A 115,343-nucleotide genomic window follows, 5' to 3' on the forward strand; every position below is an offset into this window, starting at 1 on the left:
TTCTGATACTATCCCTGATTCATCAAGAGGCAAAGAGTGGGAATCCAATGGACAACAGTATCGAGCGATTTTCAAATGGGTTTAATCGAGTCAGCAAACTGCTGTCTTACATCCATTCTCACTTACACTTGCCACTAGGTTTGGATGAGCTCGCCCAACAAAGCTGCTGGTCTCGCTGGCAACTGCAACGCGTTTTTCAAGCTGAAACAGGGCTCTCCGTTGCTAGCTATGTGCGAGAGTTAAAGCTGAGCAGTGCTGCTGAACTTCTATTGGATACCTCAGAGCGTGTGATCGATATTGGTTTATCGCTTGGTTTTAGTTCAGAGATCAGTTTTAGCCGCTCGTTTAAACAGAAATTCGGCATGAGCCCGAGAGCCTATCGAAAGTTAGGACTAAGAACAGGGCTGCGTAAGCCGATAGAAAACCCAGCAGAGAGAAACTGCGCGCTAGTCGCGAGCTTTGTTGAAGTAAGAGTTGAGTCGAAGAGTGGCTTTTTGCTCAAAGGTATTCATGATGAGATTCATGGCTTGTTTTCGATTACCCCTGACTTTCAACAAAAAGTCCCTCAGTTATGGCGCAAGCTGGAAGAGGCTGTAGCTAGCAGTACCTCAGAACGTTTACCCGCTATGGGTGTGATTGATGTTACCCACAGCCACTTTGATGGCAGTAATATCCACTATTGGGCTGGCGTTGAACTGGGTGAAATGCCACTTTATCCTCAGTTACCTTCATTGATATCAGACCAACTTGATACCCTCTCTGTCCCTAGCCAAACCTATGCCGTTATCAAACATAAGGGGCCAGTGGCTAACTTACCTAAAACCTTGGAGTGGTTTGTTCTTCATTGGCTGCCTAACTCAGGCTATAGAGGCGTCGATGGCTTTGAGCTGGAATGTTACCCAGCAGAATATGACCATTTATCTGACGAGGCAGAAATGGAGTATTGGGTACCTATTACTGTTTCCATCTAGACTAGCCTGCTCATTGTTGATAGTTAAATTAGTTAATCTGGCAAAGATGCACCAAATTGTTAACTTTCTTATTGTTAGATTCGTACAATGCAAATGATATTTATTCTTAATTAGAAAAAGCATTGGTATTTGAGGGAATCATGACAACTCCAACCTATTTTAAGCGCTCAACCCTTTCATTGGCGCTGCTGACCACCTTTTCACATCCAGTTTTAGCAGCGGACGAGACAAATCAAGACACGACCCAACTCGAAACCATTACGGTAATGGGCAAAGCCTATCGTAATACCGCAACCAAAACAGCTTTAGAGCCAGAGGAAACCCCGCAGGGTATCACGGTTATTGAGGGTGAACAGCTAGAACAAAGAGGTGTTAAATCCTTGAATCAAGCTCTTCGTTACACACCCGGAGTTGTGACTGAGCAGAAAGGCTCATCTGTAACCATGTATGATACGTTTTCTATTCGAGGTTTTTCTAATAACCAAAGCTATTATGATGGGTTGGTTCTTCCTTTCTTGACTGGGTGGAACTTGCAGCCGCAAATTGACCCGATAATGATTCAGCAGATAGAGGTGTTCAAAGGTCCTACTTCTGTTTTGTATGGTGCAATGCCTCCCGGTGGTATGATCAATATGATCGCTAAAGCGCCGCAAAAAGAGGATAGCACTTCAGTTGGCTTAGCTACCGGATCACGAAACTTAATAGAAGCTTCGATTGATACTACTGGCTCGCTAAGTGAAAATGTCGCGTATCGATTCATTGCGTTGGCTCGAACTCAAGACAGTCAAGTCGATAATGCTAAAGAAGAGCGTTACCTTATTGCACCTTCAGTAGATTGGCAGGTAACAGACCGTACTCTTATTAACTTCAATCTATATTATCAGAATGATCCTTCAATGGGGATTAACTCTGCCACACCACATGTAGCTTTAGGAAAAGTTACACCCTCTGCTTCTATGGGAGATGCTAACTGGAGCGAGTTCGAACGTGAAGTTCTTATGCTAGGGTATAAAGTGAATCATGAGTTCAATGATACATGGTCTTTTCTACAGAACGCTCGTTATACCGATGCTTCACTGTATCAAGAAAATACGTACCACAGATGTATCAACTACGGAGGTCAAACTCTTTGTGGTTTTAATGAACAGACTGGTACTCTAGTGAGAAACCTTTACAGCACTGATGAGAGTTCTCAAGCTTTTGCGATAGATAATCAGCTTTCTGGCGATTTCAAATTTGGTAAGTGGCAGCATAGCCTACTATTGGGTATTGACTACCAACATCTTGAAGGTGATTCGTTGTACAAAGAGTTCAAGACAAGCAATAGCGCTTTCTATGGATTTAATGCTTACAACCCAAATAACAATTTACTGGATCGCTCAACGTTATCTGAAACGAGTAGAACACAGACCGATGTTGAAGCAGATCAACTGGGTTTCTACTTCCAAGATCAAATTCGCTATGACAGGTTGATCTTGTTAGCTGGTGGGCGCTTTGATAATTTTGAAGGAAGTACTCGAGCTAATGCCGGAAGTAAAGAAGCTACTAAACATAGCGAGTTCTCATACCGCGTAGGTGCATTGTATGAACTGGAGAATGGTGTTTCCCCATTTATAAGTTATGCAACTAGCTTTGAACCTACCGCAGGTCTGGATGTAAATAAAAATCCATTTAAACCGGAGACCAGTGAGCAAATTGAGGTAGGAGCTAAATACCAATCGCAAGATATGTCTAAAACTGCTTCAGTCTCTTTGTATAAAATAGTTAAGTCTGACGCGATCATTGCAAACCTAGAAGACTATGCTGATCCGAAAATGCAAATAGGTGAAGTAACTTCGCAAGGTATCGAATTGCAAGGGCAGTGGTTTGTTAATGAAAGCCTTGATATTTCAGCAAGCTATACTTACACGGATATGGAAGTAACGAAGGACAGTGCATACGATTTGGAAGGTACTACTCCAATATATGTTCCTGACCATACCGCAAATTTATGGGCTAATTACTTTGTATACGCTGGATCACTAGCTGGTACTAGATTGAGTGCAGGTGGTCGTTATGTAGGTGAAATGCAGATGGATACTACGAACAAGCAAGGTAAAGTGCCGTCTTACACGGTTTACGATTTGTCTGTTGGTTATGAATTAGGTAATGCAAGCGAGTCGTTAAGTGGAGCTACAGCTAATCTAATTGTAAACAACCTCTTCGATGAGGAATATTATACCTGCTATGACAAAGTGAATTGTTGGTTTGGTGCCGAGCAAAGTGTAGAGTTGAACGTTAAATACGACTTCTAATTGCACGCAAAACTTAGCTGTATTGCCTAGCAAACATTGAATTTCCCTCAATAGTTGGATAACCAATTATTGAGGGATTTTGATTTTTTGGGAAAAGTTCCGTATGAATTTATAAAAGTGTGAACTTGATCAGGCAAATGATTCTCGCCTTATATATTCATTTAATTAATAGGTATTACAAATACTTACATCTAATTGATAATTTTCAGTGTTACGTTGTGACAATTTTTATTTGTTCATAAGTGCTTAGTTGCACTTCATTTTTGAGTTTTACCTACTACGTTTTAGGTGTTCGCGCAGTTTTTAGTCTTTGAGCACTAATTCGGACAAGGTTAAACCCAATACGGACATACGTTATGAACATTAAATTATTAGCCGTCTCTATCGCGGCAGCAGCATGTGGTACTAACGCTTTCGCAGCAGAAATTTACAACAGCGAAGGTTCAACTCTTTCTCTCGGTGGTTATGTTGATGTAGGCATCGGTGAATATGGCTCTAGTAAAGAAGTCGAAGTTCACCAGGTATCGCCTCGTTTAAACGTCGGAGGAACTCAAGATTTAGGTAACGGAATTACAGTCGATGCTAAAGGTGAATGGGCACTAAATTACCTAGGGGGCGGTGATACTTCATTCACTACACGTCTAGGTTACATCGGTGCTACCCATGAACAAGCAGGACGAATCGCGTTTGGTACTCAGTGGGCGCCATACTATGATATCGCTGGTGTAGCGGACATGCCAATTGCGTTTGCTAATGACTTTTTGTATGCAAACCATGGCAATCTGGCTACGGCGCGTGGCGACAAGATGGTCACGTACCGTAATAGCCTATCATTTGCAGAAGATATGTCTTTGAGTCTTGGCTTAGGTTGGCAAGGTAAACATTCCGATTCAACCGAAACAGCTTCGACTGGTGATGGGGCAGTGACGGTGACACGTTCAACTGCTGAGTATGATGCCCGAGGTCAAGTGGCGGTTTCTTTCTCTGCTATGGGCGCTTCATTAGGGTACGTGTATAACAGCGGTGATGTAGATAATACCAAAGCCAAGTCTCATGCAGTGTCACTTAAATATGGTAGCTATGGAGATGGTATCTATGGCGCACTTGTTTACGCCGACAATAAAAACTTCTACAAAAGTTACTATGAGTCTAACCAGTATGAAGCTTTGCTCGCCTATGGGTTAGGTAATGGACTGAACTTAAGTGTTAACTATGAACAAGTGGAAGGTAAAACTTCCTCGACTGCGGCTAAAGGTACAGAGTTTAGCCAGAGTGCGATTCAAGCAGAGTATAACTTCACATCTAAACTCATTGGTTTTGTTGGCTATCAGTTTGAGGGCAGTAACGATATCAATGCTGCAAAAGATGATAAATGGACTATCGGTGCACGTTACTTCCTATAATTAAGAATCTACTGCCTTAACACATCTATGGTGTTGACGCCTATTCGGGATTGGATAGGCGTTTTTCTATTTTGATAAGTGATACCTCAGTAATATTGGGTATGAGCTCTTAATTTTGAAACCAAATCGTTTTTTTATTAGCCAATTAGCTTAGAATATTAGCTTCTTAAATTAGGTCAGGGATGGTGGCATGAGTTCAGTAAAACTTGGAGAGGCTTTGGTTGAGCCAAGCAAGATTCTATGTGTTGGTCGTAACTATTTAGAACATATCCAAGAGCTGAATAATTCTGTTCCTGAGCAAATGGTGGTGTTTTCCAAACCGCCATCCTCGATTGCCTCTAATCTAAGTTCCTTTCATCAAGAAAGACTCCACTATGAAGGTGAAATCTGTTTTATCGTTAAGCAAGGCAAATTGTCTGCGGTGGGGGTCGGGCTCGATCTGACCAAGCGTGACCTACAGTCTCAACTAAAAGAAAAAGGTTTACCTTGGGAGCGCGCAAAAGCCTTTGATGGCTCTGCGGTGTTTAGTCGTTTTGTCCCTTTAGCTGGGTTAGAGATAGAGTCGTTAGAAATTGAGCTTTTTATTAATTGTGTCCGTGTTCAAAAAGGCTCGGTGAAACAAATGATCTATTCGCCAGCAGTGATTGTTGAAGAGCTCAAGAGTTACACCACCTTGTGCGATGGTGACATCATTATGACGGGTACCCCACAAGGTGTAGGTGAAGTGCATGCCGACGATGTGTTTCTCGCTCGATTAAAGTCCGGTGACAAAACGCTGATAGAGATTGAGTGGGTTGCTCAATAATTAACGCTTTACTCTACCCCTAGGTCAAGGATTAACCTCCAATTGAGAGTTCAATTGGAGGTTTTTATTATGGGTTGTTGTAATCAAGCGCCTAAAGGTGGAAGCAACAATGTCGGTCTACTTCTCAAGTGCGTGGCGATAATGGCGGTTGTTTTGCTCCTACTCGCAGCCTTGTTTGGCTAGAGCAGTTTTAGGCACAGAAACACCACCATGCTGACCAAGGTTGTTAAGAGAACATTCTTGGTTTTCCAAGCTAAAAACGCCGCAATGAGTGCGCCAATCAAATAAGGGTTACCTGCCGAGAGCCAAAGCTGTTTTTCTGGCATAAAGACAATTGGTGCCCAAATTGCGGTCAACACGGCAGGGCTAGAGTATTTCAGTAGTCGCTGAGCCTGAGGGTTGAGCCTTAAAGGTAAGCGCGGTTCTAAGAAAAGATATCGACTCGCAAAAACCAACACAGTCATCGCTAGAATAGACAACATAATCATCGGTTATCTCCTTTTAGCGATTCGGCAAAGTAGCCAGCAAGCATACCTGCAACGCTGGCGATCATCAGCCCTGACTCGATTCCTTGGGCATAACAAATGACTGACGTGACTAATGAAACGACGACCGCTAGAAGTACCGGAGAAGATTTCACGTTGGGAACGACAATGGCGATAAACGTCGCTGCGACAGCAAACTCTAATCCTAATTCATTTAGAGCTGGGATATAGCTCCCTGCAACAATGCCTGCGAGTGTGGCGAGATTCCAACACAAATAAAAGCTCAGGCCTGCTCCCAATGCATACCAACGATTAAACTGCATTTCAGATTGCTGACCGCAAATGGCAAACAGCTCATCTGTTAAAAGAAACCCGAGCCCGAGCCTCCACCTGAGTGGCAGTGGGCTTACTTTATCTCGCATTGAGACGCTATAGAGTAGGTGCCTAGAAGTGATAAAAAATATCGCGAGCAGCATGGTGGCGAGTGTTGCGCCAGCTTTAAACATCCCAGTGGCAACGAGCTGAGCGGAACCAGCAAAGAGGATGGCCGATAAAGCTTGGCTCTCTACAACGGTCAATCCAGATTCTATGGCAAATGAACCTGCAAGCAGCCCCCAAGGGATCACGGCAATGCTGAGTGGTACCATTGCAAGGGTACCTTGCCAAAAGAGTTGAGAGTGGCTGAGTTGTCTGTCTTGTTCGAAGGTCATGGTATTCATAATTATTGTTTTTAGTGTGATGGATAATGGCCGTATTAACTCACACGGATGTACTAACGGCTTGTACAAAATTGCGGGTTTGTCGCTCTATGGCTTGCCGATAAACTGTTTGGGTGTGACACCTAAAGCACGCTTGAAATGCCTATGGAAGTGGCTTTGGTCGTGAAAGCCCGTTTCCTGAGCAACGTCTGAGATCTTAAGCCCTTGACGAAGAAGCTGTTTTGCAACCCTGAGCCGCGCCTGAATCTGATAGGCGTGTGGTGGTAGGCCGAACTCTTTTTGAAAACTACGCGTGAGATAATAAGGGCTAAGTCCTGCCAGCTTGGATAAGTCCTCAAGGCTGACATCTGCTTGTGGGAAATCGTCCAAAAATTCTTTAACTAACAACAATTGGCGCTGGCTGCGTGTCTTCGGCTCCCAATCGAGTTTCGACTTGCTATGACGCGAAACGAGTTTGACTAAGGTGCCATAGATCAATGTTTCCCTAAGCAGCTTATTGTCTGATTGGGCCAAAGTGTCAAACACTAAGCGTAATTGTTGTGCGAGCTCTGGATCATAAACGACGGGCTCAGGAAAGTAAGGGATGGATGAGCCAGATGAGAGTCCTTCTGTAAGCTGCGCAAACTGCTCAGGTAATGGATACATGGCCTTGTACTCCCAGCCCCCTTCAGTCGCCGTTTGGCCGTTATGAACTTCATCAGCATTGACTAAAATGATGCTGTCTTGCGGGGCAATGTGATTACCTCCAGTACGATAAAAGCGTTGTGCCCCTTTCTCAATCACACCAATGGTATAGCCCTCGTGGCTATGACGAGAGAAATTCTGATGCGTATATTTCGCATCTAACAATTCAAGCCCACCTAGCTCATTGGCTAAATGAAAACTGGCTGATTCTTTACTGCCTTTCGCCATAAGCTTTCCTAGCGCTCTAATGTCTATTTACGGATCTCACAGTCTAGCTTATAGGCCTTAGTTATTTTTGTACAAAATTGCTCAAATTGATATTCAGTTCATTAACAAATGTAAAAGTCATTTAATCTATTTTTATGATTGTTTATTTATTGTTTGTGGTAGATAAATTGATTTTGTTGGACTAAAATGCCGCCGTTTTTGCTTTTCTAAAATTATAACTATGATTGATATTTCTGTGCTGCCGGTTTACTTGACCGCTGTTGTTGCACTTTTATTGTTGCCTGGTCCGGATATGTTGCTTATTGCCAGTTCAAGTATGAGCTACGGTCGTAAAGTGGGTATCTTTGCTAGCTTAGGTAACGCCACTTCAGGGATTATCCTAACTCTGCTTGCTGCACTCGGTGTTTCTGCACTGATTGCCATGAGCCCGATTGCGTTAAAAGCGTTGCACTTATTAGGTGGTGCTTACTTGCTAAAAATGGGCTGGGACTGTATTCGTGCAAGTGCCGCTGATGCGCCGCAAATGGATGGTTCAAACAAGGTCGCGACCACCTTTTACCAAAGAGCTTTGGTAAGCAACCTACTCAACCCTAAAGCCCTCGTGTTTTTTGTGATGTTCTTGCCTCAATTTGTATCTAGTAATATTACCGCAAGTTCTGGCGAACAAATGTTAGCACTGGGCTTGCTACTGAATGTATTAGGTCTCTTGTTCAACCTACTGCTGGTGGCGTTAGTGGGAACATTAGGTAAGCCGCTACTCGAAAACGCAAAATTTAGAACATATCAGCATAAGTTTATGGGGTTGATATTTGTCGTGTTAGCGATTTGGATGTTAAGCTCATTTGCGAGCTAACCGCATTTAATACCAACCTAAATAAGTATCTGGACATTCTTGCTAGTTAAAATCGCTGATAGCTGCGTTATAGATTTTGTAGGTAGGTCAACTAGCTAGCTGCAATCTATGCCTTGCTCTAAGCGATTTTTCCTGCGCAATTATCTGACCACCTACTTATCCAGATTGGTATAAAAGGTCAGCGTTTGCTGGCCTTTTTTGATCTATATGGAAACAAGGAAGGACCGCCTATGAATGTTCAGTTTGTACTTAACCCGCCGAAGAACATTAAAGATGTTATCTACAATGGTTTGAAAGCATTCAACATGCAGCACTTCCCTGATGAGGAGATTCAGAGTCTCGCATGCTACATAGAAGATGATGAGGGTAATTTCGCTGGCGGTTTAACGGGCGAAATATTTACCAATACGCTGTTTGTCGAGTTTCTTTGGGTGGATGAGCGTGAAAGAAAGTCTGGCATTGGTTCATTGTTGATGGAACGCATCGAGTCTGAAGCAAGAGCATTAGGTGTTACAGACTTATATCTTGATACCTACAGTTTCCAAGCTCCGGGTTTTTATGCCAAATTAGGATTTAAAGAAGTTGGACGTTATACCGGGTTTCCAACCGCGGGCGTTGATAAAATTTTCTTACAAAAGAAAATTGTCTAAGAGACTTCTCACATTAAACTAACAATGTTGGCGTTTGGGGTTGTCATAATCTCTGGCTTAAAATCTTGAGTAACTCGCACAGTATGTTTAAAAACTTTGCTACGACACAATCTGCAAAAATCACTCTAGCCCTAATTGGCTGGGTGTTTGCTATTTGTCTTACGCAAAATTCAGGCATGCTAACGGTGTGTGAGTACAAGTATGCTTCTCTTGCAGATAGCACTCATGTAACCGATCAATCGACGGACATTAGCAAGCAGTGTGATTTAACAGAGAAGCTTTTAGGCAGTGCCAAGGTTAATCTTGATCACGTCGTGGTTTCTTTCTTTGTCGCGCTGTTGGTGATTGTCGCTTGGCTTATCTCAACCAGACAATCTTCTCCTCAGTTTACTGAACCTATAGTCCCCAAATCCCGTCTTCATCTCACTTTTTGTGTGTTCCGAGAGTAAACAAATTCGTTACTGGCTTGAGTTTTAGCCAGAGATAGCTCGTATTTGTTATTCCCCCATTGAGGGGCATATACCAACCAAAATAGATATCTGAGTATCTATTTATTAGATTGGTTTCAATTGGACACAACAATGATAAAACAAACTCGATTTGCACCTTTTAGTCTGCTGAGCTTTTTCATTATGCTGAGCAGTGTGCTTTTCTCGACCTTAGCATTTGCACAGGTTGAGACGGGGTGGATGGTTAATCCGGATCATCCTCCTGCAAAAACTCGCTTTGTCGTGACAGGGCAAGTTAACCCTACAGATAAAACTGTCGAAGGCTTTCTCGAAGTTGCGCTAGAAGGTGACTGGAAAACCTATTGGCGCTCGCCAGGTGAAGGAGGCATAGCGCCAAGTATTTCATGGCAGGGCTCTTCTAATCTTGAATCCGTTGACTGGCATTGGCCTTACCCACAGCAGTTTAATCTACTTGGTATCAACACTCTTGGTTACAAAGGGGATACCTTGATCCCAATGACGCTGCACGTCGAAGACTTTAACAAGCCAGTAAGTCTCGATGCTAAGCTGACTCTATCTTCATGTACCACCATATGTGTACTGACCGATTATCCATTTAGTTTGGATTTTATACCGAGTGAGTTGGTCGTCTCAGAACAGGCTATGTACCAACATGCTCAAGCGATCAGTCAGGTGCCTAAAGCATCCCCTTTGATTTCAGAGCAAAGTGCAGTTTGGGATAGTTCGACTAATCAGCTTCAAGTGACTTTGATAAAACCACTAGGCTGGGATGTCCCCGAACTTATTGTAGATAGTCGAGTAGAAGCGATCAGTGATTACAGTTATGCGCTCAACCATCTTACAGTTGAGGGAGAAAAACTTGTCGCAGTGTTTGATGTATCGACATGGCTTGGCGACATCAATCTAAGCGAACAGTCCGTCGATGTGACCATTAAGGATACGGATTTTATCGCTGAACAAGCCGCGCAAGTGACAAAAGGTCTCGTGTCTGCACCAATACCAAGCTTCTCTTTGGTTGAGATGATTGGTTTTGCTTTACTGGGCGGACTGATACTCAACGTGATGCCATGTGTACTCCCGGTGTTGGGGATGAAGTTAAGTGGTGTCATTAGCGCCCAAGGAATTGAGCGTCGTAAAGTGCGCTTGCAGTTTCTTGCTTCTTCAGCAGGCATTTTGACTTCGTTCTGGTTGTTGGCGGCATTTCTACTGATTTTGAAGTTCTCCGGTAGTGCCATTGGCTGGGGTATTCAGTTCCAGAGCCCTTGGTTTATCGGCTTTATGGTGGCAGTAACGGCCCTGTTTGGTGCCAATATGCTTGGTTTGTTTGAAATTAGGCTATCGTCCAATACCAATACATGGCTTGCCTCAAAAGGGGATGACTCTTATGCAGGGCACTATCTGCAAGGTATGTTTGCCACGCTACTTGCCACGCCATGCTCTGCGCCTTTCTTAGGGACGGCTGTAGCCTTTGCATTAGCAGCTAGCACCATAGATATGCTAGTTATCTTTACTGCTCTTGCGCTAGGCATGGCTTTACCTTGGATAGTGGTGGCATTGTTCCCTGGACTTGCCTCTTACCTGCCTAAGCCGGGTGCTTGGATGAATAAGGTTAAGCTGCTATTTGGTGTGATGATGCTTCTCACCAGCGTTTGGCTGCTTTACTTGCTCGCCAACCACCTCCCAGTATTCTGGGTCATAGTTCTAGCAGTCACCGCGTTGGTCGTCGTGCTTATGCGCATCAAAAAGGTTTATGGCGATAAAGCGTTTGTCATCTCTGGTGGCGCATCTTTACTGCTGCTCGCTGGCGGGCTAGTGATTGGAAGTATGACGGCGGATCATTGGTCAACGCCTTTACCTGAAGATTTGCCGTGGGTTAGGCTGTCGAATGAAGCGATTACTGAGTCAGTTGCTAATGGCAATACAGTGTTTGTTAACGTGACCGCTGACTGGTGTGTGACCTGTAAAGCGAACAAGATTGGCGTGATCTTACAAGATCCCGTTTACTCAGCACTTCAGCATCCGAATGTCACACCTATCCAAGGTGATTGGACTCACCCTGATGGCCTAGTAACGGATTATCTTCGAGCCAATGGCAGATTTGGTGTGCCGTTTAATATTGTCTATGGACCTAATGCGCCTCGAGGCATTCCACTGCCTGTGATATTAACCGATGAAGCGGTCACACAGGCACTTAAGCAAGCGAGTGGGGAGGCGGGTTAATGAAGATAAGACCGCTTCACTGGCTCAAAGAAATATCAAAGTTTTTGCTATTCGCGATTGTGATCACCACTGCAATTGATCTCTATCGTGCCCAAGATGTACCGACTGAAATGGCGCCGGACTTAGTCACAGTGGATGAAAAGGGAAACCCAGTTGATGTGATCGAGATGAGCTACCAAACCCCGGTCGTAATCTATTTTTGGGCAACTTGGTGTCCGGTATGTAAGTTTGTCAGTCCTACCGTTGATTGGGTGAGTCAATACTACCCTGTGGTCGCGGTCTCAGGAGCCTCTGGAACAGACTTGCGTGTTGAGGCATTCAAGCAAAAACACGATTATCAATTTACCAACGTCAACGACGAGAACTCTCAGCTGTTTAAGCAGTGGGGCATCTCAGTGACACCAACCATATTCATTGTCAGAGACGGCAAAATCGAATCAATCACGACTGGCATTACGACTCCGCCAGGCTTACTTGCACGTCTTTGGTTAAACAATTAGGAACTTACTATGCTCAATAAACTTACGTTAGCGCTGGCTACAAGCGTTCTTTTTACTGCTCCAGCATTGGCAGCACCTCAAGATCAAAAGATTGCTGAGATTGTAGAGATGCTTGAGGCAAACCCGCAGGTTGTCGATGGATTACATGAAAGCCTAGGAATGTATATCAAGCAGCAACAGCAGTTTACTCACCTACTAGAGAGTAGCCAAAACTACCTTAACGATCCTAACCACTCATTTATGGGTGCAGAAAACGGCGAGTTCACGATCATCAACGTGACAGACTATAGCTGCCCATTCTGTAAGAAATTGGACGTGGAGCTAGATAAGCTCGTGAAAGATTACCCGCAAATCAAAGTGGTGAATCTCTATGTGCCGCTTAAAGAAGGCAGCTCTTCGGTGAACTCGGCCGCTTACGCGCTTAACGTTTGGCAAAAAGATCGTGATAAATATCAGCAAGTCCACGATTTACTGGTTTCAAAACCGGGCACACATAATGCCGCATCCTTAATGAAGATTGCGCAAAAAACCGGAACGACGGAGCATCTAAATGTCAGTGATGAGGTGAAGGCGCAGTTAGAAAACAACTATGCCATGTTTACTGGTTTAGGTTTAAGGGGTACGCCAGCACTTATCATGGGTGAACAAGTGATCCCAGGTTATGTGCCTTATCAGCAACTTGAGGAAGTGGTTAAAGAGCAACTGTAAGCTTCTGGACCAAGAAAAAAGCCCCATACCAATAGGTGTGGGGTTTTATCTGTAGAGCTCTTTAATGTATTAAAGCAAACAATAGATTTTTCTATCTTTGTTAATAATCACACTGTTGTCAAAGCGGTTACTTTGTTTTGAGGGTTAGGATGTCTAGTCCGAAAACGCCCTTTTCATTGATGGCACATTCTGGCATTTGGGTGTTGCTGTATCAGTGTTGGCTTTCAAGATTAACGCTTGTCGAACAAAAATGACTCTGTTAGTGTGGAGTTATGAACTTAGTATCATTAACACACAGCTCATCTAAAATTGTCACTGAAATGATGATGAACATGCCTTCTCAGCGAATGCTGGGAGGGATGGGCTGCGTGTACTGATTTTTTCTTTTTTCGCACCACCATTCCTTAACAAAGTGTTGGAAAGGTGATGCGAATAAGCATTTAGAGAGATCTCTTTTCGACCTTTGTTTGGGAATTAGAGGAGATTTATCTATGAGCTTCAAATCGCTATTCCACAGTTCTTCCGATTCGCGTCACTCTGAGCAATGCTTTGTCACTACGCCTATATTTTATGCCAATGGTGAGCCCCATTTAGGCCATGCTTATACAGGAGTAGTCGCAGATATTCTCCATCGCTTTAATTCTCTCTCCGGAGTGAAGAGTCACTTAATTACCGGGACTGATGAGCACGGTCAGAAAATTGCCAACACTGCGCAAGCGAATCAACAATCCCCTGAGCAATTTGTTGAGAAAACGTCTCGAAGCTTTCGCAATCTTTGGCCACAGCTCGACATTAATCCAGACGTTTTTATCCGTACCACGGCGGATCAGCATAAGGCCAATATTGAGAGAGTGTGGCGGACGTTGGAGCAGAAAGGTGATATCTACTTAGGGCACTATTCCGGTGACTACTGTGTAGCATGCGAACAGTTCTATCCAGAGAGAGATCTGCTCGATGGCTTATTGTGTCCGATTCACAAACAACCAATCACTCGTGTAGAAGAGAAAACATATTTGTTTCAGCTTGAGAAATATCGATTGGCCCTGCTAGAGTATTATCAGAATATTCCCGATGTAGTCGTCCCTCAGCATTATCAAAACACTTTAATCGAGCAACTTGCTTCAGAGCCATTGGAAGACTTATCAATTTCAAGAATTAACAACCAATGGGGTATAAAGGTACCGAGTAATCAGGAGCATACGGTATACGTATGGATTGATGCTCTGTTTAGTTACATCACCGCGATTGCAGAAAAAGACGCCGATGTATCAGCAATTGAGCGAACAGAACACGTCATAGGCAAGGATATTTTGCTGTTCCACGCAGTGTATTGGCCAGCATTTTTATTAGCATTGGAACTGCCGCTTCCTAAAAAGTTGATTGTTCATGGCTGGTGGACCATCGGTGGTGAAAAGATCTCTAAATCGAATCCTCTGACGACTGTGAATCCTTCGTCATTTGCTCAGCGTTTATCAACTGATGGAATTCGCTATGCTTTAATTCGTCAAAAGCCGCTATATAGAGATGGTAACGTTGAGCTAGAGGAGTTTACTGGGCTAATAAATGGAGATTTACTTAATAATTTTGCCAACCTTGTAAAACGTAACCACACCATAGTTGTGAAGGAGTTTTCTGGCTCATTAACGCTTGAGTCAGCTGGGAGGTTAGATTCTGACTGTCGAACTTATGTTAGCGAGTTTTCCTGCGACCTTGAGCGAATCGTTAGTGCGTATCATGACAGAGATCTTTATCGAGTGACTAAAGAGTGCAATGCGCTTTTATCAAAGCTAAATGCTTTTTTCCATCACCGAGCACCGTGGTTGATTCGAAAAGGGCAGCCAGTCCAAGAGTCACAACAAACTTGCTTGATCGTCTGCAATTTCGTTCGAGAGTTGGCGTGGTTGCTATCGCCAATTGTTCCTGAGCTATGCCAGAATATTATTACTGAGCTTTCTGAACAACCTAGCTCTCACTTAAATGCCAGTAGAGAAGTTCTAAAATCGGTAGAGGTTGTTTCTGCAAAAAGCCACTTAAGGCGATTGAGTTGTTAGTATGATGGGCACCCCTTAAGCTGCTGTGAAGTAACTTAAGGGGGAGATTGTTTCTGAGCTTAAAGTAAGCTGTGCTGATGTTCTGAAATCAGCATTCCCATAGACTCTGACGCCTTATCAAGTACGTGTTCAAAGCTATCAGAATCTTCAAACTTCTCGATAACTTCGTAGTAACACTTCAATTTCGGTTCTGTTCCTGAAGGACGAACGATCACTCGTGCACCACACGATAGGTGATAGATAAGCACGTCACTTGCTGGTAGGTCGATGGTTTGAGTTGAACCATCAGCAAAGTGCTTGGTAAGTGACTTAAGATCTTCTGTCACTTCCACTTTACTACCCGCTATCATAGTCGGTGGGTTAGCTCTGAGCTTATCACCTACAGGTGGTGCTTTAGGATCAAGCGCAATACTGCGTTGCGAATTCAGATACATACCGTGCTGACGATAGATGGTTTCTAATTGATCCCAAATGGTTTTTCCATGGCTTTTTAGCTCGGCGGTCAATTGCGCAAAGGCAACCAGAGCGGATAGACCATCCTTATCCCAGACTTTGTTCCCAACCGTGTAGCCTAGTGCTTCTTCATAGGCAAATAGGAACTGCTGATCGTCGCTTTGCTTTTGCATCGCTACATTGGTTAGCCATTTAAAGCCAGTCAGTGTTTGGAAGTAAGTGGCACCGTGCGCATCGGCTATCTTGTTTAACAAAGTGGATGAAACAATCGTATTGCCGACAAGTTGCTTACTCGCCTCCGTTTGTGACAAGAGGTAATGACCAAATAAAGTTCCCACTTGGTCGCCAGTCAGCATCTGATAGTCACCATCTGGCTTGCGCACAGCGACAGCAAATCGGTCTGCGTCTGGGTCATTGGCACATGCAATGTCGGCGTTGTGTTGTTTAGCTAATGCCATGACCATATCCATCGCCCCAGCTTCTTCTGGGTTCGGGAAGTTGACGGTAGGGAAAGAGCCGTCTGGTTCACTTTGCTCTGCAACACTGTAAAAGTGGTTAAATCCCGCGTCGTTGAGTAGGGTTTGCGCCATGTTTGCCCCTACACCATGCATAGCGGTATATGCGATAGCGATATCGTTAGGCGCAGTATGGTTAGCCAAGAGTGGATTGTTATTCATCGTTTGGCGGTAAGTTTCGTAGTAATCCTCTTTCAACCAAACGAGTAAACCATGCTTCTCGGCATCATCTAGTGCCATAAGTGGTATTGGCTTGGTCGCCGCAATGTCAATCTCACCTGCAATGCCTGAATCATGTGGTGGGATGATTTGCGCGCCATTTTCCCAGTACACTTTAAAGCCATTGTATTCTGGTGGATTGTGGCTGGCTGTAACCACAACAGCCGCTGCTGCATCAAAGTGTTTTACCCCAAATGCAACAATTGGTGTTGCCGCTACTGCATGTGTTAGGAAAACCTTAATCCCAAGAGAAGTAAGAACAGAAGCCGTATCGTGAGCAAACTGTTTGGAGTCTGTACGGCCATCATAGCCGATGACAACACCGCGCGTTTTTGCATCTGTGACTTGTTCAACAAGATAATGACCAAGCCCTGTTGCAGTTTCTTGAATCACTAAACGGTTCATTCGGTTTGGACCACAACCGACTTTGCCTCGTAGGCCAGCAGTACCAAATTCCAAACGTTGGCTAAAGCGATCGTCTAACTCATCAAATGCTTGTTCATCGATTAGGTGTTGAAGCTCTTCTCTTGTATGTGGGTCAGGATCTTTCTCTAACCAACGCGTCACTTGTTCCATCATGATGTTTTTACCTTCTTCATGTCTCAAGTTGATATCCAGGGTCTATTGACCTTTTGAGAATAAATCCTGTTCGAGATAAAAGCGTTTTAATCGCGGCGAGAGGTTTGACGCCTAGTCATTCTAAGCAAAACACCTCTCAACAAAGAGTAAAACGCTTTTAGCCGAACCCTTTGGGCAGTGTTTGTGGCTCCTTTCTACTGCGTTATCGGCTTATCATGTAGGGGAACTACACTTCAAAGCCTCTGCCTTGTATAAAGAACCCACAAACCACTGCAGGAATAATCTCAAAAAGTTAACAGACCCTACTTTAAGTCTATGTTATTTCCTGAATTTAGCTTGATTTTAATTGATATTGATTATCATTTGCGAGAGCGCAATCGCTAAACCTTTCTATGCTCTGCCTAGTCACCATTTCTAATAGGACTTTCTTGCACAATTTAGAAACGCCAACTAACGTTTATTAACATAAATATAACAAATTACATGAAATTTACTGGTTATAAGGAATTATCCAAGTCCAAAGGCTGATTGGTACTTTCTTGCAGGCTCAGGTGACATGCAGGAACAAGTACCAGCATCACGGTTGATGACTCTGGCAGAGGAGAGGTCTTTTGAAAAGTTTACAGTTGTTACTGTGGCGATTGAGTAGTGTTTTGTTAATTTGTGTCACTGCTTTTGCACACGCAGAAGAAAGTGCCTACAACATGACTCAGGGAGTCACCAATATCAGTGAGCAGGTTTATGACCTTCATATGCTGATATTTTACATCTGCTGCGCCATTGCTGTTGTGGTCTTTGGGGTGATGTTTTACTCCATGTATCATCACCGCAAATCCAAAGGTGCGGTGGCGGCGCACTTCCATGAAAGTACTAAAGTGGAAGTTATCTGGACGGTTATTCCAATTATTATCCTCGTCTTAATGGCTATTCCGGCGACCAAAACCTTAGTCGCAATGGAAGATACTACTCAATCAGATCTGACTGTAAAAATAACAGGCTCGCAATGGAAGTGGCATTACAGCTATTTCGGTGAAGACGTCGAGTTCTTTAGTTTGCTCGCAACTAGCCAAAAAGCGATTGATGGCATCGAGGAAAAGGGCGCGCATTATCTATTGGAAGTGGATAACCCGCTGGTGCTACCGATTAACCGTAAAGTACGCTTTTTGATGACAGCTGATGACGTCATCCACTCTTGGTGGGTGCCGGACTTTGCGGTGAAGAAAGACACCATCCCAGGATTTATTAATGAGGCCTGGACTCGCATAGACAAGCCTGGTGTCTACCGCGGTCAATGTGCTGAGTTATGTGGTCGAGCTCATGGCTTTATGCCCATTGTTGTTCATGCGATGGAAGAAGAGAAATACGATGCCTGGCTGCTTGCCAAGAAAGCGGAATTAGAGAAAGCGAAGCAAGAAGCTGCAGCCTCACTCACCGCCTCGTTGTCTCTGGATGAGTTAATAAGTGTTGGTGAGAAAGTGTATCTCGATCGATGTTCGGTTTGTCACCAAGCAAATGGTGCTGGTATACCCGGAGCATTCCCAGCCATAACGGGCAGTAAAGTCGCAACGGGCGATGTCTCTTCGCACATTGATATTGTGGTTAATGGTCGTTCGGGTACAGCAATGCAAGCATTCTCTAACCAGCTGACAGATAAAGAGATTGCTGCTGTGGTGACCTATCAACGAAATGGTCTCGGTAACAGTGTGGGTGATTTAGTTCAAGCATCAGATGTTAACCAGCTTAAGGCGTCTAAGGAGGGACAATGAAAACGTCCAAACCTGATTCGATCGTAGAAGACAAAACCAAATCAGCGCCAGCTACTGATGCCGATATCGGTCGCGCCAATAGCACGATTGCTGTTGAAGCTGATGATCATGACCACCATGGCCCAGCTAAGGGAATTACCCGTTGGCTCTATTCGACGAACCATAAAGACATTGGGACGCTTTACCTTTGGTTTAGCTTTAGCATGTTCTTAATCGGCGGTGCGATGGCAATGATCATTCGTGCGGAGCTTTTCCAGCCGGGTTTACAATTGGTCGAGCCGCAGTTTTTTAATCAAATGACTACCGTGCATGGCTTGATCATGGTGTTTGGTGCAGTGATGCCAGCTTTCACTGGGCTAGCAAACTGGATGATCCCAATGATGATCGGTGCGCCAGATATGGCTCTGCCGCGGATGAACAACCTCAGCTTTTGGATTCTCCCTTTCGCTTTTGCCATTCTTATTGCCTCATTGTTTACGGAAGGCGGCGGTCCTGATTTTGGTTGGACCTTCTATGCGCCACTCTCGACGACCTATGGACCTGACAGTACCGCGTTGTTTGTTTTCTCGGTACACATTATGGGGATCAGCTCGATCATGGGGGCAATTAACGTGATCGTCACCATCGTTAATATGCGTGCTCCAGGGATGACATGGTTCAAAATGCCAATGTTTGTTTGGACTTGGCTTATCACGGCGTTTCTATTAATCGCCGTGATGCCCGTACTCGCAGGGGCTGTCACCATGGTGCTCACCGATAAGTACTTTGGAACCTCGTTCTTTGATGCCGCAGGGGGCGGTGATCCTGTGATGTTCCAGCATATCTTCTGGTTCTTTGGTCACCCCGAAGTGTACATCATGATTTTGCCCTCTTTTGGTATTGTATCTGCGATTATTCCAGCCTTTAGTGGTAAGAAGCTGTTTGGTTATCACTCGATGGTCTACGCAACTTGTAGTATCGCCCTATTGTCCTTCCTTGTTTGGGCACACCACATGTTTACCACGGGTATGCCGGTATTTGCCGAACTCTTCTTTATGTACTGCACTATGCTAATAGCGGTGCCGACAGGCGTTAAGGTGTTTAATTGGGTAGCAACCATGTGGCGAGGGGCGATGACCTTTGAAACGCCGATGTTGTTCGCTATTGCGTTTATCATCTTGTTTACTATTGGCGGTTTCTCAGGGCTAATGCTCGCCATTGTTCCAGCTGATTTTCAGTACCACGATACCTATTTTGTGGTGGCGCATTTCCACTATGTGTTGGTCTCGGGCGCCGTGTTCTCGATTATGGCGGCGGCGTACTATTGGTTGCCTAAATGGACGGGGAATATGTATGACCACAAATTGAGTTTGTGGCATTTCTGGTGTTCGATCATTTCAGTCAATGTGCTTTTCTTTCCGATGCATTTTTTGGGCTTAGCGGGTATGCCAAGGCGTATTCCGGACTACGCGATTCAATTTGCAGACGTTAACCAAATAGTCTCAATAGGGGGCTTTGCCTTTGGCCTGTCACAGTTAATCTTCTTGTGGCTGGTGATCAAATGTATCAGAGGCGGAGAAAAGGCTTCGGCGAAACCTTGGGATCGTGCTGAAGGGCTGGAGTGGACGGTGCCAAGCCCTGCGCCTCATCATACTTTCTCAACGCCACCGAAAGTGGACTAAGGGCTCTGTTATGGATGGGCAAGCGAAATCCAATAGAAAGCTTACGCTGAAGCTTTGCGCTGCGGTTGTTGCCATGTTTGGTTTTGGTTTTGCTCTTGTCCCTTTATACGACGTGATGTGTGAAGCTTTAGGAATCAACGGAAAAACCAATACAGAGTCTGCGCTACAACCACAAGGTATGGTTCCTGACACATCACGTCTTATTCGCGTAGAGTTTATGGCGCACAATAATCAAGGGATTCCTTGGTCTTTTGTTCCGGCACAAACTTCAATGGAAGTGCATCCCGGCGAAGTGATTCAAACCGCTTACTATGCTAAGAATTTGTCTTCCAAAGATATTGTTGGCCAAGCCGTGCCATCGGTCTCTCCGGGGTTAGGTGCTACCTATTTCAACAAGATCGAATGTTTCTGTTTCAATCAGCAGCCTTTGCAGGCCGATGGAAAAGCAGAAATGCCACTGATTTTCTATATCGAGCCTGATATTCCAGACTCTATTCATACTCTGACGTTGTCATACACCCTCTATGATATCACGGATAAAACGACCTCAACCGAGTTAGCTAACGTTTCATCTAAGGTAACCGATGAGACTTCGCAAGGAGCAACACAATGAGTTCAAAACATCAATCCTATTATGTGCCCGCACAAAGCAGCTGGCCAATTGTTGGCGCAGTTGCCCTATTTTTGATTGCTGTCGGTGCAGGCCTGACGGTACAGAACATGGCTGAAGGCGGGGATGGGAGTGTCTTTGGCAAGCTGATTTTGCTCGCGGGTTTTATCTTTCTGCTCTATATGTTCGCGGGTTGGTTTAGTAACGTGATTACAGAGTCTATGAGTGGCAAGAATTCTGCGCAGTTGTCTCGTTCTTATAGACAGGGGATGAGTTGGTTTATCTTCTCCGAAATCATGTTCTTCGGTGCTTTCTTCGGTGCTCTTTTCTACGCACGAATGATCTCTGTGCCTTGGCTTGGCGGGGCTGGTAACAATGCGATGACGCATGAGGTTATCTGGCCGACATTTGAGGCTTTATGGCCATTAACGACCACTCCAGGTGGAGACACGACCAACGCTATGCCTTGGCAAGGATTGCCATTAATCAACACCATTATCCTGCTCACTTCTTCGATTACGCTTCATTTAGCGCATGTCAGTTTAGAGCAGAACAAGCGTATGGCGCTGATTGTCTGGCTTGAAATTACCATCGTTTTGGCGTGTTTTTTCTTGTATTACCAAGGGGTTGAGTACGCACATGCCTATCAAGATTTGGGTTTAACGCTTCAATCGGGAATTTATGGCAATACCTTTTTCTTATTGACCGGATTCCATGGCATGCATGTTCTGCTAGGCACTACATTTTTGATCATATTGCTGGCTAGGGTGGCAAAAGACCATTTTACGCCGAAAGACCACTTTGCCTTTCAGGCTGGCAGTTGGTATTGGCACTTTGTTGATGTGGTGTGGTTATGTTTGTTCGTCTTTGTTTACGTGCTTTAACGTTAAATTAAACAGTACAGGGTCTGTTGACCTTTTGAGCTGATTTTTGCAGCAGTTTGTGGATTCTTTATGCAAGGCAGAGGCTTTGAATTGTAGTTGCCCTACCTGATAAGCCGATAACACAGCAGAAAGGAGCCACAAACGCTGCCCGAAGGGTTCGGCTAAAAGCGTTTTACTCTTTGTTGAGAGGTGTTTTGCTTAGAATGACTAGGCGACAAACCTCTCGCCACGATTAAAACGCTTTTATCTCGAACAAAATTTAACCGCAAAAGGTCAACAGACCCTAGTAAGGGCGTATATTCGGTTCAATTAGGCCGCTTAATAAGGCGGCCACCATTAACACAACAGCGAGTGCAGAAAGGAAAACGCGGCGACCCAAATAAAAGCTCATGGGTTTGTCATCTGGGAGGGAATCTTGATCAGAGTCGTCTTCCGATTCAGGGCCTTTAACCATTTCAAACATCGCTCTGCCGAGGTTAACAAGGATGAAGAGTAGCAGCAGTACTAGGACAAGTTTGAATATGAATACCATGGGAGGTTCCTTTTTTGCTCCGCTGAAAACCACAAAGTTTGTGGCTGTTTGTCTAATAACTGTGGTCGCCTTTTCGATATTGATCAACTTAGGTTTATGGCAATTATCGAGAGCAGATGAGAAAAGCCAAATAGAGCAAAAGGTTATACAGAGAGCGCAAATGTCACCTGTTGGTTTATCTGAGTTGACTCAGGAACAAATCAGTAACCCAACCGGTGTAAAAGTCGTGCTTAGCGCGACCCCAGTAACGGATAGGTACTTGTTACTAGATAACCAAAGTGTTGATGGCAAGGTAGGTTATTTGGCGTTGCAGTTAGTGAAAACACAATCTGGACAACACCTGCTGCTTGAACGAGGTTTTGTTGAAGCGCCTGATTTACGCTCACAGCTGCCACAGGTTAATTGGTTGAATAGTGAGCTTGTGCTTGAAGGCAGGCTTTATCGCAAGTCGAGTAATCCGCTCAGCAAAGGTTTGCATTTAGAGCAAGGCACGATGAGCCGAATTCAGAATCTTAATTTTGCTCAGTTAGAGCAGCATTGGCAGATCGAAATAGAACCTTTTGTTGTGCAGCCGTTGGTTGAGCCTTGGCCTTATATTCAGCCTTGGCAACCGGTCTCGATGAATCCAGATAAGCACTTAGGCTATGCAGTGCAGTGGTTTTCCATGGCGGCAGTACTGGCGCTGTTAAGTGTCGGCTTACTAGTCAAAGCTTTAAAGCAGGGAGTAAGAGATGAATAACCCAGTTTTAAGAGGAAGGATCATTTTTGTCAGCTTAGTGGTGATGTTCGCTTTACCTGCCATTATTGCAAAAACAGTATTGAGCCAGCACTGGTATCAATCGGGTGTGACCAACAAGGGCGAGCTCATTGAACCTATGGCGACACTGGAATCATTAGGTATCGACAATCCTTACCACGAGTCACAGTGGCAGCTTGGTTATGTTGTTCCTGAGCAATGCGGTGAGTTCTGTCAGCAACAAATCTATTTACTTGGTCAGAGCCACATCGCACTGGGTAAGTACCAACAACGTGTGCAACCTGTGCTGATCTCTACGCCTAGCAGCGAGGTATTAGCAAATTCGGAGTATGCTCAGATAAAAGTAAATGATGGTTTTTCTCAGCTTGTTGATCAATTTGAATACGTGATTGTAGACCCGCTAGGGCAGTTGGTGATGCGTTATCCCAAAGTGAGCAAACAAGGTGAGTTAGTTGCACAAAGCAAAGGGCTACTTGCCGATTTACGTAAGTTGCTCAAGTTATCTCGCGTCGGCTAAATCGCTAGGAGTCACGATATGAAGTTGATAAACCTTGTCAGATTCAGTCTTATCCTCACATTCATTGTCGTCATGCTCGGCGCATACACTCGACTTGCGGATGCAGGACTTGGTTGCCCTGATTGGCCGGGCTGCTATGGTCAACTAACCGTCCCTAATGAGCAGCATGAAATCGCTTTGGCTCAATCACTGTACCCGTCTCTTACCGTTGAAGCCGACAAAGCTTGGCTAGAAATGATCCACCGCTACTTTGCGGGAACACTGGGCTTAGTGGTGTTTGCCATTACTTTTATTGGCATCAGAACAGGGCAAATACCGATGCCGATGGCTTCGGCAATTTCTGTCGTAGTGATTTTTCAAGCCTTGTTGGGAATGTGGACAGTGACCATGATGCTAATGCCAATCATAGTAATGGGTCACTTGTTGGGAGGTTTTACCTTATTCAGTTTGCTCGCCTTAACTCACTGGGGGCTTCAAGCGAGGCAAACTCCGTTGGTTAAGGAAGGCAATAAAGCTAGGCAGAGATTGAAGTTATTAGCCGCTTCTACGCTTGTGGTCGTGGTAATGCAAATTGCGTTAGGTGGTTGGACATCTTCTAACTACGCTGCGCTGATGTGTACGACACTGCCGATATGTGAAGGAAACTGGACTTCTTATCTCGATTTTGGACGCGCTTTTGAATTGGTTCAACCCAAACAAGAAAGCTATGAGTTTGGCACGTTAGATTATGGCGCGCGGATGACGATTCATGTTACGCATCGAGTGGGGGCGGTTGTCGTCACACTGTTTGTTTCGGCACTCGTGTTTATGCTGCTCGCGGAGAACAAACAAGCGTATAGCAAAGTGGCGAAAGGGTTATTGCTGATGCTCGCTATTCAAATTGCACTCGGCATCGGTAACGTATTATTGAGCTTACCTTTGGTTGTCGCGGTGGCACACAATTTAGGGGCTGCTTTGTTGCTCTTGATCGTATTACGAACCAACTATCTCATTTGGCAAACCAGTCATCAGTCTGCAATGGATTCTGCTCTGATTAATAAGGAGAGTGCGCATGAGTAAAACACTATCTGTTACTGCCCAAGAGAGAGCGCTATGGCGTAGCTATTTGGCCCTGACTAAACCTAAAGTCGTTGCTCTGATGCTACTTACTGCGGTAGTCGGGATGTGTCTTGCGGTTCCTGGTGCGTTACCCGTGCAGGGCACAGTGCTTGGGCTGATAGGTATTGGCTTGATGGCAGGTTCGGCGGCAGCGTTTAATCATCTTATTGACCAGCGCATAGATGCCATTATGGCTCGAACTTACAAAAGACCACTGCCATCAGGAGAAATACACTCAAGCCATGTATTCGCATTTGCGGTTGTTATTGGAGCATTGGGATTTGCCGTTCTTTATATCGGCGTGAATGCTTTAACGGCATGGTTAACTTTTGCGAGTTTGCTTGGTTACGCTGTGGTGTACACCATGTACCTAAAGCGTGCAACACCGCAGAATATTGTTATCGCAGGAATAGCGGGTGCCATGCCACCACTATTAGGTTGGACTGCTGTGACTGGAGAGATGCACGCCAATGGCTGGCTGTTAGTGATGATTATTTTCATCTGGACGCCACCACATTTTTGGGCGCTAGCGATTCATCGCAAAGATGACTACGCAAAAGCGGATATTCCAATGCTGCCTGTTACCCACGGTGTTGAATACACCAAAACGTCTATCTTGCTCTATACCGTGCTACTTGCTTTAGTCTGCTTGCTGCCTGCTTTAGTCGGTATGGCGGGAACATTGTACTGGGTTGGTTCGACAATTCTGAGCTTAGGTTTTATTGGCCACGCTTGGAAACTCAAGTTTAACCCAGATGAGAAATCAGCAATTGAAACGTTTAAGTTCTCCATCTATCACCTAATGTTTCTATTCTTGCTTCTGCTGGTGGATCATTATCTCCCTTAAAACAAAGCCCACCTCCTTGGTGGGCTTCGAAGATAAACTATGGCTTAGAGTTCATCGGCAAACTCTTCCGCAAAGTTTCTAGCCTTTCTGGTATATGCATACTCAGCGGTGTATTCTAATTGATTCTTATATTTAGGGTTCTCAGACATTCCAAGAACACGACAAATCCACGCGTGATAATCTGCACGTAAAACCGCACTATAGCCCGGCGTTAAAGACTCTTTAAGTTGTTCACTAAGTGTATCTAATAAAAAGTCATCTTTTGGAAAGTCTCTGTAGATCGTCTTTACAGCAATTCTTTGTAAGTAAAGGTCTTCGGAATTCAACATATTATACAGTTGGTGTTGTCTCCAATTTGCTGATATACCTTTCGGTAAGGGTTGATGAATTAAATATGTTTTTAAAAAGCGTTCTTCCATCAACTCTATTTTATCGTTAGCGTACTTTTGTAAACTTTTATCATTTGCTGACTTTGAAACTATGGTTAACGTGTCCATATACTCGATGAGTCCTGCGTTAGCTATCGTAAGAATCTGTTCTTCGATCTCTTCCTTTTGTTGGCTATTCAGGTTGTTTGTGTAGTTTTCGAGAACTTTATGGTTGAGCACATCGAATAGCTCGGGTTGGTTTAACCATTGTTTTTGCATTTCTTCATAACCTTCCATCCTAGTTTCAAAGTCTGGATTGTTTATCATGGCTAAGTACTTATCGGTTATTTCAGAAGGTATGTAGCCCTTAAGCGTGTCCGTATTTATTTGGCCTGCTATCTCAACTGCCTTTGCAGTAAGTACGATATTAAATTGCTCTTTTGATATTGGACTTGAAGCATAACCGTCATACTTTGGAGTGTTATCTATTATCTTCTGTGCAATATCTGTTGCGGCTGTTATCGAGTAGAGCAGGTCATCTTGTTGGTTCTCTCTAATACCAAAATAGAATATGCTTTTAGCAGTAGTTGTCATTTCTTTCGAAGTGTAAATACTTGCAAGTTGTCCATTTTCATTAGCATATATTGAATAATAAAATTTTGGTGGTGCGACCATGTCTGCTGGGAAAGGTGTGTCTTCTCCCACAAAGTTACGTTTATAATCTAGCTTAATCTCTATAGGGTAAGAGTTGTTATCGCTCGGTTTTGCTAGCATTCCCTGTTCATCTAGCTTAGACCTAATTGTAAGTAGCATGATCTCCTTAGTTTGTGCTTCATTAAAAAAACCAGGAACGTTATATTTTTGGACCAAATCAAAATCAAAGTTGGTGATTTCATACTTTACCCCAACGGGAACTATTGCATTTGGTTCTGATTTTTTTGTTGATGTACAGCCAGCAATAGTGACAAGAACTATTGAAATTAAAAAAATAGACAAACTGCGTATCTTGGGCATTTTATGCTCTCTTATGTATTGTGATTTGCTACACAATAATGTGTGCAATATATGATTCAATGTTTCTATTTATAAATTAAGATAATGATCAAACAAATATCATGCATTTTTATTATGTATTTGTTGTGCCACATGTTTTGAGTGTTAACTACTGATTTTTGGTTCTTCAGTGGAAGTTGGTTTGGGAGGGATACTTCTAAGAGTGTCTCATTTCCAAGATAGACAGTATTCTTGGTGTCATCCTGAGTCTTAATAAGCTAGTCTACTGAGCGTTTTGATTTTGAATAGAGCGCTCTATGTACCTAGCTACGCAGCTTTTTAGTAAAAGATTGATTGTTCTTTTTGGCCTAATGGCGCTTGGCGGTGGGGCCTCGATGGCAAAGTCGTTTGACTTTCATGGCGATTCTATAAGAGCGCTTGAAGTGCTACTGGGTGGGGCATGGGTGCTTCACGCAACGGTAGCCACCACACTCGGGTTTATCGCTGCGTGGTCAACACCAATCTCTTACTACCATTATCATCGTTTGGTGCTGTCGCCATGGGTACTAGGCTTGTTGGCTATGGTCAGTTTGGACGAGTTTCTGCAAATGTTTAATCCTCTACGCGAGTTTTCATTCCTCGATCTGAGCATCAATCTTGTATGCGTAGCAATTGGCGCCATGCTCTATGTGAGTTATTTGAAGCTAAAGTTTCCGTTATACCAATCAGAATAAATAACCGAGCATCTATCGAGCCTAAATAGTATGGCGGTAAGCTTTTAACTATCGCTGAAGGTGTTTCAAACTTCGCTGTTCTAGTCGTTTGAATAACAGTGATAGCGATAAGCAAATGAGAAGATAGCAAAGTCCAACTATCAACCAGATTTCAAAAATCAAACCTGAAGAGTTGGCGATCTCAGTGCCAACAAACGTCATCTCTTGGATTGAAATCAGTGACACGATGGATGTGTCTTTGACCAAGGAAATCGATTGTCCTGCTAATGCGGGTGTTATTGCCGCGAGAACTTGTGGTGCTATCACATAGCGGTATTTAGTCCATCCGCCGATACCTAACGAATCTGCCGCTTCCCATTGCCCTTTAGGGATGCCCGATAAGCCGGAGCGCACTACCTCAGCAACATATGCGGCCGACAGCAGACCGACACATAACACGCCTGATAGTAGATTTTCCCAAAGATTGGCCGGGCCAAACAAGGTGGACTGTAGCCAGTTTATCTCTCCCGAATGCTCTCTTAGTAAACTATCTAAACCCAACAATGGAATCAGTTGGTTAGAGATGAAAAAGTAAAAGATGAAGACAAACACCAGAGGAGGGATATTTCGTATAAGTTGAACAAACATGTTTGCCGGCACAGCAAATAGAGTGATTTTAGAGTGTCGAGCGACGCCGAGCGCTGTTCCTAAACTTAACGCAAGAACCATCCCCCAAATACTCAGGCGTACAGTAGACAATAAGCCCTGAAAAAAATAGGGCAGAGAGCCATCTGATCTTGGTGTAAAGAGCAAAGAGAAGGCCTCTTGCCAGCGCCAAGTGTAGTTAACGCCGACAGAAGAGCGGTCGTATATCCAGTAGCTCAACCCAGCTAACATCAGTAAAAGAAGGACATCTAGCTTGTTAATCGAGCGCTTAAAGGCTGGCGGTGCGATTGAAGTTAGTGTGTTGCTTTTAGTCACGTGCTTGTTTATTCCGCAAAAAGTGGCCCCAACTCATTTTGATAAGTTGGAGCCAATCCAGTTATTGACCAGATGCGATCTGATCTTGCCAGTCTAGAGTTGAGAACCAGTACTCATAACGTTGTTCCAGCCACCCATCTTGAGTACGTGCTTGAATCCATTGATTAAAGAAGTCTTCTTTGTCAGCTTCGCCCAAACGAACAGCAAACGCTTCGTTGCCTTTAGACAAACGTTCTGTGAATGGGATAAAGAGTTTGTCGCTATTTTTCACTGCTTCATGCTCTGGTTTTGGGCTCGACGCGATGACGGCATGAGCATTGCCATTCAGCACTTCTTGGAAAGCTTGCGCATCGTCATCAAATTGAAGAATCTTAGCTTTAGGGAAGGTTTCACGAGCGACTTGCACTGTAAACGCTCCGCGACGGGCTGCAATTTTTACTCGGCGAGAGTTGAAGTCACTAAATTCAGAGAATCCTTCCGCGAGCTCTTTGTTCGCCGCTACTTGAACACCAGAATGAGAGTAGGGAGCAGAGAACAACACACTCTTTGAACGTTCTGGAGTAATACTCATGCCGCCAATGATGACATCAAATTTCTTCGCCAGTAGAGCTGGAATAATGCCATCCCAAGCAGTAGGAACAAATTCAACTTGCCAACCGGAATCTTTCGCCAAGCGTTTTGCTACATCAATTTCAAAACCAATCAACTCACCTTGCTTATCCCGCATCGCCCAAGGAACGAAGGTCGACATGCCAACGCGCAATGTTCCGCGCTCATTAATTTTGTCTAAGTTAGGCGTTTCTGAAGCCAATGCTGGCAGGCTAATCGCTAAACCTAGCAGAGCCGTAATTGCAGCCTTGAATCCATTCCTTGAAATGAGTTTTCGTCCTATGTTTTTCATAGAGTTGTCCTTTATTGTGTGCGCCAACTAGCGCCGAGTTTATGTTCTAGCCAAGCAGAAAGCCCTGACAGTGTCAGCGTCAAAGCGAGGTAGATAGCAGCCACAGTAAACCAGATTTCAAATGGCATAGCGGTTTCCGAGACGATATTGCGCCCCTCGGTAGTGAGATCGAAAATTGCCATCACACTGACAATGGATGAGTTCTTAATCAGAGACACCACCTCATTGGTTAATGGAGGAAGTGTACGTTGAATCAACTGAGGCAATATTACATCGTAGTAGGTGTAAAACGGGCTAAGCCCGAGAGATTTCGCTGCCTCAAATTGCCCTTTGGCAATGCTGTTTAAACCACCTCGGAAGATCTCTGCGGTATAGGCGCCTTGAAAGAGTGACAGTGCCAAAACGGCCGTCGCAAATCGGTCTAATCCAATAGCAGGGCCAAAGACAAAGTAGAGCAAGTATATCTGCACGAGCAAAGGCGTATTGCGTATTGCCTCAATGTACACATTGGCGATACCTCGTCCTACCCACGAGTTAGATAGCTTAAGTAGCGCAGTTGTCAGTCCAATAATCAGCGTAAATCCTAAGCTAATCGCAGATATCTTGATGGTAATGAGCAATCCTTCAATGAGCTCAGCTGGCCACCATTCACCATCTTCATAGAAGGCTATGTAATCGGGTACGCGCTCCCACTGCCACTGATACCCCATACTCTTAGCACCAGAATCAAGCAACCAAGCAAGGGCTAGGATGAGCAAGATGATTTGGAGCAGGGCAGACGCAACGGGTTGGATTATTTTCTTCATTCTTAGTGGCTCAATATTTGTGCTAAGAACTGCTGCGTTCTTGGATGTGTCGGAGCAGAAAAAAGCTGCTCTGGTGTCGACATTTCAAGTACTTGCCCTTGGTCCATAAAGATCACTCTGTCTGCGACTTTTTTGGCAAATCCCATTTCATGAGTAACGCAGATCATAGTAATGCCATCTTGCGCTAAGTCGACCATGACATCTAACACCTCTTGAATAGTTTCTGGATCGAGGGCGGAAGTCGGCTCATCAAAGAGCAATATTTCTGGCTGCATACACAGTGAACGGGCGATGGCGACGCGTTGCTGTTGCCCCCCGGAGAGTTGCACTGGGTATTTATTGGCCTGTTCTTCGATATTGACTCGCTTTAAAAACTGTAGCGCGCGCTGAGTCGCCTCTTTTTTAGTCAGCCCGAGTGTGCGTATTGGAGAGAGTGTTAAGTTCTCTAGAACAGTGAGGTGCGGAAAGAGGTTAAAGTGTTGAAACACCATTCCGACCTTGCCCGCGGCTAGAGTTGAGCTGAGCTGGCCTAAAACCGTTATTTCCCCTTGGTCTAGGGTTTCTAATCCGTTTATGGTTCGGATAAGGGTTGATTTACCGGATCCCGAAGGGCCACAAACGACTAAAATTTCGCCTTTTCGTACACTGAGATTAATTTCTTTGAGTGCTTGGAACTGACCATACCACTTGCTGACATTTGTAAATTCTATGGCGTTCATGCCTGATCTGCTGATTTTGTTATTGTATTAATACCTTAGCAATATCAGACTGATAATGCATCTTGTGGTATAAAAAACGAGGGCAAAATTCTCTTCTAGCTCCCTATTTATAAGGGTGTAATTAATTATTTACACATCATGTAAAATGTAAAAATAGTAGAAATATTGCCTTTTATTGAAATTAGTGGTTGCAACCTTGGTTTTTGATAGATAAGTTACACAGAACAGGAACAAGAAAGCGTGAACGTTTTTTCACCACTCATTTTCGGTGATGCGTTCGACCAAGAGTAATAGGAAGAAGTAGCAATGTTTCAAACAGATGATGTACGAATTAACAAATCCAAAGAGTTATTACCGCCAGTTGCAGTTTTAGAGAAGTTTCCTGCAACAGAATCTGCTTCTTCGACTACATTTCGTTCTCGTGAAGCCATTTCAAATATTTTAAAAGGTGAAGATGATCGTCTACTTGTGATCATCGGTCCTTGCTCTATTCACGATCCAGAAGCGGCGATTGAATACGGCAAGCGTCTAAAAGTACTGCGCGATGAGTTGGGTGATCGCCTAGAGGTCGTTATGCGTGTTTACTTCGAAAAACCACGTACAACGGTTGGTTGGAAAGGTCTTATCAATGACCCATACCTTAACGATACATTTAAGATCAATGACGGTCTGCGCATGGGTCGTAAACTGCTGCTAGACCTAACAGATATGGGTATGCCAACAGCAAGCGAATTCCTAGATATGATCACACCGCAGTATGTGGCAGATTTAATTAGCTGGGGGGCAATTGGCGCGCGTACGACCGAATCTCAGGTTCACCGTGAGCTTGCCTCTGGTATTTCTTGCCCAGTAGGCTTCAAGAATGGTACCGACGGCAACATTAAGATTGCGTCAGATGCAATCCGCAGCGCAAGTGCTTCGCACCATTTCTTATCTGTAACTAAATATGGGCACTCTGCAATCATTGAGACTGCGGGTAACCCAGACTGTCATATCATTCTTCGTGGTGGTAAAGAGCCAAACTACAGCGCTGACCATGTTGGTTCTATCAAGCAAGAGCTAGAAGCATCAGGTCTACCGCAAAAAGTAATGATCGATTTCAGTCACGCAAACAGTTCTAAGCAATACCAACGTCAGATGGTTGTTGCTGAAGATGTTGCTGGTCAGCTTGCTGGTGGCGAACAGGCTATCTTCGGTGTAATGATTGAATCTCACCTAGTTGAAGGCCGACAAGATCTGGTTGATGGTCAAGCTCCAACTTACGGTCAGTCAATCACTGATGCGTGTATTGGTTGGGACGATACTGAAAAAGTACTTCGTCAACTTGCCGATGCAGTGGAAGCGCGTCGTAACAACAAGTAACTCGCTCGGCTTTTTAAATATTAACAAAAGCTCCTTCGGGAGCTTTTTTAGTTGCTGATAGATAGCGGAAAGCTATAATGCAGAGGAACTTATAAACTTGGCCAAGATATGAAACTGAATAGATGTGTGCTGCTAGGTGCTGTATTGCTGTCAGCAACAAAGGTGGCGTCTGCCGCTGACGCACAAAAGGAATTGTTTCTGTTTTCGCTACCAGCCGCCGAAGAGTCGGATATGTTAGTGGTTCCTGAAGAAGGCAATATACCTTTGGTCGCTAGCCAGTCTTCACTGCCAGTTGAACTTGATTACAACGAGCCGTGTGATATCAAATGTGGTGTCAGTACTACTGGGCTAGTATTGCTACATATGATTGCCGAAGGTAAGGCTGACCAAGAATACCGCTACTCGTTGATGAACCCGAACTACGAGCCGTAGAATCAAAAGTTGAAATAAAAACGCCACTTACATTGATTGCAAGTGGCGTTTTTGTATTGTTCGAAGTTAAGAGGCTTTATCCAACTTTGGGGCTGGTGATATTTCCTCCTCCGAGCTATCGGAGAATATTTCAGCCACCGCGCTTCGTTCTAACTCACCTTGTAAGTTACCGTCTTCATCGACAACGGGTAGTGAGTAATCACAAGACATGGTATCGACCAAGACTTCTTCAATTGCTGCATCTGGAGAAACTGCAGGGACTTCTTCATAGAACTCTTGCTTAATTTCTTCAGCAGTTGCTGTGTCCTTAGCCGCATCAAGCAAGCCTTCTTTGGTTAATACGCCTTGATAGCCATCCTCGGTAACATGGTAAGCGTAGTCCTGCTTAAAGCCCTTCATTTGAGCAATTGCTTCTTGAATCGTATTTGCCGTAATTCGATAAGCTGGTGGATTCATGACGGTTTCAACGGTTAAGGCTCGAGCTCGGTTTACATCTTTAACGAAAGCTTCAACATAGTCATCAGCAGGGTGGAGCAAAATCTCATCGGGTGTGCCTTGCTGGACAAGTTCGCCATCTTTAAGAATGGCGATACGGTCACCAAGGCGAAGTGCTTCGTCTAAGTCATGGGTAATGAAGATAATGGTTTTGTGTAGCTTTTCTTGCAGTTCGATTAACTGATCTTGCATCTCGCTGCGGATCAGCGGGTCGAGGGCAGAAAAAGCTTCATCCATTAACAGAATTTCCGCATCGGTACAGAGAGCGCGTGCTAAACCGACACGCTGTTGTTGACCGCCGGAAAGTTGTGAAGGATATTGGTTTTCGTAACCTTTCAAACCTACTGTATCGAGCCATTGGTTGGCTTTTTGTAGCCGTTGAGACTTTTCAATATTTTGAATTTCCAGTCCATAAGCGACGTTGTCGACCACAGTTCGGTGAGGCAATAGACCAAAGCGCTGAAAAACCATCGACATCTTGTGACGGCGGAACTCTTCAAGTTCTTTTTGGCTTAGCTTCATGACATCTGTACCTTCAACCAGAATCTGACCTTCAGTGGGATCGATTAGTCGGTTGAAGTGGCGAATCAAGGTTGATTTACCTGACCCAGATAGACCCATGATGACAAAGATCTCACCTTGATTAATCTGCAGGTTGATCTCCTTCAAACCTACGGTGTGCCCGGTTTCTGCTAAGACTTTATCTTTGCTGTCACCCTGTTTGACGCGCTCCATCACTGACTTAGGTTTTTGACCAAAAACCTTGTATAAGCCACTGATCTCAATAAGTGGTTTAGTCATGTTTTAGATCTCCTAAATGAGCCTGTGTGCGTTTCGCGTAAGCTTGAGAGGCTCTATCAAACAGTATCGCCAGTGCGACGATTGCGAAGCCGTTGAGCAAACCAAGTGTGAAGTACTGGTTAGTAATCGATTTGAGCACTGGTTGACCGAGCCCTTTAACACCAATCATTGAAGCGATAACTACCATAGATAGCGCCATCATAATGGTTTGGTTAATACCTGCCATAATGGTGGGCATGGCAAGCGGGAGTTGCACGCCAAACAGTCGTTGTTTGGCACTAGCGCCAAATGCAGTTGAAGCTTCGAGTACTTCTTTATCAACCAAACGTATGCCTAGGTTAGTTAGGCGAATGACAGGTGGAATGGCGTAAATGACAACCGCGATAAGACCTGGGATTTTACCGATACCAAGCAGCATCACAACCGGAATTAAGTAAACGAAGGCTGGCATGGTTTGCATCACATCGAGCATTGGCGTAACGACCGACTGAACACGATTAGATCGCGCCATCGCAATACCAATCGGAATACCCAACACAATCGAGAGCATGGTACAGACGGTGATAATGCTCAAAGTGCGCATTGTGTCTTCCCACATGCCAAAGTAGCCAATAAGAATCAAAGAAACGAAACAACCAACAGCCAACTTCCAAGATCGGCTAGCTGCGTAGACAAGGCCGGTACATACTGCTAATACAATCATCCAAGGTGTAGAAATCAAAAGTTTTTCAAACCAGATTAGGAAGGAGAGCAAGGGATCGAAGAAGGATTCAATAAGGTCGCCATATTCTCGTGAGAAATCTCGATATGCACCATCGAGGGTTTTGCGGATTGCTCTAAGATCAGAGCGTTCCATTTCGGGAAAGCTGTTGAACCAGCTGTCATTAGACATCAATAAGTTCCTTTTATTCTCCTTCGCTACCCTAGTAGCGAAGGAGTACATCTAAAGCATAGTGCCTAGCGGCGCTATAGGTTTCTTATAGGCTTAAAGCGCTTGTTTCACTTTGTTTGCTACATCTTGAGGTACCCATGCTTGCCAAATTTGTGGGTACTCTTCTAGGAAATGGAACATCGCCTCTTCACCATCCGCTTGGTTATCTTCCATCCAAGCAAGAAGTTGGTTCATGTCTGCGTTGCTAAACCCACGCTTAGTGAAATAGTCATAAGCTTGTGGTGCGCGGCTAGCAAACTCTTCAGTGGTAATTGTGTGTACAGGTGAAGGCGGGTACATAGTTGGTTTAGGCGCTTCACATTCAGCTTGTGTAGTACAGCCGACGAACTCTTTTTCATTGACGCCACTACCGAAATCCACTTTGACCATTTCATACTTACCGAGAACAGCGGTTGGAGCCCAGTAATAGCCAAACCAAGCTTCTTCACGCTCATAGGCTTTTGCAATTGCACCGGATAGACCTGCACTTGAGCCTGGGTCAACAATTGTAAAACCAGAGCCTTCCAAGCCTAGAGCTTTAAACAGGTTACCTGCACTGATTTGGCAGTTCCAACCTGCTGGGCAGCTATAGAAGGCGGAATGATCCGGATCTTCAGGATGCTCGAATAACTTCGCGTGCTTTTTAACGCCCTCGATAGTTGCCATTTCAGGGTATTGCTTGACTAGATAGGCAGGAACCCAAAACCCTTCTTCGCCACCATCGACTAGCGACTTACCCGCGTAACGAAGACGTTTTTCTGCTACACCTTTGTCCAAAGCATCTTTAAGGCTATTGCTCCAGAGTTCAGGAGCAACGTCTGGTTGGCCTTTTTCAATCATTGAAGTGCCGGTCGGCATGGTATCACCAGGGATTAATTCAGCGTCACAGCCGTAGCCATGCTCGAGAATAAATTTATCTACGTTGGCAATCACTGTTGCTGAATTCCAGTTCATATCAGCGATTGTTACCTTTCCACACTCTTCAGCTTGGGCATGGAAAGCGGTTGCGCTTAGGGTTAGTAATGCAGCCGTTTTTAGTTTCATTGTAATTTCCTTTTTAATGAATACGTTATAAAAATAGCGAAATGATATTTAGAGTTCAAATTAATATGTTGACTCTGTGAACCAGTGTTGATGTTTTTTGTGGCAAAAATAAAACATTTGTCAGCAAAAAACCGTATTGTTGTCACGGAAATTTATGGGCAGAAGGGGGTAAGGGAGGGTGTTATGTTTTGAACTCAAAGTATTAACGCTGTGCGATAAAAGTCATGCTAATCGGCTGACCAGACATTCTTGATATCTGGCCATCCCCAATTGGTGAGTGCAACATCTTTAAGTACTCCCTGAAAACGCAATGTCTGTCGGTGGTGAAACAGCGGAGATAGCCAAAACTGATTGATCAACGCAGAAGCAATAGGTTCGAGAGCATCAAGGTAATCCGGTAGCTCCGTTTCTGAACGCAGGTGATTTAGTCTATCCAGTAACCATGTCTTCGATTGTTCACCAATACAGCGTTGGATAATCGGATTATGATAGAGACTATTAAACGCGGAGGCGTGTCGATTGTCGTCGAGATTGATATTGGTAATGATCACGGACTCTTGGAGCTGACCAGACTCCGCTAAAGTCGTCAACTGGCGATAGCTGTAGCTGTTAATCACCACTTCCACACCATACTGCTCCAATAGGTGTTTCACCGCTAATGCGCAGTTTCGTAACGAGCTGTAATCATAGATAGCGATAGTCAGCTGTTTAGGCAGGGAAGCTTCGGGCATTTCAGGGCGGGTGATTTTATGCCACATCGGTAGTAGGTTGTGTGCAACTTCACAGCCGAAAAGAAGGTTGTGCTGCTTTAGGTAATTAAACACCTTGTGAGGTGTTAAATAAGTAGACAGAAAGCGACGTTGATTATCATCTAATACCGTCTCCCCGCATTGGTTAAAGAGCACAAACATACAGCCATCTTCAGTGCGGCTTTGTTGAACATTGCGGTCTAAGTGCTTACTTACTGCGTGAGAAACGTAGTAATTGCAGTCTGAACTTGACTGAGCACCAGGCTGATTGGTCTGAATTTGCTTGTTTTGCAGTTCAGATTCGTCGAGATGCCAAATTGTTACCTGATCCGTTAACGCTCGGCAAGTGTAGTAGCGCTCAAAGGCTTGTAAACAGAGCTTGCTCTCAGAATGTTCGGTCACTTCAAATGGCCCACAACCAATAACTTGTTTGATTGGCGCCTCACTAATTTGCGAGACGGGCTGAATGGAATACTTAACGCCTGAAATCAAGCCACCAAAGCCGAGGTCAGGTTTAGAGAGCTTAAAAACAATCTTGTTTGGCGAAGGTGTATAGACGTCAATCAGATGGTGTAACTCGCTCTGATAATCAGCCAAGGTCGCAAGCTCTTTAAACAGACTCACTATCGACTCTCCACTGATCGCTTCACCATTGTGGAAGGTTAACCCTGGGCGCAGGTAAAAGATCCACTCAAGATTAGATTCATCATAGCTCCAGTGATGAGCAAGCTGTGGCTCTAGGTTTCCATTGGCAGCACTCGATACTAAACAACAGTATATTTGCCTTAGCAGATAGCGCTCGCTGGAGCGCTGGAGTTGATGTGGCACCAAGCGTTCAAAAGGGCGTTTGTAGGTAAGCTGAATATGCAGCAGACCTTCACGCATCGTTGCACCAGAGGTGCTTTGTAGCAATCGTCCAAATGCCACTTCATCGTCATCCAGTATCGACAAAGCCTTTTCATACTTACCTTCTAGAATTCGTTTTGAAGCCAGTTGGGCTTTAAGTTCGTCTAGATGAAGGTGAAGGATCAGCGTAGATCTTTGATTACGCCCAGCTTTTGGAATCCAAGATAACCAAGACAAATCAAGCATTTGATTAAGTAAGTTACGTGCGTGACGGGAGGTGGTAAATAGCGAATCGGCAACGATAGGCAATGTTGTTTTATGCTCGATACCAACGCCAAGTGGAACCAAACGGCTGTAATAACGCAATAGATTTAAGTCAGACACAAAAAATACCCATCAAACCAGAAAGCTGTTTATTGATTTTGTTCCTAGTTTTATCAGTTTGCTACTCTTTTTTGTCAGAATTTACGAGATTGCAGCCTTTATGGGGAATGAATTCTTTTTAGACTGACAGTTTTTCTGTTCCTTATAAAGCCGCAAAATAGGTGGCAACAGAGGAGAAAATGATGAAAAAAGACAAACTGGGATCACAACTCAGTGTTTACTACCGCTCTAAGCTTGATGAGGGAGCTTCTTTAATCGAGCGACTGGCACTAGTCAGCCTTTTGCAACTGATGAATTGGTAAAACGAAGCAGCACCTGACAACATGCTCCTGACCCCCACGAACGGTTTTCTGGTGCTGCTTTTTTCTCTGGACCATTTTCAAAACCGGATAAGGCGACTTTGTCTGCGAAAATGACTAAGCTTAACCAAGAATTGAAGAAAAACTTGTTGGCTATCGTATGGAAAAAGTGGTCGATCTTAATCGTTGGCAGAAGGAACACGTCAAAACAGAGCAAGACTTAAAGCACCTGTTTTCTGAAGTAAAAGCCAGCTATAGCAGTATGCCTTATCCGGAACTGGTGCAGCGCTTAGAGTTGCTTCGTACTCTCAAATATGAACTGTTAGAGCGCAAGCAAATGTTAGTCGATGCGCTGCACCAAGATTATGGATACCGCAGTGAGTTTGACAGTTTGATTTGTGATTTACTGCCTGCAATTGCCCATATTAACTACACCATCAAGCATCTTAAGAGGTGGCTCAAGCCTAGTAAAAGAAAGGCGGGTTTATTACTGTTCCCTTCCAAAGTCCGTGTTAATTATCAACCTTTAGGTGTTGTTGGGGTAATGGTGCCTTGGAACTTCCCTATCGTACTGAGTATTGCCCCTATTGTGACGGCGATTGCTGCGGGAAATCGGGTCATGGTGAAACTTAGTGAACATACGCCAAACACCAACCAGGTGCTGAGTGACCTATTTTCTGAAGTGGGGGAGCATGTGTATCCAGTTGAAGGAGAAGCAGAAATATCACAGTACTTTAGCGCGCTACCTTTTGATCACCTGATTTTTACTGGGTCAACAAAGATAGGGAGGCTCGTTGCTGCTGAAGCGGCTAAAAACCTGACTCCAGTGACTTTAGAGCTTGGAGGAAAATCTCCGGTTATTGTTGGTAGCGATGCGGATATTGGCAAGGCGGTAGATGCAATTTTACTCGGCAAATCCATAAATGCAGGACAAATTTGTGTCGCACCTGATTATGTGTTGGTTCCTCAGGGCAAAGAGCTGCAGTTCATTGAGCGATATTTAGAACGTTTCTATCGTCTCTATGTAAAAGAAGGGAGTTTAGAGTCTTCAACATCGATCGTTAGTGAAGCTCAATACCAAAGATTACAACACTATTTGCACGACGCAAAAAGTCTAGGTGGGACAATTCACACCATCGATTTTTTAGAGCTAGAGACTAGACAAATGGCTCCGCAGTTAGTGACAGGTGTTTCTGATAAGATGCTTCTTATGCAAGAAGAAATTTTTGGCCCAATATTGCCAATTATCGGTTATCGCCATCTCAACGAAGTCTTTGCCTTTATTAACGCTAGACCACGGCCATTGGCTTTGTACTTGATGTCAAACGACAAAATTTTGCAGCACCAAGCCATTGAACAAACTCATAGTGGTGGTGTGGTAGTCAATGACACATTACTCCATGTTGCAGCCGAGGATGCGCCATTCGGTGGAATAGGTGAGTCCGGGATAGGGCAGTATCACGGCGAGGAAGGCTTTCGTACTTTCTCTAAAGCCAAGACTGTCCTCTATTCCCCCACTTGGTTGCCGCGGAGTTATCTGCTGCTAAAATATCGTAGGCTAGCTGTAGCGTTACTCGGACGCTTGCTTCTGCGCTAAATTGACAGCGCATCAAATCGCTGCTTTACGAAATCTATAAAAACCCTCAAGCGTTTGGGTTGGTATCTGTCTCGATGATAAATAGCAGAGAAATCTACACTAGGGATAGACCAATCATCGAACACTTCGACTAGTTCTTTTTTCTCTAGCTCCGCTCGACAGTAAATGGCAGGGACTCGAATAATGCCTTGGTGATTCAATGCGCCTTTTACCAAAACACGTCCATTTTTACATTGCAAATGTCCATGAATGGCGATCTCAGTCTTGTCTCTGGTGGTTTTATGGTTGAACCCCCAACGTTTGACTGAACCGGTTAAGCATTGATGCTGAGTAAGCTCTTTGGGGTGCGAAGGTTGACCATGAACATCTAGATATTGTGGGCTTGCGAGCGTACTCATCTCTATAGTCATTAATTTTCGAGCAACAAAGCCAGAGTCATCCAAACGTCCCATACGAAAGGCGATGTCAAAATCTTCTTCCAGTAAGTCGACTCTATGGCTGCTAAAGTCAAGATTAACCTGTGTATTTGGGTACTGCATCATGAAGTCGCAAGTGATCTGTGCAATCAGTTCTTCCCCTAGATAGCCGCCAACACAGTTAACCCGAATTTCACCTTGAACTTCCTCCACATCATCGACGGCGGCTAATATAGCTTGATCAATACCCGCTAGGGCCTTTTCACACTGCAAATAGAATCGTTTTCCTGCGTCAGTGAGTTTTAAGCTGCGGGTAGTGCGGATTAGCAACGTTACCTTCATTTGCTTCTCTAGGTTGCTTATTTGGCGTGAAACGTGCGAACGCGACACATCTAGCGCCTCAGCTGCTTTGGTAAAATTGCCAAGCTGGGCAATTAAAACAAATGAGCGCACATCTGCGAGGTTAACGTGATTCAGCATCTTAGAGTCCATCAATTGGTTTGTTCTTATTGTTGCAATATAACAACAGTGTTTCAACTGAAGTGATATATATCAACAAAGTCTTTTTTCTTAATATACCTCCATCGCAGCAAAACACGCTGTATCTCAATCCAAATCAGAGGAATTATTAAGATGAAAAAACTTATTGTAATCACTGGTGCTAGTTCAGGTATTGGTGAAGCTATCGCGCGTCGTTTAAGCAACGAAGGTCATCCTCTACTTCTGTTAGCTCGTCGTGTTGAGCGCCTTGAGGCACTAGACCTTCCAAACACCATGTGTGAGCAAGTCGATGTAACAGATAAAGCGACCTTCGAAGCCGCAATTGCTAAAGCAGAAGCGAAGTTTGGCCCAGTTGATGGCTTGGTGAACAATGCGGGCGTGATGTTACTTGGTCAAATCGATACTCAAGATGCTCACGAATGGAAGCGTATGTTTGATGTGAATGTCATCGGCCTGTTAAACGGCATGCAGGCAGTGCTAGCTCCAATGATGTCGCGCAATAGCGGTACGATTATTAACATCAGCTCAATCGCTGGTAAGAAGACATTCCCTAATCATGCGGCTTACTGCGGTACCAAATTTGCGGTACACGCGATTTCTGAAAACGTACGAGAAGAAGTTGCCGCTTCTAATGTTCGCGTGACGACCATCGCACCAGGAGCGGTAGAAACAGAGCTGCTATCGCATACAACTTCTCAAGAGATCAAAGATGGTTACGATGATTGGAAAGTCGATATGGGTGGTGTGCTAGCAGCTGATGATGTGGCTCGTGCAGTAGAGTTTGCCTACAACCAACCGCAAAATGTGTGTGTGCGTGAAATTGCTCTAGCACCAACCAAGCAACAGCCATAATCAAATACGATGTAAGAATCAGACTCTAGTACTTGCTAGGGTCTTTTTTTGCTTTAAATACATACTGGTTGACATGTCCAGTATGAAATTAATGCCCTATTGTTAGTTTTCATATTTGATTTCTTATTTTATGACATGCATTTATGTTTCAGATTTGATTTATGTAGTAGGATAGCCGCGCGCGGATACGGTTGCATATATAAATTGTGCAGTTCTGATCTTTAAATTTTCGTATAAACAGCTATAACTCATATAAGCGATAATTTGCATAAGGTTCAATAATGGCGGAAGTCGTAGAAAAACAAAATCTAGAAGGCGATGAGAATCAGCCTTGCCAAACCTCACAGCAAACAGTTGATGTTCCCCAAGATAAACAGCAAGACACAGGGGAAATGTCGACATCTATTCGTTATGGTGAAGACGCTTTTCTTGAGGTGATGCCACTATGTGAAGTTGCGTGTATCGTTACGACTCCAACAGGCAAAATCCTAAAATGCAAAACGAAATACGTTGGTTTGCATTCAAATAACGTCCTTCTACTAGAAATGCCGACAATCTCCCCTAAAGAAAAGTCTCAATTTATGCAGCGAGGCTATTCGATTAAAGCATGTGTTATCTCTTCAAAAGGGGAAGGTGCGCGAGTTTACTTTAAAACCAACATCGAATACGTCCTGTCTGGTGGTAGTAATGACCTATTGTTAGTTACTTTGCCGAAGGCTACCCAAGTTGTTGTCGGACTACGCGAAAGTGCACGTCTTGAGATCGGTTTGAAGGGCATTTTGGCTCCTTTAGATCAAAAGTACGCTTGTCAAATCAGAGATATCTCTCAACATGGTTGTCTTATTGTTATCGAACGGGGTAACAGCAATTATCGAGTTGGGTCACTCATTGCTCTTAAAATCACTGCTTACGATCAAGAGAAAGATGCAATAGATGAAACACTCCAAGCCGTGGTGAAAAATGTCAGTAAAACTGGTCGTTACATCAAGTATGGCGTTAAGTTTGAAGATGAGAGCTTAGATTATGTGAATGCGTTGATCGAAGGTCTAAACTTCTGCTCTATCCAACAAAAGTTTACTTTGTAGTCGCCCTCTGATTGTCACATGAAGTTGGAAATCTTGAGTATACTTAACAAGAAGACGTCATGATATTGAGAGGAATGCGCATATGGAATTACGTAATGAACGTGGTGAAGTCACTCAAGTCGCGGACAATCTCACCATTAAAGAAGTGTTAGAGATGGGCTACTCCATAGACCTTTGTGATGAAGCGTTTGACCCGAATGAACATTGGGTTGCGAGTGCAGAGCAAAAGAGGCGTGGAGAAGTTCCTGAGAGCTGATATTTAGCGAATAAAAAATCCGAGCTTAGCTCGGATTTTTAATGTGGACAAAGGAATTAGAAACCTTTGATGTTTTCTGCTTCAAGTTCAGTAAAGTATTTTACAGTCTTCACTTTTAACTCTTGAGTTGCTGGCTCGTCACATACGATTACTGACTTAGGATGTAGTTGCAGTGCAGATACCGTCCATAGGTGGTTTACGCTACCTTCCACTGCTGCTTCCAGTGCTAGTGCTTTGTTGTGACCTGTAACTAGGATCATGATCTCTTCAGCATCAAGAAGCGTACCTACACCAATTGTTAGCGCGTATTTTGGTACTTGATTGATATCGCCATCGAAGAAACGAGAGTTAGCGATACGAGTATCTTCCGTTAGTGTTTTAATACGTGTGCGTGAAGATAAAGAAGACGCTGGTTCGTTGAAAGCGATGTGACCGTCGTTACCTACACCACCCATGAATAGGTTGATCTTGCCGTAAGACTTGATTTTGTCTTCGTAGCGCTGACATTCTTCTTCGTTATTTTGCGCATTGCCGTCAAGAAGGTTGATGTTTTCTTCTTGAATATCAATGTGATTGAAGAAGTTGTTGTACATGAAAGAGCGGTATGATTCAGGGTGATCCGCAGGGATGCCAATGTACTCATCCATGTTAAATGTTACTACGTGCTTAAAGCTAACTTCGCCAGCTTTATGCAGTTCGATAAGCGCCTTGTAAGTCGTTAAAGGTGTACCACCTGTAGGTAGACCTAGAACAAAAGGACGCTCTGCTGTAGGTTTGAAATCGTTAATACGTTTAACAATGTGTGCTGCTGCCCACTTACCTACTTGTGCTGCTTGATTTAACGGGATAAGTCTCATTTTTTGCCCCTAGTATTGGATTTATGATGCTCTGAAACATTAATTCGCATTATAAAATAAGTTCATTGCAACTGCTATTGTTTTCGGTCAATTTTTCTCGATTTCTTGATAGTGTCTTATAAGTTGGCTACGTGTATTCGATTGCGTTGACTAAAATAGTAGTAGTACTGGCAACAAATAGGTGTAAATTTTAACGACTAAAATAAGATGCCAGAGTAATCTAAGCAGGGATTAGCTGCGACGTTGTGAAGCAGATACCACCCTTATACTATGGCGTAACGGCTGATCGCCTTTCTAGGTTAAGATGGAGCGCTCAACCATTTAGTTTATGTGCCGATACTACTGTTAGTGGCACCTAAAGGAAGTAAAAGAAGAACGAATGAATATAATGGGGATCGCCATTGGGGCGACAGGCTTGCTGCTTCTCTGCATGTTTATGTGGATGCTAGCTCTATCTTTGCGTAAGAAGCGTCTTGAACAAGAGCGCAAAGAACGTGAAATCGCTTATCGTAAAGCGATGGAAAAGAACCGTAAGCAGGAACAAGAAGAGCGAGTGATACAAGCGGAAGGAGGTCATGTTCCCACTATCTTGTATCTAGCAAAAGAAGCTGAAAGAACAAGACCACAGGAAGCGGTCTACTGGTATACCAAAGCTGCGAGACTTGATAACGTCACTGGAATGTACGGTGTGGTGCGGATTAGTAACAAGATGAAGCAGGATCTTGTGCTTAAGGAGCAAGCAAAGTTTTGGCAGGTTTGTATATCTGCTGTTGAAGGCAGTTTACCGCATCAATTCGAAATGGCAAAAGCACTATTTACTGGGCGTGGTACAGAAATCAATTTGCCAAAAGCGCTCTCTATAATGGAGTCAGCGGCTGAGCAAAATCATTTAGACGCTTTGATCTTTCTAGGCGACTGGTATATTGCTGGTAATAATCCAGAGAAGAACCCACAGAAATCGACCGAGTGTTACCACCGTGCGGCTGAACTTAGAAGCAATGAAGGCCGGATGAAACTAGGCATCAACTATATTCAAGGCCGAGGGGTTGCCAGTAATTTTGAGCGTGGTGTCTATTGGCTAGAACGTGCCGCAGAAAAAGGCCACCTTGAAGCTATGTACAAGCTCGGTGAGACTTGGATGGAAAACAAGCCCAATGGTAATGCATTGGCTTACATCTGGTTGTTCTTAGCAGGCCAACTAGGACATGAACCAGCGAGACAGCTGCGTGATCAAGTGGCCTTAAACATAGGCGTGGATACGGTTGTTGGATTACAAAGTTTGGCTAAGCCAATGGTCAAGAAAATTCGTGATAATAAAGTAAGCAAGCACTCGATCATTAAGGCGTTGAATAAACTTTATAAGCGTTCCATTCCAACCGATGAGGTAAGTAATATTACCGCAGCTCCAGCGGCGACCACTTCAGATACGATTTTGGAAGAAGCTTCTGCACCTGAAGAGCCTGAGGTGGTTGAAAATAAAGTTGACTACTCTCAATCCCCAATGGATAAACAATAAAAAATGGCCTCGTTAATTACGAGGCCATTTTTCTTAATGCGTTCAAAAACTACTGTCTAGCTTGTTTTTGTTTCGCTTTACATACCGCGGCAGTAAACACTACATCAGTCGAACTATTGAGCGCTGTTTCTGCTGAATCTTGTACAACACCAATAATGAAGCCAACGGCAACAACCTGCATAGCGATTTCATTTGGAATGCCAAATAGTCCACAAGCTAATGGAATTAAAAGTAGAGAGCCCCCCGCGACACCTGATGCACCACATGCGGATACAGCGGCAACAATACTAAGCAGCAATGCGGTAAGCAGATCAACTTCAATACCCATAGTGTGAACAGCGGCAAGTGTCAGGGTTGTGATCGTAATTGCAGCACCTGCCATGTTAATGGTCGCACCTAGTGGAATAGAGACTGAGTAAGTATCTTCATCCAGCTTTAACTTCTCACACAGTGCCATGTTCACAGGGATGTTTGCAGCACTTGAACGTGTAAAGAATGCGGTTACACCACTTTCACGAATACACTGAAGAACGAGTGGGTATGGGTTTTCACCTGTTTTAACCAATACAATGATTGGGTTAACAACAAGTGCAATGATTGCCATTGAGCTTAAAAGAACAGCCAGTAGCTGAGCGTATCCAGCTAATGCTTCGAAACCCGTTGTTGCCAGTGTTGAAGCAACAAGACCAAAGATACCAAATGGTGCTAGGCGGATGATAAAGCGTACAATTTGAGAAACGCCATGGCTTAAATCTTCAAATACCGCTTTTGTCGTACCAGAAGCATGGTGCAGCGCTAAACCTAGACCGATAGCCCAAGCAAGAATACCAATGTAGTTAGCACTCATAAGTGCGTTGACTGGGTTGTCGACAAGCTTAAACAGTAGTGTGTTAAGTACTTCAGCAATACCTTGTGGAGGTGTTGCCCCTTCAGCACCAGAAACAAGTGTCAATGTGGTTGGGAATAAAAAGCTAAGTACGACTGCGGTTAGAGCCGCAGTAAAAGTACCGAAAAGGTAAAGAACCACAATTGGGCGCATGTAGGTATGCTGGTTTTTTTTCTGGTTGGCAATCGATGCTGCAACCAAAATGAAAACGAGAATAGGTGCTACTGCTTTTAGTGCCCCGACAAATAGGCTTCCAAGTAAACCAACACTTTGTGCGTGCTCTGGAGAGACAGTCGCTAAACCTACACCAAGAATGATGCCGGCTAGGATCTGCAAAACCAGATTGCCACGTGCAAAGCGTGCAATAAGAGAGTTGTGTTGCATAGTTATCCCTGCAATGAATAGTTTTATAAATTTATAGTAATTTCAGTTATTGCAAACTGAGACAGACATACTAGCGACTTGAAACATTGTGTCTAGAATTAATTGAAAATTAGCATTAAAAATTAACCATAATCGGTTTTTGTGAATTTTATGTTTTAAAGTTGTATTTTGTGGGTAACAAAAAAAGGGGCGGGCGCCCCTTCTATTACTGAGTGAGAATGACTTTAATAGCCGTTACTGTGTTTCTGATTGCGGCTAGCATTTTGCACCTTTTTATAAAACTTGGTCTGCTTTTTAAAAGAGGCACGTTTTTCAGCGATGGTGGCACTGTTATGACGTTGCTCTCGCAGTAGTTTCAAATAGTTCTTAAGTCGTCTCTCTTCCAACTCCCCAGAGTCGATAGCCTCTCTTACTCGGCAGTTTGGTTCGTCCTGATGTTGGCAATCCGAAAATCGGCATTGCGCTGCCAAAGACTCTACGTCAGAGAAGGTTTCAGCCACTCCGTCTGCACAATCTATCAGTTGCAATTCACGCATTCCGGGTGTGTCGATCAAGACGGCTCCTGTAGGCATAAAGTGCATTGAACGGCTTGTCGTCGTATGGCGACCCTTGCTGTCATCTTCTCTGATCCCACCAGTGAGCTGAATTTGATCTCGTAGCAAGGTGTTAACCAACGTTGACTTGCCTACCCCTGACGAACCCATGAAAGCGACCGTTTTTCCTGTTTGACACCATGGTAAAAGCCTTTCGCAATGTGACGTATCAAGCGCATTAACACATTCGATCATCAACAATGGGTCTAGCTGCTGTACTTGTCTTTTCTTGTCATCAGCATCGCTGGCTAAGTCAGCTTTGGTCAGAACAATAACAGGCTCAACATCGGCTTCATGTGCAATGGCGAGGTAACGCTCAATTCGACTGAGATTAAAATCATCATTCAGTGAGCAAACAATAAACAAGGTAGTGACATTAGAAGCAATGAGCTGCTCGTTGACTTTGCTACCTGCCGCTTTGCGATGGAACAAGGATTGCCTGTCTAAAAGTCTAATAAAGTGCTGATTGCTGTCGAGCAGAACCCAGTCACCAACCGTCATAGTGGGTAGTGATTTATGGATCTCTAATGGAAACTCACACGATTCGTTCAATAGCTTATAGCCACTGCGATGATGCTCGGTGACGCGAGCGGCGGTGAACTGTTGCTCTAAATCTTCTAGTGTTAACTGTTGTTGAAATAGGTTGTTCCAGCCAAGTGTCGTTAAGGACATTGGTTTTTGTGCTTTGGTATTCATAGTTGCCCCAAGCTTACAGATATCTGTATCTATAGAAATTCGCTAGGGTCTTTAGACCCCGGTTTAGGTAGCACCGGGCAAAGGAAGGGGAGAAGCGGGTTGTTAAAGTGGCTTCACCAATTTTGCCGGGTGGGTTTCAAGTACAATCATCGTATCCTCCTATGGACGTATTTAGGTTTACGCAGGTTATCATAGCAAAAGAGGTGAACATTTGCCCACCTCCCATAGCTAAATTATTGCTTAGTGGTGGTGTTTCATCCCACTCATCACTTTCTTAATAGGTGCAGTGATAGTTTGTTGGTCACCATTAGCAAAGTTGAGTTGCACTTTGATGTTATCGCCTTCAGCAAAAGGTTTAGTGAGGTTGAATAGCATAATATGTAAGCTGCCAGGTTTCAGCACGGCAGTCCCATTTGCAGGGATGGTAATTTGCTCAACTTGGCGCATTTTCATCACATCGCCATCTTTGATCACATCGTGAAGCTCGACTTTACCTGCCGCATCTGTGCTAGCGGAAACTAGGTAACGATCTTTATCGCTATGGTTCATAAACTCACCAAACACGGCACTGGTTGCAGCATTTGGTGGTGTAGCACGAGCGTATGTACCATGAGCCATGATATCCGAGTTTGCATAAGCCAAAGGGCTCAATGCCAATGAGGCTAAAAGGAGGGCTTTAAGTTTCATCCTGACTATCCTTCTGATGTAATAGTTTTAAAGGTTTCAACCAGCGGTGCTGGTGTGAGTGTATGTGGCACTTTTGTTATCAATGTGCCATCTGGTTTGAGGAAATAGAAATAGGAGCTGTGATCCAGCGTATATTTCAATTCAGAGTTTTCTAACTCGGTTTTACGGAAAATCACGCCATACCTATGGGCAAGAGGAGTTGTTACCTCTAAAGGCGCTGAAAGCCCTTCTATCATCGGGTGGAAGTATTGGGCATATTTGTAAGAGTCAGCAGCAGCATCGCGCTCCGGGTCAAGAGAGATAAACACTGGGCGGAAGTGGCTTTTCGTCTCTTCATCAATTTGGTTTAGTGCTCCGGCCAGCATAGCTAAAGAAGTAGGGCATACATCCGGACAACGAGTAAACCCAAAGTAAACGACCCTAATGCGCTTGTCCTGAGGATCGAACAGTGACACGGCTTTGTTATCTTCGCCAAACAGCGTAATGCTAGAAGTTTCCTGAGGTACAGGAGTATCGCTACTTTGATGATCGAGATAGCTCTTCAGTCCAAAGCCGATTACAAAGGCAGCGACTAAGATTAATGACCAGTTCCTACTCATTGTTCCATCCTTATTGATGTGTTGATCGATTGTTTGCCGTCTGTGATGGTGCCATACCAAGTCATAGAGTCTTCTGTACACACTGGTAGAATAACTTCACCAGTAAAGTTTCCCGAGTCAGATTTGTCGAACTTAAACACAGCGGTCCCCATCTCCATCTCATAACCTTTCAATGTCATTATAAGGCTGTCGCTGTTGGCGTTTTCCCAGTTAACCGTCACTCGCGTTGGGACGAGTGGGTGACTGATGTCTTTGTTAGCTTGAACAGAGATAGTATCTTGTTGGCACTGGCTAGTCGTAATCAGGCAGTAGTCATCTAGAGATACCTGTTGGCTTGTGGATTGATACCACTTTACAATATCACTGGCAAAGAAGCCGGCACCTAACGCCACGGCAGTGAGAAGAAACTTTGCATAGCTGGGCATAACATCTATCCCGAGAGTTAAAAACGAGCGCAATGCTAGCACATAGCACTCTATATCTATGAGATAACAAGTAAAATTGTGCTCAGCGTCAAGTCCACTTTAACGATTTCGATGAATGCCATAGATAGCATGGTCTAAAATGCGTTCACCGATTTTTTCTTGATTGGTGAGCACGCCTTCCAGAGTCATTCCCACTCTTTCTGCCACATTACGGCTAGCTTGGTTTTCGACCGCTGCTGAAAGTTGGACCTTTTCAATATTCAACTCATTAAAAGCAAAGTCAATAAGATGCTTGACGACGCGAGTGATGATTCCTTTGCCTTGATGGTGTTTTGATAGCCAATAGCCTATTTCTAGGCATTGCCTGTCATAGTCAATATTAAAGCAGCTACAGTTTCCAACAATTTCTCCAAGGTACACAATTGCGCATGTAATGGTCTTTCCTTCCGCGTACTCATGCAGCACTCGTTGTACAAACAGACGAAAATCTTGCTCAGTTGTACAATGGGGTGGCCATGCAAGCCATTGGGATAAATAGTCAATTTGGTCGGTTACTAAATCACTGTATTTGGCAGCAAAGGACTCTTGAACTAGTGCGATGGAAATATCGTCATCCACTTTCTTTGTAAACATAGTCTATTCCTTGCATATGTTGTTTAAACCAACCTAACAGACTATAAAGGTGATGGCTAGATTAATTAAATGCAAAAAGAGTTTGATTTCTAGCACGAAAAATACGCACTACGTTGCACGCTTCACAATTCTGTTAATAACCATTCATAATTTATGGTTTATAGATGGCACTTTCGTTTACCCTGCCGTGCATAAAAATTATTTATAAATGACTAAAGCGTTAGTATGGAAGTGCCCCAAGACGATGTTAGTGTAGATCTACGTCGTGTGTTATTTGAAATTGCCTATGCTCTGGATGCCGTAGGTGTTGATGATATTTATCATGGACATAGAGTCGCTTACATAGCCTTTCGCTGTGCTCAGCGTTTAGGTTGGAATGAAGATAGATGCCAAACCATCTTCTCACTTGGTCTGATTCATGACTGTGGTGTATCTGAAAGTGCTGAAGTGGGAGAGTTACTAACCGCACTTGCCCCAAGGAATACACGCAAACACTGCGTCAAAGGTTATGAGCTGCTGAAAGCTTGTCGCCCATTATCAGAGCTTGCAATGCCTATTTTGCTCCACCACACTTGGTGGCGGGAGCTAAAAAGCAATCATGCCGTTAGTGAAGAAATTAAGCAGTATGCTACCTTACTGTTCCTTGCTGATCGTCTCGATTACTTGCATGGAAACTATGGGCTAGATTCTTATGGCAATATTACCGAAGCCAGTAAGAAAAGTATTATCGGTGAGCTACAAGCTAACTCCGGCACCATGTTTGAGCCTACTCAAGTTTTCTACATGAGTGAGTTGATAGAGTGCGATGATTTCTGGTTCTCGATGGAAGCGAGATATATTGAAAGCTTGTCTTATACCTTCACGCCACTTTACCGTAATCCGATTGGCTTAGATGAATCGATTGAAGTAGCGGAATTGTTTGCTCAGATTGTCGATGCGAAAAGCTCATTTACCTATCAGCACTCATTGCATGTTGCTCAGCTCGCCGAGTTTTTTGCTCGTAAGCTTGGTTATTCTGAACGAGCTCGAAAAATGCTCTATCTCTCAGGGTTGATCCACGATATTGGAAAGCTTAAAACACCGAGCGCAATACTGCATAAACCTGCTCAGCTATCGAATGAGGAGTATGCGTGTATTCGTCGTCATGCTACAGATTCACGTCACGCAATACAGCGAATGTTTACCAATCAGCAGATAGTTGAATGGGCTTCAAATCATCATGAGCGACTTGATGGTTCAGGTTATCCGTTGAGGTTAGCTGCTCCTCAATTAGATGAGCCAAGCCGATTAATTGCGGTAACCGATGTTTTTCAAGCGCTTACTCAGTCGCGTCCCTATCGAGAGGGACTTCCGTTAGAGGAGGCGATTAAGATCATCGAAGACATGGTTAATCTCAATCAGCTCGATCGTAAAGTATTTGAATGTTTGGTAGAGAATGCAGACGAGTGTTACCGTATTTCGACAGGCCAAGAAAGCAAAAAGCCAGTACTTGCATAGTACTGGCCTCTAGAGTCGGCAGAGTCTAAAATTATTACTGGTTCACAAATGCTTTAAAGCGAGCTTGAGTTTCCGCATCTGCTTTGCTGTACCAGAAATGTAGCATTTCTTCTGCAGTGTTATCGCCAGCTTTCACAGGCTTACCGTTAACCTGTGCTGGTAAAGTAATTGGCACAACCGCCGCTGTTGAAACTGCTGCGACACCACCACGACGATTATACTCAGCCAATTCGATTTTGTGGTTACGACCGATTTGCATCCCGTCTTTAACCAACTTGTCTTGCTTCATCTCGATCGCTTGACCGTTTTCATCTTTTAAAGACCATTCTAAGTTACGAATCTTCTTCGAACCTTCGTGCTCATTACGATACTTCGGTAAGTCAAACTCCAGTTCTTGGTCAGCCACATTGAATGTGCCGATGATCGGATCACTTTCGAGGATGATACGATCTTTACCTTGGTCGAAATACGGTTGGTAAGTGAACAGGATTTGGTTTTCTCCATTCGGTAGCGTAAGCGTTTTGGATGAAAAGAAGCTGCCTGATAGCTCAGGCTTTGCATCGTTCACCACTAAGACGTCGATAGTGTCTGGAATCGAGATAGTAACGTCAGCAGCGGCTAGACCACTGGTACCTAAAGCGATTGCAGCAAGTAATGTTGTTTTTATTTTCATTTTTGGTTCCTAATAAACAGGCACTTAAACTGCAAAGAGAGTGCCTAGCTCGCCGCATGATTTCAAGATGCGAATGTAAGAAGTTTGAAAAATTCATCAAATCTTAATTAGTGCTCACGTTAATGTGGCACGCCAGTTTATAAATTTGAGCTATCTTTCACGGTAATCTGGATAATAACTAGACTATATTAACTAGGTGTTCAATGAATCAGGAGGATAACGCTATGGCATATACCGATATGTTAGATAGCAGACTAGTGTTGTCGCCATGGTATAACGTTGATTACACCCTTTCCCTGCTCAACAAAGAAACGACTCTTCGTTAATGACCTTAAGGTGCTTTCAGCGCCCAGAAAATCTTATTCAAAATCAATATTACCCGCGATTAATTGCAGCGGGGGACTAGATCTATTTAAAGGACATTAATGATGAAACGTATTCCAGAACCTTTCCGTATCAAAATGGTTGAGCCGATCAAAATGACGACGTATGACGATCGAGTTGATGCGTTAAATGAAGCGGGATTAAACCCTTTCTTACTCAGAAGTGACGACGTCTACATTGACCTGTTGACCGATTCAGGTACCGGAGCGATGAGTGATAACCAGTGGGCAGGCTTAATGATGGGGGATGAGTCTTATGCAGGTAGCCGAAACTACTACAACCTATGCGCAGCGGTAGAACATTTCTTTGGTTATAAACTCACCGTACCTGCGCACCAAGGACGTGGTGCTGAACAAATTCTATTTCCTGCACTCATTGAGCGAATGAAAGCCGTTCGCGGGGGAACAGAGCCAGTTTTCATTTCGAACTATCACTTTGACACTACGGCTGGTCACATTGAGCTCAACGGCGGGAAGGCTATCAACGTGGTGGATAAACACGCTTTTGATACGACAACACCTTACGATTGGAAGGGCAACTTTGATTTAGACAAATTGCAATCAACGATTGAGGCGCACGGCTCAGAAAACATCTGCGCCATTATCACCACCGTGACGTGTAATAGTTCTGGTGGTCAACCAGTTTCAATGGAAAACATGCGTGCCGTGTATGAGATTGCAACCAAAAACGATATTCCGGTTGTGATTGATTCTGCGCGTTACTGTGAAAATGCCTATTTCATCAAACAGCGCGAAGCGGGCTATCAAGATAAATCTATCTTAGAAATTATTCGCGAGATGTACCAATATGGTGACATGCTCACCATGTCAGCGAAGAAAGACCCTATGGTCAACATCGGCGGTCTCTGTTGTATCCGCGATCATGAAGAACTGTTTCAAGCGGTTCAGACACGCTGCGTACCGATGGAGGGTTTTGTGACCTATGGAGGTATGGCGGGGCGCGATATGGAAGCGCTTGCTCGTGGCTTGTACGAAGGCGCGGATGAAGACTACCTGCATTACCGAATCAGTCAAGTGGAGTATCTCGGTGAGCGCTTAAGAGAAGGTGGGATCCCTATTCAATATCCAACAGGTGGACACGCAGTGTTTGTTGATGCGGCAAAAATTCTACCTCATATCCCTGCTGACGAATTCCCTGCCCAGGTGCTGTGTAATGCGTTGTATCTAGAAGCGGGTATTCGAGCAGTAGAGATAGGCTCACTGCTTCTGGGTAGAGACCCTGAAACAGGTAAACAGAAAGCATCGGAGCTAGAACTGATGCGGCTCACCATACCAAGACGTGTCTATACTAATGATCACATGGACTATATTGCCGATGCAATCATCGCTTTAAAAGAGCGTGCGCACGAGCTAAAAGGGCTGACATTTGATTACGAGCCGCCGGTACTTCGTCATTTCACGGCGCGTTTTAAGTCCAAATAACCTGCTTTTACCGATATAAAAAACGTTAATGAAACTGCCACATCTTAATCGAGCTGTGGCAGTTTTCTATATTACTTATCATTGAATTTATAGCACTGATGTCTGTAAATAGTTGATTGATATGTCATTTGTACTAATGCGAATTGAATTTATAAATTTTGGCTCGATATCCACTTTAGAATGTAACAACTTAGCAACAACAAAATGATTTCTTATCGTCACTCGAAAATAGTCTTTATTTTTTTCTCCTAAAAAAAAGTCTCTTAAATACTTGAATGTGATGTTCTTTGATCCGTTGAAGAACAGATTTGACTCTGACTTTAGAGTGAACATACAAGGAATGAGAGAAATAGGTATGAATCGTATTACATTGTGCGCGGCGGGTATCGCATTAGCGATCTCAGGCACGACAATAGCGGCACCAACGGCTCCAAGTGTTGATGTATATGGCTCCAATAATCTTCAGTTTTCTAAGATTCAGTTGGCGATGGAGACGACGTCTGGTTACAACCAGATGGTCAAGTATTTCGATGAGGCGGATATTACCGTTAAGTTTAATCAGTGGAGTGGCACGACGGGTGACACATACAAGGTTTACTTTGATGGTGTGCAAGTTGCAACAGGCCCAATTGCGGGCAGTCAAACTACAGCAAGCTTCAAATATGGTAAAGGCGGCCTTTATCAGATGACCATTGAAGCATGTGATGCAACGGGATGTAGCGTTAGCGCACCTGTTGAGGTGACTGTCGCTGATACCGATGGCTCACATTTGAAGCCATTAGCGATGAACATCGACCCAAACAATAAATCTTACAACACAGATCCAAACACAGTTGTTGGTACCTACTTTGTAGAGTGGGGGATCTATGGCCGTGACTATACAGTCGATAATCTACCAGCCGACAACCTGACTCATATACTTTATGGCTTTATACCAATTTGTGGACCGAATGAATCGGTTAAGTCGGTAGGCGGCAATAGTTACAATGCTTTGATGACAGCTTGTCAGGGAGTGCCTGATTATGAAGTTGTTATTCATGACCCTTGGGCAGCGTACCAGAAGAGCTTCCCTCAGGCTGGGCATGAATATAGCTCTCCTATCAAGGGCAACTACGCTATGTTGATGGCGCTTAAGCAGCGTAACCCAGATCTAAAAATCATCCCGTCAATCGGGGGGTGGACGCTTTCTGACCCATTTTTTGATTTTACCACTAAAGCTAACCGCGACACCTTTGTTGCTTCTGTTAAACGTTTCCTAAACACATGGAAATTTTACGATGGTGTCGACATTGACTGGGAATTCCCTGGCGGCGGCGGTGCGGCGGCTAATTTGGGTGATCCAGTCAATGATGGCCCAGCCTATATTGCATTGATGCAAGAGCTAAGAGCAATGCTCGATGAACTTGAAGCATCGACAGGCAGAACTTATGAACTCACCTCTGCCATTGGTGTGGGTTACGACAAGATTGAAGATGTGAACTATGCTGATGCGGTTCAATATATGGACTACATTTTCGCTATGACTTACGACTTCTACGGAGGTTGGAACAACGTTGTAGGTCATCAAACGGCGCTTTACTGTGGTAGCTTCATGCGTCCAGGTCAGTGTGATGGCACGGGTGTAGACGAAAATGGAGAACCGTATAAAGGTCCAGCTTACACGTCTGACAATGGTATTCAGCTTCTATTGGCACAAGGTGTACCTGCGAGCAAGCTAGTACTAGGCGCAGCAATGTATGGTCGAGGCTGGGAAGGCGTGACGCCAGACACCTTATCAGATCCAACTGATCCAATGACAGGTGTCGGGAACGGTAAACTTAAAGGTTCAACCGCTCAAGGCGTCTGGGAAGACGGTGTCATCGACTACAAAGGTGTGAAGTCTTTCATGCTTGGTGCTGATAATACAGGCATTAACGGCTTTGAGTATGGATATGATGCACAAGCTGAAGCCGCTTGGGTGTGGAACCGTACTACAGGGCAGTTAATTACTTTCGATGATGACCGCTCTGTAAAAGCCAAAGGGGCATATGTTCGTAATCTAGGTCTTGCAGGTTTGTTCTCATGGGAGATCGATGCAGATAACGGCGATATCCTTAATGCAATGCATGAAGGTTTAGCTGGTGGTCCACCAGTAAACCGTGCGCCTCAAGCAAGTGCTGGTGCGGATGTAACTGTCGTTGGCCCTGCAAGCGTCACTCTAGATGGTAGTGCATCAACGGACTCAGACGGTACGATTGCGAGCTATCAATGGACACAAGTCTCAGGAACGCCTGTGACACTTACAGGAGCTGATACCGCGAGTGCAAGCTTCGCTGTGGCTGAAGTCGCGCAGACAGAAACGCTTAGCTTCAAGCTTACTGTAACAGATAACGATGGCGCGTCAGCTTCAGATACGGTTGTGGTTACCGTGAACTCGAAAGACATTCCGCCAGTGAATCAAGCGCCGGTAGCGGCAGTAACAGCGCCAGCAAATGTTAATGCGGGTGATGTTGTTGTGGTTGATGCCTCTGCTTCAACGGATGCTGACAACGATCCACTTACATACACTTGGGATGTACCAGCAGGTCTTAATGCAACAGTAAACGGTTCTAGTGTGACATTTACTGCGGCAGAGTACACTGCGGACACATCACTTGCCTTTACTGTGACGGTTAGTGATGGGAAAGCAACGTCAACGGCTTCAGCGACCGTAGTCGTGGCTAAGAAATCATCAGGTGGAGAGCTGTGTAGCAACCTTTGGGTTGATACTGCGGTATACAACGGTGGTGACCAAGTTTCTTGGGCAGGTAAAGTTTGGGAAGCGAAATGGTGGACTCAAGGTGATAATCCATCACAGTCAGGCCAATGGGGCGTGTGGAAAGAAGTAGGTGCAGCGAATTGCCCTACTAACTAATACCATTCATTACTATGTAAAACTCTAACAAAAAGCCATTCGGGTTATCCGAATGGCTTTTTCCTATTGGTTTGAACTGAGTAACTAATTAACCGCTCTAACCTTGCCTTGTTTGAGGTTGGTTAGAACTTCAGACTTAGGACCATCAGCAATTACACATCCTTTTTCCATCACAATGACGCGGTCTACTACATCAAGCATCGATGTTTTATGGGTAATTAAAATCAGTGTTTCACTCGACTTCAACTGCGAGAGTTGCTGTTTAATGTGCATTTCGGAGCGGTTATCCATTGCACTGGTTGGTTCATCCATAAGTAAGACTGGCGGACGACCCAGTAAAGAGCGAGCAATAGCTACCGCCTGACGTTGACCACCAGAGAGTAACATACCACCTTCACCCACTTGGCGTTCAAGTCCGGCTGGATCTTGCTGAGTAAACACTGTAACACCTGCTCGGTTAGCGGCGTCAAGCACATCTCTGTCATCGGCAAGAGGACGGCCTAACGTGATGTTGTCACGTATACTGCCGTAAAAAAGTTGGCTATCTTGTGGCACACAACCAATATTTCTGCGGATATCGATATGGTGCAATTGGTCGATATCGGTATCATCGATACGAACATGACCTTCTTTTGGTTTATACAAGCCCATAATCAAACGTTCAAGGGTTGTTTTACCAGAGCCAATACGACCGATAATAGCCACTTTTTCACCGGGGTTGATTGTCAGGCTTAAATCTCGAATGGATGCGATAGGAGAGTCAGGATAGTGGAACGTGACCTTATCCAATTCAATCTTACCGTGAACAATTGGGCGGTGAATATAGCGCTTGCCTTCTTCTTGTTCGTCCGGCATCGACATCACTTGCTCAATGATGGTCATTGACGACTTAGCTTGGTTATAGCGAGTAGAAAGTAAAGAGAGCTGAACCATAGGGCCGATTGCACGACCGCTGAGCATGGTCGCGGCGATAAGCCCACCCATGGTGAGTTCCCCTTCAGAGATCAAATATACACCAAGAATAATCATACCTACGTTGGAAGCTTGCTGAACAAATCCCGCGGTGTTTTGGATGCCATCGGTGATACGTCGGCTCTTAATATTCCAGTTCGCCATGTGAGCGACCGCTTCTTCCCAGCGAAATTGGAACTGACTTTGTGCGCCAAAAAGTTTGACCGTTTCAAGGCCAGAGAGGCTTTCGATAAGGTTGGCGTATTTCTGGGAGGCTAAGCGTGAGCCCTCTTCGATGGTATGTCTCAGTGGTCCCTGAATTAAGGCTGAGTAAATCATCAAAATGAGCACGCCGACTATAGGTACGATGACCAAATTCCCAGCCATTAACCAAATCAGGACTAAGAAGAGAATCGCAAAAGGCAAATCGATCAGTGAGCCGATAGTTGCTGAGGTGAAAAACTCGCGGATAGATTCAAACTCTTGAAGATGGCGTGCAAATGCGCCGACCGAAGCTGGTCGAGCCTCCATACGAATTCCCATGACTTTGCTAAACAGCTTAGATGAAATCAGTATGTCTGACTTCTTGCCCGCCACATCAATAAAGTAGCTACGCAATAGCTTAAGGGTTAGGTCAAAGAGGAAGATTACAAAAATACCGCTTGCTAGTACCCACAGCGTTTCAAATGCTAAATTAGGCACAACCTTGTCATACACTAAGCGCGTAAACATAGGTGCTGCGACGGCGAATAGATTGATTAAGATCGAGGCGATTAGAACATCGCGGTAGATCTTTTTCGATTGCCAAATGGTGCCCCAAAACCAGTGTCCTTCACGAGTCTTAAGTACCTCTGGGGAGCGCTCATCGTAGCGAAATTGCTTTTTTACCAGGAAATAGCGACCAATATACAGCTGCTCGAGTTCATCGAGTGGTATTGATATTGGGACCAATCCTGACTCGCCAGTTACAATTTCAGCTTCCGTCTTGTCGTCGTTGATGCTGTTAAGAACACAAGCATCACCGCTTTTAAGAATGAGTACTACTGGCAAGACAAGTTGAGAAATCTCTCCAATTGCAGCACGGTTTTCCTTTGCCACCAAACCCGCGCGCTCGGCGGAGCGAGGGAAAAGGAAAGGAGTAAGCTTACCGTCAGATAACGGTAAGCCATTAATTAGTGCCTCTGGTGAGTTTGCTAATCCATAGTATCGACTGACGTAGATAAGTGAATTTAATAGCGGATCCTGCATGCTATACCTTTTGTTATTTATTTATCTACGATGAAGCCTTGGAAGACTTCAATAAAGTGCTCAGAAAGGAAATCTAGCTGAGTCTGAGTCTCTACACGTGAAGCAATGGTCTTAATGCCCAAGTTATGCGCTGTTCGGGATATAGAGGTTAGCGTAAATTTCTGTTTCTCATCATCTAGATGGTGAGTATATAGATAATCTAATTTCACATACGCAGGACGAAACTCGTTGATGTAATCCAAAGATTGGAAGTTACGGCCATAATTGTCGACACCAAAGTCAGCCCCTGCGCCACGAACGGCATTACAGAATAAAGCAGTATGGTGCGGTGAATTGATAAAGCAATTTTCAGGAATCTCAAAATGCAACAGCGAGGCAATTGACGAATGCTTATTGAGCAGTTGTGTCACCCAGCGGATAAAGCTTGGTTGAGAAATACTGCTTTGCGCAATGTTGATGGCAACAGGTTCACTAAATTCGCCTGCTTCTAATCGATCAACAATCGCTTTGATCACATACTCATCGAATAGGTGGCTGGCATTGAGCTGCTCTAAAGCAAATAGGTATTGATTGGCACTGTATCGTTCGCCATCTTTCTCAATTGCAGAGAACACTTCACGGTGATATGGCTGACCCCAGCTATTATTTGCCGCCTGGAAGCGGAAGCTAAACCAATCATTACTGATCGCTTCGTCCACCAATGTTTTCCACTGCTGTTTACCCATTAGGTTATCAGTGTCTTCTCCGGTCACATAACCATAGTTGAGCTCAGGATTAGATTTGGCATTGGCCAAAGCGTTATCAAGCATGGTGAGCAGTTCTGTCGAGCTTGTCGATGCCTTGTTGTAAACAACACCTAACGATAGATTTGCGGTAGCCATACCTGTTGGATCGGCGTTGATATCTTGCACGTATGTCACGATACTTTCAGCAATCAATTTGAGCTCAGAATCATCAACATTCGGTAAGATAAAGCCAAATTCCTCAGTTGAGATGCGTGCGAGAGTGACATCTGGAGATGACATTGACACCTTCAAATGATCGGCCAGTTCTCGAACCATGCCGTCACCTGCTTCATAGCCTTTATCATCATAAAGCTCACGGATAAAGCTAGCTTCGAGTATTGCTACACCGCCAATGCCACCTTCACCAATCCAAGAATTCAACTGGCTCATGTAGTACGCACGGTTACCAAGTTGAGATACTGGGTCAATGTAGGCGCGTTCACGAAGTTGCTGAGCTTCTTTTGCTTGTGCTTTGAATGACTTCTCAAGTTGGGCGGACATATTGTTGATGCCATCTACAACGTAAATTAAGTCTTGAGTTGCGGGCCTTGGCAATGGTTCGCCAAACTGATTGTTTGCGACTTGTTCCATTTTGCTTACGATGAGCTGCAAAGGGCGAAGTGCGCGTCGAAGGATAAATGAGATCGAGAATAAACCAATGAGCATGATCAGGCAGAATGCGATGACTAAACGTTCAAATGCAAGCCATAGCTGGGTGTAGGCATCCCCAGGGTGGCTGACAATTTCAACTTCAGCTAGCTGCATCCATCCACTGGTCACAACTCGTCGGTCATGTATCTTGTCGAACAGATTGAGGCGAGTGAACCATTTAGGTACGTTGTTTGGCTTAACCGGATATGAGCGCAGAATCTCGTCTCCGGTATCTAGGAAGATCAATCGTACGACCGAATAACTACTGCCATCAAACAAGGCATTAATGACCGATTCAACGGCAACCTGATCCTTGTTCTCCAAATACGGCGCGAGTGCTAGACCAACCGTATTGATGGTGTTGTTAACCTCGGAGCGCTGTTGTTGAATGAGGTTATTTCGAGTGGTGTTAAATTCGATGACAAACACCGAAATTAACAGCATCAAAATGACCGCAATCATACCCGCGACAAGTTGTTTATATAAAGTCATATTGCCTACTCATCATAATTGACTACTGGTTTGTTTAGTTTGAGCGATTTCTCGCGTGCACGGAGGTCATTCCATAAGCTTAGCCTTGAAGACTTCCCTGCAAGTTGTCCTTGTTTCGACTTCATTAGCCACAGGTTTTTACCGTTAAAACTGTAGATCGGTAATAAGTCTCGGCGTTTAGAGGCCCGTTTAATTTGTGGATTAATGTTGTCGAGCAGAATCGGCTCTGCACTAGGCTTTGAGTAATAGGCTAAAACCATATGAAATTGATTTAATTCAATGGCTTTAACATACACCAAGCGGAGTTTTTTATCTGATACACCCAGTTCAAGAAGGGAAAAATACTTAGCGATTGTGAAGTCTTCACAGTCACCAGCATTGCTGCCAAGAAACTCCAAAGGAGTCGCCCAGTAGTCGTTTTTCCCCCACAGGTTAATATCGTTGACGAAATTAAGTTGATTAAAGAAGTTGTTTACTTTAGTCAGCTTATCTCGCTCTGGGATCGACTTATATTGCGCCATCTCTTTGCGCCATGTCTCTACACGCCGGCCTGCACGGTCACCGTAGGTTTTTCGTACAGCATCAACCCACCTTTGCTCTTGAGTGTTAAGAGCAAATGACGTGGTTGTGGCTAACAGCAGTACAGCGAAAGCAATCAGGCCGTTGGCAAACAAGCGAACCTTCAAATTGTGTTCTCTGGCTGTTTGTTAATCATACAATCTATTCCTTTAGAGCATTGTTTTGTGCGCTAAGAATTGGCTTAAGCAGGTACTCTAAAATGGTCCGCTTGCCAGTGATAATATCGACCGATGCGGTCATCCCAGGAATAATCGGGAGCGAGTTGTCTTTATCGAGACTTGTCTCTTTTGTCCGTACACGCACTAGATAGTAGCTATTGCCCTCTTCATCCGTTGTTGTATCGGCACTAATATGTTCTAGCGTGCCTTCTAAGCCGCCATATTTAGTAAAGTCGTAAGCACTAAACTTAACGATAGTGTGAAGATCTGGACGCAGAAACGCGATATCTTGCGGTGCGATTTTGGCTTCAACGAGTAGAGTGTCTTCACTTGGTACTATTTCAACAATATCCATACCGGGTTGGATAACCCCACCAACCGTGTTGACGTTGAGGGTTTTGACCGTACCCGTTACAGGAGAAGTGACTACTGTACGATTGACTCGGTCTTCTAGTCCCACGGTCGATTCTGTAAGAGAAGAGAGTTTGTCTTGTGCTTGGTTTAGCTTCTCTTGCTGCTCTGAGCGAAACTTCTGCGCTGCATCAATACGGCTTAGCATGGCTTCGCGAATTGCAGATCGAAGGACAGGAACCTTGAGCTCGCTGGAAGTCATCTCGCGTCTAGTGTCGTTGACCTGACGTTGAAGCTTGAGTAATTCAATTCGTGGTACAACACCTTCTTCAGCAAGTGGCTTGGTAATTTCTAGCTCTTTGTTTGCAAAGCGATAGCTCTCGCGTAAGTTTCTCACTCGCGCCTGGATTTCGACTAAATCTTGCTGTTTCTGTTTTACTTGCTGATCAAGAAGTGAGATCTGGTTACGGAGATTATTCAAATCTTGACGATACTCTGCGCGCTGGCGAGCAACTAGATTGGGTTGAGTTTCTTCGAGAACCGGTGGGAAGGCCAACTTGTTAAAGTTGAGTATCACGCTTTTCTGCCAATTGTTTTCATCAAAATTTTCATTGAGCTCCACACTAGTAATGGAAGCGGAAAGCTGTAAAACACTCGCGGTTAAGTTGGCGACCTGCTGCTCACGTTCTCGGTAATCGGAACGGAAACGCGTATCGTCAATGAGCAATAGCTGCTGGCCTTTTTCAACCTTTTGACCTTCACGGACAAGGATCTCTTTGACGAGACCACCTTCTAAGTTCTGCACAACCTGAATTTGAGAAGAAGGAACGACTTTACCCTGACCGACAGTGACTTTATCGATTTCTGCCCAAGATGCCCAAATAGCGGCAAGCACAAAAAAGACCACCATGACCCACAGCATCACACGAGCACTACTTGGTGTGTTTAGTAGGAGTGCCGCTGTTTTGTCGTCGACATAGTCCAGTTCGTTAGGAGTAAGCTTGTCATAACCGCTCTTACTCATGGGTAGTCCTTATTATATGGAGTTATTCTATTGATTTTATTACTCATGACTCAAAATGTTAAGGATTTGCTGTCAGATTTATCCTAGTAAAATAGTTAACTTAGATTTAATCGATGGTTTTTATAGAGTGTAGCGTTATCCGTTGCCTTGGGCTTGAGTTCTTATCATTAAGAGCGCACAATCGACAAAAAAATTTCGCCGAGGAGAAAAGATGGAACTTGATGATATTCGCCGCGAATACACAAAAGGTGGTTTGCGTAGAAAAGATTTGTTGTCAGACCCAGTTGCTCAGTTCAATTTGTGGTTGAAGCAAGCGATTGACGCCAAGCTCACAGATCCAACAGCAATGACTGTGGCAACTGTTGATGAGACAGGTCAGCCGTTCCAGCGAATCGTATTGTTAAAAAACGTCGATGAGCAAGGTTTTATTTTTTATACCAACTTAGGTAGTCGTAAGGCGCAACAGATTGAGCACAATGCTAAAGTGAGCCTTCATTTCCCTTGGCACCCGCTTGAGCGACAAGTCCATATTACGGGAGTTGCCGAAAAACTGAGTGCTGTCGAAAACATGAAGTACTTTTCTTCAAGGCCTAAATCAAGTCAACTTGCCGCTATCGCAAGTAAACAAAGCAGTCGCATTTCAGCACGTGGGGTATTGGAAGGTAAGTTCCTAGAGCTGAAAAAGAAATTTGAAGCGGGTGAAATCCCAGTACCAAGTTTCTGGGGAGGCTACCGCATTAAACCAGAAAGCATTGAGTTCTGGCAAGGAGGGGAACATAGACTTCATGACCGCTTCTTGTTCTCTAAAGACCACGAAACGTGGCATATTGATCGCCTAGCTCCATAGTCAAAACGCCGCTTTATTAAGCGGCGTTTTCTGCATTAAGAGCTACGGATATTTGAGTTTTTAACAAGGTTTCTGGTATGTAGGATCCGTAGCCCTGCTCAAGTGCCAGATCGATAAGGTGAGCCTTAGAGTGCGCGCCAAATTTGTGCCGAAGCCTCACGACATAGCTTTCTAATGTTTTGATCGATATTTTCATTATTTTGGCGATGTAACTTGGCTTTTTACCATACAGCAATAGAAACAGTGCTTCAGACTCCCTTGAGGTCAGTTTATTGCTCAAGGTGCTTGTTGGTGGAGTGTCACCTGCTAAGGTTTCATTCGATGTGAGCCCAGTCGCCCGACATATCCAGTGGCTTACTTCTAAAATGGCGGTATTCGACAGCTCTTGGCCATAAAATATCGTGCCTTGTACCTGTCCATTGTCGTCTAGCCACGGGGTCTTAGTAAATATATGGGCACGCCAACTACCATCAGGGTAGGGGTGAATGTCTAAGATCTTAAGCTGCGCTTTATTCTCAATAACGTATCGGTCTTGCTTAACAAAGTCAGCAGCACAACGAGAGGTTGGGCTTGGCATTTGGCTGTCAGATAAGCCAGTACACTGGCTAGATTGCGTGAAACCGATAAGTTTGGCGTAGGCTTCGTTAGCGTAAACAAAAACAGAATTCAGGTCTTTACAGCCCCAATAGCCGGGGAGTTGATTGAATAGAGAGGCTTGTTGTTCGTTCACTTATCAATATAAAACTTATAAAACAGAACGAATATCATATCAGATTTAAATATTCTGTACGATAAAAAATGCCAGGCATCTTACGATGACTGGCAAACACAAGAAATAATCTTGTCGACGTGTAGAAGAGGTTCTATGAACTCAGTGGTTCACTGAGTATAGACGTATCAAAAGATACTGAGTTAGGTAGTACAACCTGACTCGTTAGTTATCATATCTCTTTGATAGTAATAAAAAAGGGGGGAAATCCCCCCTCTAGATTGATCAGTTGATGTCTCTGACTACGCGGAAACCGAGATAATTTGCTGCTTCAAACGTTGACAAGTAGAGTTGCTTATCTGATGCCGCCATGTCTGGAGAGAAATTCCAAGCGCCACCTTTAGCAATGCCTTTAGGGCTACTCGTCCATTGCCAAACGTTACCCACTACATCGTAAAGACCTAATTGGTTCGGTTTAAAGGCACTGACTGGTGATGTGCTCGTGTTAGACCAAGGAGTACCACTCCAACCGGTATTGGCTTCACCAGAGATGAATGCGTCTCCCCACCAATATTTATCTTGGCTACCAGCGCGAGCAGCGACTTCCCATTCTTCTTCAGTAGGTAGACGATAAGCCGCTCCTGTCTGCTTACGTAGCCAATTAGCATACGACTTAGCATCGTTTTGGCTGACACAAACCACAGGGGAGTTAGGGTACTGCTTAAAGCCAGGATCACGCCAACTTGCTTTAGATACCGGAGTGACTTCACCATTCACAAGTGCAGTACAGGTGTTTTTAAGCTCTGCATCCGTTTGGTAATTGGTGTGCTCAACAAAGGTCGCAAATTGACTCACTGTAACCGGAGTCGCGCCAATACCGAAAGCATGATCAAGGAATACTTGTTTCGAGGCATTTTCACCCGTGAAGTATTTTCCTTGTAAAACAGCAATCATTTCAGGTGCTTGACCATCATTTGCCATACCGTCAGCAAATTTACTGCCTGCTCGAAGTGGGTTGGACTTTTCTTTTAGAACCGCTCGAATTGCAGTGTCAGACTTGACCGAGACTTGCTGGGTAAATGCTTTGTAGCCCTCTTTTTGTACAGTAACGTCGTGAAGGCCGATAGGCAGCATAATTTCAACAGGTGTACTACCGTAGGAAACGCCATCGATATAAACACTGTCGTTGAACTGATTAGAGCGTACCGCAAGTGTTACCCATGCCATTTCTTGGTCGGCTTGTAGCTCTCGTGACGTGCCAGGTGCGAAACAGTATTGAGTGCCCACGTGCAACAAGTCACAGGCTGCTTTCGCTTTAGGGCGAGCTTCTAGTTCTACGTCCATGATAGTGCGATAACGGACACCATCGTAGAAACCGGCCTGCTTAGTCGCGTGTTTAATCACATGGATATTAAGAGATGTGTCATTGATATTGCGCTTAACCAGAGCACTTTCGCTTGTATGTTCGGCTATTTCAGCTCTAAACTGTTTGACTGCTTTTTGCAGAGCAAGCTCTTTAGTTTGCTGGTCACATTGCGAAAGGGTAAGCGATGGTTGGCATCGGTTAGTAAAACTAACGGAAATCTGCTGCGGTTGTTTCAGCTCAGCCCTAAGCTGTTCAACTCGAGCCCGAATTTTATCTTCGTCTAAACCAGCGATCTTCTGTTCTATAGCTTCAAGCTCAGCTTGGCGAGTTGCAAATACATTACGTATTTCTACCAGCTCTTGCTCTGTTGACAAGCGTGCCTTTTGGTTCTGTTTAACCGCCGACCACGCATCTTGGTAGGATTTTTGTGATGCAGCAAGATCAATGTTTGGATCGTCAATCATACGTTGGTAAGCATTCTCTAGCTTACTTTTAGCATTAGAGAACGTTTCATCCAAAGACTTGGCCTTTTGCTCAAGAGAGTCCAATTCTAATTTCTTGCTATCTAGCAGCGCTTGCTGCTGTTCTTTTGCTTGTAGCGCAGCTTTTAACTCATCGTGTGTTGTGAACAATTGGTCATCAATCTGGACCAATGTCTTCGGTGCTTCTTCTGCGTTGACAGGAGATAGAAGCAAACACGGAGATAATGCTAACAAAAGGGCTGGTAAACCTGGGCGCATTGTCTTTCTTCTACATCTAATTATTGATTAATTGGCTTATTTTAAACGAAAACGCCACTTTGTCTTAAGTTATCCGTTGATAACTTAGGATCAAAATGGCGTTTTTAGCTCAATCTTGTGAATTCAGTACGAATTTCAAGCGTTATCCACTCGGGCGCAACTTAACCCAAACTGTATCATTTGCGTTTACGCTAATCTCGCGATTGTAAGTCTCGAAACCATTCTTAGATACAGTAACTTGGTGTTTACCACGTGGCAGCACTACTTCAACGGGCGTACTGCCGTAGTTGATACCGTTGATAACAACCGCATCATCGTACTGATCAGAACGAACGGTCACGTTGACCCAGTTCTTATCGTTCTTTTTGGTTTTTGCAGCTTGGTCGCCTTTTAAACAGTAGCGAGAAGATACATTAAGCAGCTTACATGCTGCTGAAGCTTCTGGACGAGCTTGAAGCTGAGACTGCATTTGTGTGAAGTAGCTATTGTTACCTTCAAAACCAGAACGGATGATTTGGCTCTCCTGAACATGGACGTTGAGCTGAACACCTTTAGCATTCTGCTTAGCTAAGTTCGATTCAGTTAGACGATCCATTAACTTAGCTTTAAAGGCTTTAACCGCTTTTTGCTTAGTTAGATATTGGCCTTGGCTAGTACACTCGCCCAATGTCATTGTTGAAGAACAGGTAGTTTTGTAGCTTGTTTCAAGTACATCGCTTTCACGAAGTTCAGCAGCAATACGTTTGACACGCGCTTCAACTTTTTGCTCTTGGAGATAAGAAAGCTCCGAGTTGACGCGTGCTTGTTTCTGCTTGATTTGCGAAAGGCGCATCTCACTTTCAGTGATTGCTTGCTGGTTTTCAAGTAGTGAAGATTGGTTCTCTTTCACCTCAGACCAAGCATCTTGGTAAGCTTTTTGGAATGAAACTAAGTCGATATCTGGATCATCTAAGAGGCGGTTATACTGTTTGTCCAGTGCCGACTTGGTGCGATTACGCTTAGCGTTGAGTTCCTGCTCACTACGCTTAAGCTTACTTTTATCATTCTGAAGTTGTTGGAGACGTTCAGCTTCAGAGTCGAACTCTGCAGCCATTGTACCCATTTCCGCTTCTTTATTTTCTAATTTACTCTCGATTTCTGCAACAGGATCGCCCTGTACATTTTCTTCTGCAAAAATCGAAGTCGAAACCCAAAGAGGGCTTAGCGCAAGCAAAAGCGCTGGGATGCGACGTGTGATCATAAGTCCCTGCAACAATTAACGTTTAAATTACCAAAGTAAAATATTTAAACCCAGTGCATATATCTAAAGACATGCACTTTAAAATAGGAAAAAGACAAACTTTTGACAGTCCATTGTTAAGATGCCTTGAAAAGGTCGATTTCTTCCATTTTTTCATCTCTATTTCTAGAGAGTGTTACCTAAGCTTATCATAAATCGAGATAAACTTATCTAATACATAATCCATTTTGGGCGCATTGGAGAAATATGCAAGTAAAGATTCTTGATCGGTAAGCGGTAAAATGGATAGAAGTGACATAAGCCGTAATTTATGTGCACTTGATCATTCTTCCAGTAGCTAGGTTGGTGGTTTTTTCAACAACTAGAAATGGCTCCGGAGACGAGTCTTACTGAGCAAAATGCAACCTATTTGATAAATTATCAATAGGAATTTCGAGTTGAATCACTTTTGGTATACCATGAACATTCCGCCACCAAATACACCAGTGTACAGCTATGTCTTCAACCTTTAAGTCAGAAAACAAACCATCAGCTGCCAAAGATTTGTCACCCTTGCCTGCGCAATTGGTCACTTTGCCGTCTTACATGGAGTGCCATGACCATAGTTACACTCAAGTGGTCATTGGATTGAAAGGAAAAGCAGAATTTGAAGTCAGTGGCTACGGTAACTTGGTGGGACCGGGTCAAGGCTGTGTGGTGACTTCTGGTACAGGTCATGCCTTTGGTGGAGTACTGGAGCAATCAGATATCTTAGTGCTTAACATGCCTTTGCCTAAAGATGAGGATCCTTTGTTGCTACAAAGACTGAATGACCTTAATCAAAAGGATACCTACTTTCAGCTGGATAGCCAGATTCAAAAATTGATTCAAATGCTAGTAGCTGAAATGCAGTCTAGCCCAGATGATCTTCTACTTAGCAGAGCCTGTAACGATACGGTTGTTGCGCTATTGCAACGCCACATGTCTGCTTTTGCTAATTCACGGCGCGATTCTCGTTTTGATTTAGAGGCAATCGACCGTTACATCGAGCAGCACCTAAGTCAAAAAATCTCCGTTACCCAGCTTGCTGGCAGTGTGTTTCTTGGAGAAAGCCAGTTTCACTCGCTATTTAAAGAGCAAATGGGTATTACTCCCCACCAATATGTATTAGGTAAACGCATTGATATGGCTAAACAGCTCATAGAGCAAGGCCATCTCACTTTAGGTCAAGTGGCCGAATTTACTGGATTCTCTGGCCAAAGTGCCTTCACACATACTTTTTCTCGCCTTCAAGGCATGTCACCGTCTCTGTACAAGAAACAATTTGGTTAAATAAGATAACTTTAACCATATATTATTTTGCTTATTTGCATGTGACTCTGTATTTGTTTTGTTAATAATCAGAGTTTTTAGCAAAAAACTCGGAGTTTTTGACAAGTAATCTTCTCGGACTCAAAATACACTGCAAGCCATTGTAGGAAACCTGAACTAATTTCAGGTCTGAGATTGAGGAAAACGCATGTTTACAGCGACTGACGTGTTAAATGCTGAGTTTGTTGAGCAACCGCTTAACAAGCTTTGGTCGTTGATCTCTCCACTATACATGGTGGATGAATCACAATGGCTTAATCAATTGCTGCCATTAGCAGTGCCAACCGATGGCGAAAAAGAGCAAATTGCTGCAAAGACGACCGAGCTGATTGAAGCGATACGAGCGGATAAAAAGTCGATTCAGATGATCGATGCGCTATTGCTTGAATACAGCCTTGATACGCAAGAAGGTATCTTGCTGATGTGTTTGGCAGAAGCGCTGATGCGTATCCCAGATTCAGCAACGGCTGATGCACTGATTCGAGACAAATTGACTGTAGCGGATTGGAAATCTCATCTTAAGAATTCAGACTCTGTGTTTGTTAACGCCTCGACTTGGGGATTAATGTTGACTGGCAAGGTCGTGGGTCTTTCTGAAAACGAATCTCAGAGCCCGGTGAGTGCGGTTAACCGCCTAGTAAACAAAATGTCCGAGCCTGTAATCCGTAAAGCGATGCACCAGGCGATGAAAGTGATGGGGCACCAATTTGTACTTGGACGCAGCATTGCTGAAGCGCAAAAAAATGGTCGCCCAATGCGCGACAAAGGCTTCACCTATTCTTATGACATGTTAGGTGAGGCAGCACTAACAACCGCTGACGCTAACAAGTATTTCAAAGATTACCTCATGGCGATTGAAGCTGTAGGACGTGACAATTACGGGTTGGATACCAGTCCAGCACCCTCGGTTTCGATCAAGCTATCCGCACTTCATCCACGTTACGAAGTTGCCAATGAACAGCGAGTGCTGACTGAGCTATATGACACGCTGCAACAGTTACTTCGCCGTGCAGTTGAGCTTGATGTTGCGATTACCATTGATGCAGAAGAAGCAGACCGTCTTGAGCTTTCTCTAAAACTGTTTGAGAAAGTGTATCGCAGCGAACTTGTTAAAGGCTGGGGTAAGTTTGGCCTGGTGATTCAAGCCTACTCGAAACGTGCTTTGCCTGTTCTAGTTTGGATCAATGGTCTAGCAAAAGAACAGGGGGACTTGATTCCACTTCGCCTTGTGAAAGGTGCTTACTGGGACAGTGAAATCAAGTGGTCACAACAAGCGGGTTACACTAACTATCCAGTGTATACTCGCAAAGAAGCGACAGATGTCGCTTATCTTGCCTGTGCGCGCTTCCTACTGAGCGACAATGTCCGCGGCAATATTTTCCCGCAGTTCGCTAGCCATAACGCGCAAACGGTGACATCGATTGCGGTAATGGCTGGCCATAAAGATTTCGAATTCCAGCGCCTTCATGGTATGGGAGATTCTCTTTACAACCACGCGATGGAAGCTTACCAACAGTCAGTTCGTATTTATGCGCCAGTCGGTAGCCATAAAGATCTGCTTCCTTACTTGGTACGTCGATTACTAGAAAACGGCGCTAATAGCTCTTTCGTACATCGATTGGTCGATGCACGCTGTCCTGTAGAAACTTTGACCCAGCATCCAGTTGACATGCTAAATGCGTTTGAAACGCTAAATAACGCCAGTATCCCACTGCCAACTGGCGTGTTCCCTGAGCGCAAGAACTCACTTGGCGTCAACGTTGATATTGAAAGTGAAGCAAAGCCGTTTGAGCATGAGGTAGAAAGCTTCTTGAGCAAAAACTGGATGGCAGGACCAATCATTAATGGTGAGTTCCTTGCCGAAAGCATGATCAAGGAAAACATCAACACTGAATCGGTGACGGCGCCTTACGACAGACGTATCCATGTTGGTCAGGTCGCTTTTGCTACTCTTGATCATGTTTCCGCTGCTATTGAAGGTGCAGAGCAAGCATTTAGTGCTTGGCAAATGACGCCAAAGACAGAACGTGCTGAAAAACTGGAAACCTTAGCCGACCTTCTTGAAGAGCACTTGGCAGAGCTCGTAGCCATCTGTCACCAGGAGGCAGGTAAGACGATTCACGACAGCATTGATGAAGTTCGTGAAGCGGTTGATTTCTGTCGTTACTACGCCAAACAAGTCGATGCACTTGGCGAATTGGCGGTGAAAGGCTTTGATGGTCAAAGTCGTGTTGTCACTCGTCAAGGACGTGGTGTCTTTGTTTGTATTAGCCCTTGGAACTTCCCGTTGGCGATTTTCCTTGGACAAATTACTGCGGCTCTTGTTTCTGGGAACACAGTGGTTGCTAAGCCTGCGGAGCAAACTAGCCTAGTCGCAGCTCGCGCTGTAGAACTTATGCTAGATGCAGGTTTCCCGGCAGGCACAATCCAACTCCTTCCTGGCCGTGGCGCAGAAATTGGCTCAGCATTGACCTCGCACTCTGCAATTGCAGGTGTCGCGTTTACAGGCTCAACCGCAACCGCGCAGCGAATCAACCAAACCTTGGCAGAGCGTGATGCAGGGCCAGTCCCATTTATTGCTGAAACTGGCGGTCAAAACGCGATGATCGTCGATAGTACTGCGCTTCCAGAGCAAGTGGTTCGTGACGTAATTCGTTCTGCATTTGCTTCTGCGGGTCAGCGCTGTAGTGCACTGCGTGTTCTCTATGTTCAGGAAGATATCGCCGATCGTATTGTCGCCCTTATCCAAGGTGCGATGGAGGAATTGAGCGTAGGCAAGCCTTATCTTCACTCTACTGATGTTGGTCCAGTTATCGATCAGACGGCTAAAACGAAACTGCTTCAGCACATTGAGCGAATGAGCAGCAGTGAAAAGAAAGTCGCTCAACTTGCGTTGTCTGAAGAGCATGAGCACGGTGATTTTGTTGCCCCTACGGCCTTCGAGATTGCTGACATTTCTTGTCTCAAAGAAGAGCAGTTTGGGCCTATCTTGCACATCGTTCGTTTCAAAGCGAGTGAGTTGCACCAAATTGTTGAGCAGATAAATACCACTGGATTTGGTTTAACAATGGGCATTCACAGCCGCAATGAAACCACCTATCGCTGGATTGAAAAGCATGCTCGCGTAGGTAACTGCTACATCAACCGAGACCAAGTAGGTGCAGTGGTAGGTGTTCAACCGTTTGGTGGTCAAGGTTTGTCTGGCACGGGTCCAAAAGCCGGTGGCCCACACTACCTGTATCGTTTTACCCAAACACAATTTTCTTAATTGAGTGAGCAAGGAGAATAATCATGGTTCATCAAGTAACTCGTTTTTCTGACGCTTTCTCAGCTTGGGAAAACTGGAACTTAACTAATTTTGACTCTAAGAGTGAGTGTTTGCTCGCTTTTAAACAGGCTCTACAACACGTACAGCCTGAGTTGGCTTCTGTTGTTTCCTACCATATTGAACAGGCTTCAGCTCTGCTTGCTGAAACACATCAATTGGCTGGCCCGACAGGTGAAACCAACGAATTGTACACTGCAGGTCGTGGTGTAGCTCTCGTGATTCAGGACGATACACGAGAGCAGGCAAAGCTAGCGGTAGTGGCGCAAATCAGCGCGGCACTTATCGCAGGTAATAGTGTCATCTTGTGCAGTGATGATGCTGAGCTATGCCAATCTTTAGAAGCTGCTTATCAGCAGTCTTCGTTGCCGACTAACCTAGTACAGTTTGCTGCGCTTGATGCTTACCATCAACTGCTGGAATCGGATGTACGTAGTATTGGTTACGTCGGTAACACTGAGGTTGAAAGGACAATCAACCGTCAACTCGCCAAACGTTCAGGTGCCATTGTAAGCCTGACGTCTGAAACGGATTTTGTGAATCTATCTGTGGCTCACGATCCCCATCTAGCGCTTCGTTTTATTACAGAGCGTACTAGAACAATAAATATAACAGCAGTGGGTGGTAACGCGACTTTGCTCGAGCTAGGAAGCGAAACCCACTAATCTTCATTGATTTGCCCTCGAATATCGGGGGCATTCAGGGAAGGCGATCTTTTAAAAGAGGACAAATCACATGGAAAATAGCTTTGCTATTACAACCACGTTTATTGCGTATCTGATACTAATGCTGGCCATTGGTGTTATCGCTTATCAGCGCACAAAAAGCTCAAGCGATTACTTCTTGGGTGGCCGCTCACTCGGCCCTTGGCCTGCGGCATTGTCAGCAGGTGCTTCTGATATGAGTGGTTGGCTTCTACTTGGTCTGCCAGGCTATGCTTATGCAGCAGGTATCGAAGCGTTCTGGCTAGCAGGTGGTCTACTTGTAGGTACTTGGTTGAACTGGCTAATTAACGCGAAACGTCTACGTACGTACAGTATTACGACCGATGCGCTAACACTACCAGAATTCCTATCTCGTCGTTTCGACGATAATTCAAAACTGATTCAGGTAATTTCTGCTTTCTTCATTCTTTTATTCTTCCTTTTCTACACAAGCTCAGGCTTGGTAGCTGGCGGTAAATTGTTTGAGACAGTATTTGGTTTAGATTACACAACGGCAGTTATCATCGGCACAGTCTGTGTTGTTTCTTACACGCTATTTGGTGGTTTCCTTGCGGTATCTTGGACTGACTTGGTTCAAGGTTTACTGATGGCAGCGGCACTATTAATTGTACCAATTGCAGCGATGGAAGGTGGTTTTGGTCAACTAGGTAGTGACTTAGCAGCGATCAACCCTGAACTGCTGACATTGTGGGATGATTCAAAAGGTGAGCCACTCTCAGCGATTGCGATTATCTCGCTTGTAGCTTGGGGTTTAGGTTACTTTGGTCAGCCACATATCCTTGCACGTTTCAAAGCATCTCGTTCTAACAAGGATCTAACGACTGCGCGCCGTATTGCTGTAATTTGGACTGCGCTATCTATGGTCGGTGCGATGTTAGTTGGTCTAGTTGGCCTTGTGTATGTCACCAACTCTGGTGTGAGCGTTGACGACGGCGAGAAAATCTTCATGTTGCTGGTTAACTCGCTATTCCACCCTGTGATTGCCGGTATCTTGCTTGCTGCGATTCTAGCGGCTGTAATGAGTACCGCGGATTCACAACTATTGGTTTCGTCGTCTGCTCTAGCGGAAGACTTCTACAAGCAAGTGTTTAAGAAAGATGCGAGCTCAGAAGAGATCGTCATGGTAGGCCGCGTCGCCGTTATCGGTATCTCGATTGTAGCACTAGTTCTCGCTATGACACCTGACAGCTCTGTACTTGGTCTTGTTTCTTACGCTTGGGCTGGTTTTGGTGCTGCGTTTGGTCCTGCTCTTGTACTTAGCTTGTACTGGGAACGCATGAATCGCAATGGTGCTCTAGCTGGTATTCTTGTTGGTGGTATTACCATCGTTGTGTGGAAACAGCTATCAGGTGGTTGGTTCGATGTGTATGAAATCGTACCGGGAATCATCTTCTCTGCTATCGCGATTATCGGTATTAGCCTAATGACAGGTGAACCAGAAGAGTCGGTGAAAGCACAGCACGCTAAATTTAAGAAGCAGCTGACTGAACTTGACTAGTTCGTGCCTCTTTTGACAATAAGCCCCGAAGTTCGGGGCTTTTTTCGTATATAAGCAGTTAATTTGGCTATTTATTGAACTTACCTCACGTTTTCTAAACTAATGTTTGAATTGAGTGAACTCTCCCTTCCAAAATGTGTCGATTATCAATAGCGCGAACTTTTAAGGAGAGAAGAAAATGCCACAAATGCACTGCCACTGCTGCGGAAAAAGCACAGCACATAAGATTGTTATGAAACGTTGCGAAGTTCAGCATGACTCGGTAGCAAAAAGTATGGCGTGTTTCTTTTCGACCCTTTTTCAAGGAGCGCACTATGTCAAAATGGAAAAGCAGGCTTTTTGTCGAGTTTGTAACACTCAATCTGAAGTGATTTCTACGCAAGACACTTTTTCAGATGTGAAAATCGCATAACTTCACAAAATCTCTATACCACTTTCGCATAAGTGTAAGTGCGTTAACGCTTTTGACTTAAAATGGCGTTACGTTTTTGTCACTTACTATGAGCGATAAATGGATTTAGATCGAATCGACCGAGAAATACTTCGCGCTTTGAACCTCAAAGGTCGACTACCTATTGTTGAACTTGCTAAGCAAGTGAATCTCACTACCTCTCCTTGCTCTGACCGTGTAAAACGTTTAGAAAAAGAAGGATATATCACAGGCTATCACGCCGAATTAAACCCAGAAAAACTGGGCTTGGATGTTCAGGTTTTTATTCACATCAGACTGGATCAAACCAGCTTCTCAATATTTGAAAAGTTCGCTCAAGCTGTGGCTGATATGCCCGAGATTGAAGAGTGTTACTCTCTATCTGGTGACTTTGATACCATGATCAAGGTTCGAGTCAAGGATATGAAGGCCTATCAAAACTTTATGTCGACTAAGTTAGGCACTTTGCCTGGTGTGATTCAAACACGCAGCGAAGTGGTGATTGAAGAGCATAAGACCAGTTTTGGGGTTAATGCAGATCTCATTTCGAAGTTGTAAAAAAGGGAAGCAATGGCTTCCCTAAGAGAGTTAGATTGTCTCTTATGCGACAAATGATGACACCACGCCGATAAGACCACCAAAAACACCACCCCATACAACCAGCCAGCCTAAGTGCTGTTTGATCATCTTTTGCACCATCTCTTTGACGAGTTTAGGCGTTAACTCGCTTAGGCGTTGATCGATAATGTTTTCGACGTTGGTTCGTATTTCGTCCATCATTGCCGGCGCTTCAAACTGCTCTTTCAGCGCCTCTTTGATAGTCTCACTCTGGCTCATATCGACAATGGCTTCTTTCATCTTATCGACAAATGGCTGTTTCATTGGCTGAAGGGCTTCCGTTCCTCCAAACATCGCTAACATGCCGCCAAACTGAGAGTTCGCAATGACATCAACAAGTGAGTCGAATGTCGGTTTAAAGTCGATCTTCTCGATCACTGGCTCAAGGTTAAGCGATTTACCCCCTGCTATCTCTTTACTCAAGAACTTATCAATGTTCTCCTGAGTAAAGAACTGTTCCATCATTAGGTTCTTGATCGCTGCTTTAAACTCTTCGAAACGGGCTGGAATCACGCCAGAACCGTATAACCCAGGAACTTTCTCGAACAACATGTGAATGGCTAACCAGTTGGTGATTGCGCCGGAGAAAGCGAATAAACCGGCGTAAAAGGCGATTTGATTCCCTGTCTGGTGGCCTCCCGCTAAGAGAGCGAGTGCGATAATGTTAGTAAGTAAACTTTTGTTCATGAAGAAAATTGGGTGATTAACTGACAATGGAGCGCAGTATATAACATCTTGATCTTGTAGTGACACTCCTTTGCCAATATAAACGACCCGCATATAACGGTGTTATTTCTCTTCTGTGGAAATAATCGCTTGCTTGATGTGCTCTGGTATCGCTGCTTTGGTTTGGTTCTTGAAATCAAACATGACACAAGTGGCGGTTCCAACAGTGGTGACTTTGCGGGCTTTTTTACTAACGACAAGATACTCCATTGTAAAGCGGTCATCCTTAAGCTCCGATACTCTAGAACCAATAAGCAAGGTGTCAGGGTAGGTGACAGGCATTTTATAGCGACAGTCTGTGTGCCCCAGTACAGGGCCAATGTGGTGCGTTTTGAGATCGACCAGTAACTCTATTTTTTTAAAGTAATCGAGTCGAGCTGTTTCGAAGTAGCGGAAATAGACCGCATTATTGACGTGCTGAAGGGCATCCATTTCACCCCACGCAACAGGGACTTCAGTGACGATAGGGTAGTCGGCAAGTAGCTCTTCCATGTTCATTCTCCATTGATATCGAGCAAATAGTCTAAATCGAACGGAGGATAATGTGTTTTTGATGTTATAAAATTGTGATCAAAAGAGATTCGGCACCCAATAGGCTTGAGTTATATAAGCCAATGAGGAAACTCTCCAGTTATCCAGTTATCCAGTTATCCAGTTATCCAGTTATCCAGTTATCCAGTTATCCAGTTATCCAGTTATCTAGCTCCCCTAATTCTCTAGTTATCATACGGCACATCATCAAGTCGCCACATTTTTAGGGTATGACTGACATCTAGGCATTTTCCGAGCAGAATCTGATATTTAGGATCATATGGTTCTCCGATATAGGTTGTGCGTATCAGCTCACCTGTCTTCATGTCGACCTGTGTGACGGTTCTTCCCTTAAAGTTTTGCAATAGGATAAATTGCTCACTTTCATAGACTAGCTGTTCTTTATAGAACCAAAAGGTATCTTTTGTATGCAGGAGCTTACATTTTAGCGGAAGTGATGCAGAGTGTTGTGCTGAGCTTGGGTTGGTCAACAACAGCACATACAGTAGTAGAGTGCTCATTTCGTCGTCCTTAATCCCACCGAAAAGTTAAATTAAGTATAGATAAGGGAGTCGACTTTGGCTGAGAGTTTTATTGAGACAAAAATAAAGGGCCCTTAAGCCCTTTATTTTAGATAAAAGCGACTATTGAGTTCGATAGCTTTTCAAAATGTCAGCGAGCGAAACCGAAGCCTGCGTTAGGTCGGCGATACCAGCAGATGATTGCTCCGCCACGTTACGAATGGTGTTAGATTGAGTACGGATGTCACTCAGTTCTGTTGCAATATCGTTTGCTACTGCGCTTTGCTCTTCAGCAGACGTTGAGATCTGGATGCTCATATCCATCAGTGATCTTGCTGATTCTGAAATAGATTGTACGTCATTGCCAATATCCGCGACTAAGTCACTGCTGGTCTGCGCTTGGCTAACGGTTTGTTCAGTAATCGATGCAATGCTGTGAGTCTCGGACTGTAGCTTTTCAATCATTGACTGGATTTCAACCGTCGCAGACTGTGTGCGGCTTGCTAAGGTTCGAACTTCGTCAGCAACAACTGCAAAGCCGCGACCTTGCTCACCCGCACGTGCCGCTTCGATCGCCGCGTTAAGTGCTAGAAGATTAGTCTGCTCAGAAATAGCGTTAATTGTGGTAATTACTTCATTGATCTGAGTGGTGTTTTCAGTAAGGCTTGCCACTGATTCTGACGCTTTACCAATATAGTCTGATAGTCGAGAAATTTCACTGATAGCTGACTGAACGCGAGTGTAACTTTGTTCGATATGCTGAGCATCGTTTTCCGTTTGTGATGTGGCTTGCTGAGATATGTTGGAGACTTCTTTTGCGGAAGCCGTCATCTCTTCCATTGCAGTGGCAACTGAATCCAACGACGCATACTGCTGGCTAATTTGGGTTTCGCTCAGTTTCATTTCTTGTTCAAAAGAGGATGAGGTTCCACTCAAAGTTGTCGCACTTTCTTTCACGGTAACGACCAGATCGGTCAGAGTGTCCATCGCTTTATCAAGAGCACAACCTATAGTACCAAATTCATCTCGACCCGGATGGAAACCCAAACGTGAAGTTAAATCACCTTCACCAATACGTTGCGTAGTTGTGTAAAGTACCCACAGCGCTCCACCTAGGAAGGTGGCAACCCAATAACAGAAAATGGCAAACGGAATCACCCACAGAAAGCTTAACGCAAAACTGGTTAGTGCTTGTGATGTGGCTTCTTGTACTTGGTTCTTATTATTGAGTACGAGCTGATAGGCTTGGCCGTCTGCACCTTCCGCCGTTACTGTCGCGATACCATCATTGTATTGAGGTTTGTTTACCGAACTCGTCGTTGAGACGTTTGGCAGTTGCAAAATACTCTCTGAAGAGCCAACGCTTAATATCCCATTAAGTTGGTGCTCTGCCGCCTGAATTGTTTGTTGCTCAAGTGCGTTTGTCTCTTGAAGGTACCTTCCTCCTGCAATAGCTGCCACAGCAACTAGGAACAGAGCAAATATCACCCACATCTTGTCATTAATGGACATCTTGATAAACAAGCGGTCTATCGTTCGAAATTCAACTTCTTTCATACCAGGATTCCTACGCTTTCAATAGCAAATAGCTTACTCGTCATTTTGTAAAAATATGTTTATAAATTTATCGGTCTGAGGTGAAGAATTATGAGTCTCTTGTCGCACTAATTTGTAATCATAATTTGTGTTTATGCCATTTATGTGAAGATGATCGTTATTCGATGGATATTTGCACTATTGAAATAGCGGTAAGCTGGTGAGTGATTCGTGTTTCAAGAAGGTTATTACTTCGGCTTGATTTTTGCTGATGCTATCGTCAACGTCTAAAAAATGGAGCAAACATGGAAATAAAAACGGGTCAGTTGGACCACCCAGAAGTTCTTAAACTGTTAGAGGAACACCTTGCCGACATGAACGCCACTTCACCTCCTGAAAGTGTACATGCGTTGGATGTGAGTTCGCTGCAAAATGAGAGCGTAACATTTTGGAGTGGATGGAAAGCCGATAGACTTATGGGCTGCGCCGCTATTAAACGTTTGGACGCTAATCATGTTGAAATCAAGTCCATGCGGACTTCGAGTGCGGCGAGAAATCAGGGTGTCGCCTCATTTTTGCTGCAGCATGCATTGGACTTTGCACGGCGAGAGGGCTTTACTAGAGTCAGTCTGGAAACGGGCTCAATGGGATTTTTTGCTCCCGCAAGAGCCCTTTATGAGAAGCACGGTTTTCACTATTGCAAGCCATTTGGTGACTACACGCTAGATCCAAACAGTCAATTTATGACTTTAGAACTATATAGTTAGGAGCAAGAGCCCCTAAATCTGTTCAACTGCTTTTGGGCGTTGAAACATCTGTCGAGGTGAGAACCCTGTCACCATCATGGTGCCACTTAGCACCAAAGTGGTGCCAACGATAGTGTTCCAGCCTATCGGTTCATCTAAGATTAATGTTCCCCATAAAATACCAAATACAGGAATCAAAAAAGTAACAGACAAAGCGGAAGCGGCACCTTCATCAGCAACCAGCTTGAAGTAAAGCAAATAGGCTGCCCCAGTACACAAGACTCCAAGTGCAACAACAGACAGCATTTCTTGTTGGCTAGGCTCACCTCTCATTGGTATGAAAGGCAGTAGGGGCAATATGATTAAGACGGCTGCCCACATATTGCCATGCGCGTTATCGTACGCTGCAATTTTTGGCGCAGTCTTGGTGTAGTTTGTCGCGATGCCATAACTAAACGCCGCCATTACCCCCGCAAATATTGGTAGCGCTGCATCAAGGCCGATATTTATTGCATCGACACCGACTAAGGTGATCACCCCAGCAACCCCGATCAACATGCCTAGACTGGCTTTAGCAGTAAGAATCGCTTTGTGCCAAAAGATACCAATCAGCGCACCCCATATTGCCGCAGTTGAATTTAATACCGATAAGGTCGAGGCGTTAAGTGTTTGCGCTGCATAGGCAAACAGCATAAAGGGTAGTGCGGTGTTGAACAGTCCGATGATCATAAAGTGTTTGAAATTACTGCGAAATGCGAGCTTACGTTTTAAATACAGTGAAACAAGCAGCAAACTGATCGCAGCGAACCCAACCCTGAACTCAATCAAAAAAGCAGGGCCGAAGGTATTGGCGGCGATGCGCATAAATAGAAACGAGCCACCCCATATAGCGGCTAGGCAGATTAAGCGAAGAAAGCTTGCTGTACTCATTATTATTCCCTTCTTATTTGTTACGCCAATGTGAAGCAAACTGATTCAATAGGCAATAGTAGAAAGGATTAGATTTCCGGAAATGGCTAGGATCTTATGTTGCGATGTTTTTTCATCTGATGAGAAAGCGTCCAATCTAGGGCATCGTCATCGTAATGCAGTAATACTAATCTAGAACTTATTTACCTAGCATAAGCACATCACGTTATGAACTTGATCGTTAATGTCCACAAAGGTATTCGAAAGCACGGGTTTGAAATGGCCACGCGACAAGCATGGAAGTGTGGGATGAAAGCCAATTTAGTGAAGCGTGTTATTGGTGTCGCTCGCGGGCAGATTGTCTGCGTGATTGAAGGTGTCCGCCCTGAGCTTTCGACCGAGATTAACAACGCGCTACACAGTGATGAGAAGCAAGGTCGATATGTTTTTGTTGGTGGCGTGGTCTGGCAACCTAATGACCTGCTTGCCCCTGGCTTTCCTGACTTTATGTTTATGCACCTAAGAAACTTGGGCACCAAACATAAATATATGACCGACGACGAACTGTTTCTGAATCTGGCTTAGGGGTGGAGATGATAACGCTATTTCTAAAGTGTTTGCTCGGCGCCGCTGCGGTCATGATGATCGCATTACTGTCTAAGTCGAAGAGTTTCTATATTGCTGGATTGGTGCCGCTATTTCCTACCTTTGCCCTGATTGCACACTATGTGGTGGGAAGCGAGAGAAGTATGGAGGAATTGCGCGTTACCGCTCTGTTTGGGCTCTATTCGCTGCTACCGTACGCAAGTTATTTGCTCGCGGTTTATTATTTCAGCTATACCTTTTCACTCGTGCAAACCTTATCGATGGCGACAGCGGTGTGGCTTACCTCATCGATGGTATTGTTGCTTATTTGGACCAAAGCATTAGCGTTGAGTTAAACAAAAGCCTAGGTCGGACCCTAGGCTTTGTCATTGTCTTAGAATGGATACCAAAAAAGCTCAGTTTCAAAATAGCGTTTCACGATTGCAAGTAAGACGATCAACACCACTGCGGCTAGACATAGCTTGTCTGAGCTTTGTAGAGGTTTAGCGCTATACCAGCTACGCGCTTTATGTCGACCAAACCCTCGTAACGTCATTGCATTGGAAATCTGATCGGCGCGGTCAAGGCTAGAAAAAATCAACGGTCCGAGGATTTTTGCGACATTCTTCATACGCTGAAAAAGAGGCGTACTTTTAGAGATATCGAGTCCGCGAGCCTGCTGAGCATGCATGATGTTGACGAAATCATTTTTCACTTCTGGTAAGTATCGTAGGGTTAAACTCACCGCATAAGCAATCTTATATGGCACGCCAATTCTGTTTAAGCTGGCAGCAAACTCCGTTGGATGGGTAGTAAAAACAAACACCAAAGCAATCGGGAACATACTGAAGTACTTGAGTGTTACTGTGACCAAATAAAACAACGTCTCCTGGGTAAGCGAGTAACCACCGGGCAGGGCAAGCAGAACGTTATGGCTGCCGATGAACTCTGAGCCTTGCTGCGGAGCAAGCAAAAACATAAACAGGGCGTTAAGGAGTAGAACACTCGCCGTTCCGATCAATAAAGGTTTATACACCTTAAAAGGCACTTGAGTGAGTTTAAGCAGATACAGGCCAGCTAAAATCAACACACTGATCATGCGCAGATCAAAGGTAGTAAGAACAACCGTGACCCAAGCCATGAATAAAGCAAACTTAGTAATTCCGTTTAATGCGTGCAGTGGAGACTTGGTATCGACAAAGCTGATGCCAAACTTCATTTTAGAGGCATTCATGCGACATTCTTCTCTTGTTGGATAAAGTACTGCATAAAGGCGTTTTTATTTTCCACCTCTAAACTTTCTGCCAAATCGTAAAGGCTGGTAGTAGTTAGGTTAGCCTTGTCCAACAACTCTGGTTGGGTAAAAACATCTGTCATAGGAGCATCAGCGACGAGCTTGCTGTCTGAAATGACAATCGAGCGGTGGGTATACTCCAGTACTAAATGCATATCGTGAGAAATGATGATGACGGTAATACCCAATTTTTGGTTGAGCTTGCCGATGAAATCTAGCATCGATGTGTAGTTTCGGTAATCTTGACCCGCTGTTGGCTCATCCAGTATCAATAATTGCGGTTCTAACGCAAGAATTGAAGCAATCGTAACTCGCTTTTTCTGCCCGTAGCTGAGAGCTTCGATTGGCCAGTTTCTGTACTTGCTTAGACCACATAACTCTAGAGTATCAAGAACTTTCTTTTCGATTTCTTGCTCTGTTAAGCCTTGGTTACGCAGACCAAATGCTACTTCGTCAAAAATCATATGATGAGAGATCATATGATTCGGGTTTTGCATCACGACACCCATCTTCTGACTGCGTTCGAAAATGGATAAAGTGGCAATGTCTTGGTTTTGAAAAGAGATAGAGCCTGAGTCTGGACTCAGTACACCCATGATGAGCTTGGTTATGGTTGATTTACCTGAACCATTCTTACCTAAAATAGAAACGAACTCACCTTGCTTGATATCAAATGAGACATCTTCAAGTGCGTTTTTTTCTCCGTCGTAAGAATAGGTTAACCCCTCAATGGAAAGCAGAGTGTCGCTGTTCAAGCTCGTGTTGATAGGGTGAGCTTGCCACTGAGAAAATAAGGGTTTGTACGATTCGACGGGCATCGCACGCAGGGACGCACAATTGTCTGCATCTACTGGGCATTGAGCCGCTTTCAGCGCAGATAAATATAAAGGTTCACGAATGCCATGATTGTTCAATAGAGAAGACGAGAGGATTTCGTTTGGTGACAAATCCGCGACGATTTCACCTTGCTCCATCAAGATCACTCGGTCAACGTGACGATGCAACACATCTTCAAGGCGATGCTCGATGATGATGATGGTCTTGCCTGTCTCTTTATGCAGTTGATCAATAATCTCGATTGTCTTGCGCCCTGTTTTAGGGTCAAGAGCGGCGAGAGGCTCATCAAACAGTAAGGTATCGACGTCGTCAACTAAAATGCCCGCTAAAGATACCCTTTGTTTTTGACCACCAGACAAATCATGAGGTGAGCGGTCAAGCATATGTTCTAGCTCAACCATTTTGGCAGTGGACTGAACCAGCGGGTACATATCAAGGTTTGAAGCAAGCTGGTTCTCCAGTGCAAAGGCTATGTCTTCGCCCACACTGAGCCCGACAAACTGGCTGTCAGTATCTTGTAATACGGTGCCAATTTGTTCGGTGTAATGGTGTAGGTCTAGCTCTGAGATACTTTGACTGTTTAGAGTCAACTGCCCTGAAATTTCGCCTTTGATAGCATGAGGAATCAGTCCGTTTAAGCACTGACCAAGGGTAGATTTACCACTACCACTTGGCCCGATAATGACGATTTTCTCTCCTTTCTCTATCCTTAGATTGATATGTTTTAATGTCGGTTTATCCAGTGACTCATATCTAAAAGAGAAGTCAGAAAATTCAATTGTCATTGATGATTAAGCCTCAGTCAGATTGCGGCTTTGCTTATTACGTTTCGCAACAGATTTAAGAATAAAGTAACCCACAACGGCAATAAGTACTGTGTTACCAGCGGCGATGATTGAAAGTTGAGTAAACACTTTAGTGAAAGGTTCGGCGTATAGAATCGTATCTAGGAAGGCTGAACATCCGTAACCGAAGATATTACCCACTAATGCTAGAGCAACGAAAAGACAAAAATCCTTATTGTTGAAATCACCTGTTGAGATGCGGTTTTTGGTTAGCATTGGGAAAAAACCAATAACCATACCGACGATACCCGAGCCCAATACCCAAGTTAGCCACACGCCCCAACCAGCAAAAAGGTCGGTTACCCAGTGACCAATAAACCCAACTAAAAAGCCAACAACAGGCCCAAAAAGGACAGAAAAAAGTGCTAGGACTGCCATGGCTGGTTTAAGAGTGGTGTTCGCAAATACAGGAATACCAAACATAGGCAAGCCGCCAATTCCATATAATGCCGCACCAATAGCGATTACAACCACTGTTTTTGCTGTAAAGTTCATAGATATCCTTTGTCTTATTCTTAATAAAAACGTCGAGCGTATGTTTTAATCATTATTAGTCGCTAGATCAGCAAGCCGCTGATTATACCTGCTAAGCGATGGCTTGGAAAGATAACGGGCTAGACGTCTGGATACCTTGTGTGCAAACGGAAAGGTACAATTTAAGAGGTGGACAGACATCACCCAAATGGAAAGCAAATCCCGCGTTGGGTGATGTCATTATGCTTAGGTCAACAGGCTCTAGTGGTCGAGATAGAGATAGTTCTGCCAGCTTTTCATACGAATTAGTACTTTGCGCATAATCGAAACATGAGTGAACTGATCAGAATAAACGGCCACTTCTACTGCGGTACCTAAAGGGAGGTGATACGGAGAAAGGTCATCAGTGATTCTCAGCTTCGCGAACACTCTGCCACTGGTTCTTAACGCTTCGGTGCCTAACAAAGCGCCTCTAGCTTGAAACTGGCTTTCACCAATGGCAGGCAGTATCTTTACTACCTCGCCTTTAAACACCTTACCTGGCAGTGCTCTAAATAAAAACTCCGCTTCAAAGCCAGGCTGTAGGCGTTGTAGGGAGTTTTGCCTAAATGCAGCGGTATAGAAGATCTCTTCGGTATGAACAAAGGTCATAACGGGAGCGAGTGGAAGCGGAACTGCCATCACACCGGGTCTTAAAGCCAGTTGGGTAGCAAAGCCATCTGTTGGCGCTCTCACTATGGTTTGCTCTAAATTGAATTCCGCTTGGCGTAGTTCTTCGATTAGGCGGGCAACGGTTGTGTTTTCGCCGCCTATTTCTGAATCGAGTGCTAATTGGGCTTGTTCGACTTTAGCGTTCGCGACATTAACCGAAGATTCCGTGGCCTTGTAGGCTTGACGTCGAGTGTCGAGTTGCTGCTCAGTAAACGCCCCTTTATCGAACCCACGCTGATAGCGGTCAAACTCTCGCCTCGCTTTGTCTCGTTCTGCAATGGCCTTGTTCTTGGCCGCAATGGCTTCTTGTAGGGAAGAGTCGAGCCCCAGAGCTCCTTGGCTAGCCTCTTTGATCTGCGCTTTTTTCTTGGCTACCTCGGCCTCATAAGGTATAGGGTCTATTGTGAATAACACTTCTCCTTGCTTGAGCTGTTTATTCGCTTCGACGGGAACATCGATGACTCGTCCTCGCACACCAGAGACAATTGGAGTGGTGGAATAAACTTGATTGCCAATTTGGGTAAAAGGGTGGTTGTAGTTCATCAATAAAATCAGGGTTCCGATAAGTACTACCCCCCCAAGAACCGCTGTTGGTACGGTCCATTTATTAAGCGGGATATTGAAGACTTTGAAGATGGTAATGCATAGCGCCGCGTAGGTTAGAATGAGTAATAAATCCATTATTGCTCCTCCTCATTACGGTCAAATTGTGGTTGTATTGTTGAAGACGGGTAGCTCTGCTGCTTTAGCTCGGCGACTTCTTTTTGCAACTGACTGACTTGGTCAATCAGCTCATCTACGCGGTGATGAATATCGTGCTGCTCTTCTTCAAGCCTTTTGAATCCCCAACCTCTTTCTTTGCGCCATAAAGTGGCCCATATCCAAAGAAATGGCCAAATGGCATGGAGAGTAAACAAACTCACCCAACCTGCGTAATGAATGGCATCTTGATGTGGATGCTCGCGATCTCGGGCGATCTCATAGGGAATATCGTGAATCACGATAATGCCGTAGAAAATAACCAGCGCAACGAAGATCAAAAGACCTAACGCGAAATAGTCTAGAAACATACTCACAATCCTTGTTCATAGTATTTTGTACAGAATAGAGGCGTATCTGTTTAAAGTATAGAAACAAAATCAAGACATTAGGTGAATTTTGTTAGCACTCTCATAGCGCTAATGAGGCGAACAGTCAGTTAAGCACACGATAAAAAACAAAAACGCCCGCTGCACAAGGAAACGGGCGTTAAGCAGAAAAGGCTCTATTTTTATTCAGTACAGACTTGGTTACGTCCATTGGCTTTGGCGCGATAAAGCGCTTTATCCGCTCGGTAGAAAGTCCTTTGCGTATTTTCACCTTCACGGTGAAGCGTAATTCCGATACTGACGGTCAATCCACGTTCACCCAAAATGCTTTGCCAACCAAAATTGAAAATGCGCTCACGATAATTTTCCGCGTGCATTTCTGCTTGCTCTATGGTCGCACGCTCTAAAATGACCAAGAATTCCTCGCCACCAAAACGTACGCATGAAGCGCCACGAAACTTGAAATAAGCTGAAAGTTCATGAGAGACATTAACGATCGCCTTGTCGCCGACTAAATGGCTGAGTTCATCGTTGATCGATTTGAAGTGGTCAATGTCTACAACCATGAGAGCAAACGGCACATCATGAAGTAGCAGGTCCTTTAACTTAACATCCAACCAGCGGCGGTTATGCAGAGAAGTTAGAGGGTCGGTAAAGACATCTTGCTGTAGCTGAGCCACGGTATGTTTCTGGCTCTCTGTAGTCTCTTTTAGCTCTCTATTTTCTTGTTCCGAAAGAATCAACTTTAATTGCAGTTCAAAACGGGACAGGCGGCGTAACTGGCTAGCCCCTAGCTCTCCGATAGGAATCTTTTTCATCAGATCGCTTTCGATACGATAAGCACTTTTCTGATAATCTAGCGCGCTTTTATAATCGTCTTTTTGCTCACAAATCTCAGCCAACGAGTTGCACAGCTTAAGGTTAAGAATCGGAGATGCATAGAGTTTGATTCGGCGCCTTGCTGACTCTAGCACCCAGTTCGCGATGTGGGGTTTGTTTTGCTCACTAAGACAGGCCGCGAGCTCTAGGCGGATCATGTTGGAGAGCCAAGTCGAGTGTATGTTGCCAGCTGAGTATTGGACATTACCTAGTGATTGCATGGCTAAGTCCATCTGTTTGTTCTGTCTGTAGAGCTTTGCTTGGTAAAGTAATATCTGCCCAGATAGCACTTTGTCACTGACTAAGATGCTAAGTTCTTCACACTCTTTTATAAGATCATTGGCTGCTGTGGTACGTTTTAATTCGATGTAACAGGAGAGCATGTAGAGTTTGTAGCGTAAACGTAAAGAACGACTACTTATCGCATGATCAATGCTGTCTATCTTTTGGTAATAGCGTAATGCTCGATTATGGTCGCCATATGCATCGCAAAGGTTGCCCATTCCAAGTACCGCCAGGACATAAGCATCAATATAGCCATTGTCGACCGCAATGGTTGATGAGCTGATGTATTCATTTAAAGCGCCATGAAAATCGCCATTTTCAACCAAACGGTCCGCAAGACCATTGCGCACTTCGAGGATAAGTTCTGCATCTTCTGGCAGCGTAAGGTGACCGAGTGCTTCTTTTAGTTCATCAATACTGGTCTGGATTTGCTTCAATTCGACGCGAAATTCTGCACTGATAATCAGGCATTGCGCTATTTCTTGTGGAGACGTTGCGACATGTTGTCGGACATGATTCCAAAAGATGAGGGCTTCTTCACCTGATACTGAAGAGGGGTCTAGGCCAGAATCGGAAATTTTATTTAGTAAGGCTTCCATGCTGCTCTTCCTGTCGCTGGCTGTCTTCTAATTGTTCTAAGGTAAATGGAAAAGTCAGAATATCTTGGAAGATCACCTTGGGTAGTGCGTCGTCCAATCCTTTCCTGTGCCATGGGTAGATTTCGATCATCTTGGCTAATACATGGAAAACGTTGACCGCCTCATCTCCCTTATCAGCGAGTAAGATACCTAATCGCTCGCTACTGAGTCGAGACAACATATCCTGTTTGTTACATAGAGAATGGGCGAGTTCAGTACAAACCTCTAGGTAACTAGAATCTTCGTGTTGGATGACAATAACAGCATGATTAGAGCGCTTCAGCTCGGTTTTAAATAGAACCAATTGCTCCCACCAGTAGGTTTCTGACACCATCTGGCTAAGCTGCTTTTCGGGGTCAAACTCATGCTGACCTCGAATTCGATTGATTAGCTTGCGTGCTCTTTGTTCAAGCTGACGTTTTGATGCTCTCGCTTTATCGTTGCTGACTCGTGCAGTTTGCTCCCTGAGCATACTCGTGGAGTGTTTACGATATTTTTGGAAGGCTTCTAATGCGGTTTTAAAGTCACCGGATTCTTCCGCTACGCGAGATTGTTGAAAACAGATTTGTGAAAGTAACTCACCATTATCAAATGTCACAGCTGACTGCTCTGCTTGAATGAGCAGTTCCGCTGCTTTCTGTGGATTTTTGCGAAGCAATTCGACTCTGGCACGGCTGATAAATGAGTGTGCTTTCATCCATACAAGATCATGTTGCATCGCCAACTCGTGGGCTTTTCGCGTCGCTTCTTCAGCATCTTCGACGCGCTCTAAACCAAGCAGAGCGAGACCTCTAAAGTCCCAAACTTCTGCTTGCCATGTATTGTCGTGATGATCTTTAAGGGCTTCGGCTGCACCATCTAGAACCGAGAGCATTTCCACGTAGTTGTTGAGTAGGTAATGATCCCAAGCCAACAAGATACGCGCTTTTCCTTCTAGCCAATTAATTCGAGCATTATTTGCCACGATGACCGCTAACTCGTGAGTGGTTTTAGCGAGGTTATATTCGTGGGTAATTCGCCAAACATTACCCAAGCCGATTAGAGATTCGAGCTGAATTTCGACTTCATCAACTAATGCAGATTGCTCTAAGGCATTGATCCAAAACTGTTGGGCTGAGTAATAACGGGCTTGTCCCCAATAATGCAGGGCATGGATGTGAAGGATCTCAGGGAGTAGATCGTCGGTATCTAAGGCGTTAAGTTTACCGTGCGCATCTTTGATGTACTTAAGCCCTTTGCGGTACTCCATGGTACACCACGCGCATCGTGACATGATGATAAGGCACTGAATTTCACCTTCAGGGTAGAGGATTTGCGCAGAACGCGCAGCACACTGCTCAGCGATAGCCCATACTTTTTCAGGCTCCGATTCGACCTTGCTTTTTAGCTGATCTATTTCGACCTCTAGAAGTCGCTGGCTTTTATCCAATGAATCAATCCTTTAAGGCTATTACCGTAGGCACACTAGTTATTATATGAATAGCCATTCGCTAAACTCTACTAAAAGTACCAAAACACCGAACGATTAACGGTGCTCGTCACAATACTGATAATTATGAAAGGAGCTCGCGCAGTGTCAAAGGTGATTGAGTTAATTCCAGATTCTGAGCAGCTGTCTTCCCCGTTTTATCTTGATAGCACAAATTATGCCAAGCACGGAAAATATCCAACATAGGCATTAGTCCACCTGGACGTAGCTTGCGTCTAGGCTCGTTGACAAAACTTTCGAACAAGGTCTGAAAACGTTGCTGATAAAACTGGGTGCGTCGAATAGAAGCGTTTCTTAACCATTGTTTTGGTTCATTATTTTGACCAGCAAGATAGCAAATGCCTTTCGATGAATCTTGGTTTGATGCTATCGCCCAACGATCTCTCCACCAACCCATATGGACGATGTCTACTTTGTTGATGGCGTTGTTTTCATTCCACTCTTTATCTTCTTCAACATACATAAGGTCGATATTTTGACGCAGAATGCGTGGCAGACAGACACTGAGCGCTGCAGAACGCAAAACAGGGTCTTGCGGCAAGTAGATTGAAACTTGGCGCTCATCCTGGCACAAATCAAGCACGTGTAAGAAATGCGCATACGAAGTGTAAGGCGGGCGAATTAAAGCGCCTTTAGATGGATAGTTGAAAACGGTGAGATTACCCATTGGATCTTCGACATTTCCCCTCGCCAATATGGTTTGGTACTGCTGATCAATTCGTTCTCTCAGTATCGGCGATGGGGTAGGGGCTGGCATGTTCGCTTCGGAAGAGTGTTGTTTTGAGACGAAACGGGCTGGGTACTGATATGGGTCATGATCAACATCACCGCTAGGCTCTTCCGCTGCTGAATAATTAACATGCTGACAAAGTATGTAACCACTATGGGCTTCACCTGTTGCCATCCACAACACACCATTATTACTTTTCGGCTGTAGAGGGACGTAAAAAGAAGCCAGTTCATAACTTGCAGCATGATTCACCCAGCGCGCATCAAACATAGCGAGCTTACGTCGGCATCGGCTCGCAATATGATCGAGGTGATCATAAAACGTCTTTGGATTGATTTCTAATTTACGGCAGATCTCGCGTACTGAGTAGCCCATAAAAAGCAAACCAAGGAGGTTTTCTTGGAATTGAAGTTTTTTGTTTGCCCCAGACCATTTGTCGACAAAGGTAGATTGGCAACATTTACAGCGATATCGTTGGCGATCACCGCTATAGCCAAAAGCATGGTAGAGGTGTTTGTGGGTATGAACCGATAAGCCAAAATTGTCGCATTCGTCGTTGCGACAAGCAGGAAGGCCATCACTGTGGAGTTGACGAAGTCGATGAAGCTCGTTGAGAACTTCTTGGTTGTTAAGTAAGGGGGGGAAAGCGCCACATTCCCGGCATACCATCGCAGGTCGCTTAGGGTTAGCATGCTGCACAACGTAACGATGTGCATCACTCAATCCAAAGTTGTCACACGCCAATGTTTTACAAAAGTTGAGCTGTAACCCGTTTGCTTCCTTTGGCAGTTGGCCGGCTGTCACTATCTCCCCCTCGGGATTATTCGGGCCACCAAACTAGGTTTGGTGGCGAAAAGAATGAATTAGATGTTGATTGCAGTTTCTAGAGCTACTTTCATCATGTCGTTGAATGACTTTTGACGCTCTTCAGAGCTAAGCTTCTCACCGCGGATGATGTGATCAGACACTGTTAGGATAGTTAGAGCTTTCGCGCCAAGGTCTGCTGCAACGCCATAGATGCCTGCTGCTTCCATATCTACACCTAGGATGCCAAGCTTTTCCATTTTCTCGAAGATGTCTGCTTCTGGAGTGTAGAAAAGATCTGCAGAGAATACGTTACCAACTTTTACTGGTACTTCTTGAGTACGCGCTTGGTTAACAGCTTCTTCTAGAAGGCCGAAATCAGCGATAGCAGCGAAGTCGTGATCGTTAAAACGAATACGGTTTACTTTAGAGTCAGTTGACGCACCCATACCGATAACAACGTCCATCAGTTTTACGTCGTCACGTACTGCACCACAGCTACCTACACGAATCACGTTTTTAACACCGTATTCAGCGATTAGCTCGTGAACATAGATGCAGCATGAAGGAATACCCATACCGTGACCCATAACAGACACTTTCTTACCTTTGTAAGTACCTGTGTAACCGAACATGTTGCGAACATCACATACTTGCTTAACGTCATCAAGGAATGTTTCCGCGATGTATTTAGCGCGTAGTGGGTCGCCTGGCATCAGTACTGTTTCAGCGAAATCACCTGGTTGTGCATTAATGTGTGGGGTTGCCATAGTTATTACTCCAAAAATTATTAGTAATTCGAACTGCTGATTACTAATTATGTTGATTTTGAAAAATCTGTTGAGGCAATACTAGCTATATCTGCCCTTGCTCCGTGAGAAGTATGTCACAAAAGGGGGGTAATTGATGCTTTTAGTCTCCATTGATAACTAAATGTGTTGAAAGTGAATGAGCAATCGATTTGTAAAAACGTTTGCTTCATTCAGTGAACCAAAATGTGGTTAATCACGTAGGTTAAATACACATTGTACAAACATTTATTTTGTACAGTATTTGGGAATTGTGCTAAAACTTATACAAGAAATGTTTTTGTACAGCTTGGCTAGACAAAGGAGTCCATGATGAATCAGCAGCAGATAAAAATAGGTATCAGTTCTTGTGTTTTAGGTGAGCGTGTTCGATTTGATTCAGGACACAAAATTAGTAAGTTTGTCACCAAGGAGCTTTCTCCATATTTCGAATTTGTCCCTGTTTGCCCTGAAGTGGGTTCTGGAATGCCTGTTCCTAGGCCAACCATACGATTGATGTCCAATGAGGATAGAATTGCTTTGGTGGAAACGAAAGATCCTACCAAAGAGCATACGCAGGCTGTCGTTGATTACTCGAAGAACAAAGTTGTAGAGCTTGAGCGAGAAGAATTGTGTGGTTACATCGTCTGCGCTAAATCCCCAACGTGCGGAATGGAGCGCGTTAAAGTCTACAAAAAGAACAGCGCAGAGAATGTAGGGGTAGGCTTGTACACCAATGAGCTGATGAAAGCCATGCCTTGGCTGCCGATAGAGGAAGATGGTCGACTCAACGATCCGGTTTTGAAAGAGAACTTTATTACTCGTATTTACACACTCAGAGACTTTTATGATTCTGTCGGTGATGAACCTACTCGTGGGAAGATCGTTGCGTTTCACTCTCGCTACAAATTGACCTTAATGGCTCATCACCCCGCTTCATACAAAGAGCTTGGTAAGCTCGTGGCAAATGTTAAAGATTACGACATTGAAGAGTTCTACAAGCTATACAGAGTCGCTTTGATGGCAGCGGTTTCACACAGAGCAAGTAGGAAAAACAATACCAATGTATTAATGCATCTTCAGGGGTATTTTAAGCGAGAGCTCAGCAAGTCACAGAAAAAAGAGCTGAGACAAGTCATAGAGGACTATAGAGTGGGGCTTCTTCCCTTGCTTGCACCATTAACACTAATTAAGCACTATTTAGCGGATCATCCAGATGCTTATTTGGAAGACCAAGCTTTTCTGCAACCTCACCCACAGGAGTTACGTTTAAGATATGGGCTATGAGAAAAAACTGTACGCGATTCGCGAGATCTCTGAGATTACTGGGGTTAAGCCGGTAACCTTACGCGCGTGGCAGCGACGTTACAGCCTAGTGCAACCTCAACGAACTGAAAAAGGTCATCGCTTGTATACCGATGAACACATCGCCTTAATAGGAGAGATACAAGGTTGGCTGAGTAAAGGAGTTCCGATTGGCAAAGTAAAAGACGTACTAGAGTCCACTGAACCAAACAAAGGCGAGCAGTATCTAGCGAGTGAGCAGTTGGATGAAGTGAGTGCTTTCTTACAGGCATTAGCGGATTTGAACAAAGGAAAAGCGGATTCGATCGTCAGTACTGTTTTTAAAGAGTACCCCCTGGGTGTGGTGCAAAAGCAGTTTGTGAAGCCGACAGAGAAAGCACTGTCTGTGGTTAGAATCGGCTTGCGTGCCTTGCAAAAGGGGTTGATGGAGTCTATTTTTGTTGCTCGGCTTAACGCAATTATTGAAGCAGAGAACAAAGCCGCTAAGTCCGGGAAATGCTTGTTTATTAATTACGATAGCGTTAACGACATACATGCACGTCTTTGGGCGTTGCATTTATCAGAGTCAGGCAAAAACCTAGTCATCATAGATGGAATCGAAGATTTGTCTGGCCTAGTTGAACACGAAGGGCTGAATGCGTACGACACCGTTGCTATTTATAGCTCGCGTCCTTTGACAACTGGACAAATCGCTATTGTTGGAAAGATAAAGTCATCATTTTCAGGACAGGTTGTCCTTTCAGACTTAATAGAAAAGTAAGGTCTGAATATGAAGATAGTCTGGCTGCGAAGAGATTTACGTGTCGAAGACAATACCGCTTTGAGCGAAGCGTGTTCAAGTGGAGAGCCTGTTGTTGCTCTGTATATTGCAACGCCGAAAACTTGGCAGGAACACTCACTTGCCCCGATTCAGGCTGATTTAATCTATCGTCGACTGTTGGCACTGCAAAGCGATCTGAGTAAGAAAAACATCCCCCTCTATTATGCTCAAACGGATTCTTTTAAAGATGCTGCGAGAGTGGTAGCTGAAGTTGCCGTGAAAGAAGGTGCGAGCGGCGTCTATTTCAACAAAGAGTATGAACTCAATGAACGCAGCAGAGACGAGTTACTGTCCGAGCTTCTCGTTACGGAGGGGATTGAATGTAACAGCTATGATGATAAGTGCATTCTCAAGCCCGGCAGCGTGGTTAACAAGCAAGGTGACTACTTTAAGGTATTTACGCCGTTTAAACGCGCCTACTTGGCAGCGATGTATCGTCAACCAGTCGTTGTCACAAAGCTAAATCCCCAGAAGATAAGAGGTAAGCTGACATCAAATGGTGTGACAGAGTTTTCGAGCCAGTGTGATTTTGACTACCCAAGAAAATCGAGTGAAAGATACGCGGTAGAGACTGAGCAGATAATTCAAGCGCTAAGAAAATTCGATAGTGACAAGGTTAATAGTTATCACTCCAATCGTGATTTTCCTGCGATTGAAGGCACAAGTACTCTTTCTCCTTATTTAGCGATTGGAGCGCTCTCTGTCAGACAATGCATGGCAAGGCTCATGTACCAGCAACCCCTCCCTTTAAGTGGTGGACGTGAGGTTTGGCAAAGTGAATTGATTTGGCGTGAGTTTTATCAGCATTTAGCTTACTTTGAACCAAAATTGTCGCAAGGTAAGAGCTTTACTTCGTGGGGAGACCATTTAGTCTGGCTTAATCCTACAGAGGCTATCGATGCGTGGAAAAAGGGTTTAACAGGTTATCCGATTGTCGACGCGGCAATGCGTCAGCTTAACCAAACAGGTTGGATGCATAACCGCTTGAGAATGATAGTGGCGAGCTTTCTAGTTAAAGATCTTCACGCTGATTGGCGTGTTGGTGAACACTATTTTATTTCCAAACTCGTAGATGGGGACTATGCCGCCAATAACGGTGGTTGGCAGTGGTGTGCGTCGACGGGCTGTGATGGGCAACCATACTTTCGTATTTTTAATCCTACGACACAGGGAGAGCGCTTTGACCCTGATGGCGCTTTTATTCGGCGTTGGATTCCCGAGCTAATGAACGTGCCAGACAAGTACATCCATCAACCTCATAAGTGGGGTAATGCTAAAGATCTGTCATATCCAGAACCGATAGTTGATCATAAGACCGAAAGAGAGATAACCTTAAGCCTCTATAAAGAAGCCAAGGAAGTATAAATGGTGCGTAAGTTTCTCGCATTCTTGTGTTGTGTCAGCTCGCCTCTTTTTGCTGCGACGTATGAGTTACCCGTAGAGGGCAGTAGTATCGTGGGGCGAACTCAGTACCATCAGGTACAAGAAGGGGAGACGCTCGCCAATATTGCCAAGCAATACGATGTCGGTTTCTTGTCGTTGATGGCTGCCAATAAAGGGATCGACCCGTTTTTGCCTAAGGCGGATTATGTTTTAACGATTCCAACTCAAATAATATTGCCGAACGTAGATCGCGAGGGGATCGTGATTAATCTAGCGGAACTTCGACTTTACTATTTTGAGCCAGAGTCTAACAAAGTGCATATATTTCCGGTTGGTATAGGGCGAGTAGGACGAGATACGCCTGAAATGGAAACCTCTATTAGCCAAAAACGTCCAAATCCGACTTGGACTCCTCCTGCTTCAATTCGCAAAGACTATTTAGCCAAAGGGATTGAATTACCGGCAGTGGTACCCGCTGGTCCAGAAAACCCTCTGGGTGAATATGCTCTGCGATTAGCGCATGGTGCAGGTGATTATCTTATTCACGGGACTAACAAAGACTTCGGCATCGGCCTTCGGGTGAGTTCGGGTTGTATTCGAATGGAGCCAAAAGATATCGAGTGGCTATTCCCTCAAGTTAAGCTTGGAGACAAAGTCACTGTGATAAACGAGCCTATAAAGGTTGCACTAGAACCAGATCGTAGTGTGTTCCTAGAAGCACATGAGCCATTGACACGCAGTGACGGCGTAAAGAAAGCGCTTGAGATACCCCAAGAGCTTAGTTGGTGGTTAGAGGAATTTGAACAATCGGATGTGAAAGCGAGAGCTGCTATATTGGCGCAAAATGGCGTGCCAGTCGAAATAGTCGCCCCGACACTGATAAACTAAAGAAAAAAGAAAGGGTCTGCATGCAGACCCTTTCTTTTAAAAGACGAGATTACTTAGTGTAAGACTGAGCAATGTTGTCGATACGTTCGTTTGCACGTGCTGCTTCTTCTTGTGCTGCCATTGCAGAGTCACCAGACTTACGTACTTCAGATTGTAGCGCTTGAACGTCTTGGCTGAGCTGGCTTACTTGATTGCTTAGCTCATCCATTTTCGCCGTTGTCGCTTCGTCTGGACCAGATGCACAACCCGCTAGTAGAAGAACAGAAGATGCTGCAGCTGCGATCAACATTTTGTTCATGAGAGAACTCCTTGCATAAATAAGTATCAAAAATATGTCCTATACCTTTTTATCGTATAGTGACGTCAATCAGTGTAGCCCTAATTTTACGCTTGCTAAAGCCAGCAAAAGTCAAAAAAACCCAAGAATTTAAGTAATTATCAAATTAGGTGAGCTACGTCTCATTGGTAAGAGCAATAGATGCAAGAGACATAGAACTGACATTTAGAGTAAAAGTACGGGTAAAAGAATATTTTCTGTGATCTCTATCCTCTCAGAGTGAATCCAGTTATCATAGCCTGTTTTTGAATAATTCGTGTTGTACTAAGCTTTTTGAGCTGTGATGACAACGCTGTGTGACCAATTGGAGAATACTTTGCACTTTAAAGATTTAGGTTTAGACAATCGCTTACTTAAGAACTTGAAGCACTTTGACTTTAAGAAGGCGACAGAAATTCAGCAACGTGCGATACCTGTCGCGATTGCTGGCAAAGATCTGTTGGCTTCTTCAAAGACAGGTTCTGGTAAGACGCTAGCTTTTGTATTGCCTATGCTACACAAGTCGCTAAAAAACAAAGCATTCTCTGCAAAGGATCCGCGTGCTGTTATTCTTGCCCCGACACGTGAGCTTGCGAAGCAAGTGTATGGTGAGCTGCGCTCAATGTTAGGTGGACTATCATACGATGCGACGTTGATTGTTGGTGGTGAAAACTTTAATGATCAAGTGAAAGCGCTGCGCCGTTACCCTAAGTTTATTGTCGCAACACCTGGACGTTTAGCCGATCACCTTGAGCATCGCTCTCTATTTCTAGACGGCCTTGAAACTCTAGTGCTTGATGAAGCTGACCGTATGCTAGATCTTGGCTTCGCACCAGAACTTCGCCGTATTCACAACGCGGCTAAACACCGTCGTCGCCAAACTCTTATGTTCTCAGCAACCCTAGATCATGCTGAAGTTAATGATATTGCTATGGAGATGTTAGATGCTCCAAAACGTATTGCGATTGGTGCTGCGACAGAAAAGCATACTGACATTACTCAGAAGTTCTACCTGTGCGACCATCTTGATCATAAAGAAGCAATCTTAGAGCGCATTCTAGAAGAAGCAGAATACAAACAGCTGATTATCTTTACTGCAACGCGTGTTGATACAGAGCGTTTAACAGAAAAACTTAACGAGAAGAAGCTCAAAGCAATCGCGCTTAGCGGTAGCTTAAACCAGACTCAACGTAATACCATCATGAGTCAGTTTGAACGCGCTGTGTTCAAAATACTGGTCACGACAGACGTCGCTTCTCGTGGTCTAGATATCGCTAACGTTACCCATGTTGTAAACTTCGACATGCCAAAACATACGGAAGAATATGTTCACCGTGTAGGTCGTACAGGCCGAGCTGGTAATAAAGGTGATGCCGTTTCTCTGGTAGGTCCAAAAGACTGGGATAGCTTTAAGCGTGTAGAGGCTTATCTACAGCAAGACTTAAACTTTTCTGAGCTTGAAGGGTTAAAAGGCAAGTTTAAAGGTTTGAAACCGCGTAAACCTGATTTCCGTAACAAGGGCAAAGCGACTAACAAAGCCAAGCCACAAGCGAAGAAGTCAGCTAAGAAGCCAGTCAAGCGTGACAAGAGCTTCCACCAGAATGTAGCAGTGGGTGATAGCGTGTTTATTCCTAAGAAGAAAACACCGCCTAAACCTGATAGCGAGTAATCAGAGTTAAACTAACAAAGCCATTTGGTTCTGCCAAATGGCTTTTTTGTATCAAGAGTTTGGTTGAAGCATCGCAAAATCAACGGACAAAAAAAGGAGCCAAATTTGGCTCCTTTTTTAATGCTTGCTAGCAGAGGTGATTAATCTTCGCGGTTACTACGACCATGGCCACGTTCGCCACGGTAGTTACCACGGTGATCGCCACCACGGTTACGGTCAAAGCGACGCTCACCATCACGACGACCACCTTCGCGATTACCACGACCGCCTTCACGGTTGCCACGGTAGCCACCTTCGCGGTTTCCGTCACGGTTACCACGGTAGCCGCCTTCGCGGTTTCCATCACGATTACCACGGTAACCGCCACCATCGCGACGTCCACCGTCACGGCGACCGCCATCACGACGACCACGAGGCTCACGGAAGTCATCAAAGTCACACACTACCGCGCCAACTTCTTTCTGACGAATGCGTAGTTTACGTAGCTTGTTAGCTGTCTCAGAAGACATTGCTTTTGGTAGCTGAACGTAAGTTTCGCCTTGTGCTAGTTTAATCGCACCGATTGAACCTTTAACTAGGCCAAGCTCGTTTGCCAATGCGCCAACGATGTCTTTAACCTGAACGCCTTGCTCACGACCAACTTGCAGCTGGTATGTATCCCAGTCTTGGTTGTTGAAGTTGCGGTCACGACCACGACCATCACGGCCGCCTTCACGACGCTCTTTACGACGCTGCTTGTCACGCTCAATCGCTTCAATCATTGGGTCTTCACCAATGTAGAATAGTGGGCGCTTACCTTGCTGACGCTTAAGAAGAATGGCAGCCAGTGTTGCCGCGTCTAGCTCAAGAGACTCTTGTAGTTTTTCAACTAGCTCAGAGAACTTCTCTAGTGCTTTATGTTCTTTATCTGCTTCAAGCTCTGCACCAAGTTTTGCAACGCGAGCTTCTGCAACTTTGTCACGGTGTGGAAGTTGGATCTCTTCCATTGATGACTTAGTTACACGCTCAATAGTGCGAAGCATACGTAGTTGGTTAGTGCGAACTAGAAGGATCGCTTTACCTTTACGTCCAGCACGGCCTGTACGGCCGATACGGTGGATGTATGACTCAACATCGAATGGGATGTCGTAGTTGAATACGTGTGTGATACGTGGAACGTCAAGGCCACGTGCTACAACGTCTGTTGCAACTAGAATGTCGATAACACCTTGTTTGATGTGATCAACAGTACGCTCACGCAGTGACTGAGGAATGTCACCGTGTAGTGCAGAAGCTTTGAAGCCACGTGCACATAGCCAATCTGCTAGGCGCTCAGTGTCTTGACGAGTACGTACGAATACGATTGACGCGTCAGTCTCTTCAGTTTCTAGAAGACGAGACATTGCTTCGTCTTTTTCTACACCTTTAACAACCCAGAACTGCTGCTCTACTTTGTCTACAGTGTGGTTTTTACCTGCAACGTCTACTGTCTCTGGATCACGTAGGAAGCGCTCAACAATGCTCTTAAGCATCGGAGGCATAGTCGCAGAGAATAGTACACGCTGTGCTGATTCAGGTGCGTGCTCCATGATTTCAGTTACGTCATCAACGAAGCCCATGTTTAGCATCTCATCCGCTTCATCAAGAACGAATGTGTGTACTTCGTCTAGGTGTAGACGATCACGGTTGATAAGGTCTTGAACACGGCCCGGAGTACCAACAACGATATGAGCACCGTTTTTCAGGGCGCGCATTTGATCAACAATCGATGCACCACCGTAGATTTCAAGAACTTTAAGACCAGCGATGTTTTGACCTAAGTTCTTAACTTCAGCCGCTACTTGGATCGCTAGTTCACGAGTTGGAGCAAGTACGATTGCTTGAGGCTTACGCTGTGCAAGGTCTAGTTTGTTTAGAAGAGGTAGAGAGAAAGCTGCAGTTTTACCAGTACCAGTTTGAGCTTTACCTAGTGCGTCTTTACCAGCCAATAGGTGCGGGATAGCAGCAGCCTGAATTGGAGTTGGTGAAACAAAACCCATACCATCAAGAGCTGAAAGGATAGAGTCGTTAAGCGCTAGATCGCTAAACTGAATTACAGAATCTGTCATTGGGATCCTACTATATAATGTCAACAAAAGGTCCCACGAGCTCTACCAATTCCAATACCAATCCAGTTGAGAGCTGATTCCGTTCAGATGCGGAAAAGTCGTAAATCGCATCAAGCCACTAGGGACGTAAGAGATATTGGTGTTATTTACTGCCCGTTCATTCTAAAAAAACCATGAACAGATAGGGGGGCACCAATATGAGGGGGCGGATTATTCCCTAAAAGCACAAAAAAAGCTAGAAAAAATTGAATTTCATCACAATTTTTTCCTGATCTGAGAATTTTTGTGTAGTTCTTGTTCGTCTAGATGTATTAGGTGCGAAATTTATGTACAAATCTAGGGGGATTGCTAACTGATTGAATTGTTCGTTAAACACCAGATTGTCATGCTTCTACGCTAGCAGGGGCAAGGGCTCGGTGATATAGTGGGCGCAATTTTTCGGTTACTTACTCGGTAAAACAAGATAGATGTTTCAAGATAACCCTTTACTGGCTCAACTTAAGCAGCAAATCCAAGAAACCCTGCCTAAAAAAGAAGGCACAATCAAAGCAACAGAGAAAGGCTTTGGTTTCCTTGAAGTGGATAGTAAGACAAGTTTCTTTATCCCGCCACCGTACATGAAAAAATGTATGCACGGCGACAAGGTAAAAGCGATCATTCGTACAGAGAAAGATCGCGAGCAAGCTGAACCAGAAGAGTTACTTGAACAAGGGCTTAACCGTTTTATTGGCCGAGTTAAACTATTCAAAGGCAAACTGAACGTTACACCAGACCATCCTCAACTTAAAAAGTTATCTTTAAAAGCTAAGACACGTAAAGGCATTAAGAGCGATGATCTTAAAGAGGGTGATTGGGTGGTTGCACACCTTATTCGTCATCCACTTAAGGGTGATAATGGCTTCTTTGTCGAAATCAGCGACAAAATTACTGATGCAGACGACAAGATAGCACCTTGGTGGGTAACGTTAGCTCAAAATGATCTGCCAAATAGCGAACCAGCAGGACTAGACAGCTGGGAGCTAAAAGACGACGCTGATCTTGAACGCATCGATATGACACACGTTCCGTTTGTGACCATTGATGGTGAGTCAACCAAAGATATGGATGACGCGCTGCATGCTAAAAAGACAGAATCAGGTGATTTCGAACTGACGATTGCGATTGCTGATCCTACTGCCTACATCACACCTGATAGTGATATGGACAAAGTGGCGCGCGAACGTGGTTTTACCATCTACTTACCGGGGCGCAATATTCCGATGCTTCCACGTGACCTTGCCGATGACCTATGTTCATTGATAGAAGGTGAAGCACGTCCAGCTCTATGTTGTAGTGTGACCGTGACGAAAGAGGGTGTTATCGGAGATGACATTAAGTTCTTCGCTGCCAACATTAAATCTCATGCTCGCTTGGCTTACGACCATGTTTCCGATTGGATTGAAAATGGCAGTTCAGACGCTTGGCAACCAAGTGAAGAAATCACAGAGATCGTTCGTGACCTCTATGATTTTTCACGTGCTCGTGCTGAGTGGCGAGAAACTCATGCGGTGGTTTTCCCTGACCGTCCAGACTACCGATTTGAACTGAGTGAAGATAACGATGTTGTCGCTATTCATGCAGACATGCGTCGTAGCGCTAACCGCCTAGTAGAAGAGGCGATGATTACAGCAAACATTTGTGCGGGTAAAACGCTGCAATCAAGCTTTAATTCGGGTGTGTTTAACACTCACGCAGGTTTTAAACCGGAAAAGATTGAAGATGTCGTCAATCTGGTAAACCCAGAAGGTGAACTGCCGTTTACCGCTGAATCTATCGCGACTCTAGAAGGTTTTGCGGCGCTGCGTCGTTGGTTGGGAAGCCAAGAAACTTCTTACCTAGATAACCGAATCCGCAAAGCTCAAGCTTACAGCGAAATTGGTAACCAGCCTCTACCGCATTATGCAATGGGTCTTGACCTATACGCGACGTGGACATCACCAATTCGCAAATATGGCGATATGATCAACCACCGTATGCTTAAAGCGCACATCTTAGGCAAAGAACCAGTGCAGACGGCCGATGATAGTGTCGGTGAAGAGCTAGCGATTCATCGAAAGCACCACAAAATTGCTGAGCGCAATGTTGGTGATTGGTTATATGCTCGTACCCTTGCAGATGAACCAGCTAAAGAGACCAAGTTCATCGGTGAGATTTTCGATATCAACCGTGCAGGTATGCGTATCCGCTTGATTGAAAACGGCGCTGCGGCATTTATTCCTGGCTCACTTATCTTAGCCAACAAAGAGCGCCTTGAGTGCAATGGTGAAAATGGCACGGTTTCAATCGATAAACAAGTGACTTACCGCTTAGGTGATGTGCTAGAGGTGGTTCTGACTGACGTAAATCAGGAAAACCGCAGCCTAGTAGCCAAACCGACACAAATCTTTGAAGAAATGAGGACTGCGACAGAAGCTGAATCCTCAGCAGAGTAACGAATCAGTTCATTAAAGTTACCTCAAAGGCGCTATTACAGCGCCTTTTTTGCTGCTCCGGTCTTAGTAAATTAATTCGCTGTTGTAATGTAGTGATACTAGGTATTTGACTGGTGTATGACAAAGCTCAGACAATTCTATACATTTCGCATAAAGACGCTTATTGGATATTCCTATAGTTTGTAACCGATTTAATTCATTAGGGAATATTAGGTAAGAATGATGAAAAAGGTTGTTTTACTTGCAGCGCTTGTAGCGCTACCTACATTTGCAGCTCAGAAAGTTGATGGCTTTTATATTGGTGCGGGTATCGGTGATACGAGCTACGACGATGATGGATTTGGTAAAAGTGTTACTAATGGCGCGACTTCAACTGAGACTGATGGCGCTTCATTCAAGCTGATTGGTGGCTATCAGTTTAATAAGATCGCTGCGATTGAAGCTCAGTACACAAAATACGGTACAGCCAATACTAAATTGTCTAACACTAAAGCACTGACGATGGACAGTGAGTCCCTTATGGTGGCAGCCAATTTAGGTTACACCTTTGATAACGGTCTAAGACCTTACGGGGTAATTGGCGCAGGTATTGTTAGTTGGGATGTACGAAATGCCGGTGCAACAAGCTATTTGATCAACAAGTCTTCAAGCACGTTTGCCGTTCGCGCAGGGCTTGGTCTTGAGTATGCACCTGCAATGTTTGATGGCTGGGCGGTTAGAGCAGGCTATGAAGTTGATGCGTTTGCTGCTGAGGTTGAAGATTCATTAACCAAGAAAACCACAGAACATACTTTGGGTATGGGCTCTTTCTACATTGGTTCGACTTACAAGTTTTAGAACAATAGTTATAGGAGAGCACTTGCTCTCCTAATCCTGCCAAAACATCTCTTTCGGGTCTTTATCGATTTCGCGCATGATAGCAGTTAGGTCGCTACTTTGAGCTAAATATGGGTAGGGCACCCACTGTTCATTATCCGTTTCTTGTGGCATGAATAGCTGCCACTGATTCAGCTCTCCGTTCCACGCCACTTTCGCGATTGGATTCATGTAATTGCAGTGGCTAGAATCAAGTAAAAAGTGCTGCTTGATAAAAATGACGCCATTGTTCATGCTTTCAAAGCTTGCTTTGCCCAATTCAGCAGGCGTACTTTGATTGCGTTGCTTACAGATAAGCTGCGCTCTGCTCTCGACTTGACGTTGTAGTAAACTCACTAGCCCCATGACGCTCTCACTTCAACAATATGAGTATCTGTGCAAAAGGTTACACTTCTCTAACTTAAGCATAGTATGTACTAGATATTTTATTGTCTGCATAGGCTTTCACAAAAATGTCATCTAACCGCAATAACATAGCGCTGTTTAGTTATAACCAGTCGCATCTATTAGTGGGGAGTTTATTATGGTTCGTGTTGCGTTGGCTGCACTTTTATCTACATCGCTGTTTTCCGTGCCAACGTTGGCTAAAGAGGTGAATGTTTCAGGCTCGACTTCGGTTGCTCGTGTCATGGACGTGCTCGCAGAAGATTACAATAGCACTCATCCAGACAGCTACGTTGCGGTTCAAGGCATTGGTTCGTCAGCCGGTATTACGCTGGTTAAGAAAGGTGTGGCTGATGTAGGCATGAGTTCTCGTTACCTAACAGAAAGCGAACAAGATGAATCTCTCACTGTTAAGCCAATTGCTTTTGATGGATTAGCAGTGGTGGTGAATAAATCTAACCCGATTCAGAACGTTACTCGCGAGCAATTGTTTGATATCTATAAAGGCAAAATAACTAACTGGAAACAGCTAGGTGGAAACGATCAAAAAATCGCGGTTGTCACGCGTGAAGCTTCTTCTGGATCGCGCTATAGCTTTGAAAGCTTGATGGGATTGACGAAAATCATCAATAGCCGTCTGGTGTCTGACATCAACCCAGATAATTTAGTGGTAAACAGCAACAGCATGGTAAAGACGATTGTTAACCACAATAAACAAGCTATTGGTTTCGTTTCTACAGGTTCAGTTGATAGTTCGATCAAAGCGATCCAGTTTGAAGGGGTAGAAGCGAGCAACAAAACAATCGCCACGGGTCAGTATGAATTATCTCGTCCTTTCCTTGTTCTATACAATCCTGACAAAGTCGATGAAGACTCCAAGTCATTTATTAACTACTTAAACAGCAACCAAGCAAAATCTTTGATTGAAGAGTACGGCTACACGCCAATTAAAAAGTAGTCTCGCTACAATGTTTTAATGGAGAGCTTTTGCTCTCCATTTTTATTCTAGTTGAACACAATGCGCCACTATTGTGATGATTTAAATAGTCTAAACTGATAATAGACTGAAAAATGGGAAAGTCAGATGCCCTTACGGATTGTCAAAGCACTTTTGTTTTGCTTTGTACTTTTGTCAGGACCATCTGTTTTTAGCTCAAATGAGCCGGCGTCTAGTACGACCAAGGTGGTTCCTGTTATCAATATCAGCGGAGCAATCGGCCCTGCTGTGGGGGACTACGTGATTGAAGAAATTACGTTAGCAAACCAAACCCCGAATATACCTGCTCTAGTGCTGACAATCGATACGCCCGGTGGCCTAGTTAGCAGTCTTAGAGAGATCAACCAATCTATTCTCGCCTCAAAAGTTCCTATTTTGTGTTTGGTCTATCCTCAAGGTGCGCGCGCTGCCAGTGCCGGTACATTTATTCTGTATGCTTGTCATATTGCTGCAATGGCTCCTGCGACGACTTTGGGAGCGGCGACACCCGTTAGTATTGGTGGAGGTAACCCAGAGCAATCTGATGAGTCATCAAACGAGCCGTCGGCAATGGAAAAGAAAATGCTCAATGATTCTATTGCTTATATACGTTCGCTTGCGCAGTTGCGTGGTAGAAATGCAGAATGGGCGGAAAAAGCGGTTAGAGAAGCCGCCACACTTTCATCGAGTGAAGCGTTAGAGAAAAATGTCATCAATCTCATTGCGGATACGCCTGAACAACTCCTTATCCAATCTGATGGGCTAACTGTTATCTTAAATGAAACAAACAGCCAGTTAGTAACTGAAAATGCAAAAGTCGAGTATAAGACACCGGATTGGCGCCATCAGTTTCTCTCTACTATCACTGATCCGAATATCGCGTATATCTTAATGATGATCGGTATCTATGGCTTGCTGTTAGAGTTCTACAGCCCTGGATTTGGCGTGGCGGGTGTCGTTGGTGCGATTTGTCTTCTGATTGCGACTTATGCTTTCCAGATGTTGCCAGTGAACTACGTCGGAATTGGTTTAATTCTACTGGGTATAGGACTGCTGGTGGCTGAGTCGCTTGTGCCAAGTTTTGGCATTTTAGGATTTGGCGGTGTTATCGCATTCGTCTTGGGATCGATATTTCTTATCGATAGTGATCTACCAGAACTGCAAGTCTCATTAAATCTTATCTATTCAATTGCGATGCTATCGGCGGCTTTCGTGGTGTTTGTTTTACGCAGAGTAATACAGCTAAGGCAAAGCCAGGTGGTGAGTGGAGCCGAATACCTGATCGGTCAGCAAGCGATTGTCGAAAACAGTTTTACTGCACAAGGTTATGTGCATATAGAAGGTGAGCGCTGGGCCGCACACGGTGATGACAGTTTTACTCGTGGAGATATCGTCATTGTCGAGGCGATCGATGGTCTGAGTTTGAAAATTAGTAAACAGCAAGGAAGTGGCTATGATGGAACAGATAATCACTAGTGGCATGCTGACGCCAGTGCTGATTGTAGTGTTGGTACTTATGATTGCATTCAGCATGTTCCACGTGTTGCGCGAGTATGAGCGCGGCGTCATTTTTTTCCTTGGCCGCTTTCAAATGGTCAAAGGGCCGGGGTTGATCATTGTTATCCCCGTGATTCAACAAATCGTCAAAGTCGATATGCGAACCGTGGTGATGGATGTTCCTAGCCAAGATGTTATCAGTCGTGACAATGTCTCTGTTCGAGTTAATGCAGTGATCTACTTTAGAGTGGTCGATGCACAAAAAGCAATCATCAACGTAGAGGATTATTTAGCGGCAACGTCTCAACTCGCGCAAACGACCTTACGCTCTGTTTTAGGTCAACATGAACTCGATGAAATGCTCGCCAATCGGGAGATGCTCAATACGGATATCCAAACCATACTAGATGCGCGTTCTGATGGCTGGGGTATTAAAGTATCTGATGTAGAGATAAAACATGTTGATCTTAATGAGAGTATGATTCGAGCGATCGCCAAACAAGCGGAAGCTGAGCGTGCTCGAAGGGCGAAAGTGATACATGCTTCTGGTGAAATGGAGGCATCGGAAAAGCTTGTTGAAGCAGCAAGCAAAATGGCGACTCAACCCAATGCGATGCTATTGCGTTACTTGCAAACGCTGACGGAGATTGCCGGAGAAAAGAGTTCGACCATTGCTTTCCCATTGCCTATGGAGTTAATGGAAGGATTGTTTAAACGGAGTGGCAGTAGTGACAAAAAAGAATAGCCTATATGAAAAATGAGGCTCTCGATGACGAGAGAGCCTCATGGCGGTTGTTACTTCGACACGGTTCGCTGCTGCTGACCTTCAACATTCACAATGACGTAACTGACCAGTTGTCCGTTGATTTGTTTTTGGCTAGCCATGGTTGATTGCCCATCAACTATGAGTGACGGATACTCACCATAGAACCAAGCTTCCCACTCGAGCGACTGAGTTGAGTTGTTGGTCAAGCTCGTTTTATTCACCCCTTCATGTCGCACGGTAAGCTCATGTTCGCCCATGATTAAGTGTTTTGCCTCTAACCACTCAATGTCATTAGTTAGGTGTGAAGCCGTAATGATACGATCTTCAGAAGCATTAGGTTTAATGCCCATTAGTCCTTCGATGGTGTTGGAAATAAAAGTGAAAGATAGCTCAGGATAATCACCATTGGTTCCTTGAGTAGGGCGTTCATGGGGTTCGTCTTTTTTATCCATGATGTATTGCATCCACTTCCAAGCTTCTTCATTGCGATTGTAGGGGAAGTAAGTTTCAGGGATATAGGTATAGGCTTCAATGTTGTTCGGTGCTTCAGGAGTCGAACCAATACCATCACCGAGCTTTTCGGCAATGAAATCGAGATATTTATCATTGCGCTCACCCGGATTGGTAACGCGTTTCATCGGCATAAACCAGCTGTTTTCTTTGCCAAAGTCGTTAAGACGCAAACCGTCTTTTTGTACTATGTTTACATAGTTTCCGAGCGGGTCATTAGGGTCTGCGATACTCCACTCGTGATTAAAGAAATCTTTGAGCTGTCGTGCTTTCTCACTCCAAACAACGGCTTGACTGTAATCTTGACGAGCTTCAAGCATTTTAGAGTAGGCGAGAGTGGCTTGATACTGAGAGCCAATGGCGTCGCCAGCTTCGATTGGAAATTCACCACGTTCATTGTAGGTTGCTGAGCCTTCGAATATACCGCCATAACCCTCTGCGATACCATTTGGGTCTTGGTCGTCGTGAAGAGCGATATAGTCAGTCAGCACCTTTGTATAGAATTGCCAAAGGTCTGCATCTTCAATATAGCGCTTGTCTCCGGTCCATAGATACTGCTGCCACGCTTTTTCGACAAATTCAAATTGGGCCGGCACTTCTCTAACAAACCAAGAATCGTCGACATAGTCGATCGTATGAGGTGTGCCATCAAAGTTTATTGCCCAAAGCGTGTACCACTTTCTTGATTCTGTGGAGTGCTTAGCGAAGGTTTTAAACATCGAGAAGTTCTCTGCGTCTAGACCTGCCAGCTTAGCGCCACTTGCCTGATGCAGGAAATCGCGCGAATAAAAAGCCGTTCGGTCAAAATACCCCGCCCAATAGGAGGGGATGTAATCGGCTGTTCCCGTTCCATCGTTATTGTTTTCATCTCGGTTCACTAGATCGTGGTGACCTGTCATGACAAACCGATCGGTTTTATCCATTGCCCACGAAAATGAGTCTTGTAGTTTTACGTTCGAAGAGGTCACAACTAGCTGCTTAGGTTGCTCTCTAGCGATGAGTGTCCAGTGCTCTGGTTTATGGTCTTTAGCGGTTAACTTGACTGTAATTGGATGAGTAAAGTCGAGTACGTCTCCTTCATTGATTGAGGTTGCGCTAGCGTCTGATATTTTAAGGTTGCCAATGGTCACTTGAGTTAGATCCGTGCCGTATGGCACTTGAAACTCAACGCGCTGATTTTCTCGATTGATGTTCGTCAGGCCAGATTGTTCTTCTGCATTGAACTGAATGATTTGATTGAAGCTCAATGGCTTGCTTTTATGGTTTTTAGATAAGCTCACATTGTCGATACTCACGCCGCCTTTATCAGACCCTGTAACAGAGACTTTTATCTGCTCGCCTTTCTCTAGTGCAATATGTTTAAGAGTACTTAGCTTATATTTTTTACTCTTTTTTACTGGCTTGCTAAACAAGACTTCGTCATGGAGATTAGTGATGCTTAAAGACGCATCAGAGGAAGGACTGACAACATAAGCAGATAAGTCATAATAACCAGTTTCAGTAATGGTTACGGTTTGACTGATGCTATGTGTTGTACCTGTCGCGATTCTGCCACGGTATTCACCTTGGTATGCTGAATCATTCTTGATGTTGGCAAACCAGTAATCCCAGCCTAGCCCTTTATTTTCAAAGCTAGGATTTGTTATTAGGTTGTCATTTTGTTTGGCATAAGTAACGCCCGACGTAGCGATCGTACCGACGATAGCGCAGGCTAATAGGTTCCGTTTCATAAACTTCTCGTTATTGATTTATTAGATGTAGGGAAGGTCGCGCATAAAAAAGCGGGCAGTGCCCGCTTTACAGCTATGTAGCCTGAGCTGGGGTGACAGCTTTTGGTTTGCCGTTTAACTCTGATTTACCATCTGTGACATGTTGGTACTTTTCGGTAAGTTGATCTTGGATGTTCTGGTGATACTGACCATTGAGTTTGTAAAAGCGGAAGTAAACAACCAATGCAATCGCAAAAAAGAAGGCAGGCAAACCGACCATGATGCATTGCATACCAAACACGGTTTCTGGGCTTTGCACGACGTTAGGAACATAGTCGACAGCAGTAAGTGCAATACCGATAAAGAAAGCGGCGAAAGCCGAGCCTGCTTTCACAACCAGAGTTTGAACAGAGTAAGCGATACTTTCACAACGTTGGCCGAGCTTGTATTCACCGTAGTCTACGGTGTCCGCTACCATGATGACGTTCAGTACCCAAAACAGTGCCGTTCCGATTTGTAGCAGAACGCCAGCGGCGGATATCAACAAAATGCTTTGTTTATCGTACATACCCACATAGATAAGCACTGCGCTACCTAAAATTGGCAAACTTGAAGCGCACGCCCATAGGGTTCGGCGAGAAAACATTTGGGCGAGTTTAGGGAATAGAACCAGTGTGATTAGGTTAGCAATACCAGCGTATGCCATGTAGTAAGGGAAGAGGTCTTCGTTGCCGACGACATAAGTAAAGTAGTAAACAGCAAACGCGGTGATGATGTTGGTAGCAAGGTTGTAAGACAGCGCCATACACAAGACACTGGTTAGCTGGTCGTTCTTGTAGATAAGCTTAAGAAGTTTGTTCAGTGTTACTTTCTCTTCGGGCTTACTACTGTCTAGTTTGTTGGTCGAATAGCGCTCTTTAACGTTTCTTAACGTGATGTAAGTTGAGACAACAAAGCAGCCAATAAGCAGTAAAGTAAACACTTGGAAGCCATAACCCTTGTCGTCGCCTCCCACATAATTAACGAACGGCATTGCAATGGCCGCGGTAACAAGCCATGCGAGGCTTGCGAAAAATCTAGGGTATGGAACGAGGTCTTCACGTTCACGTTTGTCTAGTGTCAGAGTCGGGACTAAAGACCAGAACGGAATGTCCATCAAAGTGTAGGTCATCCCCCATAAAATGTAAGTGACGGCGGCATAAGCTATAAGCCATGGGCCTTCGATATGATGGGCGCTGAACAGCATGAACAGCACAATCGAGTTGGTAATCGTGCCAACTAATATCCAAGGTTTAAATTTGCCCCAGCGGCTACGAGTATTGTTGACGATCCAACCCATAATCGGGTCATTGACCGCATCCCATATTCGTGCGACGAGGAAGATGGTTCCCACTGTTGCCGCAGAGATACCAACTACATCCGTGTAGTAAAACATCAGGTACATATAGACAATGGTAATGGCAAAGTCCTTACCAAATGCCCCAAAGCCATAACTCAGCTTTGTGTTCATTGAAATGCTCATGGGTGCTCCTTACGCCTCCTTAGTAGGAGGCGTATATTGTTTACGTTATTTTGTTATCAGAATTGTTTGTTGTTATTTTTAGTTAGACTTTTGGATGGACCCAATCTGGTAACCAACCGCGGTGCGCTTCAATCAGATCGTCCACTAAGGCGTAAATCTCTTCTAGCCCCAAGACAGCTGCTGTGTGTGGGTCGAGCATAGCCGCATGATAAATTCGCTCACGGTTTTCAGTTAAAATCGCTTCTGTCAGTAGTGTCTGCACATTAATGTTGGTCTGCATTAATGCGGCTAGATGGTTAGGCAGTCGGCCCGCTTTGATTGGTTGAACACCATTAGCATCGACCAGACAGGCAACCTCAACACAGCAGCCTTGTGGCAAGTTATCGATTAGAGCCTCGTTTTTTACGTTGCCATAGATAACACTTGGCGTGCCAGTCCAAATGGAATTCATAATCGTGCTGGCATACTCGTGAGATTCATTAACGGTAATCTCATCAGCATTCTTAAAGGCTTCTAGATCTTGCTTCCAATCAGCAATTTGTTCTACACAACGTTTTGGGTATTCGTCGAGTGGTACTTTATAACGTTCAATCAAATCTGGGCGGTTTGGCTTAATAAAATATGGGGTGTATTCAGAGAAATGTTCAGAAGATTCAGTGACAAAATACCCAAGCTTCTTAAACATTTCGTATCTAACTAGGTTGGTGCAGCGACCATTGTGATGAAGACCAGGTTTAGGCGCTTGACCACTCTCAAAAGCAGCGAGTAGATCTGGGTAAATATCGACATAGTCACCCTGTTCTGTCTTCTTCTCTAGGGTTAAGTAGTAGGCCATATGATTGATGCCCGCGCAGGTGTAACGTAGGTCTTTGTAGTCGAGGTTAAGATCGCGGGCCAGCTCTTCTGCCGTGCCTTGTACAGAATGGCATAAACCTACCTGTTTGATGTTTGGGTATTTCTCGTACATGGCCCAGGTATTCATCGCCATAGGATTGACGTAGTTAAGCATCGTGGCATTAGGGCACACTTCGCTCATGTCTTCACAAACTTTCCATAGGTGTGGAATTGTACGCAAAGAACGCATGATGCCGCCCGGACCGAGAGTATCGGCGATGGTCTGCTCCAATCCGTGTCGTTTACACACTTCAAAATCGGTGACGGTACATGGTTCATAGCCTCCAATTTGAAAGGCGATGACGACAAAGTCGGCACTTTCCAGTGCTTCTCTTTGGTCCAAGTGACAGCTAATTGAGCCAGTTGCACCTGCTGACTGCATCAGTTTACTCACTACTAGGTAAGATTCTTCTAAACGCGTCCCGTCAATGTCCATGAGTGCAATATGGGCATTCTTTAAGGCTGGTTTGTGGAACACGTCACCAAGAATGTTCTTAACAAAAATGGTCGAACCTGCACCGATGAAGGTGATCTTCGGGGTATTCATTATCTTTTTCCTCATCTATCACGTATTGGGTTGGATGAGTCAACATTACCCGAGTATGCTGTGACGATTCGTCTCACTTAAAAACCGCAAACTCCTATTTTCTAATATTTTTAATTGCAGTAGCGAAGATCTTAGTTTTTGGGAGATATTGAATACAAAGCGGGATGGATTATGTCGGCATTCAGAATATCAATGAGCGAGGGCATCACAGAGTGTGATGAGTATGGTTTGGTATGAGCTAGGTCTGAGTAATGTGGTTTGAGATTTGCAAAACTACATTATCCCATTTTTAACGGAATCAATGATGAATAAACGAGAAACTGAAGCGACGCATCTTGTTACGCAAAATGAGTACTCAGATGACAGTGTACTTGTCAGCCCGCTTTCGTTGTATTCATCGTATGAAAAGATCGACGTTGAAGCGCGAGCTCCCCATTCCATGCCTGGTTATCATTGGCATGGACAGGTTGAGGTAAATATCCCATTTGGCGACGATGTCGAGTACATAGTTAATGGTACGCCAATTGTCATCGAAGACGGGGCGGTAGGGCTGTTTTGGGCTTCTGTTCCTCATCGCCTGACTGAACCGGGAAAAAGCCACAATATGGGTATTATCAATATCCCTATTCATCAGTTTATGTCTTGGCCTTTAAGCCGAGATCTTGTTAATCAAATTACCCATGGGTGCGTCTTACAGTCAGATTCGACATCGTTGGTGAGTGAATTTGAATTGGCTAGATGGGCTAGGGAAATGAGTGATGATTCCGAAAGTCGTCAACAGCTTGCCGTTGATGAAATTGGGTTGATGCTGCGTCGAGTTTGCGTTGATGGTTGGAAGCAGTTGGTTTCAACCCAAGCCGACAAATCGGCGAAAAAAGGGGTATCAAAACATTCACAATTTTATGTCAGTCAAATGCTCGAGTTTATTGCGACCCACCACAATATGCCGTTGACCACCAAAAAAATTGCAGAGCATGTCGGTTTACATGCCAACTACGCAATGAATGTCTTTCAGCGCACGATGCAGATGACGATTAAGCAGTACATTACAGCGATGCGGATTAATCACGCAAGAGCACTGCTAAGCGATACGGATAGAACCATTTTAGATATTGCGCTGACAGTGGGATTCAATTCAAGCAGTCGATTCTATGAGACGTTCCAGACTTACATAGGGGTGACTCCTACCCAGTATCGGAAACTAGCAAGGGAAGATCATCGTTGGAGTCTGCATGGAAGTAACCCACTCTATGATCTTGAAAAGGGCGCGTGTGATGGCAAGCGACCGGTTAGTGTTACTAGAGAGATAAACGAGCAATAAAAAAGCTCCTATCAAAGGAGCTTTTTGTCTCAGAGTTAGCGGTTATTCGAAATCAACCCCCGCTTCTTTGTACAGACGGCGGCATGCTTTACCATCGCTGTGGAATAGGTGACAACGGTGCGCTGGGATACCAACAGACAGTTTATCGCCTGGTTCGACATCTAGCGTGTCAGGTTGGCGGTAAATCATATCGGCATCGGCTGCATCGATGTGTAAGTAGGCTTGAGTTTCATTGCCTAGTTTTTCAACGATGTTAACTTCACCTTCAATAGTCGCATCACCTTCGTTTGCTGGTAGCAAGTGCTCTGGACGAATACCTAGCGACATACGTTCACCGCGAGTAACCGTCGTTCCATCAACTGGAATCCAGAATGCAGTGCCATTCGCAAGCTGAACCATGACACGATCTTTCTCAGCCGCTTCAATGAACACGCTCATAAAGTTCATTTTTGGTGAGCCAATGAAACCCGCGACAAAACGGTTCTCTGGGTAGTGGTAAAGCTCTAGTGGGCGACCAACTTGAGAGACAAATCCAGCATCTAGTACAACGATCTTATCTGCCATGGTCATGGCTTCAACTTGGTCGTGCGTTACATAAATCATGGTACAGCCAAGCTTGCGCTGAAGCTTAGTGATTTCAGAACGCATTTGTACACGAAGTGCGGCATCAAGGTTGGATAGTGGCTCATCCAATAGGAAGACATTTGGTTGTGAAACCAGCGTA

General features: G+C 44.5%; 103 protein-coding genes (1 of these 103 running past the window's edge). 52 read left to right on the forward strand and 51 right to left on the reverse strand.

The window, feature by feature from the left end:
* Positions 1–47 precede the first annotated feature (47 nt).
* The 4 genes from AC6R16_RS16400 (at position 48) to AC6R16_RS16415 (ending at position 5,473) form a co-directional block, all read left to right on the forward strand.
* Positions 48–971, forward strand: a complete 924-nt coding sequence (locus AC6R16_RS16400; protein WP_500675083.1) for an AraC family transcriptional regulator — start codon at positions 48–50, stop codon at positions 969–971.
* A gap of 140 nt (positions 972–1,111) precedes the next feature.
* A complete protein-coding gene (locus AC6R16_RS16405) occupies positions 1,112–3,265 on the forward strand; it encodes a TonB-dependent siderophore receptor (RefSeq protein ID WP_500675084.1) in 2,154 nt (717 codons plus the stop codon).
* A 356-nt stretch (positions 3,266–3,621) separates the two neighbouring features.
* Positions 3,622–4,668 (forward strand): porin, encoded by a 1,047-nt coding sequence (locus AC6R16_RS16410; protein ID WP_500675085.1) that lies wholly within the window; start codon positions 3,622–3,624, stop codon positions 4,666–4,668.
* 190 nt (positions 4,669–4,858) lie between these two features.
* Positions 4,859–5,473 (forward strand): fumarylacetoacetate hydrolase family protein, encoded by a 615-nt coding sequence (locus AC6R16_RS16415; protein WP_500675086.1) that lies wholly within the window; start codon positions 4,859–4,861, stop codon positions 5,471–5,473.
* A 179-nt stretch (positions 5,474–5,652) separates the two neighbouring features.
* On the opposite strand, the gene AC6R16_RS16420 is transcribed toward AC6R16_RS16415, so the two are convergent.
* The 3 genes from AC6R16_RS16420 to AC6R16_RS16430 form a co-directional block, all read right to left on the reverse strand.
* Complete coding sequence (locus AC6R16_RS16420) at positions 5,653–5,961, reverse strand: AzlD domain-containing protein (RefSeq protein ID WP_038204144.1); 309 nt, start codon at positions 5,959–5,961, stop codon at positions 5,653–5,655.
* Positions 5,958–6,677, reverse strand: coding sequence for an AzlC family ABC transporter permease (locus tag AC6R16_RS16425; protein ID WP_500675087.1), 720 nt, complete (start codon positions 6,675–6,677; stop codon positions 5,958–5,960). Before AC6R16_RS16425 ends, AC6R16_RS16420 begins: the two co-directional genes overlap by 4 nt.
* Before the next feature lie 87 nt (positions 6,678–6,764).
* A complete protein-coding gene (locus tag AC6R16_RS16430; RefSeq protein ID WP_500675088.1) occupies positions 6,765–7,589 on the reverse strand; it encodes an AraC family transcriptional regulator in 825 nt (274 codons plus the stop codon).
* 220 nt (positions 7,590–7,809) lie between these two features.
* Here AC6R16_RS16430 and AC6R16_RS16435 point away from each other — a divergent pair, with 220 nt between their 5' ends.
* The 7 genes from AC6R16_RS16435 to AC6R16_RS16465 all read left to right on the forward strand — a co-directional run bounded on the left by AC6R16_RS16435 (position 7,810) and on the right by AC6R16_RS16465 (position 15,041).
* On the forward strand, positions 7,810–8,442 hold the full coding sequence (locus AC6R16_RS16435; protein ID WP_004749145.1) for a LysE family translocator: 633 nt from the start codon (positions 7,810–7,812) through the stop codon (positions 8,440–8,442).
* Between the two features lie 230 nt (positions 8,443–8,672).
* Positions 8,673–9,092 carry a GNAT family N-acetyltransferase gene (locus AC6R16_RS16440; RefSeq protein ID WP_004745732.1) on the forward strand — a complete coding sequence of 140 codons (420 nt, stop codon included), beginning with the start codon at positions 8,673–8,675 and terminating at the stop codon, positions 9,090–9,092.
* A gap of 83 nt (positions 9,093–9,175) precedes the next feature.
* Entirely contained in the window at positions 9,176–9,541 is a 366-nt protein-coding gene (locus AC6R16_RS16445; protein WP_500675089.1) for a hypothetical protein, read from the forward strand.
* 132 nt (positions 9,542–9,673) lie between these two features.
* On the forward strand, positions 9,674–11,782 hold the full coding sequence (locus AC6R16_RS16450; RefSeq protein WP_500675090.1) for a protein-disulfide reductase DsbD family protein: 2,109 nt from the start codon (positions 9,674–9,676) through the stop codon (positions 11,780–11,782).
* Complete coding sequence (locus AC6R16_RS16455) at positions 11,782–12,282, forward strand: protein disulfide oxidoreductase (RefSeq protein WP_367938810.1); 501 nt, start codon at positions 11,782–11,784, stop codon at positions 12,280–12,282. The genes AC6R16_RS16450 and AC6R16_RS16455 overlap by 1 nt, the downstream gene beginning before the upstream one ends.
* A gap of 9 nt (positions 12,283–12,291) precedes the next feature.
* Positions 12,292–12,990 carry a DsbA family protein gene (locus AC6R16_RS16460; RefSeq protein ID WP_500640091.1) on the forward strand — a complete coding sequence of 233 codons (699 nt, stop codon included), beginning with the start codon at positions 12,292–12,294 and terminating at the stop codon, positions 12,988–12,990.
* A gap of 491 nt (positions 12,991–13,481) precedes the next feature.
* On the forward strand, positions 13,482–15,041 hold the full coding sequence (locus AC6R16_RS16465) for a methionine--tRNA ligase (protein WP_500675091.1): 1,560 nt from the start codon (positions 13,482–13,484) through the stop codon (positions 15,039–15,041).
* A gap of 59 nt (positions 15,042–15,100) precedes the next feature.
* On the opposite strand, the gene AC6R16_RS16470 is transcribed toward AC6R16_RS16465, so the two are convergent.
* A complete protein-coding gene (locus AC6R16_RS16470) occupies positions 15,101–16,807 on the reverse strand; it encodes a phospho-sugar mutase (RefSeq protein ID WP_500675353.1) in 1,707 nt (568 codons plus the stop codon).
* Between the two features lie 641 nt (positions 16,808–17,448).
* Between AC6R16_RS16470 and coxB the strand changes: the two genes are divergently transcribed.
* Genes coxB through AC6R16_RS16490 form a run of 4 tightly spaced genes read left to right on the forward strand, consistent with a single transcriptional unit; the run spans position 17,449 to position 21,728 of the window.
* The gene (coxB, locus tag AC6R16_RS16475) at positions 17,449–18,573 is read left to right on the forward strand and encodes a cytochrome c oxidase subunit II (protein WP_500675354.1); all 1,125 of its coding nucleotides are present in this window, start codon (positions 17,449–17,451) and stop codon (positions 18,571–18,573) included.
* The gene (gene ctaD / locus AC6R16_RS16480; RefSeq protein WP_500675092.1) at positions 18,570–20,234 is read left to right on the forward strand and encodes a cytochrome c oxidase subunit I; all 1,665 of its coding nucleotides are present in this window, start codon (positions 18,570–18,572) and stop codon (positions 20,232–20,234) included. Before coxB ends, ctaD begins: the two co-directional genes overlap by 4 nt.
* Before the next feature lie 10 nt (positions 20,235–20,244).
* Positions 20,245–20,847, forward strand: coding sequence for a cytochrome c oxidase assembly protein (locus AC6R16_RS16485; protein ID WP_500640095.1), 603 nt, complete (start codon positions 20,245–20,247; stop codon positions 20,845–20,847).
* Positions 20,844–21,728, forward strand: a complete 885-nt coding sequence (locus AC6R16_RS16490; RefSeq protein WP_486788737.1) for a cytochrome c oxidase subunit 3 — start codon at positions 20,844–20,846, stop codon at positions 21,726–21,728. Before AC6R16_RS16485 ends, AC6R16_RS16490 begins: the two co-directional genes overlap by 4 nt.
* Before the next feature lie 283 nt (positions 21,729–22,011).
* On the opposite strand, the gene AC6R16_RS16495 is transcribed toward AC6R16_RS16490, so the two are convergent.
* Positions 22,012–22,260 (reverse strand): DUF2909 family protein, encoded by a 249-nt coding sequence (locus AC6R16_RS16495; protein ID WP_004745743.1) that lies wholly within the window; start codon positions 22,258–22,260, stop codon positions 22,012–22,014.
* Between AC6R16_RS16495 and AC6R16_RS16500 the strand changes: the two genes are divergently transcribed.
* From AC6R16_RS16500 to cyoE, 4 genes are read left to right on the forward strand one after another with little or no spacing between them, the layout of a single operon-like run.
* The gene (locus tag AC6R16_RS16500; protein ID WP_500675355.1) at positions 22,259–22,999 is read left to right on the forward strand and encodes an SURF1 family protein; all 741 of its coding nucleotides are present in this window, start codon (positions 22,259–22,261) and stop codon (positions 22,997–22,999) included. The genes AC6R16_RS16495 and AC6R16_RS16500 overlap by 2 nt on opposite strands.
* Complete coding sequence (locus tag AC6R16_RS16505) at positions 22,992–23,534, forward strand: redox-active disulfide-containing membrane protein (protein ID WP_500675093.1); 543 nt, start codon at positions 22,992–22,994, stop codon at positions 23,532–23,534. The genes AC6R16_RS16500 and AC6R16_RS16505 overlap by 8 nt, the downstream gene beginning before the upstream one ends.
* Positions 23,535–23,552: 18 nt before the next feature.
* Positions 23,553–24,593 carry a COX15/CtaA family protein gene (locus AC6R16_RS16510; protein ID WP_500675094.1) on the forward strand — a complete coding sequence of 347 codons (1,041 nt, stop codon included), beginning with the start codon at positions 23,553–23,555 and terminating at the stop codon, positions 24,591–24,593.
* Positions 24,586–25,479, forward strand: coding sequence for a heme o synthase (gene cyoE, locus AC6R16_RS16515; RefSeq protein WP_500675095.1), 894 nt, complete (start codon positions 24,586–24,588; stop codon positions 25,477–25,479). Before AC6R16_RS16510 ends, cyoE begins: the two co-directional genes overlap by 8 nt.
* A 44-nt stretch (positions 25,480–25,523) precedes the next feature.
* On the opposite strand, the gene AC6R16_RS16520 is transcribed toward cyoE, so the two are convergent.
* Positions 25,524–26,861 (reverse strand): hypothetical protein, encoded by a 1,338-nt coding sequence (locus AC6R16_RS16520; RefSeq protein ID WP_500675096.1) that lies wholly within the window; start codon positions 26,859–26,861, stop codon positions 25,524–25,526.
* Between the two features lie 296 nt (positions 26,862–27,157).
* On the opposite strand from AC6R16_RS16520, the gene AC6R16_RS16525 reads away from it, so the two are divergent.
* On the forward strand, positions 27,158–27,574 hold the full coding sequence (locus AC6R16_RS16525) for a VanZ family protein (protein ID WP_171320121.1): 417 nt from the start codon (positions 27,158–27,160) through the stop codon (positions 27,572–27,574).
* 48 nt (positions 27,575–27,622) lie between these two features.
* On the opposite strand, the gene AC6R16_RS16530 is transcribed toward AC6R16_RS16525, so the two are convergent.
* From AC6R16_RS16530 to AC6R16_RS16545, 4 genes are all read right to left on the reverse strand, one after another.
* The gene (locus AC6R16_RS16530) at positions 27,623–28,534 is read right to left on the reverse strand and encodes an amino acid ABC transporter permease (RefSeq protein WP_500675097.1); all 912 of its coding nucleotides are present in this window, start codon (positions 28,532–28,534) and stop codon (positions 27,623–27,625) included.
* A gap of 61 nt (positions 28,535–28,595) precedes the next feature.
* Positions 28,596–29,435 carry a transporter substrate-binding domain-containing protein gene (locus tag AC6R16_RS16535; protein WP_500675098.1) on the reverse strand — a complete coding sequence of 280 codons (840 nt, stop codon included), beginning with the start codon at positions 29,433–29,435 and terminating at the stop codon, positions 28,596–28,598.
* An 11-nt stretch (positions 29,436–29,446) separates the two neighbouring features.
* Positions 29,447–30,241 carry an amino acid ABC transporter permease gene (locus AC6R16_RS16540; protein WP_500675099.1) on the reverse strand — a complete coding sequence of 265 codons (795 nt, stop codon included), beginning with the start codon at positions 30,239–30,241 and terminating at the stop codon, positions 29,447–29,449.
* A 2-nt stretch (positions 30,242–30,243) separates the two neighbouring features.
* The gene (locus tag AC6R16_RS16545) at positions 30,244–30,960 is read right to left on the reverse strand and encodes an amino acid ABC transporter ATP-binding protein (protein WP_500675100.1); all 717 of its coding nucleotides are present in this window, start codon (positions 30,958–30,960) and stop codon (positions 30,244–30,246) included.
* Positions 30,961–31,266: 306 nt separating this feature from the next.
* Here AC6R16_RS16545 and aroG point away from each other — a divergent pair, with 306 nt between their 5' ends.
* Both aroG and AC6R16_RS16555 read left to right on the forward strand, forming a co-directional pair.
* The gene (aroG, locus tag AC6R16_RS16550; RefSeq protein ID WP_004745753.1) at positions 31,267–32,322 is read left to right on the forward strand and encodes a 3-deoxy-7-phosphoheptulonate synthase AroG; all 1,056 of its coding nucleotides are present in this window, start codon (positions 31,267–31,269) and stop codon (positions 32,320–32,322) included.
* Positions 32,323–32,430: 108 nt separating this feature from the next.
* Positions 32,431–32,754, forward strand: coding sequence for a hypothetical protein (locus tag AC6R16_RS16555; protein ID WP_500640106.1), 324 nt, complete (start codon positions 32,431–32,433; stop codon positions 32,752–32,754).
* A gap of 66 nt (positions 32,755–32,820) precedes the next feature.
* Here AC6R16_RS16555 and AC6R16_RS16560 read toward each other — a convergent pair whose 3' ends face one another.
* The 4 genes from AC6R16_RS16560 to AC6R16_RS16575 form a co-directional block, all read right to left on the reverse strand.
* Positions 32,821–34,050 carry a quaternary amine ABC transporter ATP-binding protein gene (locus AC6R16_RS16560; protein ID WP_500675101.1) on the reverse strand — a complete coding sequence of 410 codons (1,230 nt, stop codon included), beginning with the start codon at positions 34,048–34,050 and terminating at the stop codon, positions 32,821–32,823.
* On the reverse strand, positions 34,043–34,942 hold the full coding sequence (locus AC6R16_RS16565) for an ABC transporter permease (protein ID WP_004745756.1): 900 nt from the start codon (positions 34,940–34,942) through the stop codon (positions 34,043–34,045). Before AC6R16_RS16565 ends, AC6R16_RS16560 begins: the two co-directional genes overlap by 8 nt.
* Before the next feature lie 93 nt (positions 34,943–35,035).
* The gene (locus AC6R16_RS16570) at positions 35,036–36,025 is read right to left on the reverse strand and encodes an ABC transporter substrate-binding protein (RefSeq protein ID WP_500675102.1); all 990 of its coding nucleotides are present in this window, start codon (positions 36,023–36,025) and stop codon (positions 35,036–35,038) included.
* A 227-nt stretch (positions 36,026–36,252) separates the two neighbouring features.
* The gene (locus tag AC6R16_RS16575) at positions 36,253–38,004 is read right to left on the reverse strand and encodes an SgrR family transcriptional regulator (protein ID WP_500675103.1); all 1,752 of its coding nucleotides are present in this window, start codon (positions 38,002–38,004) and stop codon (positions 36,253–36,255) included.
* Between the two features lie 179 nt (positions 38,005–38,183).
* Between AC6R16_RS16575 and AC6R16_RS16580 the strand changes: the two genes are divergently transcribed.
* Positions 38,184–38,306, forward strand: a complete 123-nt coding sequence (locus AC6R16_RS16580; protein WP_500675104.1) for a hypothetical protein — start codon at positions 38,184–38,186, stop codon at positions 38,304–38,306.
* 157 nt (positions 38,307–38,463) lie between these two features.
* Complete coding sequence (locus AC6R16_RS16585; protein ID WP_500675105.1) at positions 38,464–39,900, forward strand: coniferyl aldehyde dehydrogenase; 1,437 nt, start codon at positions 38,464–38,466, stop codon at positions 39,898–39,900.
* On the opposite strand, the gene AC6R16_RS16590 is transcribed toward AC6R16_RS16585, so the two are convergent.
* Entirely contained in the window at positions 39,897–40,796 is a 900-nt protein-coding gene (locus AC6R16_RS16590) for a LysR family transcriptional regulator (protein WP_500675106.1), read from the reverse strand. The genes AC6R16_RS16585 and AC6R16_RS16590 overlap by 4 nt on opposite strands.
* 153 nt (positions 40,797–40,949) lie before the next feature.
* Between AC6R16_RS16590 and AC6R16_RS16595 the strand changes: the two genes are divergently transcribed.
* The 3 genes from AC6R16_RS16595 to AC6R16_RS16605 all read left to right on the forward strand — a co-directional run bounded on the left by AC6R16_RS16595 (position 40,950) and on the right by AC6R16_RS16605 (position 43,010).
* Positions 40,950–41,669 (forward strand): SDR family oxidoreductase, encoded by a 720-nt coding sequence (locus AC6R16_RS16595; RefSeq protein ID WP_500675107.1) that lies wholly within the window; start codon positions 40,950–40,952, stop codon positions 41,667–41,669.
* A gap of 281 nt (positions 41,670–41,950) precedes the next feature.
* Entirely contained in the window at positions 41,951–42,754 is an 804-nt protein-coding gene (locus AC6R16_RS16600; RefSeq protein ID WP_500675108.1) for a PilZ domain-containing protein, read from the forward strand.
* Between the two features lie 82 nt (positions 42,755–42,836).
* Entirely contained in the window at positions 42,837–43,010 is a 174-nt protein-coding gene (locus AC6R16_RS16605) for a hypothetical protein (protein ID WP_500675109.1), read from the forward strand.
* A 56-nt stretch (positions 43,011–43,066) separates the two neighbouring features.
* Here AC6R16_RS16605 and nagB read toward each other — a convergent pair whose 3' ends face one another.
* Complete coding sequence (gene nagB, locus AC6R16_RS16610; RefSeq protein WP_500640114.1) at positions 43,067–43,867, reverse strand: glucosamine-6-phosphate deaminase; 801 nt, start codon at positions 43,865–43,867, stop codon at positions 43,067–43,069.
* 379 nt (positions 43,868–44,246) lie between these two features.
* Between nagB and AC6R16_RS16615 the strand changes: the two genes are divergently transcribed.
* Positions 44,247–45,383, forward strand: coding sequence for a tetratricopeptide repeat protein (locus AC6R16_RS16615; RefSeq protein ID WP_500675110.1), 1,137 nt, complete (start codon positions 44,247–44,249; stop codon positions 45,381–45,383).
* 49 nt (positions 45,384–45,432) lie between these two features.
* On the opposite strand, the gene sstT is transcribed toward AC6R16_RS16615, so the two are convergent.
* The 6 genes from sstT to AC6R16_RS16645 form a co-directional block, all read right to left on the reverse strand.
* The gene (gene sstT / locus AC6R16_RS16620) at positions 45,433–46,653 is read right to left on the reverse strand and encodes a serine/threonine transporter SstT (RefSeq protein ID WP_500675111.1); all 1,221 of its coding nucleotides are present in this window, start codon (positions 46,651–46,653) and stop codon (positions 45,433–45,435) included.
* A 224-nt stretch (positions 46,654–46,877) separates the two neighbouring features.
* Positions 46,878–47,942 carry a ribosome small subunit-dependent GTPase A gene (gene rsgA, locus AC6R16_RS16625; protein WP_500675112.1) on the reverse strand — a complete coding sequence of 355 codons (1,065 nt, stop codon included), beginning with the start codon at positions 47,940–47,942 and terminating at the stop codon, positions 46,878–46,880.
* A 240-nt stretch (positions 47,943–48,182) separates the two neighbouring features.
* The gene (locus tag AC6R16_RS16630; protein WP_500675113.1) at positions 48,183–48,629 is read right to left on the reverse strand and encodes a copper chaperone PCu(A)C; all 447 of its coding nucleotides are present in this window, start codon (positions 48,627–48,629) and stop codon (positions 48,183–48,185) included.
* A gap of 5 nt (positions 48,630–48,634) precedes the next feature.
* The gene (locus AC6R16_RS16635) at positions 48,635–49,228 is read right to left on the reverse strand and encodes an SCO family protein (protein ID WP_500675114.1); all 594 of its coding nucleotides are present in this window, start codon (positions 49,226–49,228) and stop codon (positions 48,635–48,637) included.
* The gene (locus AC6R16_RS16640) at positions 49,225–49,653 is read right to left on the reverse strand and encodes a hypothetical protein (RefSeq protein WP_500675115.1); all 429 of its coding nucleotides are present in this window, start codon (positions 49,651–49,653) and stop codon (positions 49,225–49,227) included. The genes AC6R16_RS16635 and AC6R16_RS16640 overlap by 4 nt, the downstream gene beginning before the upstream one ends.
* Before the next feature lie 99 nt (positions 49,654–49,752).
* Positions 49,753–50,286, reverse strand: a complete 534-nt coding sequence (locus AC6R16_RS16645) for a GNAT family N-acetyltransferase (RefSeq protein WP_500675116.1) — start codon at positions 50,284–50,286, stop codon at positions 49,753–49,755.
* 225 nt (positions 50,287–50,511) lie between these two features.
* Here AC6R16_RS16645 and AC6R16_RS16650 point away from each other — a divergent pair, with 225 nt between their 5' ends.
* Entirely contained in the window at positions 50,512–51,783 is a 1,272-nt protein-coding gene (locus AC6R16_RS16650; protein WP_500675117.1) for an HD-GYP domain-containing protein, read from the forward strand.
* A gap of 34 nt (positions 51,784–51,817) precedes the next feature.
* Here AC6R16_RS16650 and AC6R16_RS16655 read toward each other — a convergent pair whose 3' ends face one another.
* The gene (locus tag AC6R16_RS16655; RefSeq protein ID WP_500675118.1) at positions 51,818–52,456 is read right to left on the reverse strand and encodes a DUF2057 family protein; all 639 of its coding nucleotides are present in this window, start codon (positions 52,454–52,456) and stop codon (positions 51,818–51,820) included.
* Between the two features lie 428 nt (positions 52,457–52,884).
* On the opposite strand from AC6R16_RS16655, the gene AC6R16_RS16660 reads away from it, so the two are divergent.
* Both AC6R16_RS16660 and AC6R16_RS16665 read left to right on the forward strand, forming a co-directional pair.
* Positions 52,885–54,282 (forward strand): tryptophanase, encoded by a 1,398-nt coding sequence (locus AC6R16_RS16660; protein WP_500640181.1) that lies wholly within the window; start codon positions 52,885–52,887, stop codon positions 54,280–54,282.
* A 355-nt stretch (positions 54,283–54,637) separates the two neighbouring features.
* Entirely contained in the window at positions 54,638–57,175 is a 2,538-nt protein-coding gene (locus AC6R16_RS16665) for a glycosyl hydrolase family 18 protein (RefSeq protein ID WP_500675119.1), read from the forward strand.
* An 84-nt stretch (positions 57,176–57,259) separates the two neighbouring features.
* On the opposite strand, the gene AC6R16_RS16670 is transcribed toward AC6R16_RS16665, so the two are convergent.
* The 4 genes from AC6R16_RS16670 to AC6R16_RS16685 all read right to left on the reverse strand — a co-directional run bounded on the left by AC6R16_RS16670 (position 57,260) and on the right by AC6R16_RS16685 (position 63,414).
* Complete coding sequence (locus tag AC6R16_RS16670) at positions 57,260–59,374, reverse strand: type I secretion system permease/ATPase (RefSeq protein WP_500675120.1); 2,115 nt, start codon at positions 59,372–59,374, stop codon at positions 57,260–57,262.
* 17 nt (positions 59,375–59,391) lie between these two features.
* On the reverse strand, positions 59,392–61,302 hold the full coding sequence (locus AC6R16_RS16675; RefSeq protein WP_500675121.1) for a bifunctional diguanylate cyclase/phosphodiesterase: 1,911 nt from the start codon (positions 61,300–61,302) through the stop codon (positions 59,392–59,394).
* Between the two features lie 5 nt (positions 61,303–61,307).
* Positions 61,308–61,961 carry a transglutaminase-like cysteine peptidase gene (locus AC6R16_RS16680; protein ID WP_069669619.1) on the reverse strand — a complete coding sequence of 218 codons (654 nt, stop codon included), beginning with the start codon at positions 61,959–61,961 and terminating at the stop codon, positions 61,308–61,310.
* Between the two features lie 61 nt (positions 61,962–62,022).
* Positions 62,023–63,414: an HlyD family type I secretion periplasmic adaptor subunit gene (locus tag AC6R16_RS16685; RefSeq protein WP_500675122.1), complete on the reverse strand. Its 1,392-nt coding sequence runs from the start codon at positions 63,412–63,414 to the stop codon at positions 62,023–62,025.
* Positions 63,415–63,625: 211 nt separating this feature from the next.
* Between AC6R16_RS16685 and pdxH the strand changes: the two genes are divergently transcribed.
* Positions 63,626–64,261 (forward strand): pyridoxamine 5'-phosphate oxidase, encoded by a 636-nt coding sequence (pdxH, locus tag AC6R16_RS16690; RefSeq protein WP_500675123.1) that lies wholly within the window; start codon positions 63,626–63,628, stop codon positions 64,259–64,261.
* A gap of 16 nt (positions 64,262–64,277) precedes the next feature.
* On the opposite strand, the gene AC6R16_RS16695 is transcribed toward pdxH, so the two are convergent.
* The 3 genes from AC6R16_RS16695 to AC6R16_RS16705 form a co-directional block, all read right to left on the reverse strand.
* Positions 64,278–64,991: a helix-turn-helix transcriptional regulator gene (locus AC6R16_RS16695; RefSeq protein WP_500675124.1), complete on the reverse strand. Its 714-nt coding sequence runs from the start codon at positions 64,989–64,991 to the stop codon at positions 64,278–64,280.
* 264 nt (positions 64,992–65,255) lie between these two features.
* Positions 65,256–67,076, reverse strand: a complete 1,821-nt coding sequence (locus AC6R16_RS16700) for an SUMF1/EgtB/PvdO family nonheme iron enzyme (RefSeq protein ID WP_500675125.1) — start codon at positions 67,074–67,076, stop codon at positions 65,256–65,258.
* 142 nt (positions 67,077–67,218) lie between these two features.
* Complete coding sequence (locus AC6R16_RS16705; RefSeq protein WP_500640132.1) at positions 67,219–68,316, reverse strand: PEGA domain-containing protein; 1,098 nt, start codon at positions 68,314–68,316, stop codon at positions 67,219–67,221.
* Positions 68,317–68,811: 495 nt separating this feature from the next.
* Between AC6R16_RS16705 and AC6R16_RS16710 the strand changes: the two genes are divergently transcribed.
* The 6 genes from AC6R16_RS16710 to AC6R16_RS16735 all read left to right on the forward strand — a co-directional run bounded on the left by AC6R16_RS16710 (position 68,812) and on the right by AC6R16_RS16735 (position 76,202).
* Complete coding sequence (locus tag AC6R16_RS16710; RefSeq protein WP_500675126.1) at positions 68,812–69,627, forward strand: AraC family transcriptional regulator; 816 nt, start codon at positions 68,812–68,814, stop codon at positions 69,625–69,627.
* Between the two features lie 187 nt (positions 69,628–69,814).
* Positions 69,815–72,934: a bifunctional proline dehydrogenase/L-glutamate gamma-semialdehyde dehydrogenase PutA gene (gene putA, locus AC6R16_RS16715; protein WP_500675127.1), complete on the forward strand. Its 3,120-nt coding sequence runs from the start codon at positions 69,815–69,817 to the stop codon at positions 72,932–72,934.
* A 23-nt stretch (positions 72,935–72,957) separates the two neighbouring features.
* On the forward strand, positions 72,958–73,656 hold the full coding sequence (locus AC6R16_RS16720; RefSeq protein ID WP_500675128.1) for a 1-pyrroline-5-carboxylate dehydrogenase: 699 nt from the start codon (positions 72,958–72,960) through the stop codon (positions 73,654–73,656).
* A gap of 70 nt (positions 73,657–73,726) precedes the next feature.
* The gene (gene putP / locus AC6R16_RS16725) at positions 73,727–75,214 is read left to right on the forward strand and encodes a sodium/proline symporter PutP (protein WP_500675129.1); all 1,488 of its coding nucleotides are present in this window, start codon (positions 73,727–73,729) and stop codon (positions 75,212–75,214) included.
* 178 nt (positions 75,215–75,392) lie between these two features.
* Positions 75,393–75,626: a hypothetical protein gene (locus tag AC6R16_RS16730; RefSeq protein WP_500640137.1), complete on the forward strand. Its 234-nt coding sequence runs from the start codon at positions 75,393–75,395 to the stop codon at positions 75,624–75,626.
* 99 nt (positions 75,627–75,725) lie between these two features.
* Entirely contained in the window at positions 75,726–76,202 is a 477-nt protein-coding gene (locus tag AC6R16_RS16735) for an Lrp/AsnC family transcriptional regulator (protein ID WP_004744557.1), read from the forward strand.
* Positions 76,203–76,244: 42 nt separating this feature from the next.
* Here AC6R16_RS16735 and AC6R16_RS16740 read toward each other — a convergent pair whose 3' ends face one another.
* From AC6R16_RS16740 to AC6R16_RS16755, 4 genes are all read right to left on the reverse strand, one after another.
* A complete protein-coding gene (locus AC6R16_RS16740; RefSeq protein ID WP_500675130.1) occupies positions 76,245–76,949 on the reverse strand; it encodes a DUF445 domain-containing protein in 705 nt (234 codons plus the stop codon).
* 102 nt (positions 76,950–77,051) lie between these two features.
* Complete coding sequence (locus AC6R16_RS16745) at positions 77,052–77,480, reverse strand: acyl-CoA thioesterase (protein WP_500675131.1); 429 nt, start codon at positions 77,478–77,480, stop codon at positions 77,052–77,054.
* 224 nt (positions 77,481–77,704) lie between these two features.
* Positions 77,705–78,040: a hypothetical protein gene (locus AC6R16_RS16750; RefSeq protein WP_500675132.1), complete on the reverse strand. Its 336-nt coding sequence runs from the start codon at positions 78,038–78,040 to the stop codon at positions 77,705–77,707.
* A gap of 123 nt (positions 78,041–78,163) precedes the next feature.
* Positions 78,164–79,597, reverse strand: a complete 1,434-nt coding sequence (locus tag AC6R16_RS16755) for a methyl-accepting chemotaxis protein (protein ID WP_500675133.1) — start codon at positions 79,595–79,597, stop codon at positions 78,164–78,166.
* A gap of 284 nt (positions 79,598–79,881) precedes the next feature.
* Between AC6R16_RS16755 and AC6R16_RS16760 the strand changes: the two genes are divergently transcribed.
* Positions 79,882–80,343 carry a GNAT family N-acetyltransferase gene (locus AC6R16_RS16760; protein ID WP_500675134.1) on the forward strand — a complete coding sequence of 154 codons (462 nt, stop codon included), beginning with the start codon at positions 79,882–79,884 and terminating at the stop codon, positions 80,341–80,343.
* Between the two features lie 12 nt (positions 80,344–80,355).
* Here AC6R16_RS16760 and AC6R16_RS16765 read toward each other — a convergent pair whose 3' ends face one another.
* Positions 80,356–81,252 (reverse strand): DMT family transporter, encoded by an 897-nt coding sequence (locus tag AC6R16_RS16765; RefSeq protein WP_500675135.1) that lies wholly within the window; start codon positions 81,250–81,252, stop codon positions 80,356–80,358.
* Positions 81,253–81,459: 207 nt separating this feature from the next.
* On the opposite strand from AC6R16_RS16765, the gene AC6R16_RS16770 reads away from it, so the two are divergent.
* Together AC6R16_RS16770 and AC6R16_RS16775 are read left to right on the forward strand one after the other, a co-directional pair.
* Positions 81,460–81,816 carry a hypothetical protein gene (locus AC6R16_RS16770; RefSeq protein WP_004744564.1) on the forward strand — a complete coding sequence of 119 codons (357 nt, stop codon included), beginning with the start codon at positions 81,460–81,462 and terminating at the stop codon, positions 81,814–81,816.
* Positions 81,817–81,824: 8 nt separating this feature from the next.
* Complete coding sequence (locus tag AC6R16_RS16775; protein WP_500640144.1) at positions 81,825–82,172, forward strand: GlpM family protein; 348 nt, start codon at positions 81,825–81,827, stop codon at positions 82,170–82,172.
* A 38-nt stretch (positions 82,173–82,210) separates the two neighbouring features.
* Here AC6R16_RS16775 and AC6R16_RS16780 read toward each other — a convergent pair whose 3' ends face one another.
* The 9 genes from AC6R16_RS16780 to deoD all read right to left on the reverse strand — a co-directional run bounded on the left by AC6R16_RS16780 (position 82,211) and on the right by deoD (position 92,660).
* Complete coding sequence (locus tag AC6R16_RS16780) at positions 82,211–83,050, reverse strand: energy-coupling factor transporter transmembrane component T family protein (RefSeq protein WP_500675136.1); 840 nt, start codon at positions 83,048–83,050, stop codon at positions 82,211–82,213.
* Entirely contained in the window at positions 83,047–84,732 is a 1,686-nt protein-coding gene (locus AC6R16_RS16785) for an ABC transporter ATP-binding protein (RefSeq protein WP_500675137.1), read from the reverse strand. The genes AC6R16_RS16780 and AC6R16_RS16785 overlap by 4 nt, the downstream gene beginning before the upstream one ends.
* Before the next feature lie 6 nt (positions 84,733–84,738).
* The gene (locus tag AC6R16_RS16790) at positions 84,739–85,287 is read right to left on the reverse strand and encodes an ECF-type riboflavin transporter substrate-binding protein (protein ID WP_500640147.1); all 549 of its coding nucleotides are present in this window, start codon (positions 85,285–85,287) and stop codon (positions 84,739–84,741) included.
* Positions 85,288–85,527: 240 nt separating this feature from the next.
* The gene (locus AC6R16_RS16795) at positions 85,528–86,658 is read right to left on the reverse strand and encodes an HlyD family secretion protein (RefSeq protein WP_500675138.1); all 1,131 of its coding nucleotides are present in this window, start codon (positions 86,656–86,658) and stop codon (positions 85,528–85,530) included.
* Positions 86,658–87,047 carry a DUF3302 domain-containing protein gene (locus AC6R16_RS16800; RefSeq protein ID WP_500675139.1) on the reverse strand — a complete coding sequence of 130 codons (390 nt, stop codon included), beginning with the start codon at positions 87,045–87,047 and terminating at the stop codon, positions 86,658–86,660. The genes AC6R16_RS16795 and AC6R16_RS16800 overlap by 1 nt, the downstream gene beginning before the upstream one ends.
* Before the next feature lie 200 nt (positions 87,048–87,247).
* Positions 87,248–88,828: a diguanylate cyclase gene (locus AC6R16_RS16805; RefSeq protein WP_500675140.1), complete on the reverse strand. Its 1,581-nt coding sequence runs from the start codon at positions 88,826–88,828 to the stop codon at positions 87,248–87,250.
* On the reverse strand, positions 88,809–90,296 hold the full coding sequence (locus tag AC6R16_RS16810) for a tetratricopeptide repeat protein (RefSeq protein WP_500675141.1): 1,488 nt from the start codon (positions 90,294–90,296) through the stop codon (positions 88,809–88,811). Before AC6R16_RS16810 ends, AC6R16_RS16805 begins: the two co-directional genes overlap by 20 nt.
* Before the next feature lie 124 nt (positions 90,297–90,420).
* On the reverse strand, positions 90,421–91,890 hold the full coding sequence (locus tag AC6R16_RS16815; protein WP_500675142.1) for a transposase: 1,470 nt from the start codon (positions 91,888–91,890) through the stop codon (positions 90,421–90,423).
* A gap of 59 nt (positions 91,891–91,949) precedes the next feature.
* Complete coding sequence (gene deoD / locus AC6R16_RS16820) at positions 91,950–92,660, reverse strand: purine-nucleoside phosphorylase (protein WP_069668414.1); 711 nt, start codon at positions 92,658–92,660, stop codon at positions 91,950–91,952.
* A 351-nt stretch (positions 92,661–93,011) separates the two neighbouring features.
* Between deoD and AC6R16_RS16825 the strand changes: the two genes are divergently transcribed.
* The 4 genes from AC6R16_RS16825 to AC6R16_RS16840 are packed head-to-tail and all read left to right on the forward strand — an operon-like array spanning position 93,012 to position 97,074.
* Entirely contained in the window at positions 93,012–93,965 is a 954-nt protein-coding gene (locus AC6R16_RS16825; protein WP_500675356.1) for a YbgA family protein, read from the forward strand.
* Positions 93,955–94,743 (forward strand): MerR family transcriptional regulator, encoded by a 789-nt coding sequence (locus AC6R16_RS16830; RefSeq protein WP_500675143.1) that lies wholly within the window; start codon positions 93,955–93,957, stop codon positions 94,741–94,743. The genes AC6R16_RS16825 and AC6R16_RS16830 overlap by 11 nt, the downstream gene beginning before the upstream one ends.
* 9 nt (positions 94,744–94,752) lie before the next feature.
* Positions 94,753–96,168, forward strand: coding sequence for a deoxyribodipyrimidine photo-lyase (phrB, locus tag AC6R16_RS16835; protein ID WP_500675144.1), 1,416 nt, complete (start codon positions 94,753–94,755; stop codon positions 96,166–96,168).
* Positions 96,169–97,074 (forward strand): L,D-transpeptidase family protein, encoded by a 906-nt coding sequence (locus AC6R16_RS16840; protein WP_500675145.1) that lies wholly within the window; start codon positions 96,169–96,171, stop codon positions 97,072–97,074.
* Positions 97,075–97,123: 49 nt separating this feature from the next.
* Here AC6R16_RS16840 and AC6R16_RS16845 read toward each other — a convergent pair whose 3' ends face one another.
* Positions 97,124–97,372 (reverse strand): Lpp/OprI family alanine-zipper lipoprotein, encoded by a 249-nt coding sequence (locus AC6R16_RS16845; RefSeq protein ID WP_004744579.1) that lies wholly within the window; start codon positions 97,370–97,372, stop codon positions 97,124–97,126.
* A 343-nt stretch (positions 97,373–97,715) separates the two neighbouring features.
* On the opposite strand from AC6R16_RS16845, the gene AC6R16_RS16850 reads away from it, so the two are divergent.
* Positions 97,716–99,059 carry a DEAD/DEAH box helicase gene (locus tag AC6R16_RS16850; RefSeq protein ID WP_500640184.1) on the forward strand — a complete coding sequence of 448 codons (1,344 nt, stop codon included), beginning with the start codon at positions 97,716–97,718 and terminating at the stop codon, positions 99,057–99,059.
* Between the two features lie 140 nt (positions 99,060–99,199).
* On the opposite strand, the gene AC6R16_RS16855 is transcribed toward AC6R16_RS16850, so the two are convergent.
* On the reverse strand, positions 99,200–101,146 hold the full coding sequence (locus tag AC6R16_RS16855; protein ID WP_500675146.1) for a DEAD/DEAH box helicase: 1,947 nt from the start codon (positions 101,144–101,146) through the stop codon (positions 99,200–99,202).
* Between the two features lie 467 nt (positions 101,147–101,613).
* Here AC6R16_RS16855 and rnb point away from each other — a divergent pair, with 467 nt between their 5' ends.
* Both rnb and AC6R16_RS16865 read left to right on the forward strand, forming a co-directional pair.
* A complete protein-coding gene (gene rnb, locus AC6R16_RS16860; RefSeq protein ID WP_500675147.1) occupies positions 101,614–103,617 on the forward strand; it encodes an exoribonuclease II in 2,004 nt (667 codons plus the stop codon).
* A gap of 222 nt (positions 103,618–103,839) precedes the next feature.
* Positions 103,840–104,454, forward strand: coding sequence for a porin family protein (locus AC6R16_RS16865; protein WP_500640156.1), 615 nt, complete (start codon positions 103,840–103,842; stop codon positions 104,452–104,454).
* Between the two features lie 30 nt (positions 104,455–104,484).
* Here AC6R16_RS16865 and AC6R16_RS16870 read toward each other — a convergent pair whose 3' ends face one another.
* Positions 104,485–104,838: a DUF3024 domain-containing protein gene (locus AC6R16_RS16870; protein WP_500640157.1), complete on the reverse strand. Its 354-nt coding sequence runs from the start codon at positions 104,836–104,838 to the stop codon at positions 104,485–104,487.
* A gap of 178 nt (positions 104,839–105,016) precedes the next feature.
* Here AC6R16_RS16870 and AC6R16_RS16875 point away from each other — a divergent pair, with 178 nt between their 5' ends.
* The 3 genes from AC6R16_RS16875 (at position 105,017) to AC6R16_RS16885 (ending at position 108,095) form a co-directional block, all read left to right on the forward strand.
* Positions 105,017–105,835: a phosphate ABC transporter substrate-binding protein gene (locus AC6R16_RS16875; RefSeq protein WP_500675148.1), complete on the forward strand. Its 819-nt coding sequence runs from the start codon at positions 105,017–105,019 to the stop codon at positions 105,833–105,835.
* A gap of 126 nt (positions 105,836–105,961) precedes the next feature.
* Complete coding sequence (locus AC6R16_RS16880; protein WP_500675149.1) at positions 105,962–107,329, forward strand: NfeD family protein; 1,368 nt, start codon at positions 105,962–105,964, stop codon at positions 107,327–107,329.
* Complete coding sequence (locus AC6R16_RS16885) at positions 107,307–108,095, forward strand: slipin family protein (RefSeq protein ID WP_500675150.1); 789 nt, start codon at positions 107,307–107,309, stop codon at positions 108,093–108,095. The genes AC6R16_RS16880 and AC6R16_RS16885 overlap by 23 nt, the downstream gene beginning before the upstream one ends.
* Positions 108,096–108,145: 50 nt before the next feature.
* Here AC6R16_RS16885 and AC6R16_RS16890 read toward each other — a convergent pair whose 3' ends face one another.
* The 3 genes from AC6R16_RS16890 to AC6R16_RS16900 form a co-directional block, all read right to left on the reverse strand.
* The gene (locus AC6R16_RS16890; protein WP_500675151.1) at positions 108,146–110,356 is read right to left on the reverse strand and encodes an SGBP N-terminal domain-containing protein; all 2,211 of its coding nucleotides are present in this window, start codon (positions 110,354–110,356) and stop codon (positions 108,146–108,148) included.
* 73 nt (positions 110,357–110,429) lie between these two features.
* Positions 110,430–111,857, reverse strand: a complete 1,428-nt coding sequence (gene melB / locus AC6R16_RS16895) for a melibiose:sodium transporter MelB (RefSeq protein ID WP_500675152.1) — start codon at positions 111,855–111,857, stop codon at positions 110,430–110,432.
* A gap of 82 nt (positions 111,858–111,939) precedes the next feature.
* On the reverse strand, positions 111,940–113,298 hold the full coding sequence (locus tag AC6R16_RS16900) for an alpha-glucosidase/alpha-galactosidase (RefSeq protein ID WP_500675153.1): 1,359 nt from the start codon (positions 113,296–113,298) through the stop codon (positions 111,940–111,942).
* A 304-nt stretch (positions 113,299–113,602) separates the two neighbouring features.
* Here AC6R16_RS16900 and melR point away from each other — a divergent pair, with 304 nt between their 5' ends.
* Positions 113,603–114,619 (forward strand): transcriptional regulator MelR, encoded by a 1,017-nt coding sequence (melR, locus tag AC6R16_RS16905; protein ID WP_500675357.1) that lies wholly within the window; start codon positions 113,603–113,605, stop codon positions 114,617–114,619.
* Between the two features lie 42 nt (positions 114,620–114,661).
* Here melR and malK read toward each other — a convergent pair whose 3' ends face one another.
* A protein-coding gene (gene malK, locus AC6R16_RS16910; protein WP_004744592.1) for a maltose/maltodextrin ABC transporter ATP-binding protein MalK crosses the window boundary here: on the reverse strand, positions 114,662–115,343 show its 3' portion. Its footprint extends 437 nt past the window's final position; only the last 682 of its 1,119 coding nucleotides appear in the window; its start codon lies beyond the right edge, outside the window — the gene reads right to left on this strand; the stop codon is at positions 114,662–114,664.

The sequence above is a fragment of the Vibrio sp. R10-SG3-ISO10 genome, assembly GCF_059834185.1.

Excerpts from the sequence above, each read along its gene's own strand:
- AC6R16_RS16585 (WP_500675105.1), top strand. The coding sequence starts at position 38,464 with ATGGAAAAAGTGGTCGATCTTAATCGTTGGCAGAAGGAACACGTCAAA.
- AC6R16_RS16600 (WP_500675108.1), top strand. The coding sequence starts at position 41,951 with ATGGCGGAAGTCGTAGAAAAACAAAATCTAGAAGGCGATGAGAATCAG.
- AC6R16_RS16590 (WP_500675106.1), bottom strand. The coding sequence starts at position 40,796 with ATGCTGAATCACGTTAACCTCGCAGATGTGCGCTCATTTGTTTTAATT.
- AC6R16_RS16400 (WP_500675083.1), top strand. The coding sequence starts at position 48 with ATGGACAACAGTATCGAGCGATTTTCAAATGGGTTTAATCGAGTCAGC.
- AC6R16_RS16535 (WP_500675098.1), bottom strand. The coding sequence starts at position 29,435 with ATGAAAAACATAGGACGAAAACTCATTTCAAGGAATGGATTCAAGGCT.
- AC6R16_RS16780 (WP_500675136.1), bottom strand. The coding sequence starts at position 83,050 with ATGAATGCCTCTAAAATGAAGTTTGGCATCAGCTTTGTCGATACCAAG.
- AC6R16_RS16565 (WP_004745756.1), bottom strand. The coding sequence starts at position 34,942 with ATGTCTAATGACAGCTGGTTCAACAGCTTTCCCGAAATGGAACGCTCT.
- AC6R16_RS16615 (WP_500675110.1), top strand. The coding sequence starts at position 44,247 with ATGAATATAATGGGGATCGCCATTGGGGCGACAGGCTTGCTGCTTCTC.
- AC6R16_RS16880 (WP_500675149.1), top strand. The coding sequence starts at position 105,962 with ATGCCCTTACGGATTGTCAAAGCACTTTTGTTTTGCTTTGTACTTTTG.
- AC6R16_RS16755 (WP_500675133.1), bottom strand. The coding sequence starts at position 79,597 with ATGAAAGAAGTTGAATTTCGAACGATAGACCGCTTGTTTATCAAGATG.
- AC6R16_RS16490 (WP_486788737.1), top strand. The coding sequence starts at position 20,844 with ATGAGTTCAAAACATCAATCCTATTATGTGCCCGCACAAAGCAGCTGG.
- AC6R16_RS16705 (WP_500640132.1), bottom strand. The coding sequence starts at position 68,316 with ATGATCACACGTCGCATCCCAGCGCTTTTGCTTGCGCTAAGCCCTCTT.
- melB (WP_500675152.1), bottom strand. The coding sequence starts at position 111,857 with ATGAGCATTTCAATGAACACAAAGCTGAGTTATGGCTTTGGGGCATTT.
- AC6R16_RS16845 (WP_004744579.1), bottom strand. The coding sequence starts at position 97,372 with ATGAACAAAATGTTGATCGCAGCTGCAGCATCTTCTGTTCTTCTACTA.
- AC6R16_RS16735 (WP_004744557.1), top strand. The coding sequence starts at position 75,726 with ATGGATTTAGATCGAATCGACCGAGAAATACTTCGCGCTTTGAACCTC.
- AC6R16_RS16760 (WP_500675134.1), top strand. The coding sequence starts at position 79,882 with ATGGAAATAAAAACGGGTCAGTTGGACCACCCAGAAGTTCTTAAACTG.
- pdxH (WP_500675123.1), top strand. The coding sequence starts at position 63,626 with ATGGAACTTGATGATATTCGCCGCGAATACACAAAAGGTGGTTTGCGT.
- AC6R16_RS16635 (WP_500675114.1), bottom strand. The coding sequence starts at position 49,228 with ATGAGTAGGAACTGGTCATTAATCTTAGTCGCTGCCTTTGTAATCGGC.
- AC6R16_RS16555 (WP_500640106.1), top strand. The coding sequence starts at position 32,431 with ATGAAACTGAATAGATGTGTGCTGCTAGGTGCTGTATTGCTGTCAGCA.
- AC6R16_RS16455 (WP_367938810.1), top strand. The coding sequence starts at position 11,782 with ATGAAGATAAGACCGCTTCACTGGCTCAAAGAAATATCAAAGTTTTTG.
- aroG (WP_004745753.1), top strand. The coding sequence starts at position 31,267 with ATGTTTCAAACAGATGATGTACGAATTAACAAATCCAAAGAGTTATTA.
- AC6R16_RS16865 (WP_500640156.1), top strand. The coding sequence starts at position 103,840 with ATGAAAAAGGTTGTTTTACTTGCAGCGCTTGTAGCGCTACCTACATTT.
- AC6R16_RS16795 (WP_500675138.1), bottom strand. The coding sequence starts at position 86,658 with ATGGATTTATTACTCATTCTAACCTACGCGGCGCTATGCATTACCATC.
- AC6R16_RS16685 (WP_500675122.1), bottom strand. The coding sequence starts at position 63,414 with ATGAGTAAGAGCGGTTATGACAAGCTTACTCCTAACGAACTGGACTAT.
- AC6R16_RS16545 (WP_500675100.1), bottom strand. The coding sequence starts at position 30,960 with ATGAACGCCATAGAATTTACAAATGTCAGCAAGTGGTATGGTCAGTTC.
- AC6R16_RS16700 (WP_500675125.1), bottom strand. The coding sequence starts at position 67,076 with ATGCGCCCAGGTTTACCAGCCCTTTTGTTAGCATTATCTCCGTGTTTG.
- AC6R16_RS16570 (WP_500675102.1), bottom strand. The coding sequence starts at position 36,025 with ATGAAACTAAAAACGGCTGCATTACTAACCCTAAGCGCAACCGCTTTC.
- AC6R16_RS16580 (WP_500675104.1), top strand. The coding sequence starts at position 38,184 with ATGATGAAAAAAGACAAACTGGGATCACAACTCAGTGTTTACTACCGC.
- AC6R16_RS16675 (WP_500675121.1), bottom strand. The coding sequence starts at position 61,302 with ATGACTTTATATAAACAACTTGTCGCGGGTATGATTGCGGTCATTTTG.
- AC6R16_RS16595 (WP_500675107.1), top strand. The coding sequence starts at position 40,950 with ATGAAAAAACTTATTGTAATCACTGGTGCTAGTTCAGGTATTGGTGAA.
- putP (WP_500675129.1), top strand. The coding sequence starts at position 73,727 with ATGGAAAATAGCTTTGCTATTACAACCACGTTTATTGCGTATCTGATA.
- AC6R16_RS16505 (WP_500675093.1), top strand. The coding sequence starts at position 22,992 with ATGAATAACCCAGTTTTAAGAGGAAGGATCATTTTTGTCAGCTTAGTG.
- sstT (WP_500675111.1), bottom strand. The coding sequence starts at position 46,653 with ATGCAACACAACTCTCTTATTGCACGCTTTGCACGTGGCAATCTGGTT.
- deoD (WP_069668414.1), bottom strand. The coding sequence starts at position 92,660 with ATGGCAACCCCACACATTAATGCACAACCAGGTGATTTCGCTGAAACA.
- AC6R16_RS16870 (WP_500640157.1), bottom strand. The coding sequence starts at position 104,838 with ATGGGGCTAGTGAGTTTACTACAACGTCAAGTCGAGAGCAGAGCGCAG.
- AC6R16_RS16420 (WP_038204144.1), bottom strand. The coding sequence starts at position 5,961 with ATGATTATGTTGTCTATTCTAGCGATGACTGTGTTGGTTTTTGCGAGT.
- AC6R16_RS16770 (WP_004744564.1), top strand. The coding sequence starts at position 81,460 with ATGAACTTGATCGTTAATGTCCACAAAGGTATTCGAAAGCACGGGTTT.
- AC6R16_RS16765 (WP_500675135.1), bottom strand. The coding sequence starts at position 81,252 with ATGAGTACAGCAAGCTTTCTTCGCTTAATCTGCCTAGCCGCTATATGG.
- AC6R16_RS16520 (WP_500675096.1), bottom strand. The coding sequence starts at position 26,861 with ATGCCCAAGATACGCAGTTTGTCTATTTTTTTAATTTCAATAGTTCTT.
- AC6R16_RS16510 (WP_500675094.1), top strand. The coding sequence starts at position 23,553 with ATGAAGTTGATAAACCTTGTCAGATTCAGTCTTATCCTCACATTCATT.
- AC6R16_RS16630 (WP_500675113.1), bottom strand. The coding sequence starts at position 48,629 with ATGAAACTTAAAGCCCTCCTTTTAGCCTCATTGGCATTGAGCCCTTTG.
- AC6R16_RS16540 (WP_500675099.1), bottom strand. The coding sequence starts at position 30,241 with ATGAAGAAAATAATCCAACCCGTTGCGTCTGCCCTGCTCCAAATCATC.
- AC6R16_RS16730 (WP_500640137.1), top strand. The coding sequence starts at position 75,393 with ATGCCACAAATGCACTGCCACTGCTGCGGAAAAAGCACAGCACATAAG.
- AC6R16_RS16830 (WP_500675143.1), top strand. The coding sequence starts at position 93,955 with ATGGGCTATGAGAAAAAACTGTACGCGATTCGCGAGATCTCTGAGATT.
- AC6R16_RS16890 (WP_500675151.1), bottom strand. The coding sequence starts at position 110,356 with ATGAAACGGAACCTATTAGCCTGCGCTATCGTCGGTACGATCGCTACG.
- AC6R16_RS16460 (WP_500640091.1), top strand. The coding sequence starts at position 12,292 with ATGCTCAATAAACTTACGTTAGCGCTGGCTACAAGCGTTCTTTTTACT.
- AC6R16_RS16405 (WP_500675084.1), top strand. The coding sequence starts at position 1,112 with ATGACAACTCCAACCTATTTTAAGCGCTCAACCCTTTCATTGGCGCTG.
- AC6R16_RS16885 (WP_500675150.1), top strand. The coding sequence starts at position 107,307 with ATGATGGAACAGATAATCACTAGTGGCATGCTGACGCCAGTGCTGATT.
- AC6R16_RS16500 (WP_500675355.1), top strand. The coding sequence starts at position 22,259 with ATGGGAGGTTCCTTTTTTGCTCCGCTGAAAACCACAAAGTTTGTGGCT.
- putA (WP_500675127.1), top strand. The coding sequence starts at position 69,815 with ATGTTTACAGCGACTGACGTGTTAAATGCTGAGTTTGTTGAGCAACCG.
- AC6R16_RS16900 (WP_500675153.1), bottom strand. The coding sequence starts at position 113,298 with ATGAATACCCCGAAGATCACCTTCATCGGTGCAGGTTCGACCATTTTT.
- AC6R16_RS16665 (WP_500675119.1), top strand. The coding sequence starts at position 54,638 with ATGAATCGTATTACATTGTGCGCGGCGGGTATCGCATTAGCGATCTCA.
- AC6R16_RS16495 (WP_004745743.1), bottom strand. The coding sequence starts at position 22,260 with ATGGTATTCATATTCAAACTTGTCCTAGTACTGCTGCTACTCTTCATC.
- AC6R16_RS16805 (WP_500675140.1), bottom strand. The coding sequence starts at position 88,828 with ATGGAAGCCTTACTAAATAAAATTTCCGATTCTGGCCTAGACCCCTCT.
- AC6R16_RS16430 (WP_500675088.1), bottom strand. The coding sequence starts at position 7,589 with ATGGCGAAAGGCAGTAAAGAATCAGCCAGTTTTCATTTAGCCAATGAG.
- AC6R16_RS16465 (WP_500675091.1), top strand. The coding sequence starts at position 13,482 with ATGAGCTTCAAATCGCTATTCCACAGTTCTTCCGATTCGCGTCACTCT.
- phrB (WP_500675144.1), top strand. The coding sequence starts at position 94,753 with ATGAAGATAGTCTGGCTGCGAAGAGATTTACGTGTCGAAGACAATACC.
- rnb (WP_500675147.1), top strand. The coding sequence starts at position 101,614 with ATGTTTCAAGATAACCCTTTACTGGCTCAACTTAAGCAGCAAATCCAA.
- AC6R16_RS16775 (WP_500640144.1), top strand. The coding sequence starts at position 81,825 with ATGATAACGCTATTTCTAAAGTGTTTGCTCGGCGCCGCTGCGGTCATG.
- melR (WP_500675357.1), top strand. The coding sequence starts at position 113,603 with ATGAATAAACGAGAAACTGAAGCGACGCATCTTGTTACGCAAAATGAG.
- AC6R16_RS16745 (WP_500675131.1), bottom strand. The coding sequence starts at position 77,480 with ATGGAAGAGCTACTTGCCGACTACCCTATCGTCACTGAAGTCCCTGTT.
- AC6R16_RS16840 (WP_500675145.1), top strand. The coding sequence starts at position 96,169 with ATGGTGCGTAAGTTTCTCGCATTCTTGTGTTGTGTCAGCTCGCCTCTT.
- ctaD (WP_500675092.1), top strand. The coding sequence starts at position 18,570 with ATGAAAACGTCCAAACCTGATTCGATCGTAGAAGACAAAACCAAATCA.
- AC6R16_RS16750 (WP_500675132.1), bottom strand. The coding sequence starts at position 78,040 with ATGAGCACTCTACTACTGTATGTGCTGTTGTTGACCAACCCAAGCTCA.
- AC6R16_RS16525 (WP_171320121.1), top strand. The coding sequence starts at position 27,158 with ATGTACCTAGCTACGCAGCTTTTTAGTAAAAGATTGATTGTTCTTTTT.
- AC6R16_RS16415 (WP_500675086.1), top strand. The coding sequence starts at position 4,859 with ATGAGTTCAGTAAAACTTGGAGAGGCTTTGGTTGAGCCAAGCAAGATT.
- AC6R16_RS16650 (WP_500675117.1), top strand. The coding sequence starts at position 50,512 with ATGGAAGTGCCCCAAGACGATGTTAGTGTAGATCTACGTCGTGTGTTA.
- AC6R16_RS16740 (WP_500675130.1), bottom strand. The coding sequence starts at position 76,949 with ATGAACAAAAGTTTACTTACTAACATTATCGCACTCGCTCTCTTAGCG.
- AC6R16_RS16605 (WP_500675109.1), top strand. The coding sequence starts at position 42,837 with ATGGAATTACGTAATGAACGTGGTGAAGTCACTCAAGTCGCGGACAAT.
- AC6R16_RS16450 (WP_500675090.1), top strand. The coding sequence starts at position 9,674 with ATGATAAAACAAACTCGATTTGCACCTTTTAGTCTGCTGAGCTTTTTC.
- rsgA (WP_500675112.1), bottom strand. The coding sequence starts at position 47,942 with ATGAATACCAAAGCACAAAAACCAATGTCCTTAACGACACTTGGCTGG.
- AC6R16_RS16560 (WP_500675101.1), bottom strand. The coding sequence starts at position 34,050 with ATGACTAAACCACTTATTGAGATCAGTGGCTTATACAAGGTTTTTGGT.
- nagB (WP_500640114.1), bottom strand. The coding sequence starts at position 43,867 with ATGAGACTTATCCCGTTAAATCAAGCAGCACAAGTAGGTAAGTGGGCA.
- AC6R16_RS16440 (WP_004745732.1), top strand. The coding sequence starts at position 8,673 with ATGAATGTTCAGTTTGTACTTAACCCGCCGAAGAACATTAAAGATGTT.
- AC6R16_RS16855 (WP_500675146.1), bottom strand. The coding sequence starts at position 101,146 with ATGACAGATTCTGTAATTCAGTTTAGCGATCTAGCGCTTAACGACTCT.
- AC6R16_RS16640 (WP_500675115.1), bottom strand. The coding sequence starts at position 49,653 with ATGCCCAGCTATGCAAAGTTTCTTCTCACTGCCGTGGCGTTAGGTGCC.
- AC6R16_RS16670 (WP_500675120.1), bottom strand. The coding sequence starts at position 59,374 with ATGCAGGATCCGCTATTAAATTCACTTATCTACGTCAGTCGATACTAT.
- AC6R16_RS16435 (WP_004749145.1), top strand. The coding sequence starts at position 7,810 with ATGATTGATATTTCTGTGCTGCCGGTTTACTTGACCGCTGTTGTTGCA.
- AC6R16_RS16445 (WP_500675089.1), top strand. The coding sequence starts at position 9,176 with ATGTTTAAAAACTTTGCTACGACACAATCTGCAAAAATCACTCTAGCC.
- AC6R16_RS16660 (WP_500640181.1), top strand. The coding sequence starts at position 52,885 with ATGAAACGTATTCCAGAACCTTTCCGTATCAAAATGGTTGAGCCGATC.
- AC6R16_RS16655 (WP_500675118.1), bottom strand. The coding sequence starts at position 52,456 with ATGAAAATAAAAACAACATTACTTGCTGCAATCGCTTTAGGTACCAGT.
- AC6R16_RS16710 (WP_500675126.1), top strand. The coding sequence starts at position 68,812 with ATGTCTTCAACCTTTAAGTCAGAAAACAAACCATCAGCTGCCAAAGAT.
- AC6R16_RS16470 (WP_500675353.1), bottom strand. The coding sequence starts at position 16,807 with ATGATGGAACAAGTGACGCGTTGGTTAGAGAAAGATCCTGACCCACAT.
- AC6R16_RS16825 (WP_500675356.1), top strand. The coding sequence starts at position 93,012 with ATGAATCAGCAGCAGATAAAAATAGGTATCAGTTCTTGTGTTTTAGGT.
- cyoE (WP_500675095.1), top strand. The coding sequence starts at position 24,586 with ATGAGTAAAACACTATCTGTTACTGCCCAAGAGAGAGCGCTATGGCGT.
- AC6R16_RS16800 (WP_500675139.1), bottom strand. The coding sequence starts at position 87,047 with ATGTTTCTAGACTATTTCGCGTTAGGTCTTTTGATCTTCGTTGCGCTG.
- AC6R16_RS16875 (WP_500675148.1), top strand. The coding sequence starts at position 105,017 with ATGGTTCGTGTTGCGTTGGCTGCACTTTTATCTACATCGCTGTTTTCC.
- AC6R16_RS16410 (WP_500675085.1), top strand. The coding sequence starts at position 3,622 with ATGAACATTAAATTATTAGCCGTCTCTATCGCGGCAGCAGCATGTGGT.
- AC6R16_RS16790 (WP_500640147.1), bottom strand. The coding sequence starts at position 85,287 with ATGAACTTTACAGCAAAAACAGTGGTTGTAATCGCTATTGGTGCGGCA.
- AC6R16_RS16720 (WP_500675128.1), top strand. The coding sequence starts at position 72,958 with ATGGTTCATCAAGTAACTCGTTTTTCTGACGCTTTCTCAGCTTGGGAA.
- AC6R16_RS16425 (WP_500675087.1), bottom strand. The coding sequence starts at position 6,677 with ATGAATACCATGACCTTCGAACAAGACAGACAACTCAGCCACTCTCAA.
- AC6R16_RS16485 (WP_500640095.1), top strand. The coding sequence starts at position 20,245 with ATGGATGGGCAAGCGAAATCCAATAGAAAGCTTACGCTGAAGCTTTGC.
- AC6R16_RS16645 (WP_500675116.1), bottom strand. The coding sequence starts at position 50,286 with ATGTTTACAAAGAAAGTGGATGACGATATTTCCATCGCACTAGTTCAA.
- AC6R16_RS16785 (WP_500675137.1), bottom strand. The coding sequence starts at position 84,732 with ATGACAATTGAATTTTCTGACTTCTCTTTTAGATATGAGTCACTGGAT.